The 115,343-nt window shown below is 72.5% G+C and carries 92 protein-coding genes and 1 riboswitch (1 of these 93 cut by a window edge); of the genes, 37 read left to right on the top strand and 55 right to left on the bottom strand.

The window, feature by feature from the left end:
* Positions 1 to 709: the 5' portion of a proline dehydrogenase family protein gene (locus tag ACWCXC_RS17945; protein ID WP_450889736.1), read on the bottom strand. The gene continues 218 nt to the left of window position 1, outside the view; the window shows 709 of its 927 coding nt (coding positions 1-709); it begins with the start codon at positions 707 to 709; its stop codon lies off the left edge, out of view.
* Between the two features lie 190 nt (positions 710 to 899).
* On the opposite strand from ACWCXC_RS17945, the gene ACWCXC_RS17940 reads away from it, so the two are divergent.
* Positions 900 to 2,042 carry a PucR family transcriptional regulator gene (locus tag ACWCXC_RS17940; RefSeq protein ID WP_450889734.1) on the top strand — a complete coding sequence of 381 codons (1,143 nt, stop codon included), beginning with the start codon at positions 900 to 902 and terminating at the stop codon, positions 2,040 to 2,042.
* Positions 2,043 to 2,062: 20 nt separating this feature from the next.
* Here the strand turns inward: ACWCXC_RS17940 and ACWCXC_RS17935 are convergent, their stop codons facing one another.
* Entirely contained in the window at positions 2,063 to 2,542 is a 480-nt protein-coding gene (locus tag ACWCXC_RS17935) for a carboxymuconolactone decarboxylase family protein (protein ID WP_450889732.1), read from the bottom strand.
* A 46-nt stretch (positions 2,543 to 2,588) separates the two neighbouring features.
* Between ACWCXC_RS17935 and pdxR the strand changes: the two genes are divergently transcribed.
* Positions 2,589 to 4,007 carry a MocR-like pyridoxine biosynthesis transcription factor PdxR gene (gene pdxR / locus ACWCXC_RS17930; protein WP_450889730.1) on the top strand — a complete coding sequence of 473 codons (1,419 nt, stop codon included), beginning with the start codon at positions 2,589 to 2,591 and terminating at the stop codon, positions 4,005 to 4,007.
* 44 nt (positions 4,008 to 4,051) lie between these two features.
* Here the strand turns inward: pdxR and ACWCXC_RS17925 are convergent, their stop codons facing one another.
* The 8 genes from ACWCXC_RS17925 to ACWCXC_RS17890 form a co-directional block, all read right to left on the bottom strand.
* Complete coding sequence (locus ACWCXC_RS17925) at positions 4,052 to 4,579, bottom strand: hypothetical protein (protein ID WP_450680319.1); 528 nt, start codon at positions 4,577 to 4,579, stop codon at positions 4,052 to 4,054.
* The gene (locus tag ACWCXC_RS17920; protein ID WP_450680318.1) at positions 4,576 to 5,193 is read right to left on the bottom strand and encodes a TetR/AcrR family transcriptional regulator; all 618 of its coding nucleotides are present in this window, start codon (positions 5,191 to 5,193) and stop codon (positions 4,576 to 4,578) included. Before ACWCXC_RS17920 ends, ACWCXC_RS17925 begins: the two co-directional genes overlap by 4 nt.
* Positions 5,194 to 5,284: 91 nt before the next feature.
* On the bottom strand, positions 5,285 to 6,877 hold the full coding sequence (serA, locus tag ACWCXC_RS17915) for a phosphoglycerate dehydrogenase (RefSeq protein ID WP_450680317.1): 1,593 nt from the start codon (positions 6,875 to 6,877) through the stop codon (positions 5,285 to 5,287).
* A 264-nt stretch (positions 6,878 to 7,141) separates the two neighbouring features.
* On the bottom strand, positions 7,142 to 8,143 hold the full coding sequence (gene ilvC / locus ACWCXC_RS17910) for a ketol-acid reductoisomerase (RefSeq protein ID WP_383644544.1): 1,002 nt from the start codon (positions 8,141 to 8,143) through the stop codon (positions 7,142 to 7,144).
* Positions 8,144 to 8,258: 115 nt separating this feature from the next.
* Positions 8,259 to 8,786 carry an acetolactate synthase small subunit gene (gene ilvN / locus ACWCXC_RS17905; RefSeq protein ID WP_018553223.1) on the bottom strand — a complete coding sequence of 176 codons (528 nt, stop codon included), beginning with the start codon at positions 8,784 to 8,786 and terminating at the stop codon, positions 8,259 to 8,261.
* Positions 8,787 to 8,809: 23 nt separating this feature from the next.
* The gene (locus tag ACWCXC_RS17900) at positions 8,810 to 10,666 is read right to left on the bottom strand and encodes an acetolactate synthase large subunit (RefSeq protein ID WP_450680316.1); all 1,857 of its coding nucleotides are present in this window, start codon (positions 10,664 to 10,666) and stop codon (positions 8,810 to 8,812) included.
* A 214-nt stretch (positions 10,667 to 10,880) separates the two neighbouring features.
* Positions 10,881 to 13,733 carry a putative bifunctional diguanylate cyclase/phosphodiesterase gene (locus ACWCXC_RS17895; RefSeq protein ID WP_450889726.1) on the bottom strand — a complete coding sequence of 951 codons (2,853 nt, stop codon included), beginning with the start codon at positions 13,731 to 13,733 and terminating at the stop codon, positions 10,881 to 10,883.
* Between the two features lie 240 nt (positions 13,734 to 13,973).
* On the bottom strand, positions 13,974 to 14,936 hold the full coding sequence (locus ACWCXC_RS17890; RefSeq protein WP_450680314.1) for a 2-hydroxyacid dehydrogenase: 963 nt from the start codon (positions 14,934 to 14,936) through the stop codon (positions 13,974 to 13,976).
* 111 nt (positions 14,937 to 15,047) lie between these two features.
* Between ACWCXC_RS17890 and ACWCXC_RS17885 the strand changes: the two genes are divergently transcribed.
* The 3 genes from ACWCXC_RS17885 (at position 15,048) to ACWCXC_RS17875 (ending at position 17,790) form a co-directional block, all read left to right on the top strand.
* Positions 15,048 to 16,013, top strand: coding sequence for an aldo/keto reductase (locus tag ACWCXC_RS17885; protein WP_450889813.1), 966 nt, complete (start codon positions 15,048 to 15,050; stop codon positions 16,011 to 16,013).
* A 206-nt stretch (positions 16,014 to 16,219) separates the two neighbouring features.
* Positions 16,220 to 17,473, top strand: a complete 1,254-nt coding sequence (locus ACWCXC_RS17880; RefSeq protein WP_450889811.1) for a PQQ-dependent sugar dehydrogenase — start codon at positions 16,220 to 16,222, stop codon at positions 17,471 to 17,473.
* A gap of 38 nt (positions 17,474 to 17,511) precedes the next feature.
* Positions 17,512 to 17,790: a DUF6191 domain-containing protein gene (locus ACWCXC_RS17875; RefSeq protein ID WP_450889724.1), complete on the top strand. Its 279-nt coding sequence runs from the start codon at positions 17,512 to 17,514 to the stop codon at positions 17,788 to 17,790.
* 52 nt (positions 17,791 to 17,842) lie between these two features.
* Here ACWCXC_RS17875 and ACWCXC_RS17870 read toward each other — a convergent pair whose 3' ends face one another.
* The 3 genes from ACWCXC_RS17870 to ACWCXC_RS17860 form a co-directional block, all read right to left on the bottom strand.
* Positions 17,843 to 20,962, bottom strand: a complete 3,120-nt coding sequence (locus ACWCXC_RS17870; protein WP_450889722.1) for a helix-turn-helix transcriptional regulator — start codon at positions 20,960 to 20,962, stop codon at positions 17,843 to 17,845.
* 55 nt (positions 20,963 to 21,017) lie between these two features.
* A complete protein-coding gene (locus ACWCXC_RS17865) occupies positions 21,018 to 21,191 on the bottom strand; it encodes a hypothetical protein (protein ID WP_450680311.1) in 174 nt (57 codons plus the stop codon).
* 213 nt (positions 21,192 to 21,404) lie between these two features.
* Positions 21,405 to 23,648 (bottom strand): MMPL family transporter, encoded by a 2,244-nt coding sequence (locus tag ACWCXC_RS17860; RefSeq protein WP_450889720.1) that lies wholly within the window; start codon positions 23,646 to 23,648, stop codon positions 21,405 to 21,407.
* Between the two features lie 276 nt (positions 23,649 to 23,924).
* Here ACWCXC_RS17860 and ACWCXC_RS17855 point away from each other — a divergent pair, with 276 nt between their 5' ends.
* A complete protein-coding gene (locus tag ACWCXC_RS17855; RefSeq protein WP_450889718.1) occupies positions 23,925 to 25,778 on the top strand; it encodes a protein kinase domain-containing protein in 1,854 nt (617 codons plus the stop codon).
* Positions 25,779 to 25,844: 66 nt separating this feature from the next.
* Here ACWCXC_RS17855 and gatB read toward each other — a convergent pair whose 3' ends face one another.
* The 9 genes from gatB to ACWCXC_RS17810 all read right to left on the bottom strand — a co-directional run bounded on the left by gatB (position 25,845) and on the right by ACWCXC_RS17810 (position 36,581).
* The gene (gatB, locus tag ACWCXC_RS17850) at positions 25,845 to 27,353 is read right to left on the bottom strand and encodes an Asp-tRNA(Asn)/Glu-tRNA(Gln) amidotransferase subunit GatB (RefSeq protein WP_450680308.1); all 1,509 of its coding nucleotides are present in this window, start codon (positions 27,351 to 27,353) and stop codon (positions 25,845 to 25,847) included.
* A 15-nt stretch (positions 27,354 to 27,368) separates the two neighbouring features.
* Positions 27,369 to 27,611 carry a hypothetical protein gene (locus ACWCXC_RS17845; RefSeq protein ID WP_143619552.1) on the bottom strand — a complete coding sequence of 81 codons (243 nt, stop codon included), beginning with the start codon at positions 27,609 to 27,611 and terminating at the stop codon, positions 27,369 to 27,371.
* Entirely contained in the window at positions 27,608 to 29,110 is a 1,503-nt protein-coding gene (gene gatA / locus ACWCXC_RS17840; RefSeq protein ID WP_450680307.1) for an Asp-tRNA(Asn)/Glu-tRNA(Gln) amidotransferase subunit GatA, read from the bottom strand. Before gatA ends, ACWCXC_RS17845 begins: the two co-directional genes overlap by 4 nt.
* Positions 29,111 to 29,115: 5 nt before the next feature.
* The gene (gene gatC, locus ACWCXC_RS17835; protein WP_003966094.1) at positions 29,116 to 29,412 is read right to left on the bottom strand and encodes an Asp-tRNA(Asn)/Glu-tRNA(Gln) amidotransferase subunit GatC; all 297 of its coding nucleotides are present in this window, start codon (positions 29,410 to 29,412) and stop codon (positions 29,116 to 29,118) included.
* A 154-nt stretch (positions 29,413 to 29,566) separates the two neighbouring features.
* Positions 29,567 to 31,699: a putative bifunctional diguanylate cyclase/phosphodiesterase gene (locus ACWCXC_RS17830; protein WP_450680306.1), complete on the bottom strand. Its 2,133-nt coding sequence runs from the start codon at positions 31,697 to 31,699 to the stop codon at positions 29,567 to 29,569.
* 288 nt (positions 31,700 to 31,987) lie between these two features.
* A complete protein-coding gene (gene ligA / locus ACWCXC_RS17825; RefSeq protein ID WP_450680305.1) occupies positions 31,988 to 34,195 on the bottom strand; it encodes an NAD-dependent DNA ligase LigA in 2,208 nt (735 codons plus the stop codon).
* A gap of 29 nt (positions 34,196 to 34,224) precedes the next feature.
* Positions 34,225 to 35,250: a methionine synthase gene (locus ACWCXC_RS17820; RefSeq protein WP_450680304.1), complete on the bottom strand. Its 1,026-nt coding sequence runs from the start codon at positions 35,248 to 35,250 to the stop codon at positions 34,225 to 34,227.
* Positions 35,251 to 35,314: 64 nt separating this feature from the next.
* The gene (locus ACWCXC_RS17815; RefSeq protein WP_450889714.1) at positions 35,315 to 36,004 is read right to left on the bottom strand and encodes an SDR family oxidoreductase; all 690 of its coding nucleotides are present in this window, start codon (positions 36,002 to 36,004) and stop codon (positions 35,315 to 35,317) included.
* A 37-nt stretch (positions 36,005 to 36,041) separates the two neighbouring features.
* On the bottom strand, positions 36,042 to 36,581 hold the full coding sequence (locus tag ACWCXC_RS17810; RefSeq protein ID WP_450680302.1) for an LOG family protein: 540 nt from the start codon (positions 36,579 to 36,581) through the stop codon (positions 36,042 to 36,044).
* Between the two features lie 135 nt (positions 36,582 to 36,716).
* Between ACWCXC_RS17810 and ACWCXC_RS17805 the strand changes: the two genes are divergently transcribed.
* Positions 36,717 to 37,523: an alpha/beta fold hydrolase gene (locus ACWCXC_RS17805; protein ID WP_450889712.1), complete on the top strand. Its 807-nt coding sequence runs from the start codon at positions 36,717 to 36,719 to the stop codon at positions 37,521 to 37,523.
* A 91-nt stretch (positions 37,524 to 37,614) separates the two neighbouring features.
* Here ACWCXC_RS17805 and mnmA read toward each other — a convergent pair whose 3' ends face one another.
* Positions 37,615 to 38,742: a tRNA 2-thiouridine(34) synthase MnmA gene (gene mnmA, locus ACWCXC_RS17800; RefSeq protein WP_450680300.1), complete on the bottom strand. Its 1,128-nt coding sequence runs from the start codon at positions 38,740 to 38,742 to the stop codon at positions 37,615 to 37,617.
* Positions 38,743 to 38,803: 61 nt separating this feature from the next.
* Here mnmA and ACWCXC_RS17795 point away from each other — a divergent pair, with 61 nt between their 5' ends.
* Positions 38,804 to 39,505 (top strand): N-acetylmuramoyl-L-alanine amidase, encoded by a 702-nt coding sequence (locus ACWCXC_RS17795; protein WP_450889809.1) that lies wholly within the window; start codon positions 38,804 to 38,806, stop codon positions 39,503 to 39,505.
* Positions 39,506 to 39,611: 106 nt separating this feature from the next.
* Here the strand turns inward: ACWCXC_RS17795 and ACWCXC_RS17790 are convergent, their stop codons facing one another.
* The 3 genes from ACWCXC_RS17790 to ACWCXC_RS17780 all read right to left on the bottom strand — a co-directional run bounded on the left by ACWCXC_RS17790 (position 39,612) and on the right by ACWCXC_RS17780 (position 41,348).
* Positions 39,612 to 40,781: a cysteine desulfurase family protein gene (locus ACWCXC_RS17790; RefSeq protein WP_450680299.1), complete on the bottom strand. Its 1,170-nt coding sequence runs from the start codon at positions 40,779 to 40,781 to the stop codon at positions 39,612 to 39,614.
* A 142-nt stretch (positions 40,782 to 40,923) separates the two neighbouring features.
* The gene (locus tag ACWCXC_RS17785) at positions 40,924 to 41,190 is read right to left on the bottom strand and encodes a DUF4190 domain-containing protein (RefSeq protein ID WP_450680298.1); all 267 of its coding nucleotides are present in this window, start codon (positions 41,188 to 41,190) and stop codon (positions 40,924 to 40,926) included.
* Positions 41,187 to 41,348, bottom strand: a complete 162-nt coding sequence (locus ACWCXC_RS17780; RefSeq protein ID WP_450889709.1) for a hypothetical protein — start codon at positions 41,346 to 41,348, stop codon at positions 41,187 to 41,189. Before ACWCXC_RS17780 ends, ACWCXC_RS17785 begins: the two co-directional genes overlap by 4 nt.
* Positions 41,349 to 41,477: 129 nt before the next feature.
* On the opposite strand from ACWCXC_RS17780, the gene ACWCXC_RS17775 reads away from it, so the two are divergent.
* Positions 41,478 to 42,122, top strand: a complete 645-nt coding sequence (locus ACWCXC_RS17775; protein ID WP_450889707.1) for a TetR family transcriptional regulator — start codon at positions 41,478 to 41,480, stop codon at positions 42,120 to 42,122.
* Positions 42,123 to 42,213: 91 nt separating this feature from the next.
* Here the strand turns inward: ACWCXC_RS17775 and ACWCXC_RS17770 are convergent, their stop codons facing one another.
* The 10 genes from ACWCXC_RS17770 to ACWCXC_RS17725 all read right to left on the bottom strand — a co-directional run bounded on the left by ACWCXC_RS17770 (position 42,214) and on the right by ACWCXC_RS17725 (position 52,974).
* Positions 42,214 to 43,080, bottom strand: coding sequence for a thioesterase family protein (locus ACWCXC_RS17770; RefSeq protein WP_450680296.1), 867 nt, complete (start codon positions 43,078 to 43,080; stop codon positions 42,214 to 42,216).
* Between the two features lie 44 nt (positions 43,081 to 43,124).
* Positions 43,125 to 43,784 carry a trimeric intracellular cation channel family protein gene (locus ACWCXC_RS17765; protein ID WP_450680295.1) on the bottom strand — a complete coding sequence of 220 codons (660 nt, stop codon included), beginning with the start codon at positions 43,782 to 43,784 and terminating at the stop codon, positions 43,125 to 43,127.
* Positions 43,785 to 43,802: 18 nt separating this feature from the next.
* Positions 43,803 to 44,888, bottom strand: a complete 1,086-nt coding sequence (locus ACWCXC_RS17760; protein WP_450889807.1) for an ABC transporter ATP-binding protein — start codon at positions 44,886 to 44,888, stop codon at positions 43,803 to 43,805.
* Positions 44,889 to 44,938: 50 nt separating this feature from the next.
* Entirely contained in the window at positions 44,939 to 46,030 is a 1,092-nt protein-coding gene (locus ACWCXC_RS17755; RefSeq protein ID WP_450680294.1) for an ABC transporter ATP-binding protein, read from the bottom strand.
* Complete coding sequence (locus ACWCXC_RS17750) at positions 46,027 to 47,037, bottom strand: ABC transporter permease (RefSeq protein WP_383635336.1); 1,011 nt, start codon at positions 47,035 to 47,037, stop codon at positions 46,027 to 46,029. Before ACWCXC_RS17750 ends, ACWCXC_RS17755 begins: the two co-directional genes overlap by 4 nt.
* A 146-nt stretch (positions 47,038 to 47,183) precedes the next feature.
* On the bottom strand, positions 47,184 to 48,947 hold the full coding sequence (locus ACWCXC_RS17745) for an ABC transporter substrate-binding protein (RefSeq protein WP_450680293.1): 1,764 nt from the start codon (positions 48,945 to 48,947) through the stop codon (positions 47,184 to 47,186).
* A 69-nt stretch (positions 48,948 to 49,016) separates the two neighbouring features.
* Positions 49,017 to 50,015 (bottom strand): ABC transporter permease, encoded by a 999-nt coding sequence (locus tag ACWCXC_RS17740; RefSeq protein WP_450680292.1) that lies wholly within the window; start codon positions 50,013 to 50,015, stop codon positions 49,017 to 49,019.
* Positions 50,016 to 50,433: 418 nt separating this feature from the next.
* Complete coding sequence (locus ACWCXC_RS17735; RefSeq protein WP_450889703.1) at positions 50,434 to 51,240, bottom strand: enhanced serine sensitivity protein SseB C-terminal domain-containing protein; 807 nt, start codon at positions 51,238 to 51,240, stop codon at positions 50,434 to 50,436.
* Positions 51,241 to 51,398: 158 nt separating this feature from the next.
* Positions 51,399 to 52,169 carry an enhanced serine sensitivity protein SseB gene (locus tag ACWCXC_RS17730; protein ID WP_450680290.1) on the bottom strand — a complete coding sequence of 257 codons (771 nt, stop codon included), beginning with the start codon at positions 52,167 to 52,169 and terminating at the stop codon, positions 51,399 to 51,401.
* A 118-nt stretch (positions 52,170 to 52,287) separates the two neighbouring features.
* Entirely contained in the window at positions 52,288 to 52,974 is a 687-nt protein-coding gene (locus ACWCXC_RS17725) for an AAA family ATPase (RefSeq protein WP_450889701.1), read from the bottom strand.
* 169 nt (positions 52,975 to 53,143) lie between these two features.
* Positions 53,144 to 53,235: riboswitch (glycine riboswitch) on the top strand.
* Between the two features lie 142 nt (positions 53,236 to 53,377).
* On the opposite strand from ACWCXC_RS17725, the gene gcvT reads away from it, so the two are divergent.
* From gcvT to ACWCXC_RS17705, 4 genes are all read left to right on the top strand, one after another.
* Positions 53,378 to 54,493: a glycine cleavage system aminomethyltransferase GcvT gene (gcvT, locus tag ACWCXC_RS17720; protein WP_450680288.1), complete on the top strand. Its 1,116-nt coding sequence runs from the start codon at positions 53,378 to 53,380 to the stop codon at positions 54,491 to 54,493.
* 102 nt (positions 54,494 to 54,595) lie between these two features.
* Positions 54,596 to 54,973, top strand: coding sequence for a glycine cleavage system protein GcvH (gcvH, locus tag ACWCXC_RS17715; protein WP_450680287.1), 378 nt, complete (start codon positions 54,596 to 54,598; stop codon positions 54,971 to 54,973).
* A 20-nt stretch (positions 54,974 to 54,993) separates the two neighbouring features.
* Entirely contained in the window at positions 54,994 to 56,256 is a 1,263-nt protein-coding gene (gene glyA / locus ACWCXC_RS17710) for a serine hydroxymethyltransferase (protein WP_450680286.1), read from the top strand.
* A gap of 163 nt (positions 56,257 to 56,419) precedes the next feature.
* Entirely contained in the window at positions 56,420 to 57,802 is a 1,383-nt protein-coding gene (locus tag ACWCXC_RS17705; RefSeq protein ID WP_450680285.1) for an L-serine ammonia-lyase, read from the top strand.
* A 70-nt stretch (positions 57,803 to 57,872) separates the two neighbouring features.
* Here the strand turns inward: ACWCXC_RS17705 and ACWCXC_RS17700 are convergent, their stop codons facing one another.
* On the bottom strand, positions 57,873 to 59,306 hold the full coding sequence (locus ACWCXC_RS17700) for an endo-1,4-beta-xylanase (protein ID WP_450889698.1): 1,434 nt from the start codon (positions 59,304 to 59,306) through the stop codon (positions 57,873 to 57,875).
* A 446-nt stretch (positions 59,307 to 59,752) separates the two neighbouring features.
* On the opposite strand from ACWCXC_RS17700, the gene ACWCXC_RS17695 reads away from it, so the two are divergent.
* Complete coding sequence (locus ACWCXC_RS17695; RefSeq protein ID WP_450889696.1) at positions 59,753 to 61,240, top strand: non-reducing end alpha-L-arabinofuranosidase family hydrolase; 1,488 nt, start codon at positions 59,753 to 59,755, stop codon at positions 61,238 to 61,240.
* Positions 61,241 to 61,299: 59 nt separating this feature from the next.
* On the opposite strand, the gene cynR is transcribed toward ACWCXC_RS17695, so the two are convergent.
* Entirely contained in the window at positions 61,300 to 62,208 is a 909-nt protein-coding gene (gene cynR, locus ACWCXC_RS17690) for a transcriptional regulator CynR (protein ID WP_450889694.1), read from the bottom strand.
* Positions 62,209 to 62,335: 127 nt separating this feature from the next.
* Here cynR and ACWCXC_RS17685 point away from each other — a divergent pair, with 127 nt between their 5' ends.
* The 7 genes from ACWCXC_RS17685 (at position 62,336) to ACWCXC_RS17655 (ending at position 69,964) form a co-directional block, all read left to right on the top strand.
* Positions 62,336 to 62,932 carry a carbonic anhydrase gene (locus ACWCXC_RS17685; protein WP_450889692.1) on the top strand — a complete coding sequence of 199 codons (597 nt, stop codon included), beginning with the start codon at positions 62,336 to 62,338 and terminating at the stop codon, positions 62,930 to 62,932.
* A gap of 79 nt (positions 62,933 to 63,011) precedes the next feature.
* Positions 63,012 to 63,482: a cyanase gene (cynS, locus tag ACWCXC_RS17680; RefSeq protein ID WP_450680280.1), complete on the top strand. Its 471-nt coding sequence runs from the start codon at positions 63,012 to 63,014 to the stop codon at positions 63,480 to 63,482.
* Positions 63,483 to 63,557: 75 nt separating this feature from the next.
* The gene (locus ACWCXC_RS17675; protein ID WP_450680279.1) at positions 63,558 to 64,061 is read left to right on the top strand and encodes a nucleoside deaminase; all 504 of its coding nucleotides are present in this window, start codon (positions 63,558 to 63,560) and stop codon (positions 64,059 to 64,061) included.
* 145 nt (positions 64,062 to 64,206) lie between these two features.
* Positions 64,207 to 65,556 (top strand): SGNH/GDSL hydrolase family protein, encoded by a 1,350-nt coding sequence (locus tag ACWCXC_RS17670; protein ID WP_450889689.1) that lies wholly within the window; start codon positions 64,207 to 64,209, stop codon positions 65,554 to 65,556.
* Between the two features lie 117 nt (positions 65,557 to 65,673).
* The gene (locus tag ACWCXC_RS17665; protein ID WP_450889687.1) at positions 65,674 to 66,684 is read left to right on the top strand and encodes an alpha/beta fold hydrolase; all 1,011 of its coding nucleotides are present in this window, start codon (positions 65,674 to 65,676) and stop codon (positions 66,682 to 66,684) included.
* A gap of 449 nt (positions 66,685 to 67,133) precedes the next feature.
* Positions 67,134 to 68,144 (top strand): terpene synthase family protein, encoded by a 1,011-nt coding sequence (locus ACWCXC_RS17660; RefSeq protein WP_450680276.1) that lies wholly within the window; start codon positions 67,134 to 67,136, stop codon positions 68,142 to 68,144.
* A gap of 299 nt (positions 68,145 to 68,443) precedes the next feature.
* Complete coding sequence (locus ACWCXC_RS17655) at positions 68,444 to 69,964, top strand: carboxylesterase/lipase family protein (RefSeq protein WP_450680275.1); 1,521 nt, start codon at positions 68,444 to 68,446, stop codon at positions 69,962 to 69,964.
* 15 nt (positions 69,965 to 69,979) lie between these two features.
* Here ACWCXC_RS17655 and ACWCXC_RS17650 read toward each other — a convergent pair whose 3' ends face one another.
* Entirely contained in the window at positions 69,980 to 70,945 is a 966-nt protein-coding gene (locus ACWCXC_RS17650; protein ID WP_450680274.1) for a CopD family protein, read from the bottom strand.
* A 265-nt stretch (positions 70,946 to 71,210) separates the two neighbouring features.
* Between ACWCXC_RS17650 and ACWCXC_RS17645 the strand changes: the two genes are divergently transcribed.
* The gene (locus ACWCXC_RS17645) at positions 71,211 to 71,618 is read left to right on the top strand and encodes an STAS domain-containing protein (RefSeq protein WP_450680273.1); all 408 of its coding nucleotides are present in this window, start codon (positions 71,211 to 71,213) and stop codon (positions 71,616 to 71,618) included.
* 67 nt (positions 71,619 to 71,685) lie between these two features.
* On the opposite strand, the gene ACWCXC_RS17640 is transcribed toward ACWCXC_RS17645, so the two are convergent.
* Positions 71,686 to 71,901: an EF-hand domain-containing protein gene (locus ACWCXC_RS17640; protein WP_365680717.1), complete on the bottom strand. Its 216-nt coding sequence runs from the start codon at positions 71,899 to 71,901 to the stop codon at positions 71,686 to 71,688.
* A gap of 138 nt (positions 71,902 to 72,039) precedes the next feature.
* Between ACWCXC_RS17640 and ACWCXC_RS17635 the strand changes: the two genes are divergently transcribed.
* A complete protein-coding gene (locus tag ACWCXC_RS17635; protein WP_450889684.1) occupies positions 72,040 to 72,681 on the top strand; it encodes a GNAT family N-acetyltransferase in 642 nt (213 codons plus the stop codon).
* A 34-nt stretch (positions 72,682 to 72,715) separates the two neighbouring features.
* On the opposite strand, the gene ACWCXC_RS17630 is transcribed toward ACWCXC_RS17635, so the two are convergent.
* The 6 genes from ACWCXC_RS17630 to ACWCXC_RS17605 form a co-directional block, all read right to left on the bottom strand.
* A complete protein-coding gene (locus ACWCXC_RS17630; protein ID WP_450680271.1) occupies positions 72,716 to 73,903 on the bottom strand; it encodes a YVTN family beta-propeller repeat protein in 1,188 nt (395 codons plus the stop codon).
* Entirely contained in the window at positions 73,903 to 74,709 is an 807-nt protein-coding gene (locus ACWCXC_RS17625; protein ID WP_450889682.1) for a polysaccharide deacetylase family protein, read from the bottom strand. Before ACWCXC_RS17625 ends, ACWCXC_RS17630 begins: the two co-directional genes overlap by 1 nt.
* A 380-nt stretch (positions 74,710 to 75,089) precedes the next feature.
* The gene (locus ACWCXC_RS17620) at positions 75,090 to 75,605 is read right to left on the bottom strand and encodes an ATP-binding protein (RefSeq protein ID WP_450680269.1); all 516 of its coding nucleotides are present in this window, start codon (positions 75,603 to 75,605) and stop codon (positions 75,090 to 75,092) included.
* Between the two features lie 271 nt (positions 75,606 to 75,876).
* The gene (locus ACWCXC_RS17615) at positions 75,877 to 76,644 is read right to left on the bottom strand and encodes an enoyl-CoA hydratase/isomerase family protein (RefSeq protein ID WP_450889679.1); all 768 of its coding nucleotides are present in this window, start codon (positions 76,642 to 76,644) and stop codon (positions 75,877 to 75,879) included.
* An 87-nt stretch (positions 76,645 to 76,731) separates the two neighbouring features.
* On the bottom strand, positions 76,732 to 77,979 hold the full coding sequence (locus ACWCXC_RS17610; RefSeq protein ID WP_450680267.1) for a L,D-transpeptidase: 1,248 nt from the start codon (positions 77,977 to 77,979) through the stop codon (positions 76,732 to 76,734).
* Between the two features lie 268 nt (positions 77,980 to 78,247).
* Positions 78,248 to 79,480, bottom strand: coding sequence for an Ig-like domain-containing protein (locus tag ACWCXC_RS17605; protein WP_450680266.1), 1,233 nt, complete (start codon positions 79,478 to 79,480; stop codon positions 78,248 to 78,250).
* A gap of 199 nt (positions 79,481 to 79,679) precedes the next feature.
* Between ACWCXC_RS17605 and glgX the strand changes: the two genes are divergently transcribed.
* Entirely contained in the window at positions 79,680 to 81,845 is a 2,166-nt protein-coding gene (gene glgX / locus ACWCXC_RS17600) for a glycogen debranching protein GlgX (RefSeq protein WP_450889805.1), read from the top strand.
* A 22-nt stretch (positions 81,846 to 81,867) separates the two neighbouring features.
* On the opposite strand, the gene ACWCXC_RS17595 is transcribed toward glgX, so the two are convergent.
* The 4 genes from ACWCXC_RS17595 to ACWCXC_RS17580 are packed head-to-tail and all read right to left on the bottom strand — an operon-like array spanning position 81,868 to position 85,574.
* A complete protein-coding gene (locus ACWCXC_RS17595) occupies positions 81,868 to 82,518 on the bottom strand; it encodes a response regulator (protein WP_450680265.1) in 651 nt (216 codons plus the stop codon).
* Positions 82,519 to 82,541: 23 nt separating this feature from the next.
* The gene (locus ACWCXC_RS17590; protein WP_450889676.1) at positions 82,542 to 83,804 is read right to left on the bottom strand and encodes a sensor histidine kinase; all 1,263 of its coding nucleotides are present in this window, start codon (positions 83,802 to 83,804) and stop codon (positions 82,542 to 82,544) included.
* A gap of 47 nt (positions 83,805 to 83,851) precedes the next feature.
* Positions 83,852 to 84,634, bottom strand: coding sequence for an ABC transporter permease (locus ACWCXC_RS17585; protein ID WP_450680263.1), 783 nt, complete (start codon positions 84,632 to 84,634; stop codon positions 83,852 to 83,854).
* 1 nt (position 84,635) lies between these two features.
* A complete protein-coding gene (locus tag ACWCXC_RS17580; RefSeq protein ID WP_450889674.1) occupies positions 84,636 to 85,574 on the bottom strand; it encodes an ATP-binding cassette domain-containing protein in 939 nt (312 codons plus the stop codon).
* A 163-nt stretch (positions 85,575 to 85,737) separates the two neighbouring features.
* On the opposite strand from ACWCXC_RS17580, the gene ACWCXC_RS17575 reads away from it, so the two are divergent.
* From ACWCXC_RS17575 to ACWCXC_RS17565, 3 genes are all read left to right on the top strand, one after another.
* Complete coding sequence (locus ACWCXC_RS17575; RefSeq protein ID WP_450889672.1) at positions 85,738 to 87,630, top strand: ABC transporter ATP-binding protein; 1,893 nt, start codon at positions 85,738 to 85,740, stop codon at positions 87,628 to 87,630.
* Positions 87,627 to 89,630 (top strand): ABC transporter ATP-binding protein, encoded by a 2,004-nt coding sequence (locus tag ACWCXC_RS17570; protein ID WP_450889670.1) that lies wholly within the window; start codon positions 87,627 to 87,629, stop codon positions 89,628 to 89,630. Before ACWCXC_RS17575 ends, ACWCXC_RS17570 begins: the two co-directional genes overlap by 4 nt.
* A gap of 379 nt (positions 89,631 to 90,009) precedes the next feature.
* Positions 90,010 to 92,043 carry a M4 family metallopeptidase gene (locus tag ACWCXC_RS17565; RefSeq protein WP_450680259.1) on the top strand — a complete coding sequence of 678 codons (2,034 nt, stop codon included), beginning with the start codon at positions 90,010 to 90,012 and terminating at the stop codon, positions 92,041 to 92,043.
* Between the two features lie 83 nt (positions 92,044 to 92,126).
* Here the strand turns inward: ACWCXC_RS17565 and glgP are convergent, their stop codons facing one another.
* Positions 92,127 to 94,733, bottom strand: a complete 2,607-nt coding sequence (glgP, locus tag ACWCXC_RS17560; RefSeq protein ID WP_450889667.1) for an alpha-glucan family phosphorylase — start codon at positions 94,731 to 94,733, stop codon at positions 92,127 to 92,129.
* A 752-nt stretch (positions 94,734 to 95,485) separates the two neighbouring features.
* Here glgP and ACWCXC_RS17555 point away from each other — a divergent pair.
* The 4 genes from ACWCXC_RS17555 (at position 95,486) to glgB (ending at position 103,517) form a co-directional block, all read left to right on the top strand.
* Positions 95,486 to 97,534, top strand: coding sequence for an alpha-1,4-glucan--maltose-1-phosphate maltosyltransferase (locus tag ACWCXC_RS17555; RefSeq protein ID WP_450889665.1), 2,049 nt, complete (start codon positions 95,486 to 95,488; stop codon positions 97,532 to 97,534).
* On the top strand, positions 97,531 to 99,237 hold the full coding sequence (gene treS, locus ACWCXC_RS17550; RefSeq protein WP_450680256.1) for a maltose alpha-D-glucosyltransferase: 1,707 nt from the start codon (positions 97,531 to 97,533) through the stop codon (positions 99,235 to 99,237). Before ACWCXC_RS17555 ends, treS begins: the two co-directional genes overlap by 4 nt.
* A gap of 228 nt (positions 99,238 to 99,465) precedes the next feature.
* Positions 99,466 to 100,932 (top strand): maltokinase N-terminal cap-like domain-containing protein, encoded by a 1,467-nt coding sequence (locus ACWCXC_RS17545; RefSeq protein WP_450889663.1) that lies wholly within the window; start codon positions 99,466 to 99,468, stop codon positions 100,930 to 100,932.
* A gap of 152 nt (positions 100,933 to 101,084) precedes the next feature.
* Complete coding sequence (glgB, locus tag ACWCXC_RS17540; RefSeq protein ID WP_450889661.1) at positions 101,085 to 103,517, top strand: 1,4-alpha-glucan branching enzyme; 2,433 nt, start codon at positions 101,085 to 101,087, stop codon at positions 103,515 to 103,517.
* A gap of 48 nt (positions 103,518 to 103,565) precedes the next feature.
* Here the strand turns inward: glgB and trxA are convergent, their stop codons facing one another.
* From trxA to ACWCXC_RS17525, 3 genes are all read right to left on the bottom strand, one after another.
* Complete coding sequence (gene trxA / locus ACWCXC_RS17535) at positions 103,566 to 103,910, bottom strand: thioredoxin (protein WP_450680253.1); 345 nt, start codon at positions 103,908 to 103,910, stop codon at positions 103,566 to 103,568.
* A 3-nt stretch (positions 103,911 to 103,913) separates the two neighbouring features.
* The gene (locus ACWCXC_RS17530) at positions 103,914 to 104,318 is read right to left on the bottom strand and encodes a MerR family transcriptional regulator (RefSeq protein ID WP_450889658.1); all 405 of its coding nucleotides are present in this window, start codon (positions 104,316 to 104,318) and stop codon (positions 103,914 to 103,916) included.
* 99 nt (positions 104,319 to 104,417) lie between these two features.
* Positions 104,418 to 105,797 carry a cation:dicarboxylate symporter family transporter gene (locus ACWCXC_RS17525; protein ID WP_450889656.1) on the bottom strand — a complete coding sequence of 460 codons (1,380 nt, stop codon included), beginning with the start codon at positions 105,795 to 105,797 and terminating at the stop codon, positions 104,418 to 104,420.
* 128 nt (positions 105,798 to 105,925) lie between these two features.
* Between ACWCXC_RS17525 and ACWCXC_RS17520 the strand changes: the two genes are divergently transcribed.
* The 3 genes from ACWCXC_RS17520 (at position 105,926) to ACWCXC_RS17510 (ending at position 109,093) form a co-directional block, all read left to right on the top strand.
* Positions 105,926 to 107,596 (top strand): sensor histidine kinase, encoded by a 1,671-nt coding sequence (locus ACWCXC_RS17520; RefSeq protein ID WP_450680250.1) that lies wholly within the window; start codon positions 105,926 to 105,928, stop codon positions 107,594 to 107,596.
* Entirely contained in the window at positions 107,593 to 108,267 is a 675-nt protein-coding gene (locus ACWCXC_RS17515; RefSeq protein WP_450680249.1) for a response regulator, read from the top strand. Before ACWCXC_RS17520 ends, ACWCXC_RS17515 begins: the two co-directional genes overlap by 4 nt.
* A gap of 196 nt (positions 108,268 to 108,463) precedes the next feature.
* The gene (locus ACWCXC_RS17510; protein WP_450889803.1) at positions 108,464 to 109,093 is read left to right on the top strand and encodes a helix-turn-helix domain-containing protein; all 630 of its coding nucleotides are present in this window, start codon (positions 108,464 to 108,466) and stop codon (positions 109,091 to 109,093) included.
* 38 nt (positions 109,094 to 109,131) lie between these two features.
* Here ACWCXC_RS17510 and ACWCXC_RS17505 read toward each other — a convergent pair whose 3' ends face one another.
* Positions 109,132 to 110,157 carry an ATP-dependent 6-phosphofructokinase gene (locus ACWCXC_RS17505; RefSeq protein ID WP_450680248.1) on the bottom strand — a complete coding sequence of 342 codons (1,026 nt, stop codon included), beginning with the start codon at positions 110,155 to 110,157 and terminating at the stop codon, positions 109,132 to 109,134.
* Positions 110,158 to 110,461: 304 nt separating this feature from the next.
* On the opposite strand from ACWCXC_RS17505, the gene pta reads away from it, so the two are divergent.
* From pta to pyk, 3 genes are all read left to right on the top strand, one after another.
* Positions 110,462 to 112,534 carry a phosphate acetyltransferase gene (gene pta / locus ACWCXC_RS17500; protein WP_450680247.1) on the top strand — a complete coding sequence of 691 codons (2,073 nt, stop codon included), beginning with the start codon at positions 110,462 to 110,464 and terminating at the stop codon, positions 112,532 to 112,534.
* Positions 112,535 to 112,539: 5 nt separating this feature from the next.
* Positions 112,540 to 113,775 carry an acetate kinase gene (locus ACWCXC_RS17495; RefSeq protein WP_450680246.1) on the top strand — a complete coding sequence of 412 codons (1,236 nt, stop codon included), beginning with the start codon at positions 112,540 to 112,542 and terminating at the stop codon, positions 113,773 to 113,775.
* 74 nt (positions 113,776 to 113,849) lie between these two features.
* Positions 113,850 to 115,280 (top strand): pyruvate kinase, encoded by a 1,431-nt coding sequence (gene pyk / locus ACWCXC_RS17490; RefSeq protein WP_450680245.1) that lies wholly within the window; start codon positions 113,850 to 113,852, stop codon positions 115,278 to 115,280.
* Positions 115,281 to 115,343 lie beyond the last annotated feature (63 nt).

Genomic DNA, 115,343 nt, shown 5'->3' with positions numbered 1-115,343 from the left:
CCTGCGCGATGGCGATCAGGCGGGGGTCGTGGGACCCGATCATCGGGTAGCCCTCGCCCTCCATCAGCGTCTTCAGGATGCGGACGTACGCCTTGTCGATCTCGGCCTTGTCCTGGTACGCGACGGAGGCGGGCTCCTTGTAGGCGCCCTTCACGATGCGCACCCGGCTGCCGGCGGCGGCCAGCCGGCGGGCGTCCTCCTCCGTGCGGAAGAGGTAGGCCTGGATGACGCAGCCGGTCTGCGGGAAGTCCTTCCGCAGCTCCTCGTGGATGGCGAACATCGAGTCGAGGGTGGTGTGGTCCTCGGCGTCCAGGGTGACGGTGGTGCCGATCGCGGCGGCGGCCTCGACGACCGGGCGGACGTTGGCGAGGGCCAGCTCATGGCCTCCGTCCAGCGCCTGGCCGAACATGGAGAGCTTGACGGACATCTCCGCCCTGGTGCCGAGGCCCAGGTCCTTGAGGCGCTCGATGAGCTCCAGGTAGGCGTCGCGCGCGGCGGCGGCCTGCTCGGGGGTGGTGATGTCCTCGCCGACCACGTCGAGGGTGACTTCGAGGCCCTTGTCGGCGGCGTCCTCGATGATCGGGACGACCTGGTCGACGGTCTCGCCGGCGATGAACCGGTCGACGACCTGCTTCGTGCCCGGGGCGGCCGAGATGAAACGGCGCATCTTGTCGCTGCGTGACGCGGCGAGAATCACGGGACCCAGCACGGGGCACCTCCACGGAAAGTACGAACGAAGGCCGAACCGCCCAAGTGCCCCGAAGGGGGACAGAAGCGGTACAGCACGGAGAACCACCGTGAAATCTAAGGATCCCTCCGATCCTGTGCCATCGACAGCTGTCACGCATCCGTGCCCTGGATCTCAGACATATGTCTGAAGGGGGTGCGAGAATGTCCGGGTGAAGGGCGATTACCAGGAGCTGGTCGACGAGATCTCCGCGACGCTGGGCGTGCCGGCCACGCTGGAGGACCGCGACTTCGGCCTCGTCGCCTTCGGCGCCCACGACAGCGACGACGACACGGCGATGGACCCGGTCCGGACCCGGTCGATCCTCACGCGCCGCTCGACCCCGGCCGTCCGCGCCTGGTTCGAGAACTTCGGCATCACCCGCGCCACGGGCCCCGTCCGCATCCCGGCCGCCCCGGAGGCCGGTGTCTACCGCGACCGGATCTGCCTTCCGGTACGCCATCGGGGGGTGGTCCTCGGCTACGTCTGGCTGCTCGACGCGGACCCGGGCCCGACCGACCGGCAGCTGGAGTCCGCGATGGAGGTGGCGGCCCGGATCGGGGGGCTGCTCTGGGACGAGGCGCGGGCCGGCACGGATCTCTCCCGGGAGTTCGGGGCGGTGCTGCCGGCCGGGCCGGGCTGGCAGCGCGACATGGCGGTGGCCGCGCTCAGCGAGGCGCTGGGCCCGGACGCGGACGGGCTGCACACGGTGGTCTGCGTGATGCCGTGGGCGGGCGAGCCGCCGTCGGCGCGTACGGTGCCGTCGGCGGCGGCGCTGTCCGCGGCGACCGCCCCGGGCGGCACGGGCCGTCCGGCGCTCGCCGCGCTGATCCGGCTGCGCGCCCCCGAGGTGCTGGACCCGGCGCTCACCGCCGCCGAGCGGCTGCGCGCCGCGGCCGGACCCGGGGCCACGGCCGGGATCGCGGTGGCCCGACGAGGGCTCACGGAGCTGGCGGACGCCTGGCACGAGGCCGCGGCGGCGGCCCGCGCGGCGGCGGCGGAGAGCCGCTTCGGCCCGCTCGCCGAGTGGTCCGCCATCGGCCCCTACCGGCTGCTAACCGCACTGCCGCCGCACAGCGCGGCCGACCGCGCGGTGCGTCCGCTGCTCGCCCCCGCGCAGCGGGAGCTGGCGCACACCGCCGAGGTCTTCCTCGACCGCGCCGGCCAGGCCTCCCGCACGGCGGCCGAGCTGGGCATCCACCGGCAGACGCTCTACTACCGCCTCTCCCGGGTGCAGCAGCTCACCGGCCTCGACCTGAACGACGGCGAGGACCGGCTGCTGCTGCACATGGCGCTCAAGGCGTCCCGGCTCTGAGGCCCGGCGGGCCGGGCGCCCTACGCGGCCCGTTCGTCGGTGCCCGCCACCTTGCCCGTGGACAGGGCGATCCGGTTCCAGGTGTTGATGGTGAAGATCAGGGCCAGCAGTCCGGCGAGCCGGGTCTCGTCGAAGACGGCCGCCGCCCGTCCGTAGACCTCGTCCGGCACCCCGCCCCGCGCGACGAGCGTGACGGCCTCGGTGAGGTCCAGCGCCGCCCGCTCCTCCGCGGTGAAGAAGTGCGCGGCCTCGCGCCATACGGCCACCATGTGCAGCCGCTCCTCGCTCTCCCCGGCCTTGCGGGCGTCCTGGGTGTGCATGTGCAGGCAGTAGGCGCAGCCGTTGAGCTGCGAGGAGCGGATCTGGACCAGCTCGACGAGGGCGGGGTCGAGGTCCTGGCGGGCGGCGGCGTCGAGGCCGATGAGGGACCTGAAGGCCTTCGGGGCGGCCTTGGCGAAGTTGATCCGGGGGGCGGGGACCGCTGCGGTGGTGTGTGTCATGTCTCCACGCTAGAAGCGCGAAAGACCTCGCGTAGGGTGCATTTCCATGGCGGAATCATGGGTCAATTCTCCGGAGTCGATCGGCAGTGACCTGCTGGTGGAGCTGGCCGGTCCGGGCAGCCGGCGGGCGGTGCTCATCCGCGCCCTGCGCGAGGCCGTCCGGGACGGCCGGCTGGCCCCCGGCGCTCGGCTGCCGCCCTACCGTTCGCTCGCCGCCGATCTGGGCCTGGCCCGCAACACCGTGGCCGACGCCTATGCCGAGCTGGTCGCCGAGGGCTGGCTGACGGCCCGCCAGGGCTCCGGGACCCGGGTCGCCCGGCGGGCCGCCCCCGTCGCCTCCGCCCGGACCCCGCGCACGGCGCCGCACCGCGCGCCCGGACCGGCGCACGATCTGCGCCAGGGGCAGCCGGACGCCGGTTCGTTCCCCCGGTCCGCCTGGCTGGCCGCCGCCCGCCGGGCCCTGAACGCGGCGCCGAACGACGCCTTCGCACCGGGCGACCCCCGGGGCCGCGACGAGCTGCGCGGCGCCCTGGCGGACTATCTGGGGCGCGCCCGGGGCGTGCGCACCACCCCGGACCGCATCGTGGTCTGCTCGGGTTTCTCCCACGCCCTGCGGCTGCTGACGGCGTGCGGGGTGGTACGCGGCCGGCTCGCCGTGGAGGCGTACGGGCTGCCCTTCCATCGCGCGGTCCTGGAGGCCGCCTCGGTGCGCACCGTTCCGCTGCCGCTCGACGCCGAGGGGGCGAGGACCGGGGATCTGACGGGATTGTCCGGGGTGCGCGCGGTCCTGCTGACGCCCGCGCACCAGTTCCCGACGGGCGGTCCGCTGGGTCCCGGGCGCCGGGCGGCGGTCGTCGACTGGGCGCGGAGCCGGGACGGGCTGCTCGTGGAGGACGACTACGACGGGGAGTTCCGCTACGACCGGGAGCCGGTGGGGGCCGTGCAGGGGCTGGACCCGGACCGGGTGCTGTACGTGGGTTCGGTGAGCAAGAGCCTGTCGCCGGCCGTGCGGCTGGGATGGATGGTGCTGCCCGAGCGGCTGGTGGAGCGCGTGCTGGCGGCGAAGGGGGAACGGGAGGCGTGGGTGAGCGTGCCCGACCAGCTGACCCTGGCCGAGCTGATCGCCTCCGGCCACTACGACCGCCATGTCCGCCGGATGCGCCGCGCCTACCGCGACCGCCGCGACCGGCTCGTGGCGGCGCTCGCCGCGCGGGCCCCGCACATCGCGGCCACCGGCATCGCGGCCGGGCTGCACGCCGTGCTGCGTCTGCCGCCCGGGACCGAGCGGTCCACGGTGAAGGCCGCCACCTGGCAGGGGCTCGCCCTGGACGGGCTGGACTCCTTCCGTCATCCCGCCGCGCCGGCGGGCGCCCCGGACGGCCTGGTCGTCGGGTACGCGACGCCACCGGACCACGCCTTCGGCGCCGCGCTGGACGCGCTGTGCCGGGCACTGCCACCGGCGTAGGACAGGAACTCGGAACCGGCCCGGGTCCGGGGCCCGTCGTCGGATCAGAGCCAGGCGGGCGGGTCCGGGGCCACGATCGGACGGTCGCTGACGGCGGCGGCCATGATCAGGGGGGCGTCGCCGTCGCTGTGGCCGACGCCCACCGCGATCCAGCGCCGCCGGCCGGCGAGCGGTCCCCAGACGAGCAGATCGCCGGTGCAGTCCTCGTCGAGCAGCGCCGCGAAGAGCTCGGGCACGGGCTCGCCCTCCTGGTGGAGCAGGAGCGCTCCGTGGACCGGGACCTCGCGGTGGCCGCCCCAGCGGCGGTCCAGCTCCCCGGCGAGCGCGGCCAGCCGGGCGTCGGCGGCCTCCTGGGCCTCGTCCCAGGCGGGGCCGTCCACCCCCACGAGGGAGCCGGACTCCCAGAGCGGGACGATCCGGAAACCGTCCCCGGTGGTCGCCGCCCACTCCCCCGTACCGGGATCGCCCTCGGCGGTGACCGGTCCGCCCTCGGGCAGTGGGGCGTTTGCCAGGGCCTCGACGTCCGCGACCGCCCGGTCGAGCGCGAAGTCCTGCCCCGTCCGGACGGTCATCGCGCGGTGCCGGCCGGAGCGGCGGCGGGGCGCGGCCGGCCCTCCAGGACGACCTTCAGACCGTCCGTCAGGTCCTGCGCGGAGGGCGCCGACGCGCTGTCCATCAGCCACTGGACCATGACCCCGGCGAGCAGCGCCTGGCAGAAGAGGCCGGCCACCCGCGCCTTCTCCGGGTCGGTCTCGGGGTCGATGCCGAGCATGGACTCCGCGAGGCCGTCGCGGCCCTCCTTCTGAGGTCCGGCGAGGGCCTTCTGGAGGCCCGGGTCGGAGTCGATCCGGGAGATGACCTCCATCTGGAGCTGCCAGACGGCGCGGGTCCGCTCATAGCTGCCGATCACCCGCTCCCAGGTCTCGCGGAACTGGTCGAGCGGTGCGGCCGGCACCTCCCGCGCGTCCGGCGTCGCGTCGTCGCCCTCGGTCAGCACCTCGCCCCACTCCTCCACCACCTTGAGGAAGGCGAGGTTGAGCAGGGCCTCCTTGGAGCCGTAGTGGTAGCCGATGGAGGCGAGGTTGGTGCCCGACGCGGCCACGATGTCGCGTGCCGTCGTGCGGGCGTACCCCTTCTCCAGCAGGCAGCGCTTGGCGCCTTCGAGCAGATCCTCACGATGTCCCATGACAGCAGCGTACCCGGCATGCAGACGTTTGTGTAAGACGTGCGTCTAGATGCCGGGTACGGGGGCTCGGACGCGGGGTCCGCGCGGAGGATCAGTCGGTCAGGTCGACCGAACGGGCCGAGGCGGCGCCGATCTCCGAGGCGATCTCGGCCAGCACCGACGCCGGGACGGTGTCGTCGACGGTGAGGACGACCAGCGCCTCGCCGCCCGCGGCGGCGCGGGAGACCTGCATGCCCGCGATGTTCAGACCGGCCTCGCCGAGGACCTTGCCGACCACGCCGACGACGCCGGGGCGGTCGTCGTAGCGCAGCACGACCATGTGGTCGGCCAGAGCCAGGTCCACGTCGCGGTCACCGATGGCGACGATCTTCTGGAGGTGCTTCGGGCCGGCCAGGGTGCCGGAGACCGCGACCTCCTCGCCGCTGGCCAGGGTGCCCCGGACGGTGACCACGTTGCGGTGGTCGGGCGACTCGGAGCTGGTGGTCAGACGGACCTCGACGCCGCGCTCCTGCGCGAACAGCGGGGCGTTGACGTAGGACACCGTCTCGTCGACGACGTCCTCGAACACGCCCTTCAGCGCGGAGAGTTCGAGCACCTTGACGTCGTGCTGGGTGATCTCGCCGTAGACCTCGACATCCAGGCGGGCGGCCACTTCGCCTGCCAGGGCGGTGAAGATCCGGCCCAGCTTCTCGGCGAGCGGCAGGCCCGGACGCACGTCCTCGGCGATGACGCCGCCCTGGACGTTGACCGCGTCCGGGACCAGCTCGCCGGCGAGCGCGAGGCGCACGGACTTGGCGACGGCGATGCCCGCCTTCTCCTGGGCCTCGTCGGTGGAGGCGCCCAGGTGCGGGGTGCAGACGACCTGGTCGAACTGGAAGAGCGGGGAGTCCGTGCAGGGCTCCTTGGCGTACACGTCGAGACCGGCGCCGGCGACGCGGCCCTCCTTGAGGGCGGAGGCCAGTGCCTCCTCGTCCACGATCCCGCCGCGCGCGGCGTTGACGATGCGCACCGAGGGCTTCACCTTGTGCAGCGCCTCGTCACCGATCAGACCCAGCGTCTCCGGGGTCTTCGGGAGGTGCACGGTGATGAAGTCGGAGACCTCCAGCAGCTCGTCCAGCGAGAGGAGCTTGACGCCCATCTGCGCGGCGCGGGCCGGCTGGACGTAGGGGTCGTACGCGACGATCTTCATGCCGAAGGCCGACATGCGCTGCGCGACCAGGACGCCGATGCGGCCGAGGCCGACGACGCCGAGGGTCTTCTCGCTCAGCTCGACACCGGTGTACTTCGAACGCTTCCACTCGCCGTTCTTCAGGGCGGTGTTGGCCTGGGGGATGTTGCGCGCGGTGGCGACGAGCAGACCGCAGGCCAGCTCGGCGGCGGTGACGATGTTGGAGGTCGGGGCGTTCACGACCATCACGCCGGCCTTGGTGGCGGCGGAGACGTCCACGTTGTCCAGGCCGACGCCGGCGCGGGCGACGACGCGGAGCTTCTTGGCGGCGGCGATCGCCTCGGCGTCGACCTTGGTGGCGGAGCGCACCAGGATGGCGTCGACATCGGCGATGGCGGGGAGGAGCTCGGCGCGGTCCGCGCCGTTGCAGTGCCGGATCTCGAAGTCCGGCCCCAGGGCGTCCACCGTGGCGGGCGACAGCTCTTCAGCGATGAGTACGACAGGTTTCGAGCTCACGTGAGTCCTCACAGATCCAGTGCGGACGGCCGTCCCGACGGCCGCAGGCGGTGGAGGGGCTTGCCGCGTGGAAGACGCACGACACTGTGGGCCTGACGCGTGTATGTGTGGAGAAGTGTAGTCATGCGGCAGGACGCGCACTGCGCCCCGTTGGAAGGATCACCCGCACGAGGCTGGACGACTTGTACACACGTACGACGCCGCCTCTTCCAGCGGTGGAACGGCCCCGGGGGCGGACCGTGGTCCGCCCCCGGGGCCCGCGCGCTACGCGTCCTCGTCGTTGACCCAGCTCATGAGCTTGCGCAGCTCACGGCCCGTGGTCTCCAGGAGGTGGTCGCTGTCGGCCTTCTTGTACTCGTTGTACTTGGGCAGACCGTTGTGGTACTCGGCCATCCAGGTCTTGGCGAAGGTGCCGTCCTGGATCTCGGCGAGAACCTTCTTCATCTCGGCCTTGGTGGCGTCCGTGATGATCCGCGGGCCGGTGACGTAGTCGCCCCACTCGGCGGTCTCGGAGATCGACCAGCGCATCTTCTCCAGGCCGCCCTCGTACATGAGGTCCACGATGAGCTTCAGCTCGTGCAGGCACTCGAAGTACGCGATCTCCGGCTGGTAGCCGGCCTCGGTCAGGGTCTCGAAACCGGCCTTGACCAGAGCGGCGGTGCCACCGCAGAGGACGGCCTGCTCGCCGAAGAGGTCGGTCTCGGTCTCCTCGGTGAAGGTCGTCTTGATGACGCCGGCGCGGGTGCCGCCGATGCCCTTGGCGTACGAGAGGGCCAGCTCCAGGCCCTTGCCCGTGGCGTCCTGCTCGACGGCCACGATGCACGGAACGCCGCGGCCCTCCTCGTACTGGCGGCGGACCAGGTGGCCCGGGCCCTTGGGGGCGACCATGCAGACGTCGACGTTGGCCGGCGGCTTGATGAAGCCGAAGCGGATGTTCAGGCCGTGGCCGAAGAACAGCGCGTCGCCGTCCTTGAGGTTGTCCTTGACGGACTCCTCGTAGACCTGGGCCTGGATCGGGTCCGGGACCAGGATCATGATGACATCGGCCTCGGCGGCGGCCTCGGACGGGGTCACCACGCGCAGGCCCTGCTCCTCGGCCTTGGCCTTGGACTTGGAGCCCTCGTGCAGACCGACGCGGACGTCGACACCCGAGTCACGCAGCGACAGCGCGTGGGCGTGGCCCTGGCTGCCGTAGCCGAGGACCGCGACCTTGCGGCCCTGGATGATGGACAGGTCGGCATCGTCGTCGTAGAACAGCTCGGCCACTGGGTCTTCTCCTTGGTGTGCAGGTGTTGCGTCCCACCGTACGGCGGGGTGCGTCAGATACGTTTTCGGGTCTCGCCATACGAGCGGCGGCGGGTCGGCGAGTCCCCCGGGGGGGTTACGCCGTGCGGTCGAGGGCGCGCAGGGACCGGTCGGTGATCGAGCGCGCGCCGCGCCCTATGGCGATGGTGCCGGACTGGACCAGCTCCTTGATGCCGTACTGCTCCAGCATCTTGAGCATCGCCTCCAGTTTGTCGGCGCCGCCGGTCGCCTCGATCGTGACGGCCTCCGGGGAGACGTCCACGGTCTTGGCCCGGAACAGCTGGACGATCTCGACGATCTGGGAGCGGGTCTCGTTGTCGGCGCGGACCTTCACCAGGACGAGCTCCCGCTGGATCGCAGCGGAGGGCTCAAGTTCGACGATCTTCAGGACGTTGACCAGCTTGTTGAGCTGCTTGGTCACCTGCTCCAGGGGCAGGTCCTCGACATTCACGACGATGGTGATGCGGGAGATGTCGGGGTGTTCGGTGGTTCCGACCGCGAGCGAGTCGATGTTGAAGCCGCGGCGGGAGAACAGGGCGGTGATCCGGGCGAGGACACCGGGCTTGTTCTCGACCAGGACGGAGAGCGTGTGCTTGGTGGACATGGAGTCGTGTCTCTCTCTGTCTCTCAGTCGTCTTCGTTGTCGCCGAAGTCGGGGCGGACGCCCCGGGCGGCCATGACCTCGTCGTTGGAGGTGCCGGCGGCGACCATCGGCCACACCATGGCGTCCTCGTGGACGATGAAGTCGATGACGACCGGGCGGTCGTTGATCGCGTTGGCCTCGGCGATGACCTTGTCCAGGTCGGCCGGGTCCTCGCAGCGGATCGCGTGGCAGCCCATGGCCTCGGACAGCTTGACGAAGTCCGGGACCCTGGTGCCCTTCGCCGCGTTGCCCTCGGCGTCGGCGCCGGAGTGCAGCACGGTGTTGGAGTACCGCTGGTTGTAGAAGAGCGTCTGCCACTGGCGGACCATCCCGAGGGCGCCGTTGTTGATGACGGCGACCTTGATCGGGATGTTGTTGAGCGCGCAGGTGGTGAGCTCCTGATTGGTCATCTGGAAGCAGCCGTCGCCGTCGATCGCCCAGACCGGGCGGTCGGGCATGCCGGCCTTGGCGCCCATGGCGGCCGGGACCGCGTAGCCCATCGTCCCGGCGCCGCCGGAGTTCAGCCAGGTGGCGGGCCGCTCGTACTGGATGAAGTGCGAGGCCCACATCTGGTGCTGGCCGACGCCCGCGGCGAAGATCGTGTCCGGCGGGGCGAGTTCGCCGATGCGCTGGATGACCTGCTGCGGCGAGAGGCTGCCGTCCTCCGGCAGGTCGTAACCGAGCGGGTAGGTCTCGCGCCAGCGGTTGAGGTCCTTCCACCACGCGGCATAGTCACCGGTGTTGCCCTCGGTATGCTCGGCCTGGACCGCCTGGACCAGATCGGCGATGACCTCGCGGGCGTCACCGACGATCGGGACGTCGGCCTCGCGGTTCTTGCCGATCTCGGCGGGGTCGATGTCGGCGTGGACGACCTTGGCGTACGGGGCGAAGCTGTCCAGCTTGCCGGTGACGCGGTCGTCGAAGCGGGCCCCGAGGGCGACGATCAGGTCGGCCTTCTGCAGCGCGGTGACGGCGGTGACCGAACCGTGCATACCGGGCATTCCCACGTGCAGCGGGTGACTGTCGGGGAAGGAGCCGAGCGCCATCAGGGTGGTGGTGACGGGCGCTCCGGTCAGCTCGGCCAGCACCTTGAGTTCGGCGGTGGCCCCGGCCTTCATGACGCCGCCGCCCACGTACAGCACCGGGCGCCTGGCCTGGGTGATGAGCTTGGCGGCCTCGCGGATCTGCTTGGCGTGCGGCTTGGTGACCGGGCGGTAGCCCGGCAGGTCCATGACCGGCGGCCAGCTGAAGGTCGTCTTCGCCTGGAGCGCGTCCTTGGCGATGTCGACCAGGACCGGGCCCGGACGGCCGGAGGCGGCGATGTGGAACGCCTCCGCGATGGTGTGCGGGATGTCCTCGGCCTTGGTGACCAGGAAGTTGTGCTTGGTGACCGGCATGGTGATGCCGCAGATGTCGGCTTCCTGGAAGGCGTCGGTGCCGATGGCGGCGGAGGCGACCTGGCCGGTGATCGCGACGATCGGCACCGAGTCCAGGTACGCGTCGGCGATCGGGGTGACCAGGTTGGTGGCGCCGGGGCCGCTGGTGGCCATGCAGACGCCGACCTTGCCGGTGGCCTGGGCGTAGCCGGTGGCCGCGTGGCCCGCGCCCTGCTCGTGGCGGACCAGGACGTGACGGACGCGCTGGGAGTCCATCATCGGGTCGTACGCCGGAAGGATGGCGCCGCCGGGAATGCCGAATACCGTGTCGGCCCCCACCTCCTCGAGGGAGCGGATGAGGGACTGCGCACCCGTGACGTGCTCAACGGTGGCGGAGGACGATCCGCCCGTACGGGCCCGCGGCTGGGGATGGTGGGCCCCGGTGGCCTGCTCGGTCATCGGCATTCTCTTCTCGAAGCTGAGGTTTTCGCGAGTGTTTTACGACGTTTTGCGTGGTGCCAGTGCAACAAAAAACCCCTCGTGCCGTGAGGCAAGCGAGGGGAGCGCGTCGGTGCGGGTGGCGGAGTCATCGAGGGACTCCGCTTCAGCCGACGCGCTGTCCAAGTACGAGAATTCGGGTGCGCATGGCATTGACCCTCTCTCCGACGCACTCGGCGTGTCAAGTGGGTGGGACGGGCGTCTCAGTATGTGAACCCGCCAGGAGGGGCACCGAACCCCCCGCGAGCACCGGCCGGACCGCCTTCCCCCCGGGCACCGGGAACTCCCCCCGGACCAGGGCGCGGCGCAGCCGGTACTCGTCGAGCGGCCCGGAGAACGCCATGCCCTGGCCGTGGGTGCACCCCATGGCGCGCAGCGCGAGGACCTGCTCCGGTACGTCGACACCGTCGGCCACGGACTGCATGCCGAGGTCGCAGGCGATCCTCAGCAGCCCGCTGGTGATCTTGTGGAGCCGGGCGGACTCGACGACGCCCTCGACCAGGCCCCGGTCGAGTTTGAGTACGTCGATGGGGAGCCGTCGCAGCGCGTTGATCGCGGCGTAGCCGCTGCCGAAGCCGTCGAGGGCGATCCGCACGCCGAGTCTGCGCAGGGCGGCCAGGCGCTGTTCCAGCTCCTCGAAGGGGACCCGGGGGTCGCTGTCGGCGACCTCGATCATCAGCGCCCCGGAGGGCAGCCCGTAGCGCGTCAGCAGCGCCTCCACGGAGCCGAAGGGGATGCCCTTGTCGAGGAGTCTTCGGGCGGGGAGCCGGACGGCGACCGCGACCTGGTGGCCGGCTCTGGCCCGGTCGGCGGCCCGCTCCACGGCCTCCTCCAGCAGCCAGCGGCCGAGCTCCGCGGTGCGCTCGCTGTCCTCGGCCACCCGGAGGAATTCGGCGGGGGTGAACAGGAGGCCCTGGGCGGAGCGCCAGCGGGCCTGGGCGGCGACGGCGGCGACGGTGCCGCTGGCCAGATGCACCACCGGCTGGTGCAGCAGGGCGAACTCCCCCTCGCGCAGGGCGCTGCGCAGCCGGGCCGTCAGCTCGGAGCGGCGGACCACCTCGGCCTGCATCTGCGGGGCGTACAGCTCGACGCGGTCCTTGCCGCCGGCCTTGGCGCGGTACATCGCGAGGTCGGCGTTGCGCATGAGGTCGGTGGGGGTGATGCCGGGCTCGGCGAAGGCGACGCCGATGGAGGCGGTGACCCGGGCCTCGCCGGCGCCGACGCGGTAGGGCTCGGAGAGGGTGACGCGCAGCCGGTCGGCGATCTCGTGGACCTGGAACTCGCGGGCGGCCTGGTCGCGTCCGCCGTCGCCGACGATGAGGGCGGCGAACTCGTCGCCGCCGAGGCGGGCGGCGGTGTCGCCGGACCGGACGGAGTCCTGGAGCCGGCGGGCGGCCTGGATCAGCAGCTCGTCGCCCGCCTGGTGGCCGAGGCGGTCGTTGGCGGCCTTGAAGCCGTCCAGGTCGATGAAGAGGACCGCGGTGCCCGCGTCGCCGGCGCGGCGGCCGCCGAGGACCGCGCTGACCCGGGAGGTGAACAGCGCCCGGTTGGGCAGGTCGGTGAGCGGGTCGTGTTCGGCGTTGTGCTGCAACTGGGCCTGGAGGCGGACCCGTTCGGTGACGTCGCGGCTGTTGAGGATCAGTCCGCCCTGGTGGCGGTTGACGGTGGACTCGACGTTCAGCCAGTCGCCGCTGCCGGAGCGGAAGCGGCACTCGATGCGGGTGGTGGGTTCCTCGGCGGGCGGGGCGGCGAGGAACCGGCGCACTTCGTGGACCACCCGGCCCAGGTCCTCGGGGTGGATGATCGAGGCCAGTTCGGCGCCGACCAGCTCGTCCGCCTCGCGGCCGTAGACCCCGGCGGCGGCGGGGCTGACGTAGCGCAGGACACCGGTCGGGGCGGCGATCATGATGACGTCGCTGGAGCCCTGCACGAGGGAGCGGAAGTGGTTCTCCTTCTGGGCCAGTTCCTGGGTGAGGGCGATGTTGTCGACGAGCATGATGCCCTGCCGGACGACCAGCGCGAGCACCACCGTGCAGCCGGTGAGGACCACCACGCGGTCCACCCGGCGGCCCTCGATGACGTTGTAGAGGATGCCCAGGGTGCAGACGGCCGCCGCCAGATACGGCGTCAGCGCGGCCAGGGAGCCGGCGATCGGGCGGCTGGGCGCGGTGGTGGCCCGGGAGGCGGCGCCCGCCGCGTCCTCGCCCGCGCCCCGCGCGTCCCGGCCGGCGCCCCAGGGGGCGTACGCGAGGAGCAGCGATCCGGCGAACCAGCCCGCGTCCAGCAACTGGCCGGAGTGGTAGGTCTGGCGCAGCAGCGGTGAGGTGAACAGCGCGTCGCACAGGACGGTGAGGGCGAGCGCGGCGATGGCGGTGTTGACGGCGGCGCGGTTGACGTTGGAGCGCCGGAAGTGCAGGGCGAGCACCATGGAGACGAGGACGATGTCGAGCAGCGGATAGGCGAGCGAGAGCGCCGCCCGGGTCACGCTGACGCCCTCGGCGTCCGCCAGGTGCGCGGTGTGGGCGAGGGCGAGGCTCCAGGAGAGCGTGAGGAGCGAGCCGCCGATCAGCCAGGCGTCGAGCACCAGGCAGAACCAGCCGGCCCGGGTGACGGGGCGTTTGGCGAGGACCAGCAGGCCGACGATGGCGGGCGGCGCGAAGCAGAGGAAGAAGAGGTCGGCGACGGAGGGGCTGGGCACGCGGACCCCGCGCACGACCTCGTACCACCCCCAGACGGCGTTGCCGCCGGCGGCCATCAGCGAGGAGAGCGAGAACAGCAGCCAGGCCGGGCGGAAGCGCAGATCGGCGGAGCGGGCGAAGAGGAAGCAGGAGACGGCGGCGGCGAGCGCGGCGGCGCTGAGCCCGAAGTCACCCATGAAGAGAGCCAGTCGGGCCGATCCCCAGCCGACCGACGCGCCCACCGCGTACCCCGCGCAGACGAGGCCGAGGACGAGCTGCGGGACGAGCGCGGGGGTCCGGCCGGCGGTCCGGAGCGGCGCCAGGACCGCGGTGCGCGTGCCCGCCGGCGCGCTCACCGGGTTGACCCCGCTACCGCCGGATGCCCGCGGCGCGCCGGATCGTTCGCCCATCGGTCGTTCATCGCCCATCGCCCCCCTCGCGTACGGCTTCCTCCCCGGCGCCGCCCCTGCCACGACGCGGCCCCCCGTTCGGGACGATACACCAGACTCGTCACGCAGGGACATAGTTCCTCTACTCTCCGTGACGACCTGCGGTGTTGTCGGCACGGAGCGGAGTGGATCCTGCTCGCTGCGTGGTCAGCCGGTGGTGCGGACGACGTTGCGCAGCGGCTCCCCCGCGGCGAAACGGCTGAGCTGTCCGGCGATCAGCCGCTTGGCGCGCGGCCGGAACGCCGAGGTGCTGCCGCCGACGTGCGGCGTGATCAGGACGTTCGGAGCATGCCAGAGGGGATGGCCGGAGGGGAGCGGTTCCGGGTCGGTGACGTCGAGGGCGGCGCGCAGCCGTCCGGACTCGAGTTCGGACAGCAGGGCCTTGGTGTCGACGACTCCGCCGCGTGCCACGTTGACCAGGAGCGCCCCGTCGCGCATCGCGGCGAGGAAGTCGGCGCCGACCAGGCCCTGTGTGGAGGCGTTCAGCGGGGTGGACAGGATGACGACGTCGGCCTCGGGCAGCAGGGCGGGCAGATCATCGAGCGTGTGTACGGGTCCGCGTGCGGTTGTCCGTGCGGAGCGCGCGACGCGCGCCACCCGCGCGCACTCGAAGGGCACGAGCCGGTCCTCGATGGCCGAGCCGATCGAGCCGTAGCCGACGATCAGCACGGACTTGTCGGCGAGCGCCGGGTAGAAACCCGCGCGCCACTCCTCCTTGTCCTGGCCGTGCACGAAGCCGGGGAAGCCGCGCAGCGAGGCCAGGATCAGCGCGAGGGTGAGTTCGGCGGTGGACGCCTCGTGGACCCCCTTGGCGTTGCAGAGCCGGACCCCGGAGGGCAGCAGCCCGAGGCCGGGCTCCACGTGGTCGATGCCGGCGGAGAGCGTCTGGACGGCCCGGACGCGGGTCATCGCGGCGAGCGGGCGGACCGCGACCTCGGAGCCCTTCATGTAGGGGACGACGTAGTACGCGCAGTCGGCGGGGTCGGCCGGGTAGTCGGCTCCGCCGTCCCAGAAGCGGTAGGTGAGGCCCTCGGGAAGCCCTTCGATCTCGTCGGCCTCGAAGGGCATCCAGACGTCGGGGGCGGGGCCGGGGTGCGTGGTGGAAGTCATGGTCAGGAGGCTATGCGAACCCCGTGGGGAGGCAGAGGTTAGTTTGGGGAGCGGTACGAGGGAGGATTCGGGGAGTTGGAGCGCAGGAGTCTGGGCGCGGCGGCGCTCGCCGTGGGCGCGGTCGGTCTCGGCTGCATGCCGATGAGCTGGGCGTACGGCGCTTCGCGGCAGCGCGGGGACGATGCGCTGCGGGCGGTGCACGCCGCGCTGGACGCGGGGAGCGATCTGCTCGACACGGCCGACATGTACGGGCCGTTCACCAATGAGCTGCTGGTCGGGCGGGCGCTGAAGGGACGCCGGGACCGGGCGTTCCTCTCCACCAAGTGCGGGCTCCTGGTGGGCGATCAGCACATCGTGGCCAACGGCCGGCCCGGATATGTGCGCCGGGCCTGCGATGCCTCGCTGCGCCGGCTGCAGACGGATGTGATCGACCTCTACCAGCTCCACCGGGCCGATCCCGAGGTGCCGGTCGAGGAGACGTGGGGCGCGATGGCGGAGCTGGTGACCGCGGGGAAGGTGCGGGCGCTCGGGCTGTGCGCGGTCGGCGCGGGGCGGGTGCGCCGCCGGGGCGCCCGGCCGCACGAGGGGACGATCCGGCAACTGGAGCGGGTGCAGCAGGTGTTCCCGGTCAGCGCGGTGCAGGCGGAGCTGTCGGTCTGGTCGCGGGAGGCGCTGGAGGCGCTGGTGCCGTGGTGCGCGGCGCGCGGGGTCGGGGTGCTGGCGGCGATGCCGCTGGGCAACGGCTATCTGACGGGGACGCTCACCCCCGGCCAGGGCTTCGAACCGGACGATCTGCGGGCCAGGCACCCCCGGTTCACGGCCGAGATGATGGCGGCGAACCAGGCGCTCGTGGTGGGGCTGCGGCGGGTCGCCGAGCGGCACGGGGCGACCCCGGCGCAGGTGGCGCTGGCCTGGGTGCTGCGGCAGGGGCCCCAGGTCGTGCCGGTGCCCGGGACGAAGCAGGAGCGGTGGGCGGTGGAGAACGCGGGCGCGGCCGGTCTCGCGCTGACGGCCCGCGACCTGGACGAGATCGACCGGCTGCCGGCCGCGCGGGATTCGTGGGAGACGCGGGACTGAGGCCCGGCCTCGACCGGCTGCCGGCCGCGCGCGGGAGACGCGGGACCGAGGTCCGGTCCGGCGGATCCTCGTGGACCGGCCGGATTTCCCCGCGTTTCCCCGCTCGGCCGGCCCGGTCTTGGGGACCGTCGGGGCCGTTCCGGGCACTCCGGGCGCGGTGGCGGTGTAAGAACAGGGGGATGGCGGCCGTCGAAGGGATCGGTGTGGTGCGTGGTGCGGTGCGGGAATCCGGGCGGGAACCGGCGGGGCGGCGGCCTGCCCGCCGGCGGACGCGGCGCGGTGCGGCGGCGGCGCTGGCGGCCGGTGCGCTGATCCTCGCCGCGGGGTGCTCGCCGGAGGGGGCGGGGAGTCCGGCCGGCCGGGGCGCGAGTTCCCCGGCCGCCTCCGGGTCGTCCGCGGCTCCCTCCTCGCCGTCGGCGTCCCCCTCCGCCTCCCCCTCGCCCTCGGGTCCGCCGGCGAAGGGTTCGGTGAAGGTGGTCTCGACGCTGGCCCGGGGGCTCGATTCGCCCTGGGGGCTGGCGGCGCTCCCGGACGGCGATCTGCTGGTGGGCTCCCGCGACAAGGGGACGATCACCCGGATCGACGCGAAGAGCGGGAAGAAGACCCTGCTGGGCACGGTACCCGGGGTCGCCCCCGCCGGTGAGGGCGGCCTGCTCGGGCTCGCCGTCTCCCCCGACTACGGCACCGACCACCTGGTGTACGCGTACTTCACCACCGCCTCGGACAACCGCATCGCGCGGATGCTGTACGACGAGAACGGCACGAACCCGGGCCAGTTGCTGGGTGCCCCGGACACCATCCTGCGGGGCATCCCCAAGGGGGCGATCCACAACGGCGGCCGGATCGCCTTCGGCCCGGACCGCGCGCTGTACGCGGGCACGGGCGAGACCGGTGACGAGGGGCTGGCCCAGGACGAGGACTCGCTGGCGGGCAAGATCCTGCGGATGACCCCGGACGGCGAGCCGCTGCACGGCAATCCGCGCGCCGACTCCGTGGTGTACTCGCCCGGTCACCGCAATGTGCAGGGGCTCGCCTGGGACGACCGCAAGCGGCTGTGGGCGTCGGAGTTCGGCCAGGACACCTGGGACGAGCTGAACCTCGTCGTGCCGGGCGGCGACTACGGCTGGCCCGAGGCGGAGGGCAAGGCGGGCAAGGCCGGATTCATCGATCCCGTGGCACAGTGGAAGACGTCCGAGGCGTCGCCGAGCGGCATCGCCTTCGTCCGGGGTTCGGTCTGGATGGCCGGGCTGCGCGGGGAGCGGCTGTGGCGCGTTCCCCTGTCCGGCACGGACGAGGAACCGCTGGCGGCCCCCCAGGCGTTCCTGAAGGGGACGTACGGGCGGCTGCGCACGGTGGTCGCCGCCGGGGGTGACCGGCTCTGGCTGGTGACCAGCGAGACGGACGGGCGCGGCACCCCGAAGCCGGGAGACGACAGGATCCTGGTGGCCGAGGTGCGGTAGCCGCGGCCGACGACAGCAGGCGGAAGGGTGCGCGCACCGTGTTCAACTTCTTCGAGGAACTGTTCGCCCCCGGCCGCAGGCACACCAACGACGAGCGCAGGCGGCTGGAGCTGAGCCGGGTGGACCTCGGCGTCGGCGATCCCGCGCGCGGCCCGATCGATCTGTCCTCGGGCAAGGTCGTGATGCGCCGCCGTGACGAGGACGACGGCGATCCGGCGGTGCCGGACGACGGGGACGGCACCGGCGACGACAAGGACCACGGCCCCGACGACGGGGACGGCGGCGGCGACGGGGACGGCGACGCGGACGGCGCCTGAGCGCGCGCCCGCCCGACGGGCTCCCCTCGCGCCGTCCGGCCGCCCGTCTCCGTTACGCGTCGTCCTTCGGCATCCGGTAGAGCCGCAGCCGGTGGGCCAGGGCGGCCGCCTCGCCCCGGCCGTTGACGCCGAGCTTGGCGAGGATGTTGGAGACGTGCACGCTCGCCGTCTTGGGCGAGATGTAGAGCTCCTCGGCGATTCTGCGGTTGGTGTGGCCCGCCGCCACCAGCCGGTGGACGTCCTGCTCGCGCGGGGTCAGCCCGAAGGACTCCACGGCGGCCGCCGCCGCGGCCCTCAGCTGCTCCTCGTGGTCCGGGCCCTCCGGCTCCTCGCCCCGGGCCGGGACGGTGACCGCGTCCGGCACCTTCTCGTCCGGGGCGGCGGCGTCGCCGAGGTCGATCCGGGCCCGGCCGGCCAGGAGTTCGACGGACTCGGTGAGGGGGCGCGCCCCGAGCCGGCGGGCCGCGCCGTGGGCGTCGCGCAGCAGGGTCGTGGCCGCGCCCCGGTCACCGGCGGCGATCAGCAGGGCCTCGGCCCAGCGGTGGTGGATCTGGGCCAGCTCGTACGGGCGGCTCAGCGGGGCGAAGGCGTGGGCGGCGCTCGCCCAGTGCTCGGGGGTGTCGACACCCTCGGCGCGGGCCAGCTCGGCCTCGATCAGCACCGCGTAGGCGGCCCAGACGGGGACGAAGACCGGCAGCCGCTTGAGGTGGGAGCGGACGAGGGCGAGGACGGCGGGCCGCCCCGGTTCGGTGGCGGGCAGACCGCGGGCGTCGGCCTCGGCCGCCGCGACGACGTGCAGCATCGGGAAGGCGTACCGCTGGGTGCCGGGCGGGAAGCCCTCCGCCGCCTGCGCCTCGAAGACGCGCCGGGCCTCGGGCAGGCTGCCCTGCTGGACGGCGATGGTCAGGGCGTGCCGGTTGAGGTTGATGAAGTGCTGGGGCTGCGGGTCGCTGGTGCCGAAGCAGCGGCGGGCCAGGGCCAGTTGGTGTTCGGCCTCGGCGGTGTTCCCCCGGGCCAGGGCCACTTCGGTGCGGCGGCTGGCGACCAGGCCCTGGGACTTGCGGGAGAGCGCCGTGCGGGAGGCGGCGTCGGTGGCGGCCAGCGCCTCGTCCCAGCGGCCGAGCGAGAACAGCGCCATCGCCTGGTTGGTGCGGACCCAGGACTCCATGTCCGCGACACCGTGGGCGTGGCAGGTCTCGATGCCCCGGTCGGCGGCCGCGACGGCCTCCAGCAGGCGGCCCGTGCCCTCCAGGATGGAGGGCAGGTTGATGGAGGCGCGGCCCATGATGCCGACGATGCCCAGCTCGTCGGCCCGGTCGCGGACGGCGTACATCTCGGCGATGCCCTCGTCGACCGCTCCGGCGTCGACGGTCAGCCAGCCCCGGGTGAGCCGTGCGTGCAGTTCGATGGACTCGGCTCCGACCAGCCGGGCGTACTCCACGGCGCGGTCGGTGGCGACGAGGGTGTCGGGGCCGGGCCGGTGCAGCGCGCCCCAGCCGGCCACGCTCGTCAGCACGTCGGCGTGGACGGCGGAGGGGGGCAGGCCCCGGACCAGCTCCTCGGCGGTGGCCAGTTCGTCCCAGCCGTCGCCCCGGGTGGTGTCCTGGACGAGGCGGGAGCGCTGGACCCAGAACCAGGCGGCACGCAGCGCGTCGTCCTCGCCCTCCAGGAGGCGCAGGGCCCGCTTGCAGATCGCCAGGGCCCGTTCGCGCTCGCCGCCGAAGCGGGCGGCGATCGTGGCCTCGGCCATCAGGTCGAGGTAGCGCAGCGCGGGGCCCTCCGGTCCGCCTGCCGGGTACACCTCGGCGTAGTCGATCGGGCGCAGGGTGTCGCGCACCGCTTCGGGGGCGTCGTCCCACAGCTCCATCGCCCGCTCCAGCAGGCGCAGTTGTTCGGCGTAGGCGTTGCGGTGGCGGGCCTCGACGGAGGCCTTGAGCACGGCGGGCAGGGCCTTGGCGGCGTCGTGCGCCCCGTACCAGTAACTGGCCAGCCGGGTCGCCCGCTCGCCGTCGCGGACGAGGGAGGGATCGGCCTCCAGCGCCTCGGCGTACCGTCGGTTGAGGCGGGAGCGCTCGCCGGGCAGCAGATCGTCGCTGACGGCCTCGCGGACCAGGGAGTGGCGGAAGCGGTAGCCGTTGCCCTCCGGGGTGGTGAGCAGCAGATTGGCGCCGACGGCCCCGCGCAGCGCCTCGATCAGCTCGTCCTCGGCGAGTCCGGCGACGGCGGCGAGCAGTTCGTACTCGACGGTGGAGCCGCCCTCGGCGACGATCCGGGCGACGCGCTGGGCGTCGTCCGAGAGCGCCTCCACCCGGACGAGGAGCAGATCGCGCAGCGAGTCCGGCAGGACGGTGCCGTCGCCGTCACCGCTCTCCAGGGTGCAGGCCAGCTCCTCGACGAAGAAGGCGTTGCCGTCGGAGCGCGCGAATATCTCGTCCACGAGGGCGGGTTCGGGGGTGTCGGCGAGTATGCCGGTGAGCTGGCGGCGGACCTCGGCGCGGTTGAAGCGGCGCAGTTCGATGCGGCGCACGGTGCGCAGCCGGTCCAGTTCGGCCAGGAGGGGGCGCAGCGGATGGCGGCGGTGGATGTCGTCGGCGCGGTAGGTACCGACGACGACGAGGCGGCCGGTGCGCAGGGTGCGGAAGAGGTAGGCGACCAGATGGCGGGTGGAGGAGTCGGCCCAGTGCAGGTCCTCCAGGACGAGGACGACGACGCGGTCGGCCGAGATCCGCTCCAGCAGGCGGGCGGTGAGCTCGAACAGGCGGGCGGTGTCGTGCTCGTCGGCGGCCCCCCGGCCGGCCTCGCCCAGCTCGGGCAGGAGCCGGGCCAGCTCGCGTTCCTGTCCGGCGCAGGCCGCGGCCATCTCCTCGGGCAGGGTGCGGTGCAGGGTCCGCAGCGCGGTGGAGAAGGGGGCGTACGGCAGGCCGTCGGCGCCGATCTCCACACAGCCGCCGACGGCGACGACGGCCTCGCGGCGGACCGCGACCGAGAGGAACTCCTCGACCAGCCGGGTCTTGCCGACGCCCGCCTCGCCGCCGACGAGCAGCGCCTGCGGCCCGCCGCCACCGCCCGTGGGGGCGGCGGCGCGGGCGAGGGCCTCGGTGAGGGTGCTGAACTCACCGGTGCGGCCGACGAACACGGGGCTGACTGACCTGGTCTCCACGGAGCCGAGCATCGCACATGGGTCCGACACCGCGGGCCCGGCCGTCCGGACGGGCATCGCGTCCGGCCTACGCGGCGTGCGCGAACCGCTCGCGGTCCGTACTCACCACCCCTTCGTCCTCGTGGCGGGCGGACCGGCGGGCCTTCCGCGCCGCCCGGCGGGCCTCGCGCGCCAGCCGCTCGGTCGCGGCGCGGCGGACCAGTTCGGCGGACATGATCTTGTAGAGCTCCATCTCGAACATGCGTGTCTCCTGAAGACGGGAGTGGTGGTGCGGCGGGTTCCGCCGTGTCACCACTCTCGCGTCCCAGGGGGTCCCGTCACATCGGGCGAGTTCCGCATCCCTGCCGGGCCGGCGCCTTAGGAGGCGGCGGACACCGGCGAGGGCCGGACCCGTCCCGTCCCGGGCATGCCTTAGACGGGGCCGCCCGGTGCCGTACGCGGGCGGGGCGGCGGCTCAGTGGACCGCCCGCCCGACCGGTACGGCCTCCTCGGCCCTCTCCGCCCCGGCGTTCGCGGCGGAACCGGCGGGGGCGGCCGGGCGCGGGATCGCGGCGGTCTCCGGCGGCTCGATGCTGATGCGCGGCAGGCGGCGGTCCAGCCAGCCGGGGAGCCACCAGTTGGCCCCGCCGAGCAGATGCATCAGCGCGGGCACCAGCAGGGTGCGCAGCACGAAGGCGTCCAGGGCGACGGCGGCGGCGAGGGCGATGCCGAACATCGCGATGACCCGGTCGCCGCTGAGCACGAAGGCGAGGAAGACCGAAATCATGATCACCGCGGCCGAGTTGATCACCCGGCTGGTCTCGGCGAGGCCGACCCGGACCGCGCGGCGGTTGTCCCGGCTCTCCAGCCACTCCTCGTACATCCGCCCCACCAGGAAGACCTGGTAGTCCATGGAGAGCCCGAAGAGGACCGACACCATGATCACCGGGAGGAAGGGTTCGATGGGGCCCGCGCTGCCCAGTCCCAGCAGCTCGCTGCCCCAGCCCCACTGGAAGATCGCGACGACGACGCCGAACGAGGAGGCGACCGCCGCCACGTTCATCGCGGCGGCCTTCAGCGGGATGCCGACCGAGCGGAAGGCCACCAGCAGGAGCAGACAGCCGAGTGCGATGACGACGCCGATGAAGAGCGGCAGTTTGCCGACGATGATCCCGGCGAAGTCGTCGTAGCTGGCCGTCACCCCGCCCACGTGGGTGCGCAGCGAGGTGTTGTCGGCGGCCTTCGGCAGCACGTCGGCGCGGAGCCGGTCGACCAGCTCGCTGGTCTGCCGGGACTGCGGGGAGGAGTTGGGGACGACGGTGACGTACGCGGTGTCCCCGCTGGAGTTGTAGGTGACGGGCAGCACCCGGGCGACCCCGTCGGTGGCGCGGAGCGTCGCGGGCAGCGCGTCCATGGCGAGCCGGTCGTCCGCGCCGTCCAGCCGGGCGGCGATGGTCAGCGGGCCGTTCACCCCGGGGCCGAAGCCGTCGGCCAGCAGGTCGTACGCCTGGCGGGTGGTCGAGGACGCCGCGTTGTTGCCCTGGTCGGAGCTGCCGAGGTGGAGCGAGAAGGTGGGCAGGGCGAGGCCCAGCATGAGGAGGGCCGCTAGGCCGCCCAGCAGTCTGGGGCGGCGCTCCACGAAGGCGGACCAGCGGGCGGCGAACCCGGCCGGCGGTTCCGGTCGCGGGCCGTCCTCGGCCAGCCGCCGCCGCTCGCGCCGGCCGAGCGCCCGCATCCCGATCAGGGAGAGCAGCGCGGGCAGCAGGGTGACGGAGGCCGCCACGGTCAGCACCACGGTGAGCGAGGCCGCGACGGCGACGCCGTTGAGGAAGCTCAGCCGCAGGATCAGCATCCCGAGCAGGGCGATGCAGACGGTGGCCCCGGCGAAGACGACGGCCCGCCCGGTCGTGGCGACGGCGTGCTCGGCCGCCTCCGGGACGCTCATCCCGCGCCGCAGCGCCCTGCGGTGCCGGGTGACGATGAAGAGCGCGTAGTCGATGCCGACGCCGAGCCCCACGAGCATGCCCAGCATGGGCGCGAAGTCGGCGACGGTCATCAGATGGCCGAGGAGCACGATGCCCGCGTAGGCGGTGCCGACCGAGACGAGGGCGGTGGCGATGGGCAGCAGGCTCGCGGCGAGCGAGCCGAAGGCGAGGAAGAGCACCACGGCGGCGACGGCCACCCCGACGGCCTCGCTGAGGTGCGCGGCCGGGGCCTCGGTGAGCGCTATGGCGGGGCCGCCCAGCTCGACCCGCAGATGCTCGCTCGCGGCGGCCTTCGCGGTGTCCACGACGGCCCGCGCCTGTCCGGCCGGGATGTCGTCCGCGCCGCGCTCGAAGGTGATCGTGGCGTAGGCGGTGTGCCCGTCGGCGCTGATCTGTCCGGCGCCCGTGTCCGTGTACGGCCCCTCGACCGCGCCGACGCCCGGCAGCCGTTCGATCTCGTGCAGGGTTCTCGTCATCTTCTGGGCGACGTCCGTGGCGCGGACCGTGGAGTCGTCGGTGTGCCAGACGAGGGTGTCCGTGTCCCCGCCTAGGTGGGCGAAGCCGCTCTTCAGCACCTGGGAGGCCTGCCCGGACTCGGTGCCGGGCGCCTCGTAGTCGTTGGTGTAGGCGGAACCGGCGAACCCGGCGGCGGCCGCCGTCCCGCCGAGCGCGAGCAGCCAGACGAGGACGGCGAGGAGGCGGTGCGTGACGCACCAGCGGGCGATGGCAGCCAAGGGACGTGCTCCCTGCGGGTTCGTGGTCCCCGCGGGGGTCCGACAGGACCGTCCGCGTGAGAACGCATGACCTGAGAACCGTCACTCTGACAGCCTTCTGTGATCGTTTGCCCGTTTCGTGGCCTTACTCACAGGGTGTCGGTCCTCCTGCGGGCGTCAGGTGCGCGGCCGTACGGCGGTGGGGGACGGGCCCGGGGCGGGCCCCTGCGGTGCTCCCGGGCGCGGGTGATCCCCGCTATCTTGTGAGCTTGCCAATTACCTTCCCTGGGGGGTCAGTTGAACAGCGCGTCGCACCATATCGGGCCCGATTCGGCACCGGACAGATACCGGCTGCTCAACTCCATCGGCCGCGGCGGCGAGGCCGTCCTGTACCGGGCGGAGATCGAGCTGGACGGCGCGCCGGAGACCGTGGTCGTCAAGGTGCTCGACTCGAAGACCACGATCACCATCGAGCAGTTCCAGCGGCTCAGCACCAAATGGCGCGACCAGGCGGAGCTGCTGCGGTTCGTGAACCGGCCGGGCGTCGTCGGGGTGCGCGAGCACTTCGAGGGGCCGCCGATCCACGGGGCCGGGGACGCGTCCACCGCCGCCGGGCGGGCCCTGGTGCTGGTCATGAACCACGTCGACGGGCTCGATCTGCGGGACTGGCGCGCCGAGCGGACCCTGGCCACACACGCCGAGCGCCGCGAGGTGCTGCGCACCCTCGAACAGCTCGCGGACGTGCTGGACTGGCTGCACTCGGGCCGGGCGACCCCCTCCGGCCGCACCGTCGTCCACGGCGACCTCTCCCCCGGCAACGTCATGGTCGACGCGCACGGCCAGGCCACCCTCGTGGACTTCGGTCTGAGCAAGCTCACCGCCGACCACCAGACGGCGGAGGTCTGGTTCACCCCCGGCTACGCCGCCCCCGAGGTCTTCGAGGGCAAGCGGACGCCGGGCACCGACCGCTACGCCTTCGGCGCGATCGCCTACTTCCTGCTCAGCGGCGAGGCCCCGCCCAGCACCCCCGAGCAGCTGCGGGCCGCGCTGCGCGCCCTCCCCCAGGTGGCCGCCGCGACACCGGAGCGCCGCGACCGCATCCTCTCCGTCTGCGCGGCCGAGCCGGACGGGCGCCCCGAGAGCCTGGCCTCCTGGGTGAAGGACGTGCGCTCCGCCGTCGTCTCCACGACGGTCACGGGCCCCTCGCGGCGCGCGGAGTCCGTACAGGACACGCCTCCGGCCGCCGGGTCCGTGCCGCCGCCCCCGCTCCTGCCGCCGGGGGCGCCCACGCCGCCGCTCGGGGCACCCCCCGCCGGTCCCCCGGTCCAGCCGCCCGCCTTCCCGCCGCCGATCACCGCCTCCGGCGACCCGGGGGTGGCGCCGCCCACGACGGTGAATCCGGGGCCGTCCCCAAAGGAGGCGCCCGCACCGGAGCCGACGGTCCCGACCCCGGCCGCCGTGGCCCCGGCCGCCGCTCCCGCCCCGTCGAAGCCCGCGAAGAAGCGCCGCCCGGTCCTCGTCCCGCTGCTCTCGCTCGCCCTGGCCGCCGCGCTGGCGACGATCGGGGTCCAGGCCCTGCGCGCGGGCGACGACGAGAAGGACGACGGCAAGGGGGCGAAGGCGGCGCCCACGGTGACGGTCACGAAGACGGCGCCGGCCGACGGGTCGGCCGAGGAGCCTGCGAGCGGGTCGACGGCCTCCCCCGACGCCTCGGAGGGCACGACGGCACCGCCCGAGGCGGCCTCGGTGAACACCAAGTCGCTCACCACCATGGACGCGGTCGCCGGCGGCCAGTTCGCCGACCTGGCCGTCGGCAGCGGCACGCTGAACAGCACGTACTACGACACCGCCCTGGTCCCGGACGGCGGTGACCCGGAGTGCAGCGGCTCCGTGGAGTACAACCTGAGCCGCGAGTGGAAGACGCTCACCATGGTCGCCGGGGTCGACGACAACTCGTCGAACAAGGCCGCCCGGGTCACCATCGAGGTCGACGACGAGCCCGGCTTCACCGGTGAGGTGCTGCTCGGCAAGCCGAAGACGATCTCGGTGCCGGTCACCGGCGTCCTGCGGCTGACCATCTCCTACGCCGACCCGGCCGACAACTGCGACATGGGCGATCTGGTCCTCGGCTCCCCGACCCTGAAGAAGTGACGCGCGAGGGGCGGTGCCCCCGGCCCCGGCCGGGCGCACCGCCCCTCGTCACACCTGCCGGCGGCCTCAGCCCTCGACGCCGAGCTTCTCCAGGATCAGCTCGCGCACCCGGGCCGCGTCGGCCTGGCCGCGGGTGGCCTTCATGACCGCGCCGACGAGCGCGCCGGCCGCGGCGACCTTGCCGCCGCGGATCTTGTCCGCGATGGCGGCGTTGCCGGCGATGGCCTCGTCCACGGCGGTGGAGAGCGCACCCTCGTCCGAGACGACCTTCAGACCGCGCTTCTCCACGACGGTGTCGGGGTCGCCCTCGCCCGCGAGGACGCCCTCCAGCACCTGGCGGGCCAGCTTGTCGTTGAGGTCGCCCGCGGCGACGAGCTCGGCCACCCGGGCGACCTGCGCCGGGGTGACGGGCAGTTCGTCCAGACCGCGGCCGGTCTCGTTGGCGTTACGGGCCAGCTCGCCCATCCACCACTTGCGGGCCTGGTCCGACGGGGCGCCCGCCTCGGTCGTGGCGACGATCAGGTCGACGGCGCCCGCGTTGAGGATGGACTGCATGTCGTGCTCGGAGACGCCCCACTCCTCCTTGAGCCGGGCGCGGCGCAGCCGCGGCAGCTCGGGAAGGCCCTGGCGCAGCTCCTCGACCCACTCCCGGGCCGGAGCGACCGGCACCAGGTCGGGCTCGGGGAAGTAGCGGTAGTCCTCGGCGTTGTCCTTGATGCGGCCGGCCGTGGTGGAGCCGTCCTCCTCGTGGAAGTGCCGGGTCTCCTGGACGATCGTGCCGCCCGCGTTCAGCACCGCGGCGTGGCGCTGGATCTCGAAGCGGGCGGCCCGCTCGACGGAACGCAGCGAGTTCACGTTCTTCGTCTCGGAGCGGGTGCCGAAGGTCTCGGTGCCCTTGGGGCGCAGCGACAGGTTGACGTCGCAGCGCATCTGGCCCATCTCCATGCGGGCCTCGGAGACGCCGAGCGCCTTGATGAGCTCGCGCAGCTCGGCCACGTACGCCTTGGCGACCTCGGGGGCGCGCTCGCCCGCTCCCTCGATCGGCTTGGTGACGATCTCGATGAGCGGGATGCCGGCCCGGTTGTAGTCGAGCAGGGAGTGGGACGCGCCGTGGATACGGCCGGTGGCGCCGCCGACGTGCGTCGACTTGCCGGTGTCCTCCTCCATGTGGGCGCGCTCGATCTGCACCCGGAAGATCTCGCCGTCCTCCAGCTGGACGTCCAGATAGCCGTCGAAGGCGATCGGCTCGTCGTACTGGGAGGTCTGGAAGTTCTTCGGCATGTCCGGATAGAAGTAGTTCTTCCGGGCGAACCGGCACCACTCGGCGATCTCGCAGTTCAGCGCGAGACCGATCTTGATCGCGGACTCGACGCCGACGGCGTTGACGACCGGCAGCGCGCCGGGCAGGCCGAGGCAGACCGGGCAGGTCTGCGAGTTGGCGTCCTGCTTCAGCTCGGTGGAGCAGCCGCAGAACATCTTGGTCCTGGTGCCGAGCTCCACATGGACCTCAAGGCCCATGACGGGGTCGTACGTCGCGAGGGCGTCCTCGTACGACTCCAGGTCGATGACAGTCACGGAAAACTTTCCCTCTCAGCCCAGCAGTACGTCGTCGTCGCCGAGACGCTTCAGTTCGCGATAGAGGATCGCGAGCCCGGTCACGATCGCCGCGGCGGACACGGCGGCGTCGATGAGGCGCAGCGTGTCGTTGTCCGAGCGGGCCAGCTTCGCCTGCTTGGCGACGCTCAGCGCACCGAAGGCGGTGGTGCCCATCGACACGTACAGCCCGGTCTTCGACTTCTTGAAGTTCTTGGCCTTCTTGGTCATGGCGCTCATAGCGACGGAGCCTCCTCAAGCAGCGGATGACCCCACTGTTCCACGAAGGCGGCCTCGACGGCGGCTCCGACCTTGTACAGCCGGTCGTCCTTCATCGCCGGGGCGATGATCTGGAGCCCGACGGGCAGGCCGTCCTCGGGGGCCAGGCCGCAGGGGAGCGACATGGCGGCGTTGCCGGCCAGGTTCGTCGGAATGGTGCACAGGTCCGCGAGATACATCGCCATCGGGTCGTCGGCGCGCTCGCCGATCGGGAAGGCGGTGGTCGGCGTGGTCGGCGAGACGATCACGTCGACCTGCTCGAACGCACGCTCGAACTCGCGGGTGATCAGCGTGCGGACCTTCTGCGCGGAGCCGTAGTACGCGTCGTAGTAGCCGGAGCTGAGCGCGTACGTACCGAGGATGATCCGGCGCTTGACCTCGTCGCCGAAGCCGGCCTCGCGGGTGAGCGCGGTGACTTCCTCGGCGGACTTGGTGCCGTCGTCACCGACGCGCAGGCCGTAGCGCATGGCGTCGAACCGGGCCAGGTTCGAGGAGCACTCGGACGGGGCGATCAGGTAGTACGCCGAGAGCGCCAGGTCGAAGGAGGGGCAGTCCAGCTCGACGACCGTGGCGCCGAGGGACTTCAGCAGCTCGACGGACTCGTTGAAGCGCTGGACGACACCGGCCTGGTAGCCCTCGCCGGAGAACTGCTTCACGACGCCGACGCGCAGGCCCGCGACGCTGCCGCTGCGCGCGGCCTCGACGACCGGCGGGACGGGGGCGTCGATGGACGTGGAGTCCATCGGGTCGTGGCCGGCGATGACCTCGTGCAGCAGGGCCGCGTCCAGGACCGTGCGGGCGCAGGGGCCGCCCTGGTCGAGGGAGGAGGAGAACGCCACCATGCCGTAGCGGGAGACCCCGCCGTAGGTGGGCTTCACGCCGACGGTGCCGGTGACGGCGGCGGGCTGGCGGATCGAGCCGCCGGTGTCCGTGCCGATGGCGAGCGGGGCCTCGAAGGAGGCGAGGGCGGCGGAGGAGCCGCCGCCGGAGCCGCCGGGGATGCGGGTGAGGTCCCACGGGTTGCCGGTCGGGCCGTAGGCGCTGTTCTCGGTGGAGGACCCCATGGCGAACTCGTCCATGTTGGTCTTGCCGAGGATGACGACGTCGGCGGCCTTCAGCTTCCGGGTGAGGGTCGCGTCGTACGGCGGGACCCAGCCTTCGAGGATCTTCGAGCCGACCGTGGTCGGCATGTCCTTCGTGGTGAAGATGTCCTTCAGCGCGAGCGGGACGCCTGCCAGCGGGCCGAGCTTCTCGCCCGCGGCGCGCTTGGCGTCGACGGCGCGGGCCTGCGCGAGCGCGCCCTCGCGGTCGACGTGCAGGAAGGCGTGGACCTTCTCGTCGATCGCGTCGATCCGGGCGAGGTGGGCCTCGGTGACCTCGACGGCGGTGAGCTCGCCGGAGGCGATCTTCGCGGCGATCTCGGCCGCGGTGAGCTTGATGATGGTGCTGTGGTCCGTCATGGCTTTCAGTCCTCCCCCAGGATCTGCGGCACCTTGAAACGCTGCTGCTCCTGGGCCGGAGCGCCGGAGAGCGCCTGCGCGGGGGTGAGCGACGGACGGACCTCGTCCGCCCGCATGACGTTGGTCAGCGGCAGCGGGTGGGAGGTCGGCGGTACGTCTTGGTCGGCGACCTCGGAGACGCGGGCGACCGCGCCGATGATGTCGTCGAGCTGACCGGCGAAGTGATCGAGCTCTTCGCCCTTCAGCTCCAGACGCGCCAGCCGGGCGAGGTGGGCGACCTCCTCGCGCGTGATGCCAGGCATGCAGCGATCCTCAGGGTTCGGTGTGTGGTTTTGGCCCAATCCTATGGGGTCGCCGAACTGGGGGATCCCCACCCGGGGAAGTGCTGCCCGCGAAGGGGCCGGCGGCGGTACGGCGGGGCCGGCCGTACCGCCGCCACCTCGCTGCCTGTCCGTCCTACGTCGTCGCGGGCCGTGAGTCGACCGTGCGGCCGGAGGGGTGCTGTTCCGGTTCGGCGGCGGCCGCGGCCGCCAGCTCGGCGGGGCGGCGCCAGCCGTGCTCGCCGCGGGCCCGCAGCCAGGCGGTCATCTCCTGCGGCGGCATCGCGGCGGCCACCAGCCAGCCCTGCACCGCGTCGCAGCGCAGGTCCCGCAGCCGCTCCCAGGTCTCGTCGTCCTCGACGCCCTCCGCGACGACGAGCAGCCCCAGGGAGTGGGCCAGGTCGATCGTGCAGCGGACGATCTCCGCGTCCTCCTGGTCGATGGCGAGCCGGGCGACGAAGGAGCGGTCGATCTTGAGCTCGCTGACCGGCAGCCGCCGCAGGTGGACGAGGGAGGAGTAGCCCGTGCCGAAGTCGTCGAGGGACATCTTCACACCGTGCCCGGTCAGCCCGGCCAGGGTGTCGGCGGCCCGCTGCGGGTCCTCCAGCAGCACGTGCTCCGTTATCTCCAGCTGGAGCGCGCCCGCCGGGACGCCGTGCCGGGCCAGCCGGGCGGCGACGCCTCCGGCGAAGCCGGGGGTGTGCACGTCGCGCGGGGAGACGTTCACCGCGACGGGGACGAACAGGCCCTGGGCCCGCCAGCGGGCGACCTGGGCGAGCGCGGTCTCCAGGACGTACTCGGTGAGGTGCGGCATCAGCCCGGACGATTCGGCGATGGCGATGAACTCGTCCGGGGGGACCCGGCCGCGCTCCGGGTGCACCCAGCGCACCAGCGCCTCCAGGCCGGCCACCTGGCCGTCGAAGCGCACCTTGGGCTGGTAGTGCAGCTCGACCTCGCCGGCGTCCAGCGCGCGCCGCAGATCGCCGAGGAGTCCGAGCCGGTCCGGGGTGTTGCTGTCCCGCTTGGACTCGTAGACCTCCACGCCCGTGCGGTCCCGTTTGGCCTGGTACATCGCCACGTCGGCGCGGCGCAGCAGCCCTTCGGCGTCCAGCGCGTGCTCGGGGTAGACGGCGACGCCGGCACTGGCCTCCAGGACGAGGGTGAGCCCGTCGAGGTCCAGCGGGGAGGAGAGTTCCGCGGCGAGATGGCGGGCGACGCGCTGGGCGCTGGTGGTGGAGTCGGTGGTGGGGAGCAGGACGGCGAACTCGTCGCCGCCGAGCCGGGCGGCCTCCGCGCCGCGCGGCAGGGCCAGCCGGATCCGTTCCGCTATCTGCAGGAGCAGCCGGTCGCCGGCGAGATGGCCGAGGGTGTCGTTGACCGCGCGGAAGCGGTCGAGGTCGATGAGGACGAGCCCGGCGCGGCTGCCGGTGCTCTCCGCCTCCTCCAGCGCCGTCCAGGTGCGTTCCAGCAGCCACTGGCGGTTGGGCAGCCCGGTCAGCGGGTCGCGCAACTGCTCCTCGGCGCGGGCGCGGGCGATCCAGAGCGTGGAGTCGAGGGCGATCAGCGGCACCGCGAAGAGCGGCAGCAGAACGGGCCGGGCCATCGCGACGACGCAGATCAGCGGGGCGATGCCGAGCAGGGCGACGGCGATCAGGCCCTGGCGCAGCAGCGCGGTGCGGGCCGCGGTCGGCAGTCCGCCGGCCTGCGGTGTCCGCGCGTACCACAGCAGGACCCGGGTGACGAGCAGATAGGTGGAGGCCGCGAGGAGCAGTTCCGGTACGGCGGCGATGCCCCAGTCGAGTGGCTGCCAGGGGGTCTCGACGGTCTGCACCTCGCCGAAGGCGGCCAGCACCAGGGCCGCCGCCCCCACGCCGAGGATGTCCACCGCCCCGTGCAGCAGCCCCTGCCACCAGCGGTGCCGGCGGGCCACGCCGACGAGCACGACGACGACCAGGCTGACCAGCCCGGCGGGCACCCAGCCGTAGAGCAGGAGCACGGCCAGGGTGAGGGCGGCGCCGGAGCCGGTGCCGCCCCACCAGCGGTCGCGGCCGAGGGCGACGAGGTGGCCGACGACGATGCCGGTGAGGACGGCGAGCGACCAGCCCGCCGTGCCGTCGGGGAAGAGGGCGTGGCCCTCGCTGACGGCCCGGTAGAAGCCGGTGGCCAGCTGGACGGTGGCGAGGGCCACGACGGCGAGGCCCACCCCGGGGGTGAGGCCGGCGAAACCTTGCAGCCGTGACACCGGTGCGGCGTTCTCGGTCGGTTTCATTCCGTCCCTCTCACAGCCGGCGGTGCCGATGTCACCCGATGGTTCCGTTCCGTGCCAGCGCGCTCGGTCCGGCGCCGGCCCGAGACCCGGGCCCGTCCGGGGCGCACCAGTCCACAGTAGGCCGCCGGGGGCGTCCGCGGGCAGCGGTCCGACGCTCTTGCCCAAATGCGAACCGACCGCCGCTGAGCATCTGCTATGCGCTGATCGGGTGAATCCGACGGTGCGTCACAGAGCACTCACGCTCCGGCGCGTCCGGGGCCGGCACCCCGGGCGGGCCGCCGAAAGGCGCTACCCCTCCTCGGCGGGGACGGCGGCCTCGCGCGCGGCCTCCGGTCCCTGGTCGAGCAGCACCCCGAAGCCGTCCTCGTCGAGCACGGGGACCTTCAGCTGCATCGCCTTGTCGTACTTGGAGCCGGGGTTGTCCCCGACGACGACGAAGGAGGTCTTCTTGGAGACGGAGCCGGTGACCTTCGCGCCGCGGCTCTGCAGCGCCTCTTTCGCGCCATCCCTGGTGTGTCCGGCGAGGGTGCCGGTGACGACGACGGTGAGTCCTTCCAGGGGCCTGGGCCCCTCGTCCTCGCCGCCCTCGTCCTCCATGCGGACGCCGGCCTCGCGCCACTTGCGGAGGATCTCGCGGTGCCAGTCCTCGGCGAACCACTGTTTGACGGAGGCGGCGATGACCGGGCCCACTCCGTCGGCGTCGGCCAGCTCCTGTTCGGTGGCCTCGTCGATCCGGTCGACGGAGCGGAACTGGCGGGCCAGCTCCCGGGCGGCGACGGGTCCGACGTGGCGGATGGAGAGCCCGTTGAGGATCCGGGCCAGCGGGGCCCGCTTGGCGGCGGCGATGGCCTCCAGCATGGCGACGGCGTTCTTCTTCGGTTCGCCCTGCTGGTTGGCGAAGACCCGGGCGATCTTCTCCTCGCCGGTCTTCGGGTCCCGCTTGGGCAGTCCGCTGTCGGGGTCCAGGACGTAGGCGCGGATGGGCAGCAGCTGCTCGACGGTCAGCCCGAAGAGGTCGCCCTCGTCGCGCAGCGGCGGTTCGGCGGGCTCCAGGGGCTGGGTGAGCGCGGCGGCGGCGACATAGCCGAAGTGGTCGATGTCGAGGCAGGCACGGCCGGCGAGATAGGCGATCCGCTCCCGCAACTGGGCGGGGCAGGAGCGGGCGTTGGGGCAGCGGACGTCGATGTCCGCCTCCTTCATGGGCCGCAGCTCCGTGCCGCACTCGGGGCAGTGGGTGGGCATGACGAAGGCCCGTTCGGTGCCGTCGCGCAGATCGACGACCGGTCCGAGGATCTCCGGGATGACGTCCCCGGCCTTGCGGAGCACCACGGTGTCCCCGATCAGGACGCCCTTGGCCTTCACCACGTTCTGGTTGTGCAGGGTGGCGAACTCGACCTCGGATCCGGCGACTTCGACCGGCTCGACCTGGGCGTACGGGGTGACGCGGCCGGTGCGGCCGACGCCGACGCGGATGTTGACGAGCCGGGTGTTGACCTCCTCCGGGGCGTACTTCCACGCGATGGCCCAGCGCGGGGCGCGGGAGGTGGAGCCGAGCCGGCCCTGGAGCGGGATCTCGTCGAGCTTGACGACGACGCCGTCGATCTCGTGCTCCACGGAGTGCCGGTGCTCGCCGTAGTAGGCGATGAACGCGCGGACCTCTTCCAGCGAGTCCACCACCTTGTTGTACTTGGCGGTGGGCAGGCCCCATTCGCGCAGCAGGTCGTAGGCGTGCGAGAGGCAGTCGATGTCGAGGCCCTCGCGGGCGCCGATGCCGTGGACCACCATGTGGAGCGGGCGGCCCGCGGTGACCTTGGGGTCCTTCTGGCGCAGCGAGCCGGCCGCCGCGTTGCGCGGATTGGCGAAGGGCTTGTCGTCGGCCTCGACCAGCCGGGCGTTCAGCCCCTCGAACGCCTCCATCGGGAAGAAGACCTCGCCCCGGATCTCGACGAGGGCGGGGACCCGGTCGCCCGTGAGCCGGTGCGGGATGTCCGCGATGGTCCGGACGTTGGGCGTGATGTCCTCGCCGGTGCGGCCGTCGCCCCGGGTGGCCGCCCGGGTCAGCAGCCCGTTCTCGTACGTGAGGTTGACGGCGAGGCCGTCGACCTTCAGCTCGCAGAGGTAGTGGTAGTCCGTGGTGCCGGCGTCGCGGGCGATGCGCTCGCCCCAGGCGGCCAGCTCCTCGTCGTCGAAGGCGTTGTCCAGGGAGAGCATCCGCTCGCGGTGCTCGACGGAGGTGAACTCCGTGCGGTAGGGCCCGGCGACCTTCTGGGTCGGCGAGTCGGGGGTCCGCAGCTGCGGGTGCGCCTCCTCCAGGTCCTGCAGTTCGCGCATCAGCCGGTCGAACTCGGCGTCGCTGACGACCGGCTGGTCGTTCACGTAATACCGGAACCGGTGTTCCTCCACCTGCTCGGCGAGCAGGTCGTGCCGCTCCCGCGCCTCCGCGGGCACGGGCACGTCCTGTCCGCCCGGCAGGGGCGTCTGCTGTTCGCCGGCCATCGTCCCGTCCTCCGTTACCCGATGCCCCGTTACTCAGGGTTGTCCGCAAGCGATTTCGCGGCCCGGACGCAGTGGGCGAGCGCGGCGCGGGCGTACCCGGGCGAGGCGCCCGCGAGTCCGCACGCCGGGGTGATCGTCAGGGACTCGGTGAGAGTCCCCGGATTCAGCCCCAGCCTGCGCCACAGCGTCCTGACACCCATGACGCTACCGCCCGGGTCCGACAATCCGCCCGAGGCCGGGTCGGTGCCGGGCACGACCCCGAGGAAGAGCCGGGTGCCGCCCTCGACGGCCTCCCCGACCGCCTCCTCCTCACGCTCGGTGAGAAGGGAGAAGTCGAGGGAGATCCCGTCGGCTCCGGCCCGGCGCAGCAGGGCGAAGGGGACCTCGGGGGCGCAGGTGTGGACGACGGTGGCGGCGTCGCCGGCCGCGGCGAGCACGTCGCGCAGGGTGCCCTCGACGATCTGGCGGTCGACGGCGCGGTAGGTGCGGTAGCCGCTCGCGGTCCGGACCCGGCCGCGCAGGACGGCGGTGAGGGAGGGTTCGTCGAGCTGGAGGACGGGGCGGGCGCCCGGGACCCGGCGGCGCAGTTCGGCGAGGTGGCCGGTGAGTCCTTCGGCGAGGGAGGCCGCCAGGTCGCGGCAGGCGCCGGGGTCGCCGAGGACGGCCTCGCCGCCGCGCCGTTCCAGCGCGGCGGCGAGCGTCCACGGCCCCACGGCCTGCACCTTGAGCGGGCCCTCGTAGCCCTGGGTGAACTCCTCCAGCGCGTCGAGGTCCTCGCCCAGCCAGGAGCGGGCGCGGCGGGTGTCGCGGCCGGGGCGGTCGCTGATCCGCCAGCCGCTCGGCTCGACGTGTCCGTACATCTCCACGAGCAGGCCGATGCTCCGGCCGATCATGTCGGCGCCGGGGCCGCGCGCCGGGAGTTCCGCCAGATGGGGCAGGCCCTGCCCGTCGTCGAAGGAGCCGGTGACGGTCTTGGCCGCCTCCCGGGCGTCGCCGCCGGGCATGGATCCGATTCCGGTGGCCGGGCACCCGCTGAACTTGTTCGTCTCGCTCACGCGGGAAGCCTACGGCGGGCGGCGGCGCGCCACGTCGGCGGCCGGGGCGGCACGGCCCGGTGCGTCAGCGCCCGGGGCGGACCGTGAGGTCGTTGACCTCGGCGTCGCGCGGCAGGTCGAGCGCCATGAGGATGGTGGTGGCGACGGACTCGGGGTCGATCCAGCGGGCGGGGTCGTACTCCTTGCCCTCCTGCCGGTGGACCTTCTCCTGCATGGGGCTGGCGGTGCGGCCGGGGTAGACGGTGGTGACGCGGACGCCGTGGCCGTGCTCCTCGTGGCGCAGCGAGTCGGCCAGGGCCTTCAGCCCGTGCTTGCTGGCCGCGTACGCGCTCCAGCCGGGGCTCGCGGAGAGTCCGGCGCCGGAGTTGACGAAGAGGACGTGGCCCTGGGCGACGCGGACCTGGGGCAGGAACAGGCGGGTCAGCTCGGCGGGGGCGACGAGGTTGGCGTTGAGCTGGACGTGCCATGCCTTGGGGGTGAGGTCGCCGACCGGTCCGAGTTCGACGACGCCCGCGATGTGCAGCAGCGAGTCGAGGCGGTCCGGGACGGTCTGCTGGGCCAGCGCCCAGGAGAGCCGGTCGGGGTTGGAGAGGTCGCCGACGAGCGTGCGGGCGCCGGGGTGGAGCGCGGCGAGTTCCCTGGCGCGGGCCGCGTCGCGGGCCAGCAGCACGAGGTCGTCACCGCGCTCGGCGAGACGGCGGGCGACGGCGGCGCCGATGCCGGAACCGGCACCGGTGAGGAGGTGAGTGGGCATGGACCCATCGTCGCACCCCTCCCCCGGGCCCCGTACGTCACCGCAGTCCGGCGGACTCCTCCAGGTAGGCCAGGGCGCCGACGCCGTCCTCGGCGAAGAAGACCAGCTCGGTGAGCGGGAGGGGCAGGAAGCCCTCGTCCTCCATGCGCTGGAACTGGGTGCGCAGTCCGTCGTAGAAACCGGCGGTGTTGAGCAGGACGACGGGCTTGGTGTGCTTGCCGTGCTTCTTCAGCTCCAGGATCTCGGTGGCCTCGTCGAGCGTCCCGGTGCCACCGACCATGATCACGATCGCGTCGGACTTGGCGAGCAGGAGGGCCTTGCGCTCGGCGAGGTCGCGGGCGATCACCATCTCGTCGGCGTTGGTCCGGGCCTTCGCGGCCAGGAAGTCCACCGAGACGCCGACGAGCTTCCCGCCCGCCTCCTGGACGCCGTCGGCGACGACCTTCATCAGTCCGCTCTCCGACCCGCCCCAGACGAGGGTGTGTCCGCCGCGTCCGATCAGTTCGGCGAACTGGCGGGCGGGGACGGTGTAGCGGTCGTCGAGGTCGGCGGCGGAGAGGAAGACGCAGATGTTCATGGCTGCCACGGTAGATCCCGCCGCCACCGGCCGGACATCCGGGTCCGCACCGGCCGTGACCTGCGCATACGTAAAGGTTCGGAATTTCTTCGCCGGGAGCGATGAGTTTTCGCGGGCCCCGGAGTCCACCCCCGCATGGACAAGACTCTCTCCCGCGACGGCACCCTGATCGCGTACCGGCGCCGGGGCGAAGGCCCGCCGCTGATCCTGGTGGGCGGGGGGCTGGCCACCGGGGCGACCGACGCGCCGCTGGCCCGGCTGCTCGCCCCCCGCTTCGAGGTCGTCACCTACGACCGGCGCGGCCGGGGCGCCAGCGGGGACCGCGCGCCGTACGCGGTGGAGCGCGAGATCGAGGACCTGGCCGCCCTGGCGAAGGCCGTGGGCGGCCGGCCCTGTGTGTTCGGCGTCGGGGCCGGCGGCGCGCTGGCGCTGGAGGCCCAGGCGGCCGGTCTCGCGGTCGCGGGCCTCGCGGTGTACGAGCCGCCCTACACCCCCGGCCCGGCGGGTCTCCTGTTCAAGGCCGACTGCACGGTCCTGCTGCACCGGCTGCTGTCGGCCGGGGACCGGGACGGCGCGGTCGAGCTGTTCCTGTCGAGGACGGGGGTCGCCGCCGACATGATCGCCAGGATGCGGAGGGCGCCGCTGTGGCGGACCCTGGAGTCCGTGGCGCACACCCTCGCGTACGACGACGCGGTGCTGGGCGACGGGACGGTTCCCGCCGAGCGGTTCGCCTCGGTGAGCGCGCGGACGCTGGTGGTCTGCGGCGGCTTCAGCCCGGCGGCGGTCCGGACCTCGACCCGTCTCCTGGCCGACGCCCTCCCCCGGGGCCGGCACCGCACCCTGACCGGTCAGACGCGCGACGTGGCCCCGCAGGCGATCGCTCCGGCCCTGGCGGAGTTCTTCGCCCGGGACCTGTCCGTACGCGAGGCGCAGGCGTCCTGAGACCACCGGGCGGGGCGGGGGGCCGATGCCCCCCGCGCGGTCACGCCCGTACAGGGGTCGGGCATGACCGCGCGGGGACCCGGGGCCGCCGTCAGACCCCGGCAGCCGTCCGGCGCACGGTCGAGGCGATCGTCGCGGAGCCGACCACGCGCGTCCCGTCGTAGAGCACGACCGCCTGGCCGGGGGCCACGCCCCGCACCGGCTCGGAGAACGCGACGTGGAGGGTGCCGTCGACGAGTTCGGCGGTGACCTCGCTCTCGCCGCCGTGGGCACGGAGCTGGGCGGTGTACGTCCCCGGGCCGGACGGAGGCGTTCCGCACCAGCGGGGCTTGATCGCGGTGAGCGAGGTGACGTCCAGGGCCTCGGCGGGGCCGACGGTGACGGTGTTGTTCACCGGGGAGATGTCCAGGACGTAGCGGGGCTTGCCGTCGGGGGCCGGATGGCCGATGCGCAGTCCCTTGCGCTGGCCGATGGTGAAGCCGAACGCGCCGTCGTGGGTGCCCAGCTTCGTACCCGACTCGTCGAGGATGTCGCCCTCGGCCGGGCCGCCGAGCCGGTCGGCCAGGAAGCCCTGGGTGTCTCCGTCCGCGATGAAGCAGATGTCGTGGCTGTCGGGCTTCTTGGCGACCGCGAGGCCCCGGCGCTCGGCCTCGGCGCGGATCTCGTCCTTGGTGGTGAGGGTGTCGCCGAGCGGGAACATGGCGTGGGCGAGCTGGCGCTCGTCCAGGACGCCGAGGACATAGCTCTGGTCCTTGGCCATGTCGCTGGCGCGGTGCAGCTCCCGGTTGCCGTCGTCGCCGGTGACGACGGTGGCGTAGTGGCCGGTGCAGACCGCGTCGAAGCCGAGGGCGAGGGCCTTGTCGAGGAGCGCGGCGAACTTGATCTTCTCGTTGCAGCGCAGGCACGGGTTGGGGGTGCGTCCGGCCTCGTACTCCGCGACGAAGTCCTCGACGACGTCCTCGCGGAAGCGTTCGGCGAGGTCCCAGACGTAGAAGGGGATGCCGATGACGTCCGCGGCGCGGCGGGCGTCCCGGGAGTCCTCGATGGTGCAGCAGCCCCGGGCCCCGGTCCGGAAGGACTGCGGGTTGGCCGAGAGGGCGAGGTGCACACCGGTCACGTCGTGACCCGCTTCGGCGGCGCGGGCAGCGGCGACGGCGGAGTCGACACCGCCGGACATGGCGGCGAGCACACGGAGGGGGCGCGGGGAAGTCTCAGTCATAGCCCCACCAGGGTACGGCTCCCCGGGAACCGAAGGCTCGCGGATACGCGTTGTGGCACACATGGGGAGCAAGGGGTCTGCGGACGGCGGGTCCGGCGCGTCGGCGTCGGGCGGCGAAGGCGGCGGCAGCGGCAGCGGCAGCGGCATCAGCCGGCGCGCGGTGCTGATCGGCGGTGCCGTCACGGCGGCGGGGACGGCGGTGCTGGCGCGGGACCGGATCAGGCGGGCCTGGTGGCGGCTGCCGGGGGTCGACAAGCCGCGCACCCCCGGGGCGGTGGACTACGCGCGGGCGACGTGGACCCCGGCCTCCGAGGCGAACTGGCGCAGGGCCGACCGCCCCGACGACTACGGCATCGACCGGGTCGTCGTCCACGTCACCCAGGGCAGCTTCACCAGTGCGGTCCGGGCCTTCCAGGACCCGGGGCACAAGGCCGCGGCGCACTACATCGTGGGCAAGGACGGGCGGGTGACGCAGATGATCCGCGAGCTGGACGTCGCCTACCACGCGGGCAACCGCTCGTACAACGAACGCAGCGTGGGCATCGAGCACGAGGGCTTCGTCGACCGCCCGCAGGACTTCACCGCGGCGATGTACGGGGCGTCCGCCCGGCTGACCGCGACGATTTGCGCCCGGTACGGCATCCCCGTCGACCGGGAGCACATCATCGGGCACGTGGAGGTGCCGGACGCCGATCACACGGACCCCGGGAAGCACTGGGACTGGGACCGCTATCTGAAGCTGGTCCGCGCGGCGAAGGTCTGAGAGCCGTGCGGGCCCACCCGCGCACGGGTCCGCCCCCACGCTCCGAGCGCGCGGCACGCCCGCGCCCGGGTCTTGGGGCCGCCCGCACGCTCCGAGTGCGCCGGGTTCAGCTCAGTCCGGCCGTCCGGGCCCGTTCCACCGCCGGTCCGATCGCCCGGGCCACGTCCTCGACGTCCTGCTTGGTGGAGGTGTGGCCGAGCGAGAAGCGCAGGGTGCCGCGGGCCAGGTCCGGATCGGTGCCGGTGGCCAGGAGGACGTGGCTGGGCTGGGCGATCCCGGCGGTACAGGCGGAGCCGGTGGAGCAGGCGATGCCCTGGGCGTCCAGCAGCAGCAGGAGCGAGTCGCCCTCGCAGCCGGGGAAGGTGAAGTGGGCGTTGGCAGGGAGCCGGCCGCCGGGGGCGGGGTCGCCGCCGAGGACGGCGTCGGGGACCTGGTCCAGGACGGCCGCCACCAGCTCGTCGCGGAGTTGGCCGATCTCGCGGGCGAAGTCCTCGCGCCGGCCGGCGGCGAGCCGGCCGGCGACGGCGAAGGCCGCGATGCCGGGGGTGTCCAGCGTGCCGGAGCGCACGTGCCGTTCCTGCCCGCCGCCGTGCAGCACCGGCACGGGTGCCTGGTCGCGGCCGAGCAGCAGCGCGCCGACGCCGAAGGGGCCGCCGATCTTGTGCGCGCTCACCGTCATCGCGGCCAGGCCGGAGTCGGCGAAGCCGACGTCGAGCTGCCCGAACGCCTGGACCGCGTCGGCGTGCATCGGGACCCCGAACTCTTGGGCGGTCCCGACCAGTTCGCGGACCGGCTGAATGGTGCCGATCTCGTTGTTGGCCCACATGACGGTGATCAGGGCGACGTCGTCGGGGTCGCGGAGCAGGGCCGCGCGCAGGTCCTCGGGGCGCACCCGGCCGTGGCGGTCGACGGGGAGGTACTCGACGGTGGCGCCCTCGTGCTCGGCGAGCCAGTCGACGGCGTCCAGCACCGCGTGGTGCTCGACGGGGCTGGCCAGCACCCGGGTGCGGCGGGGGTCGGCGTCGCGGCGGGCCCAGTACAGCCCCTTCACCGCGAGGTTGTCGGCCTCGGTCCCGCCGGAGGTGAAGACCACCTCGCTGGGCCGGGCGCCGAGGGCCTCGGCAAGGGTCTCTCTGGACTCCTCGACGGTACGGCGGGCCCGGCGCCCGGCGGCGTGGAGTGAGGACGCGTTCCCGGTGGCGGCGAGCTGCGCGGTCATCGCCGCGATCGCCTCCGGAAGCATCGGCGTGGTCGCGGCGTGGTCGAGGTAAGCCATGGTGGGCCCGATTCTACGAGCCGGGGGCCCGGATCCGTACGACGGACCCCGGGCGTACGGCGGGCGCACGGGGTCCCGGCGCCCGCGCACCTCCGGACCGGGGCCCGGTCCGGAGGTGGGCGGCCCGCGAACCCCGCGTGGTTCAGCCCCCGACGCTCCAGGCGACGGCGCCGTCTGCGGTGACCAGGAGGGCGAGGACGACCAGGTCGGCGACGCCGAGGGCGAGGCCGAGCAGGGCGCGGCCCCGGCGGGTGGTGGAGCGGGCCAGCGCGACGAGGGCCATGACGATGGCGGCGGGCCCCAGCAGCAGGTTCATCACCAGCAGGCCGACGAGCCCGAGCACGAAGGAGGCCACGGCCAGTCCGTCGGCGTCCCGGGTGGCGGGCCGGGCGGCGGCGCGGGCGGTCATGACGTGCGGCGGCGGGCGCCGGTCCGCTCGCGTACGGCGAAGACCAGCAGCCAGCAGCCGATGAGGGCGCCGAGCACCAGGGAGAGCACGGGCGGGATCTGGGCCACCGCTCCCAGCACGATCCCCAGCAGGAGCAGGGCGGCGACAAGGACGATCATGGTCGGCCTTTCGGTGTCGGGGTGGATCACGGATCCGCGAACACTTCGGAGTACGACTGTTCACTGACTCATCAGTCTAGACCCGCGCCCCGCTTTCCCGCCCCGGAGAACAGTTGTTTACTGAATGGCATGAGTCACACCACGGGGATCCGCCAGACCCAGAAGCTGCGCACGCGCCAGGCGCTGCTGGACGCCGCCCTGGGCCTGCTGGAGCACCAGAGCCTGAGCAGCCTGGGACTGCGCGAGGTGACGCGGGCGGTGGGGGTCGCCCCGACCGCCTTCTACCGGCACTTCGACGGCATCGCCGCGCTCGGGGTGGCCCTGGTCGAGCAGACACTGGGCAGTCTGCACGGGATGATCGGCGCGATCCTGGCCGAGACCGGTGACAGCGAGGTCCGGCTGGACCGGAGCGTGGAGCTGATCACGGGCCATGTGCGCGCACAGCCCGCCCACTTCCGCTTCATCGCCCGCGAACAGCACGGCGGCGTCGGCCCCGTCCGCGAGGCGATCGCCGCCGAACTGCGCCGCTTCGCCGAGGAGGTGGCCGCCGCGCTCGCCGGGGAGCCGGAGTCCCGGGGATGGAGCGAGGAGGACCTGCTGATGCTCGGCGGCCTCTACGTGGACCACATGGTCCTCACCGCTTCGGCACTGCTGGACGCGGGCGAGGGCGGCGAGGAGTCCGTCACGGGCGCGGCCCGGCGCCGGCTGCGGCTGATCACGCTCGGCCGGCTCCACTGGCTGGACGGGCCCGGCGCCACCCCGCCCGCCGCATGACGAAGGCCCCGGCCTCCCGGCGGACGGGAGAGCGGGGCCTCGGCGGGACGGGGGTCGGTCGCGCGGGGCGCGGGGCCCGGCGGGACGGGGGTCAGTCGCGCGGGGCGCGGGCCAACTGGCGGGACTGGGCGACCAGACGGTCCCGGCTGTCCCAGACGTCGGCGTCCTCCTCCAGGAAGCCGCCCGCCAGATTGCGGGTGGTGATGGAGACGCGCAGCGGCCCCGGGGCCGGGCGGCAGCGGATGTGGGCGGTCAGCTCGACGGTGGGGGTCCAGCCCTTCAGCCCCAGCTCGAAGGAGGTCGGCGGCAGCGCGTCGACCGTGAGCAGCAGGGAGAGCGGGTCGGCGTCGCGCCCGTCGGCCAGTCCGAACCAGCCGCGCATCTCGCCCTTGCCGGAAGGCTGCCCGATGGCCCAGCCGACCGTGGCCGGGTCGAGCCTGATGTCGAGCCGCTCGGTGATGGCGGAGCTGCCCGGGATCGGGGCGTCGCCGTCGCTCGCGCCGAGGCAGTGCTCGCGGGGCGGCATGGCCGGGGGCTCGGCGGCGGTGCGGACGTCGTCGCTGAGGGCGTCCAGGTCGCCGTAGGTGGCGACGACGCGGATGCGCTCGATCTCGGTGCCGTCCTCGGCGTACTGGAAGAGGGACGCCTGGCCGGTCGAGAGGGTGCGGCCGGCGCGGACGGTCTCGGTGCGGATCACCGCGGGGCCGGGGACCGACGCGGTCAGATAGTGCGCGGAGACCGAGAAGGGGTCCGGGTGCGGCAGGGCCTCGCCCAGAGCGCGGCCGAGCAGGGCGAGCAGATAGCCGCCGTTGACGGCGTGGATGATCGTCCAGCCCGCCGAGAGCTCCGCGTCGTAGACGCCCTCTTCCCGGAGGGTGACGGCGGTGTCCCGGTCGAACTCGCTGTCGCCGATGGTCGCCCGCGCGGCCGGAGCCGCCTGCTCTGTTGCCTGTGCCATGGCAGGCACCGTACACCGATTCTATTACTGAGCGGTAGCTTTTTTCAGTTCTCCTCCGCCGTCGCCGAACGGCGGTTGAAGGCGCGCGGGGCCCGCCAGTGGAAGCGCAGCGCCAGCAGCCGCAGCACGAAGGCGGTGATCACGGCCGTGCCGCTGGTGAAGGCGTTGAGCGCCTCGAAGCGGATGCAGAGCACGATCATGGCGGCCCCGACGATCGCGGGCACCGCGTACAGATCGCGGTCCCAGCGCAGCAGCGAGGGCACCTCGTTGGCCAGCACGTCGCGCAGCACCCCGCCGCCGACGGCGGTGGCCAGGCCGAGCGCCGCCGACGCCGTGAGCCCGAGGCCGTAGTCGTACGCCTTCACCGTCCCCGTGACGCAGAACAGCCCGAGGCCCGCCGCGTCGAAGACGTTGACCCCGGTCTGGATCCGCTCCACGTGCGGATGCAGGAAGAAGACCAGTCCGGCGGCGAGCAGCGGGGTGGTGAAGTAGCCGAGATCGGTGAAGGCCGCGGGCGGCACCGCGCCGATGATCACGTCACGGAACAGCCCTCCGCCCAGCGCGGTCACCTCGGCGAGGACCGCGATGCCGAAGACATCGAAGTTCTTGCGTACGGCGAGCAGGGCGCCCGAGATCGCGAAGACGAAGATCCCGACGATGTCGAGCGCATGCTGGACGGAGGGCGTGAACAGTTCGTTGAGCACCGGGCAATTGTGCCGGTACTACTCCTTCGTCTCCTCCTCGGAGGGTGCGGAGGGTGTCGCGGTCCCGGTGGTGCCCAGACCCTCGGCGTTCTCCGGGTGGTGGCAGGCGACCCGGTGGCCGGTCTTCAGCGCGATCAGCGGCGGCTCCTGCGTCTTGCAGACCTCCGTCGCCTTCCAGCACCGGGTGTGGAAACGGCAGCCGCTGGGCGGCGAGATCGGCGAGGGCACATCGCCCTTGAGCAGGATGCGCTCGCTCTTCATCCCGCGCCGGCGCGGGTCGGGGACCGGCACCGCCGACATCAGGGCCTTGGTGTACGGGTGCATCGGCGCCGCGTAGAGGGACTTGCGGTCGGCCAGCTCGACGATCTTGCCCAGGTACATCACCGCGATGCGGTCCGAGACATGGCGGATGACCGAGAGGTCGTGCGCGATGATCACATAGGTGAGCCCCAGCTCCTGCTGGAGGTCGTCCAGCAGGTTGACCACCTGGGCCTGGATCGACACGTCCAGCGCCGAGACCGGCTCGTCGGCCACGACCAGCTTGGGGCGCAGGGCAAGCGCGCGGGCGATGCCGATGCGCTGGCGCTGGCCGCCGGAGAACTCGTGCGGGTAGCGGTTGTAGTGCTCGGGGCTGAGCCCGACCAGCGACAGCAGCTCCTGCACGTGGTTCTTCAGACCGCCCTCGGGCTCGACGCCCTGGAGCCGGAACGGGGCGCTGACGATCGTGCCGATCGTGTGGCGGGGGTTCAGCGAGGAGTACGGGTCCTGGAAGATCATCTGGACGTCGCGGCGCATCGGCCGCATCTGCCCCATGGACAGATGCGTGATGTCACGGCCCTCGAACTCGACCTTGCCGCCCGTCGGTTCGATCAGCCGGGTGATGAGCCGGCCCATCGTCGACTTGCCGCAGCCGGACTCGCCGACCACGCCCAGGGTCTCCCCCGGGTACACCTCGAAGTCGATGCCGTCGACGGCCTTCACCGCGCCGGTCTGGCGCTGGAGGATGCCCTTGCGGATCGGGAAGTGCTTGACCAGGCCCTCGACCCTGAGCAGCGGCTCGCGCGCGGAGGTCGCCTGCTCCGGGATCTTCACGTCCTTCTCCAGCACCGGGGGATCCTTCTTCTCGCTCACGTCGCTCGCCTCACTCGCCTCGCTCACAGCTTCGGCGCAATCTCTTCGGTCCAGATCCGGGACCGCTCCTCCGGGGCCATGTGGCAGGCGGAGAAGTGGCCGTCACCGACCTGCGTCAGCTCGGGACGCGTGGTGCGGGTGAGGTTGTCCTTGGGGATGTCCGCGTACGGGCAGCGCGGGTTGAAGGCGCAGCCGCTCGGCACGTTGATCAGCGACGGCGGCTGCCCCTTGACGGGGATCAGCCGGTCGGTCTCCTCGCGGTCGATGCGCGGCATCGAGCTGAGCAGACCCCAGGTGTACGGGTGCTGGGCCTCGTAGAAGACCTTCTCCGCGGGACCGCGCTCGACGCACCGGCCGCCGTACATCACCAGGAGGTCGTCGGCCATCTCCGCGACGACCCCGAGGTCGTGCGTGATCATGATGACGGCGGAGCCGAACTCCTTCTGCAGGTCCCGGATCAGGTCCAGGATCTGCGCCTGGACGGTGACGTCCAGGGCGGTGGTCGGCTCGTCCGCGATGAGCAGTTCCGGGTTGTTGACCAGGGCCATCGCGATCATGGCGCGCTGGCGCATGCCGCCGGAGAACTCGTGCGGGTGGGAGTCGACCCGCTTGTGCGGCTCGGGGATGCCGACCCGGTCGAGCATCTCGACGGCCCGGGTGCGGGCGGTCTTCCTGCTGACCTTGTGGTGGACCCGGTACGCCTCCACGATCTGCGAGCCGACCGTGAAGTACGGGTGCATCGCGGAGAGCGGGTCCTGGAAGATCATGGCCATCTTGCGGCCGCGCAGTTCGCGCACCCGCGCGTCGGAGGCGCCGAGCAGCTCCTCGCCGTCCAGCCAGACCTCGCCGGAGATCCGCGCGTTGGGAGCCGTGCGGTGCAGTCCGAGGATGCCCAGCGAGGTGACGGACTTGCCGGAGCCGGACTCACCGACGATGCCGAGGGTCCGGCCGGGCTTCACGTCGAAGCTGACGCCGTCGACCGACTTGACCAGGCCGTCGTCGGTCTTGAAGTGGATGCGCAGATCCCGTACCGAGAGGAAGGCGTCGTCGTCGCCGGCCGGCGCGGCGGCGGGCTCGCCCACTGCCGCGGTCTGTGCCTTGGAAACGTCACTCACGAGAGCCTCACCCTGGGGTCGATGGCGGCGTACACCAGGTCCACCAGCAGATTGCAGATGACGATGAAGAAGGCGGCGACGAGCGTCACGCCCATGACGATCGGGAGGTCGTTCTCCTGCACGCTCTTGATGGCGTACTGGCCCATCCCCTGGAAGGAGAAGACCGTCTCGGTGATGACGGCACCGCCGACCAGCAGGCCGAAGTCCATGCCGAAGATGGTCACGATCGGGGTGAGCGCGGCGCGCAGGCCGTGCTTGCCGATGACCTTGCTCTCCCGCAGGCCCTTGGCGCGGGCCGTGCGGATGTAGTCCTCGCCCATGGTCTCCAGCATCCCGGCTCTGGTGATGCGGGCGTAGAGGGCGGAGTAGAGGAAGGCGAGCGAGCACCACGGGATGAGCAGGTTCCACGCCCAGTCCAGCGGGCTCTCCGTGAAGGGCACATAGGTGATCGATTCCCAGATCGGCCACTGCACGGTCAGCACGCCCAGCGCGAGCATGCCGGTGAAGAAGATCGGCAGGGAGACACCGGCGAGCGCGACGCCCATGAAGAAGCGGTCGAGGATCGATCCGCGCTTGAGGGCGGAGACGACACCGATCGCCACACCGCTGATCAGCCAGATCACCGCGGCACCGATGGCCAGCGAGAAGGTGACCGGGATGCGCGCGGTCAGCTCGGGCCACACCTCGACGTGCCGCTTGAAGGAGTAGCCGAAGCAGGGCACCCCGCAGTGCGTGGCCTCGGGGCCGAACTGGAAGTCGGCGCCGACGAACAGCTGCTTGAGGAAGTGCCAGTACTGCACGTAGAGCGGCTGGTCGAGGCCGAGGTTCTGCTTGACCGCGAGGATGGACTGCGGGTTGGCGTCCTTGCCCACGTACTGGGCTGCCAGTTGGTCCATCGTCTGACCGGCCAGCCGGGGGACGAGGAAGAAGATCGCGAAGGTGACTGCGCTGACGATCAACAGCAGCAGCACCGCGCCGAAGACGCGTCGGATGATGTACGCAGCCACAGCTATCCGGCGCCGGTACCCGCCCGCCGGGGATGACCCATACGGTCGGACACCGTGCCTTCACCTGCCTTTCGGGACAATTCTGGGGGTCCGGAGGCCGCTCCCCGGGCCGCGCGCGCGGCCCGGCCCGGGGAGCGGGGCCGTTCCTACTTGGCGGAACCCATCAGCACGTAGTCGTACATGCCGAGGTAGGCCTGGGTGACCGTGACGTTCGTCGCGGAGACCGGGCGGAGCAGCAGGTTCTTGCGGTAGATCAGCGGCACGGCGGTGGCACCCTCGGCGACCGCGCGGTCGACGTTGGCCCATGCCTTGGCGCGGGCGGTGTCGTCCGTGTTGGCGATGCCCTCGTTGAGGAGCTTGTTGATCGCCGGGTCGTTCAGTTCCTGGACGTTGTTGCCACCGGACGGCTTGATGGCCGAGCCGTTGATGATCTGGTCCAGGAAGCCGAAGCCGGTCGGCCAGTCAGCACCCCAGGCGCTCATGATCATGCCGAGCTTGTTGGCGTGGACGTAGCTCGGGTTGCCCGCAAAGTTCTGGAAGTACTTGCCCGCCGGGAAGGTCTTGATCTCGGCGTTGACGCCGATCTTCTTCAGCGAGGCCTGCACTGCGGTGACCATGGCCATCTCGGCGGGACGGTCGGAACGGGCCGAGATCTTGGTGTCGAAGCCGTTCGGCTTGCCGCACTGCTTCAGCTCGTCCTTGGCCTTCGCCTCGTCGCCCTTGTGGCCGGCCGACTCGTAGAGGTCGAACTTCTCGTAGCCGTTGACGGTCGGCGGCAGCAGGGTCGTCGCGACGTCACCCTTGGGGTCGCCACCCTGGGCGGCCTGGACCGACGCCTTGTCGATGCCCCACTGGACGGCCTTGCGGCAGTGGATGTTGTCGAACGGGGCGACGTTGACGTTCAGACCGATGTACGAGGTGGCGCCCGCGTACGAGTTGTCGGTCTGCTTCTTCAGGTCGGCCTTGGTGAGGACCTTCGGCTGCGTCGCGGGGGCGACACCGGTGCCGGCGCCGTCGACCGTGATGTTGTCCGAGAGCAGGTTGTTGTCGACCGTCTCCTGCTTCACCTTGAAGCGGACGGTGATCTTGTCCGGCAGGGCCGGGCGGATCGGGTCGGTCTTCGGGTCCCAGTTCTCGTTGCGGACGAGGGTCGCGCCGCGGCCCTCCTCGTAGGACTCGAACTTGTACGGGCCCGAGGACACCATGTTCTTGACGTAGTCGGCGCCCTTGTCCTTCGCGGCCGGCACGGGGGCCGTCTGCGAGAAGGTCGCCAGGTAGTCGAAGTCCGCGAACGCGTCCTTCAGCTTGAAGACGATGGTGGAGTCGTCCGGCGTCTCGATGGAGGCGATGCCGTTCGGGTTCTTGTCCTTGTAGGGACCCTTGTACTTGTCGCCGCCGATGAGGTGGGCCTTGAAGTACGTCGGGCCGTTGGACAGGGCCTCCGGCGCGAAGTTGGACCGCTCGACGGCGTACTTGACGTCCTTCGAGGTGATCGGGGTCCCGTCGTCGTACTTGAGACCCTTCTTCAGGGTGTACGTCCAGGTCTTGGCGTCCGGGCTGGCCTTGCCGAGCCCCTCGGCGAGGTCCGGGACGACCTCCAGGCCCTCCTTGCCGGCGGCCGGCTTGAAGGAGGTCAGGCTGCGGCTGTACAGGCGGGCGAAGTTCTGCACCCAGCCGTAGTACGTGTTGCCGGGGTCGAGCGAGTCGGGCTCGTCCGACATCTCCAGCTTGAGCGTGCCGCCCTTCTTGTCCGACTTGTTGACGATGGACGTCAGCGCGGCGTCGGTGGCGCCGGAGCCGCCCTTGCCCTTGGAGCCGCCGTCGTCGTCCTTGGAGCCGTTGCACGCGGAGGCGCCCAGCATCAGAACCACGGCCGTGGCAACCAACGCTGTCGTTTTTCTGGTCTTCACCTGAGGAAATCCCCCTCAATCGATGGTTGCCGTGGCATGTCGCACGTCGTCGTGACGAGCACCCGGGACCTACTTGCCGCGGGGATCGAGCGCATCGCGCAGCCCGTCTCCCAGCAGGTTGAACGCCAGGACCGTGACGAAGATGGCCACGCCCGGCACGATCATGTACATCGGGTCGTTCTCGTAGAAGTCGATCGCGTTGGTGAGCATCCCGCCCCAGGAGGCCTGCGGCGGCGCGATACCGACACCGAGATAGCTGAGCCCCGCCTCGAAGAGGATGTTCGAGGGGATGAGCAGCGTGGAGTAGACGAGCACGGGCGCCACCAGGTTGGGCAGCAGCTCCCGGAAGAGGATGAAGGGGCCGCGGGCGCCCAACGAGCGCGCGGCCTCGACGAATTCGCGGTTGCGCAGGCTCATGGTCTGGGCGCGGACGATACGGCCCATGTACGGCCAGCTGAAGAAGCCGATCACGAAGATGAGGACCGCGATGCGCAGCGGCAGCCCCTCCAGGCCGAAGGCCCCGTCCTGGAGCGCGGCCGAGATGGAGATCGCGAAGAGGAGCAGCGGGAAGGCGAGGAAGGTGTCCATCATGCGGCTGATGACCGTGTCCACCCAGCCGCCGTAGAAGCCGGAGACCACGCCCATGAAGACGCCGATGACGACGGAGAGCAGGGTGGCTCCCACGGCGACGACCATGGAGACCCAGGAGCCCTCGATGATGCGGGTCATGATGTCGCGGCCGTATTGTGGCTCAACGCCCAGCGGATGGCTCCAACTGATGCCGCCCCAGTCGCCCTTGGGGGCGAGCAGCGCCGGGTCGATGAGGTCCTGGTGGAACTCGTTGGGGTCCAGTCCGAAGACGGCCTGGATCGGCTTGGAGAGCACGGCGAGCAGGATCAGCAGGAGGACGACGACGCCCCCGGCCACGGCCACCTTGTCGCGCTTGAAGCGCGTCCAGGCGATCTGTCCGAGCGAACGGCCTTCGATCTGGCTCTGCTTGACCCCCGTGAGTACTGCCTCCGGCTGCGCCTCGGCAGCCGAACCGGTGGTCTCGATCGGTGCGGTCACAGTGCCCTTGACCCCTCCCGCCGGCGGTGGCCGGCCCCTACTCGCCGCGGTGACGGCCTGGCGCGTGTCAGCCGCGGCACGTACGGCGGCTGATGTTTTCGGTGCGAATGCGTCCGTGGAGTGACCGCCGGTGCAACCTTGTACAAAGGGCCGACGATCCCCACTAGCCGGGAGTCTTCAGTGCCGTTGCGATCACCCGCCAGACCTGACGGGGAATGTTTGCTCAACCGTGATGCGGTCAGTGAGCTTCCGTTATCCGGACAGCTTGATCGGTTGAGCGGACCACTCGGCCGCTAATCCACCAGAACGGACATGACGCCCAACAGGTGTAATGGGGTACTGATTTGGGCGCCGCGGGCGGGGGGCTTGCCCCACCGGGAGGCGCTATGCCCGATACGAGGCCGGAGCCGAGGGGGCGTCAGTAGGCGCGCGGGGCCGGGCCGGGGGCCTGCGGGTAGCCGTAACTCGGAGCGACGGCGGGACCACCGGCGGCCGGGCCGTGCGGCTCGCGGCCGTAGAACGGACGCGCGTTGGCGCGCAGCCACATCGCGACCGGGTCGTAGGCGTCGGACATCGCCACGGTGGAGACCGGAAGCCCCTCGGGCACCGCGGTCACCGACTGCCGCATCATCGCCCGCACGGCGTCGACCGAGGCCCGGCCGGTGTCGTACAGATCGAGGCCGATGGCGAGGTACGGGGAGCCGAGCGCGGGCTGCACCCAGGCGCGGCGCAGCGAGCGGATCGCGGGGGTGTGGTGGGCGTTGCGGGTGAGCTGGGCGTAGAACTGCGGGAGGTCGATGGCGGGCTCGCTGATCCGCAGCGGTCCGGCGGGCATCCGGTCCAGCCCGGTGGCGATGCGGCGCAGGTCGAGCCAGGGGACGCCGACGCCGCCGCCCGGGGCGTGGGGGTTCAGCCAGATGCCCCAGTGCTCGGGAAAGAGGGCGCGGGCGATGTCGTGGCCGCCGACGATCTCGTGGTCCCGGGTCCAGCCGCTGGCGGTGAGCTCCTGGGCGGAGGTGACACAGGGGGCGTAGCCGAGGCCGTCGACCTCCATGTTGCCGTACTGGGCGTCGGGCGAGCCGGCCCGGCCGCGCCAGAGCAGCATCCAGACGCGGCCCTCCGCCAGGGCCCGGAGCAGGGCCTCGTACGCGTCGTAGCGTCCGGGCGTCACCTGGCGCAGCATGTGCTCGACCTGTCCGGCCGCCGCGGTGCCTGACGCGCTCACCCTGGGTCCCGCCCCTCTTCGATCCTCTGTGTCGGCCCGCCGCTCCCCGGGGCTCTCGGGGACGGCTCGGTGCCGAGGCACCAGCCCATCAAACCAGCTTATGCGGCGGCCCTGACACCGGCTTGACGCCACGACCCGGGGCCGCCGCCGGTCAGGCCCTACGCGTCGGCGCGTTGGTAGAAGGGGCGCACCCGGGCGCGCATCCAGTCGGCGACCGGGTCCTGGGCGACGTCGAGCAGGACCAGATTGACCGGCCAGGGAACCTCGACCCGGCCCAGTGCGCGGCCCAGGGCGTCCATGGGGGCGTTGCGTCCGGCCCCGTCCCAGGTGGAGAACTCGACGCCGACGAAGAGGACCGGGTCGCCGCCCTCGATGCTGGCCAGGGCGCGGCGGGCGGAGCGCACGACGCCGCTCTCCTGGAACTCCCCGGCCGCCGCGGCGAGGAAGTCGACGGGCTCCTCCTGCCAGTCCGGTTCGAACAGCCGGACCCGGCCGCCGGCGGCGGGTCCGTCGAGCGCGGTGCGCCCGGCCCGGCAGAGTTCGGCCACGGCGGGCGGGGGCAGCGGCATGCCGACGACGCCGCCCGGATTGACGGCGATGCCCAGCTGCGGGGGCAGTCCACGGGCGAAGTCGCGGGCGGGGGCCACGGTGAACGACATGTGCGGGCCGACGCAGGTGAGGAACTGCTGCTCGGAGCTGAAGACCGGGACGTAGGGCGCGCCCTCGATCTCCAGCGTGGGCAGGTCGAGGGCGCCGGAGTCCGGTCCGCCGCCATTGGGCAGCGGCACCCAGACCTGGCTGCGCCCGAGCACCTCGACCAGCCGGCCGCCCGCCTCCGGGCTGCCGAGCGAGGCGCCCAGCACCTCTTCGAGCTCGTTGGCCGGCCATCCGCCCTGCGAATCGGGCCGGGCCGGTGCCGGAATGTCCACTGTGTCCCTCTCTCACCCCGTGCCGCCGGGTACGCACTCTCTCGCGGCTAGAGATTATCGCCGTACGGCCGGATCCGGATCCCGGCGGCGGACCGTCCAGCACTCGGACGGTCCGCGGTCACTCCGCGGTCTGTGCGTCTGCGAAGGAGATCCGGGTCAGCAGGTCCGCCGCCCCCCGGTCGAGCAGGACCGCCGAGGCGCAGCCGCGCGGCAGCAGACCCGAGGCGGTCTCCCGCAGCAGCCGCCCCACGGCCCTGCGGTGGCGGGCGAAGGCGTAGCCGGAGACGCCCCGGCCGCGGTCGTGCTGGCCCCGCCGGGCCGTCTCCTCGGTGACGTCCAGCAGCACCAGGTGCAGGGTCCGGCCGCGCCGTCGCGCATGGCGGGCCAGCAGGGTCCGCACCCAGGACTGGGTGCCGCAGTCGTGGACCACGACGGAGACGCCGGAGCGCAGCACGCGCCAGAGCCCCCAGTAGTGGGCGACGCGGACCAGCGGGCGGTAGAGGGCGTACGGACATAAGGCGGGCAGCCGGGCCGCCCAGCGGTCCCGGGTGTCCTGGGAGTCGACCGCGCGGACCTCGACCGTGCGCGCGATGAGCGTGGACTTCCCGCTGCCGGGCAGCCCGGAGACCACCACCACGTCGCCCGCCGCGAAGTGCAGGGCGCGCGGGCCGCGCCCGGCACGGGCCCGCAGGTCCCGGACGACGGGCGCGCGCGGACCCACCGCCTCCCTGGCCGGAGCGCCCGGCTGGGCGGGAAGCGCGTCGCCCGCGACCCCCGCGGTCGTCGCGTACCGCTGCGATGTCATCGCCCTCCCCCTGTCGGCCGACCCTCACCTGCCCATGAAGTGTAAAGAAAAGGTAATGCGGCACAACCGTCCGACCCGCCGGAACCCCCGCGGAGCCGCTTCCGGTCCCCGCACCCCACTCTCCCGCACCCCGTGCGATGATGACCGGGTCAACTGCATAAAGGCCGCTCGAATCCGCGCGGGAGAGTCCCGGCCCGAGCCGGGCGCCGAAGGAGCAAGTTCCTCCCTTGAATCTCTCAGGCCCCGTACCGCGTGGATGAGGCAGATCTGAAAAGCGGGCCGCCCGGCGGCCCCACCCAAGGTGCAAGCCGAACCCCCTCGGGGGCTCTCGGCGAACCTCTCAGGTTCCGATGACAGATGGGGAGGGATCGTCCTCGCCGTCATGCCCTGGGAGCCTTCATCCATGAGCACCGCCCCCCGCCTCACCGCCCTCGATGCCCTGCATCGTTCGCTGGGCGCCACCATGACCGACTTCGCCGGCTGGGACATGCCGCTGCGCTACGCCAGTGAGCGCGACGAGCACAACGCCGTCCGCACGAAGGCCGGGCTCTTCGACCTCTCCCACATGGGCGAGATCACGGTCACCGGCCCCCAGGCCGTCGACCTGCTGAACTACGCGCTCGTCGGCAACATCGGCACCGTCTCCACGGGCCGCGCCCGCTACACGATGATCTGCGCCGAGGACGGCGGCATCCTGGACGACCTGATCGTCTACCGGCTCGGCGAGACCGCGTACATGGTCGTCGCCAACGCCGGCAACGCCCAGCTGGTGCTCGACACCCTCACCGAGCGCGCCGCCGGTTTCGACGCCGAGGTGCGCGACGACCGCGACGCGTACGCGCTGCTCGCCGTCCAGGGGCCCGAGTCCCCCGCCATCCTGGCCTCGCTCACCGACGCCGACCTGGACGGGCTGAAGTACTACGCCGGGCTGCCCGGCACGGTCGCCGGGGTGCCCGCGCTGATCGCCCGCACCGGCTACACCGGCGAGGACGGCTTCGAGCTGTTCGTCGCGCCGGAGCACGCCGAGGAGCTGTGGAAGGCCCTCACCGAGGCCGGTGCCTCGCGCGGCCTGATCCCGTGCGGGCTCTCCTGCCGCGACACGCTGCGCCTGGAGGCCGGCATGCCGCTGTACGGGCACGAGCTGACCACCGCGCTGACCCCGTTCGACGCCGGTCTCGGCCGGGTCGTGAAGTTCGAGAAGGAGGGCGACTTCGTCGGCCGCAAGGCGCTGGAGGCCGCCGCCGGACGCGCCGAGACCGCGCCGCCGCGCAAGCTCGTCGGCCTGGTCGCCGAGGGCCGGCGGGTCCCGCGCGCCGGGTTCTCCGTCGTCGCGAACGGTGAGGTCGTCGGCGAGGTCACCTCGGGCGCCCCCTCCCCCACCCTGGGCAAGCCGATCGCCATGGCGTACGTCGACGCGGCGTACGCCGAGCCGGGCACCGAGGGCGTCGCCGTCGACATCCGGGGCAGCCACGAGCCGTACGAGGTCGTGGCGCTGCCGTTCTACAAGCGGCGCGCGTAGCACCGTGGGGCGCAGGACCCCCGCGCGACGTGACGCAGTCCTGTCTCACACCGTAAGACCACCGTCCATCAGCACTCCCCCGCGTACAGGAGAATTCAGGTCATGAGCAACCCCCAGCAGCTGCGGTACAGCAAGGAGCACGAGTGGCTGTCGGCCGTCGAGGACGGTGTGGCGACGATCGGCATCACCGAGTACGCCGCCAACGCGCTCGGCGACGTCGTCTACGCCCAGCTCCCCGCGGTCGGTGACACGGTGACCGCGGGCGAGACCTGCGGCGAGCTGGAGTCGACCAAGTCCGTCAGCGACCTGTACTCGCCGGTGACCGGTGAGGTCACCGCGGCGAACCAGGACGTCGTGGACGACCCCTCGCTGGTGAACTCCGCTCCGTTCGAGGGCGGCTGGCTGTTCAAGGTGCGCGTCGCGGAGGAGCCGGAGGACCTGCTCTCCGCCGACGAGTACACCGCGTTCTCCGGCAACTAAAGACCCCAAGGGACCACCTGATGTCGCTTCTCAACTCCTCCCTCCACGAGCTGGACCCGGACGTCGCCGCCGCCGTCGACGCCGAGCTCCACCGCCAGCAGTCCACCCTCGAAATGATCGCCTCGGAGAACTTCGCTCCGGTCGCGGTCATGGAGGCCCAGGGCTCCGTCCTGACCAACAAGTACGCCGAGGGCTACCCCGGCCGCCGCTACTACGGCGGCTGCGAGCACGTCGACGTGGTCGAGCAGATCGCGATCGACCGCATCAAGGCGCTCTTCGGCGCCGAGGCCGCGAACGTCCAGCCGCACTCCGGCGCGCAGGCCAACGCCGCCGCGATGTTCGCGCTGCTGAAGCCGGGCGACACGATCATGGGCCTGAACCTGGCCCACGGCGGTCACCTGACCCACGGCATGAAGATCAACTTCTCCGGCAAGCTCTACAACGTGGTCCCGTACCACGTCGACGACACCGGCGTCGTGGACATGGCCGAGGTCGAGCGCCTGGCCAAGGAGTCCAAGCCGCAGCTGATCGTGGCCGGCTGGTCGGCGTACCCGCGCCAGCTGGACTTCGCCGCCTTCCGCCGCATCGCGGACGAGGTCGGCGCGTACCTGATGGTCGACATGGCGCACTTCGCCGGTCTGGTCGCCGCGGGCCTGCACCCCAACCCGGTGCCGCACGCCCACGTCGTCACCACCACCACGCACAAGACCCTCGGCGGTCCGCGCGGTGGCGTGATCCTCTCCACCCAGGAGCTGGCCAAGAAGATCAACTCGGCGGTCTTCCCGGGCCAGCAGGGCGGTCCGCTGGAGCACGTGATCGCGGCCAAGGCGGTCTCGTTCAAGGTCGCGGCGGGCGAGGAGTTCAAGGAGCGCCAGCAGCGCACCCTGGAGGGCGCCCGCATCCTGGCCGAGCGCCTGGTCCAGCCGGACGTCACCGAGGTCGGCGTCTCCGTGCTGTCCGGCGGCACGGACGTGCACCTGGTCCTGGTGGACCTGCGCGACTCGGAGCTGGACGGCCAGCAGGCCGAGGACCGGCTCCACGAGATCGGCATCACGGTCAACCGGAACGCCGTCCCGAACGACCCGCGACCCCCGATGGTCACCTCGGGCCTGCGGATCGGCACCCCGGCACTGGCCACCCGCGGCTTCGGCACCGAGGACTTCACCGAGGTCGCCGAGATCATCGCCTCCGCCCTCAAGCCGTCCTACGACGCGGAGGGCCTGAAGGCCCGGGTCACCGCGCTCGCCGAGAAGTTCCCGCTGTACCCCGGCCTGAAGAAGTAGCCGGGCCGCGCGTCAGCGCGTCCGGGAGGGGCACCGCGCACACTGGAACGTGAGCGCGGTGCCCCGTCCCTTGTCCTCCGCTCTGTCCCCTGCTTTCCGGGCGCCCCGCCCGTACCGCACCACCCGGCAGACAACGGCGTCTACCAACCCCTAGGAGTCCCCCGTGGCCATCTCGGTCTTCGACCTGTTCTCGATCGGCATCGGCCCGTCCAGCTCCCATACGGTCGGCCCGATGCGCGCCGCCCGGATGTTCGCGCGCCGTCTGAAGAACGAGGGCCTGCTCGCCCACACCGCCTCGATACGGGCCGAGCTGTACGGTTCGCTGGGCGCCACCGGGCACGGCCACGGCACCCCCAAGGCCGTCCTGCTCGGCCTGGAGGGCGAGTCCCCCCGTACGGTCGACGTCGAGACGGCGGACGAGCGGGTCGAGGCGATCCGCGCGACCGGCCGGATCACCCTCCTCGGCATGCACGAGATCCCCTTCGACGCCGACGCGGACCTGGTCCTGCACCGCCGCAAGGCGCTGCCGTACCACGCCAACGGCATGACGGTCCTCGCGTACGACCACGAGGGCGCCCCGCTGCTGGAGAAGACGTACTACTCGGTCGGCGGCGGCTTCGTCGTCGACGAGGACGCGGTCGGCGAGGACCGGATCGTGCTCGACGACACGGTCCTCACGCACCCCTTCCGCACCGGCGACGAACTGCTGCGCCTGGCCCGCGACACGGGGCTGTCGATCTCCTCGCTGATGCTGGAGAACGAGCGCGCCTGGCGCACCGAGGCCGAGATCCGCTCCGGACTGCTGGACATCTGGCGGGCCATGCAGGCGTGCGTGTCGCGGGGCATGGCGCGCGAGGGCATCCTGCCCGGCGGCCTGAAGGTCCGCCGCCGCGCCGCCACCACTGCCCGCCAGCTGCGCGCCGAGGGCGACCCGCAGACCCACGCCATGGAGTGGATCACCCTCTACGCGATGGCGGTCAACGAGGAGAACGCCGCGGGCGGCCGGGTGGTCACCGCCCCGACCAACGGCGCGGCCGGCATCATCCCGGCGGTCCTCCACTACTACATGAACTTCGCGGCGGGCGGCGCCACCGAGGCCGAGAAGGAGGACGGCATCGTCCGCTTCCTGCTGGCCGCCGGCGCCATCGGCATGCTCTTCAAGGAGAACGCCTCCATCTCCGGCGCCGAGGTCGGCTGCCAGGGCGAGGTCGGCTCCGCCTGCTCCATGGCCGCGGGCGCCCTCGCCGAGGTCCTGGGCGGCACCCCCGAGCAGGTGGAGAACGCCGCCGAGATCGGCATGGAGCACAACCTGGGCCTGACCTGCGACCCGGTCGGCGGCCTCGTCCAGATCCCCTGCATCGAGCGCAACGGCATGGCCGCCGTGAAGGCCGTCACCGCCGCCAAGATGGCCCTGCGCGGCGACGGCAGCCACAAGGTCTCCCTCGACAAGGTCATCAAGACCATGAAGGAGACCGGTGCGGACATGTCCGTGAAGTACAAGGAGACGGCCCGGGGCGGGCTCGCGGTGAACATCATCGAGTGCTAGGGCGCTGCTTTCACCACACGCCGCGTACCGCCCCGGGTCCGCTCCGCCCGCCCCTCGGCGGCAGGTCCGCTCAGGTGCGGGTCCAGCGCTGGTTGGTGCCGTTCCAGCAGGTGTAGAGCTGGATCAGGGTGCCGTTGGCGGTGCCGGCTCCCACGGCGTCGAGGCACAGGCCGGACTGGACGCCGACGATGCTGCCGTCGGAGTTGAGGCGCCATTTCTGGTTGTCGCCGCCCCAGCAGCTGTAGATCTGGACCTTGGCGTTGTTGCCGGTCCCGGCGGCGTCGAGGCACTTGTCTCCGTAGACCCTGAGCTCGCCGGCGGCGGTGTACGTCCACTGCTGGTTGGCGCCGCTGCCGCAGTCCCACAGCTGGACCTGGGTCCCGTCGGCGGTGCTGGAGCTCGGCACGTCCAGGCAGCGGCCGGAAGCGACGCCCTTGGTCTGCCCGGAGCCCGCGGGGGGCGTGGTGGAGCCGCCGTTGAGGGCGTTGAGGACGGCGGTGTAGGCGGGCTTCTTGCTGCCGTCGCCGTTGAACAGCAGCGGCGTGTCGCCCGATCGCCAGGAGTCGGTGTCGCGCACGCCCCAGACGGTGATGCCGAGGCAGCGCGGGACGGCCAGGCAGTCGTTGGTGACGTTGGCGTACGTGGTGGGCGACGCGCCCTGGATGTCGAGTTCCGTGACGGCCACGTCGACGCCGAGGGCGGCGAAGCTCTGGAGCGTGGTGCGGAAGTTGCTGTTGTAGGGGCTGCCGCTGTTGAAGTGCGACTGGAAGCCCACGCAGTCGATCGGCACGCCGCGCTGCTTGAAGTCCCGGACCATGGCGTACATGGCCTGGGTCTTGGCCCAGGTCCAGTTCTCCACGTTGTAGTCGTTGTAGCAGAGCTTGGCGGCCGGGTCGGCGGCGCGCGCGGTACGGAAGGCGACCTCGATCCAGTCGTTGCCGGTGCGCTGGAGGTTGGAGTCGCGCCGGGCGCCCGAACCGCCGTCGTCGAAGGCCTCGTTCACCACGTCCCACTGGGCGATCTTGCCCTTGTAGTGGCCCATCACGCCGTTGATGTGGTCGATCATCGCCTGGCGCAGCGCGCTGCCGCTGAGGCTCTGCATCCAGCCCGGCTGCTGCGAGTGCCAGGCCAGGGTGTGGCCGCGCACCTGCTTGCCGTTCTGCACCGCCCAGTTGTAGACGCGGTCACCGGCGGTGAAGTTGAACTGGCCCCGCTGGGGTTCGGTGGCGTCGATCTTCATCTCGTTCTCGGCCGTCACCGAGGTGAACTCGCGGGCCGCGATCGACGTGTAGGCCGAGTCGCCGAGTTTGCCCGAGGCGATGGCGGTGCCGAAGTAGCGGCCGCTCTGCGCCGCCGCGGCGCCGAGCGTGGTCTCGGCGGAGTGCGCCTGCGGTGGCGCGGCCAGCGCACCGATCAGGGCGAAGGCGCCGACGAACAGCGCCGCCGGCAGACGGCGGAGTCCGGCTCGGCGGGCGGCGGGTGGGGGAAGGGCGTACGAGCCCATGGCGGTGCCTCCAGGGGTGAAGTCGCGGCGGGTGCACGGGCCACTGCGTTCGAGATGCCGAACTGTGGCCGCCTTTTCAGACAGGGATGATGGGGCGTTGACGGAGCATCGTCAATGACCCTGACGAAAAATGTTTCGTTTGACTCTTCGAAACTTTCGAGGAGTTTGGGCAAGAGCCCAGTTCACTGACGGATCACGGGCGGAACCTTGACCGGGTGCCCCCTCATTCCTACCCTTGGGGCGTCCAGGAGTTTCCGAGAAGTTTCCGCAAGATTTCCGAATCCTGCCACTCGGTCCCATGGCACGGCGCTCCGCCCAGCAGGCCGGAGCGCCGACTTCTCGGCACACGCGGCCGCCTTCCCCCAGTCCCGTCCCCGCACGCAGGGCGGCCACTCCACGGTTCATCGGGGTCACGTCACCCCGTCCCCCAGAAGGGAAGCCCTCCGATGCGGTTCCGCCGTCCGTACCCACGTCCCCCGAGGCGCCTGCTCGCCGTCCTCGCGCCCTTGCTCCTCGTGGCCGCCTTCCTCGGCGCCCAGCCCGCCGCCGCCGCCCCGGCCCTCGACCCCAACGGCTCGTACGTGCTGGTCAACCGCAACAGCGGCAAGGCCCTGGACGTCTACAACCTGGCGACGAACGACGGCGCCCGCATCACCCAGTGGACCAGGAACGACCAGGCCCAGCAGCAGTGGCGGTTCGTCGACTCCGGAGGCGGCTACTACCGCATCATGTCCCGCCACTCCGGCAAGGTCCTGGACGTCTACAACTGGTCCTCCGCGAACGGGGGCGCGATCGTCCAGTGGGCCGATCTCGACGCCACCAACCAGCAGTGGCGGCTGGCCGACAGCTCGGACGGTTATGTGAGGCTGATCTCGCGCCACAGCGGCAAGGCCCTCGAGGTCCAGGGCGCCTCCACCGCGGACAACGCGAACATCGTCCAGTACGACGACTGGGGCGGCGCCAACCAGCAGTGGCAGCTCGTCAAGACCGGCGGCACCACCACCCCCGGCGCCTGCGATCTTCCGTCGACCTACCGCTGGTCGTCCACGGGCGCGCTGGCGCAGCCCAAGTCGGAGTGGGCCTCGCTCAAGGACTTCACCGTCGCCCCCTACAACGGCAAGCAGCTCGTCTACGCGACGACCCACGGCGCCGCGGGAACGGGCAAGGCATGGGGCTCGATGAACTTCGGCCCGTTCACCAACTGGTCCGACATGGCCTCGGCGAGCCAGAACGCGATGTCGTCCGGCACCGTCGCGCCCTCGCTCTTCTACTTCGCGCCGAAGAACATCTGGGTACTCACCTACCAGTGGGGCGCGACCGCCTTCTCCTACCGGACGTCGACCGACCCGACCAACCCGAACGGCTGGTCGGCACCGCAGCCGCTGTTCTCCGGAAGCATCTCTGACTCCGGAACCGGACCCATCGACCAGACGATCATCGGCGACGGGACGACCATGTACCTGTTCTTCGCCGGTGACAACGGCAGGATCTACCGGGCCGCCATGCCCATCGGGAACTTCCCGGGCAACTTCGGCTCCTCGTACACCACGGTGATGAGCGACACGGACAAGAACCTGTTCGAGGCGCCGCAGGTCTACAAGGTCAAGGACCGCGACCAGTACCTGATGATCGTCGAGGCCCGGGGCGCGGACGAGAAGCGCTACTTCCGCTCGTTCACCGCGACCAGCCTGAGCGGCTCCTGGACCCCCCAGGCCGCGACCGAGAGCAACCCGTTCGCCGGCAAGGCCAACAGCGGCGCGACCTGGACCAACGACATCAGCCACGGCGAACTGCTCCGCACCAGCGCCGACCAGACCATGACCATCGACCCGTGCAACCTGCAGTTGCTCTACCAGGGGCGCAGCCCCGGCTCCGACGGCGTCGACTACGGCCTCCTCCCCTACCGGCCCGGCCTGCTGACGCTTCAGCGCTGACGCCGTGGCGCGGGCCGGGCGCAAGACCCGGCCCGCGCTTCGTCGGTGCCCCTCGGGCCTCACGCGGGCGCGGTGTACCCCCGCCCGCGGGCCAGGTCGTGGACGAGCCGGGTGAAGGCGCGGGAGGCGGCGCTCTCGTAGGCGTCGGTGCGGCGCAGCAGGGCGACGGTGCGGGTGGGCAGGGGCGGTTCGAGGGGGACGGGGGCGAGGTGGGGGTGGTCGTGGGTGACGGCGTCGGGCAGGACGGTGGCCAGGGAGGTGCGCTGGACGATCTCGGTGAGTGCCTGGACGGAGTTGGCCTCGACCGTGATGCGGGGCGCGGTGCGGTGCCGGGCCATGTAGGCGTCGATATGCGTGCGGGTGGCGAAGTCCCCGCTGAGCAGGGCGAGTTCCACGTTCGCGAGGGCGTCGACCGGTAGCGGCCCGGTGGGCGCGCCGGGGCTCCGGTCGCCGGTCACGAGGGTGAGGGTCTCCTCGAAGAGGGCGGTGGCGGTGACGCCGGGGTGGTGGTCGCCCGTGAAGGCGATGCCGAGGTCGAGGGCGTCGGCGAGAAGGGCCGCCTCGACGCGGTCCTGGGTCGCCTCGGTCAGGGAGAGCGTGAGGCCGGGGTGGCGGGTGTGGAGTCCGGCGGCGAGCGGGCCGACGAGGTACGCGGTGAAGGTGGGCGTGACCCCCAGGCGCAGATGGCCGCGCGAGAGGTCGGTGACGTCGTGGACGGCGCGCTCGGCGGCGGCGAGGTCCCGCAGCGCGCTCCGGGCGTGGGCGAGGTAGACGGCGCCGCTGTCGGTGGGCCGGACCGTGCGGCCCGTGCGGTCCAGCAGCTGCACCCCGAGGGCCCGCTCCAGTTGCCTGATCTGCTGGGACAGCGTGGGCTGGGAGATGTGCAGCTCCTCGGCGGCACGGGTGAAGTTGCCGTGCTCGGCCACGGCGAGCAGATACCGGAGATGACGCAGTTCGAGAGCAGCCATGCACTCGACTATAGATGTCATCGATAAGGATCAGGCGCAACAGCTCTTGGACACTATAGGGGCAGCTCATGCAGGGTGGATTCATCAGCCCACAGGGGGCCGATGACCACCCGAGAGGAGAGTGACCGTGCAGAACCTCGCCGACGGCGTCGCCCGGTTCCAGGAGGACGTGTTCCCGGCGAAGGCGCAGCTCTTCGCCCGGCTGGCCACGCACCACGCCCCGCACACGCTGTTCATCGGCTGCTCCGACGCCCGCGTCGTCCCCGAACTGATCACCGGCGCGGAGCCCGGCGAACTGTTCGTCGTCCGGACCGCCGGAAACCTGGTGCCCGCGTACACGCCGGGCGCCGACGGGGTGGCCGCCGGCATCGAGTACGCCGTCGGCGTGCTGGGCGTCCGGGACGTCGTCGTCTGCGGCCACTCCGCGTGCGGGGCGATGACCGCGCTGGCCGAGGACCACGATCTGAGCGGCGCCCCCGCGGTCGCCGGCTGGCTGCGGCTCGCGGACGCCTCGGTGGCCCGGACCGGCGCCCGCGGCGACGTGCCCGCCCTGGTGCGGCAGAACGTGCTCGCACAGCTGGCCACCCTGGCCACCCACCCCTCGGTCGCCCGCGCCCTGGCGGAGCGGCGGCTCGCCCTGCACGGCTGGGTCTACGACATCGCCACCGGCCGGGTCGAGGACCTCACCCCGGGCCCGGCCGCCGCCACCGGCCCGGCCGCCTGAGCGGCCGCCCCCCGTTCTCCGCTGCGCGCACCCCCTCCGCGCGGAGCGGCCCCACCCCCACCGGAAGGAACCACCGATCATGACGCACGCCCAGTTCACGCCCGCCGCCCGCGAGGCCCTGGCCGACCGCGCCGTCGAGGCCAAGATCCGCAAGGACCTGTCCTGGAAGCGGATCGCGGAGGCCGCCGGCCTGTCGACGGCCTTCACCACCGCCGCCGTCCTCGGCCAGCACGCCCTGCCGCCCGCGTCCGCGAAGGCCGTGGCCGAGCTCCTGGAGCTGGACGACGACGCGGCCCTCCTGCTCACGACGATCCCGACCCGCGGCTCGATCGCGGACCGCGTCCCGACCGACCCGACGATCTACCGCTTCTACGAGATGCTCCAGGTCTACGGCACCACCCTCAAGGCCCTCGTCCACGAGGAGTTCGGCGACGGCATCATCTCCGCGATCAACTTCCGCCTCGACGTGAAGAAGGTCGCGGACCCCGAGGGCGGCGAGCGCGCGGTCATCACGCTGGACGGCAAGTACCTGCCGACCAAGCCGTTCTGACGGATTCGGCCCTCCTCCAGGGGCGGACCGGCCCCACCCGGCCCGCCCCTCCCCCCACACAGCCACGGAGACCCCATGAACGTCGCCCAGCGCACCATCGACCTCGCCCGCCGGAACGTCGCGGAGGGCGGGCGCCCGTTCGCGACCGTCATCGTCCGGGACGGCGAGATCCTCGCCGAGAGCCCCAACCGGGTCGCGCAGACCGGCGACCCCACCGCACACGCGGAGATCCTCGCCATCCGCGAGGCGTGCACCCGGCTCGGCACGGAGCACCTGACCGGCGCGACCGTGTACGTACTCGCCCACCCCTGCCCGATGTGCCTGGGGTCCCTCTACTACTGCTCACCGGCCGAGGTCGTCTTCCTCACCACCCGGGACGCCTACGAGCCGCACTACGTCGACGACCGCGCCTACTTCGAGCTGGACACCTTCTACGAGGAGTTCGCCAAGCCCTGGCAGGAGCGCCGCCTGCCGATGCGGTACGAGGAGCGCGCGGACGCCGTCGACGTCTACCGCTTCTGGCAGGAGCTCAACGGCGGTGAACGCCGCGTCGCGGGCGCCCCGACGGCGGCCGGGTGATTACCGGTCGAAACTTTTCGCATGATTGACCGCAACAATCGGGGAGGCTAGCCTGCCGCGTGGTCCGGCGGGTGCGGGGACGAGGAACGCGTCCGTCGACGCTGTGCGATTCCTTCCGTTCTCCCACTCCGCAAGGGAACCCGCCATGAGCCGAAGATCGTCACTCGTCAGCCTGATCACCGCCGGGGCGCTCGGCGCCTGCCTGCTCGCCGTCCCGCCGGCCCTCGGGGCCGGGGGCGGGGCGGACGGGGCGGACGGCGATCCCGGTCCGGGAGCGCGGAACGCGCACTGGGTCGGGGCCTGGACGTCGATGCCGCAGTTGACGGGGGCGTCGAACATGCCGCCGGCGCCGTTCACGGGGGACGGTTCGGTGCTGACGGATGCCACGCTGCGGCAGACCGTGCACGTGTCGGCGGGCGGCGACCACATCCGGCTGCGGTTCTCGAACGCGTTCGGCGGCACGGTGCTGCCGATCACCGAGGTGTCGGTGGCGCTGCCGCTGGACGGGCGGGCCGGCACCGACGCGATCCGGCCGGGGTCCTCGCGACGGGTGACCTTCCGGGGCGCCTCGTCAGTGGAGGTGCCGCCGGGGGCGCAGGCGGTGTCCGATCCGCTGGACTTCGCGCTCGAACCGGGCTCCGAACTGACCGCGACGGTCTATCTGGCGACCGGCCAGGCGTCCACCGCGATCACCTCGCACCCCGGTTCGCGGACGACCTCCTACCTCCGGGCCGGCAACCACGTGGCGGACGCGGCCCTTCCCGGGGCGGCCCGGACCGACCACTGGTACTTCCTGAGCGGGGTCGAGGTCTGGGCCCGGGACACCGTCTCGGCGACGGCGGTGCTGGGCGACTCCCTCACCGACGGGCGGGGGTCCACCACCAACGGCAACGACCGCTGGCCCGATGTCCTCCAGCGGCGGCTGGCCCAGGACGGGGGCCCGGCGCGGACATCGGTGCTCAACCAGGCGGCAGGCGGCAACCGGCTGCTCCAGGACGGGCTCGGTCCGAACGGACTGGCCCGGCTGGACCGCGACGTCCTGGCCCAGAGCGGCGTCGACCGGCTCATCGTGTTCGAGGGCGTCAACGACATCGGCACGGCCGAGGCCACGGCCCCGGCGCAGGAGCGGGTGGCCCAGGACGTGATCGGCGCGTACGACCAGATCGTCACCCGGGCCCACGCCCTGGGCATCCGGGTCTACGGGGCCACGCTGACGCCCTTCGGCGGGAACACCGGGTACGACGATCCGGACGGCCACCGCGAGCGGGCCCGGCAGACGGTCAACCGCTGGATCCGGACCTCAGGGCGGTTCGACGCCGTGCTCGACTTCGACCGGGCGGTCCGGGACCCGGACGCCCCCCGGGCCCTCCGGGCGGAGCTGGACACCGGGGACCATCTGCATCTGAACCCGGCGGGCTACCGCGCACTGGCCGGTGCCGTACCCGCGCGGCTGTTCCTCCCGTCCGCCCGTCCGGCGGGCTTCGGTTACCGCTGAGCGGGGGCTTTGCCGGAACGGCAACAGAACTGGCGGCGGTCGCGGGCCATGGCCAGGATCGGTGCCGAACGGGCCCCCGGGCTGTCCGGGGGCCCGGCCGGACGCCCTGGAGGAGCCATGCCCGAGCAGCCCGTCCCCGCCCCCGTCCACCGCACCGTGCCCGGCCCGGCCGGTCGGATCCACCTGGTGGAGCAGGGCAGCGGCCCCCTGGTGCTGCTGGTGCACGGCTTTCCCGAGTCCTGGTACTCCTGGCGCCGCCAGCTTCCCGCGCTGGCGGCCGCCGGCTACCGGGCGGTGGCCCTGGACGTGCGCGGTTACGGGCGTTCCTCGCGGCCCGCGGACGTGTCGGCGTACCGGATGACGGAGCTGGCCGAGGACAACGCGGCGGTCGTGGCGGCGCTCGGTGAGCGGGACGCGGTCCTCGTCGGCCACGACTGGGGCGCGACCATCGCGGCCAACTCCGCGCTGCTGCACCCGGACGTCTTCCGCGCGGTGGCCCTGCTGAGCGTCCCGTACGCGCCGCGCGGCGGCCCCCGGCCCCGGGAGGTCTTCGCCGCGATGGGCGGGGACGAGGAGTTCTACGTGGCGCGCTTCCAGGAGCCGGGCCGGGCGGAGGCGGAGATCGAGCCCGACGTGCGCGGCTGGCTGGCCGGGTTCTACGCCGCGCTCTCCGCCGACACGATGCCCGGCCCGGACGCTCCCGACCCGCACTTCGCCGCCCGCACCGGCACCCTGCGCGAGCGCTTCCCCGCCGGGCGTCCCGGCTGGCTCGGCGAGGACGACCTCGACGTCTACGCGGGCGAGTTCGAGCGGACGGGGCTGACCGGCGCGCTCAACCGCTACCGGAACATGGACCGCGACTGGGAGGACCTGGCCGCCCTCGACGGGGCGCCCGTCACCCAGCCGTCGCTGTTCGTCGGCGGCACCCGCGACGCGTCCACGACCTGGCTGTCCGATGCCATCGCCGCGTATCCGGCGACACTCCCGGGCCTGGTCGCCTCGCACCTCCTGGAGGGCTGCGGCCACTGGATCCAGCAGGAGCGGCCCGAGGAGGTCAACCGGATCCTGCTGGACTGGCTGGCTTCGGCCCCGGTGCGAACCAGCCAGACCAGCCGGACGGGCGGTTGATCCCATCCGCCCCATGGACACCTCAACTGCTCATAACCGAGCAGGTATTCGTGGCGATCACACATTTTCGGTCACGCGTGCCTTCCCTCGCCCGCATACTGGGAGTTAACTGGTCGTGACGAGTGGTGACGCGGCCGTCGAGTACGTCGGGCGGCACGCCGCCCCGGGCCCCCGGGGAGCGGCTCGACGGCCCGGCCCTGCGGAGGAAAGAGGACAGCGATGACAGGCGCCCCTCCCGTGACGCCTCCCCGACGGAATCCGGCCGTCGGGCCCTGTCCTCGCACCCGAAGAACGCCTCGGGCCCCGCACGGCGGCGGCCCGCCCCCCGGTCGCTGATCCGCGCCCGGCACCGGCCGCCCGCCCCGCTTCACCGTCTTCGCACCAGCCCCTCGGGTGCGCGGTTCCTCCGCGCGCCCGTTCCCTGTTTCCCATCGCCGACGAGGTGCACCATGAGTAAACTCGTGCTTCCCGCCTTCCACATGCCGTTCGACAGCGCCGGATGTCATCCGGGAGTGGAAGAGACCAAACGGGCCGCCTGGGAGTGGGCGGCCCGCCGCGATCTCGTGCTCTCCCCGGTGGCCCGGAAGAAGATGATCCGGACCCGGCCGGAGCTCTGGATCTCGCTGATCTTCCCCGGGGCCTCGCAGCACCATCTCGACCTCTTCTGCCAGTGGCTCTTCTGGGCCTTCCTCGTCGACGACGAGTTCGACGACGGCCCGGCGGGCCGCGACCCCCGGCTGTGCGAGGGCGCCATCACCCGTCTGGTGGACGTCCTGGACGGTCTGCGGGAACCGGACGGCCCCATGGAGAACGCCCTGGCCGAACTCCTGGCCCGCACCTGTACGGGACGGCCCCCGCACTGGCTGCGGCAGTTCCGCCGCGACACGGCCGCCTGGCTGTGGACCTACTACGCGGAAGCGGTCGACCGGGCCGCCGGCCATGTGCCCGGCACGGCCGACTTCGTACGGCACCGACGGGACTCGGTGGCCATGCAGCCCTTCCTCGATCTGCACGAGATCACCGCCGGAATCGATCTGCCCGAATCCGCGCGGAGCCTTCCCGCCTACATCGCCTTACGCAATGCGGTGGCCGACCACTCGGGCCTGTGCAACGACATCTGCTCCTTCGAGAAGGAGGCCCTGCTCGGCTACGAGCACAACACCGTCCGGCTCATCCAGCGCGACCGCGGCGGCACGCTCCAGGAGGCCGTGGACGAGGCCGGTCTGCTGCTCGCCCGGATCGCCGACCGGGTGCAGCGGGCAGAGAAGGAACTCGTCGAGGAGATCGAGGCGGCGGGCATCCGGGGACAGGCGCGCGTCGCCCTGGAACGCTGCGTCCGCGACTACCGGGGCCTGGTCCGGGGAGACTTCGACTACCACGCGCGCGCCGAGCGCTACACCCGCCCGGACCTGACCGAGACCGACGCGCAGGACTCCCTGTCCCGCAACTTCGCCGCCTGACCCGCGTTCCGCACGGAATATCCCCGTCCGCCCCCGCGATGTCCGGACGATTCCGTGCCGCACGCACCCGGCTCTCCGGCCGCGCCCCGAGCGGCCGGAAAGCCGCGTTACCTGAATTAGGCCCTCCCCCGCCCGACGACCGGCCGGCGACCCGACCGACGGGCGGCCGACGAGCGACCGGCAGCCGGCGCCCGACCGGCCGCCGCACCGCTTCGGAGCCTCCCCGCATGGCCACCCGCACCCGGCCGTGCTCTGCTGGAAGACACGCCCGACGTCCGCACGAGGGCGGGAGCCGTCCCATGGCCACCACACCGTTCCCGACGTCCGGTTCCGCGCCGGACGACGACACCCGCCCCGCGCCCCCGGTGCGCACCGCGTACGGCACCGTCCGCGGCACCCGCGAGCGCGGGGTGCACGTCTTCCGGGGCATCCCGTACGCCGCAGCCCCGGTCGGTCCGCACCGCTTCCGCGCCCCGGCCCCGCCCGCGCGCTGGGACGGGGTGCGCGAGGCCGCGGCCTTCGGTCCGACCGCGCCCAAGCGCCCGTACGCCCCGCCGCTGGACCGGCTGCTGCACGACCCCGAGGTGCCCGGCGACGACTGCCTCAACCTCAATGTGTGGACGCCCGCGCCCGGTTCCGCCCGGCTGCCCGTCCTCGTCTGGATCCACGGCGGATCGCTGCTGCACGGCTCCTCCGCCGTACCGCTCTACGACGGCGCCGCCTTCGCGCGCGACGGCGTGGTCTGCGTGAGCCTCAACTACCGCCTCGGCACGGAGGGCTTCGGACTGTTCCCGGACGCGCCCGCCAACCGGGGACTGCTGGACCAGATCGCCGCGCTCGGCTGGGTCCGGGAGAACATCGCCGCGTTCGGCGGCGACCCGGACCGGGTCACCGTCTGCGGGGAGTCGGCCGGAGCCATCTGCATCGGCGCGCTGCTCGCCGCGCCCCGCGCCGCCGGGCTCTTCCGCCGGGCCGTGCTCCAGAGCGGCGCGCCCACCGCGCTGCCGCCCGACGCGGCCCGCCGCACCACCGCGCTCGTCGCCGCGCGCCTCGGGGTCCCCGCCACGGCGCACGCCCTCGCCGCCGTGGACCCCGCCGCGCTGCTCGCCGCGCAGACCGAGGTCACCACCGGGGGCACCCCGTTGACCGGCGGCAACACCTTCCAGCTCGTGGTCGACGGCGAACTGCTGCCCCGCGACCCGGTCGCGGCGCTGCGCGACGGGGCGTCGTCCGGCGTGGATCTGCTGCTGGGGTCCACCACCGAGGAGTACCGCCTCTGGTTCGTGCCCACCGGACTGACCGAGCGGCTCTCCCGGACCCGGCTGCGGCTCGCGCTGTGGCGGTTCCGGGTGCCGGCCGCCACCGCCCGTACGTACCGGGCGAACCGGCCCGGCTCCACCCCCGGCGAACTGCTCGGGGCCCTCGCCACGGATCTGCTGCTGCGGGTCCCGCTGAATCTGCTGGCCGACGCGCGGACCGGGGCGGCGGGCTCCACCCGGCTGTACGAGTTCGGCTGGCCCTCCCCCGTCCTGGCGGGCCCGGGACCCGTCCGGCCGCTGGGCTCCTGCCACGGTCTGGAGATCGGCTTCGTCTTCGACAACCTGGCCGGGCCGGACGCGGTGGCGCTGGCCGGGCCCGACGCCCCCCGCGAGCTGGCCGCCGCGATGCACACGGCCTGGGTGCGGTTCGCGGAGAGCGGGGACCCCGGCTGGCCGTCCTGGGACGCCCGCCGGCCGGTGATGCGCTTCGGGCCCGGCGCCCCGGTGCTGGTGCACGCCCCGCGCGACGACGAACTGCGCGGCTGGGCCCCGTACCGCTGAAACACGGCCCGGCGCTCAGCGGGTGGCGATCCAGTGCGGATCGGGCACGACCGTCAGCACCGCCGACACCAGCACGACCGCCGCCAGGGCGACGGTCTCGCCCAGGGCCGCGCGCCGGGCCCCCTCCGGGCCGCCGCCGTCCCGCCCCAGCCGCCGGCGCGCGGCCAGTGCCAGCACGCTCACCACGGCCATCAGCGCCAGCTTGACCAGCAGGGTGCGCCCGTACGCGGAGGTGAACACCACCTCCGCGGGCAGCCGGCGCAGCGCGCTGCACGTGCCGGTCACCGCGAGGGCGGCGTACGGCCAGACGGCCAGCCGGGCGTAGCGGCCGAGGAGGGCGCGGGCCGGGGCGGGGGCCGGGCGCCAGTGGCGCAGGGTGCGCAGCACCTGGAGGAGGCCGCCCGCCCACAGGGAGGCGGCGGTCAGATGGACGACGGTGAGGGCGGCGCCGACGAGCGGGGTGTCCGCCTCGGGGTGGGCGCGCAGCGCCTCGGCGCCGACGGCCAGGGCGAGCGGTGCGGCGGCCAGCGCGGGCCGGCGGCTCGCCGCGCAGCAGGCCGCGAGGGCGAAGCCGTTGGCGACCAGGAGCAGGAGTCCGCCCTCGCGGGTGCCGTAGGTCTCGACGAGGCCGAGGCCGCTGATCCGGGCCAGGCGCGCGATCTGCCCGGCCGCCGCGAGCGCGCCGACGACCGAGGCGGCGACGGCCCAGGACGGCGGGAGGGTGCGGGGCCGGTCCGGTACGGAGCGGACGAGCGGGCCGAGCGCGAGGGTGCCGATGTGCACGGCGAACGCCGCGAAGAGGGCGGTCCGCAGCAGGACGGCGGTTCCGGCGCCGGGTATCCGCAGTTCACCGGTGCCCCGGCCGGCGGCGTCGGTGCCGAGCAGCGCGACCGCCACCGCGCAGAGCGCGGCCCCCGCCACGACGAGCACGGTCGTCCCCGGCCGCCGCCGTCCGGTCGCGGGCGCACGGTTCGGGATCATCGCCCGCTCCCCTTCCGACTGTTCCGGCTGACAACCCGATGAAGGGTCCGACTGACAACCACACGAAGGCCGATCTCTGTCCATGGGATCCGCGGACGTTCACCCGGAAGGAGGCATTGCGGGACGCGCGAACGTTTCTGCGTCGCGGTGCGGCCGACCCCCGGGTTAGGTTCACCGACTGTCACCTCACCGACCGTCACCCCACCGACTGTCCTTCGGGTCCGCATCACCCCCGGCGGGCCCGTCGCTGCGAGGAGAGGCCCCCATGACCCACACGCCGGCCCCCACGGCCGCCCCCGCGCCCGCCCAGCTCCCGGAGCCGTGCGGCACGGTGTACCGCCGCGAAGGACGCACGGTGGTGGCCCTGCGCGACGAGATCGACCTCGCGACCGCCGCGCTCATCGGGCCGGCCCTGGACGGGGCCACGGCACAGGACGCGCCGGACCTGGTGGTCGATCTGTCGGAGGTGAGCTTCCTGGACTGCTCGGGGCTGAGTCTGCTGTGCCGGGCCCGCAGACGGGCGCTGGACCGCGACGGGCGGTTCTCGCTGGTCTGCGACTGCCCGAGGATCCTCCGGCTGCTGCGGGCCGGGCGGCTGCACGACCTGTTCCGGCCGGTGGCCACCCCGGAGGAGGTCTTCCGGGGGCCCGGGACGGCGCCTGCCGGGAGCTGAGCGGCGGCCCCCGGCGCGGCCGGGGGCCCCGTGGCTCCCCGGGCACCGAGTGGGGCCTGCCCCGGCGTCAGCCCTTGTTCTGCGCGGCCCAGAACTCCTCGAAGGTGAGGAGGCCGTCCCCGTTGGCGTCGTGCGAGTTGATCACGGCCTGTGCGACCGGCTCGGTGACGTAGGGGTCGCCCAGCTGAGCCATGACGCTCTTGTACTCGGCGGCCGAGATCAGCCCGTCGCCGTTCAGGTCGTACCGCTCGAATGCCTTGCGCGCCGACTCGATGTCCGCCACGTTCCACCCCTTCGTATGACTGTCTGACGACGGTCAGATTATCGGGCGCCCCGGGTGGCCCGTGCGGGGGCCGGTCGTCGATCATGGGGGTCCGTCCGCCGTGCGGCGGGCGGTCACCGAGCGGGGGGAGCGGGAACGATGGACACGGGGGCGCTGGGGCGGGTCCTGGCGGAGGCGGCGCGGGGGCGCTTCCCCGCGGCGGACGGCGCCACGACGGTCGTGCCGCAGCCGAACGGCCGGGACGCCGGTGTGCTGGCCCTGACCGCGCATTCGGTGGTCTTCCTCGACGAGGACCCCGCGTGGGTGCGCGCGACGCTGGCCGCGACCCCCGGGGACGCGCTGGCCGCGACGATGAACCCGGCCTTCCTGACCGCCCTGACGGCCCGGACCGGGCGGCACATGAACACCATCGACCTGCTGACGGCCGCCGCCGCGCTGCCCGGCGGGCCGGAGGTGGAGCTGCGCGAGATCCGCGACCCCGAACACCCGCGGGTGGCACGGGCGATGAAGTACCGCGACGACGTGCGGGTGTGGGGCGCCGAGGGCGGGGTGCTGATCCTGGGCCGGGGGGTCGCCGGGCGCTGGGAGACCGCGATCGAGGTCGATGAGGAGGCGCGCGGCCGGGGGCTGGGCGTCCGGCTGGCGCGGGCGGCCCGGCATCTGGTGCCGGACGCGGTGGTGTGGGCGCAGCAGTCGCCGGGGAACGCCCGCAGTGTGCGGACGTTCCAGTCGGCGGGCTTCAGGCCGGTGGGCTCGGAGGCGCTGCTGGTCGCGGGCTGAGCCGGGGGCCCGGTCCGCGAGGGGCCGGGCCGGGTCAGCGGAAGACGCCGGTGTGGCCGAGCGAGTAGCGGCCGGGCTGCGGGTAGACCGCGAGGCCGTGCGGTCCGCTGCCGACCGGGATCCGGGCCAGTTGCTTGCCGTTGGTGGTGTCGATCGCGTACACCTCGGCGTTGTAGCGTCCCGACAGCCACAGCACCTTGCCGTCGGCGGAGACCCCGCCCATGTCGGGGCTGCCGCCGTTCGGCAGGTGCCACTTCTTCGTCAGCTTCTCGCGGCCGAAGTCGAAGACGGAGACCGAGCCCTCGCCCCGGTTGGAGATGTACATCTCCTTGGCGTCGCGGCTGACGTAGAGGCCGTGGCAGCCCTTGCCGGTGCGCAGGAGCTTCGGGGTGGTGAACTTCTTCCCGTCCAGCACCCAGACGCCGTCGGCCATCATGTCCGCGATGTAGAAGGTGCCGCCGTCGGGCGAGAGCTTCACGTCCTGGGGCATGGCCCCCTGGAAGGGCAGTTTCTGCTGCCCGACGACCTCCATCCTCTCGGTGTCGACCTTCAGCAGGTCGCCGGAGAACTCGCAGGAGACGATGAAGTACCGGCCGTCGGCGGAAAAGTCGGCGTGGTTGACGCCCGCGCAGCTCACCGGCACCGCCTTGGCGGTCTTCATGGTGTGCGCGTCGCGGAAGACGAGCTGGCGGTCCATGGACGCCATGACGACGGCGTACTTCCCGTTCGGGGTGAAGTAGAGGTTGTACGGGTCGGAGACCTCGACGGTCTTCCCGGCCTTGCCGGTGGCGGGGTCGATCGGGGTGAGGCTGTCGCCGAGGTCGTTGTTGACCCAGAGCGTCTTCAGGTCCCAGGAGGGGACCACGTGCTGGGGCTGGTGGCCGACCGGGATGGTCTCGACGACCTTGTAGGTGGCGGGGTCGATGACCGTCACGGTGTTGGAGTTGGTGTTGGGCACGTACACCCGGGACGGGAAGTCCTTGACGACGGGCGACAGCTTGCCGGGGGCGTCGGCCGCGTAGATGTTCCGGGGGTCGAGCACCGGTGGCATGCCGGGCAGTCCGGGCGGGGCGGCCGGGGTGACGGGTTCGCGGCGGGCGGGGGCGGCGGCCTCGGTGGACGTGGGTTCCGCGGCCCTGTCGGGGGAGGTGCCGCAGGCGGTGAGCGCGGCGAGGAGCACACCGCCGAGCAGCGCGGCGGTACGGGTGGTGGTGGGAGGCATCAGGTCAGCAGCTCCGTGGTCGTCACCGCGCGCAGTCCGCGGCGGTCGAGTTCGGCGAGGAGAGGGGGCAGCGCGGCGACCGTGTCCGCGTAGCCGAGGTGCAGGCTCACCACCGACCCGTTGCGGATCTGCCCGGTCACCGTGCGGGTGACGGTCGCGGCGCCGGGCGAGGTGAAGTCGAGGGAGTCCACGTCGTAGGAGAGGACGTGCGGGTATCCGGCGCGGGCGGCGAGCCGCCGGACGAGCGGGGTGGCGTCCCGGGCCCGGGAGGGCCGGAACCAGGTGCCGATGGAGCCGGTGAGCCGGCGCAGCCGCCGGGCGCAGTCGGTGATCTCGGCGTACGCCCGGGTCTCGTCCAGCGCGGAGATGTCGATGTGGTGCTGGGTGTGGTTGCCGAGGTCGTGACCGCCGTCGAGGACGCGGCGGGCCAGGGCGGGGTGGGCGTCGAGCCAGCTGCCGACGGCGAGGACGGTGATCCGGGCGCCGGCGCGTTCGGCCTCGGCGAGGACCGCCTCGGCGACGGCCGGGTCGCCCTGGCCGTGGAAGGTCAGGGCGACCCGGGTGCGGTCGCGGGGGCCGTGGTCGATCTGCGCGGGCTGTCCGGGGAAGCGCCGGGGCGCGGGCGCGGGGGCGTGAGCCCCGGTGCCGGGGGTCGGCCGGGCCGTTCGCGGGGCGGTGGGCGGCGCGGCCGGGCGGGCGGCCGGTCCGGGGCCGGAGCAGCCGGTGGCGAGGGCCGTGACCAGGGCCGTTCCGGCCGCCGCACGCAGGGCCTCGCGGCGGCGCACCGGTCCGTCGGGGACGTTCATACGCGGAACAGTAGAACCGCTTTGCCGGAAATCTCACGATTGGCCCGGCGGCACCGCCGAGCCCACACGGATGCGCGCGTCCACTCTGCGGACGATCAATGAATCACTCGGGAGAATCCCGCTATGTTCAATGGTTTGCAGGCGAGTGACCCAACACACCTGCGATTCATTGAAGAAATGTCCGGTTCTTTACCTAAATGGGAGCGTTGCGGCTTTGGCGAAGGAGTCATCCGTCTGCCATAGTCGATGACACGACCCCCATGGACCCGGGCCAGGTCGTCACCAAGCGGCCGTGAACACACCCCCCTTTCACGGTCCCCCACACAGAAGCCCCCGCAAGCGCCGCACCACGGCCGTCCGGGGGCTTCTGTGCATCCGGCTCAGCGGTCGGAGATCCGCATCTCGAACCAGGTGGTCTTGCCGCGCGGCAGCAGATCCACGCCCCACCGGTCGGAGAGCTTGTCGACCAGAAACAGACCGCGTCCGCTGATATCCATCGCCTGGACCGGCATCAGACACGGAAGGCCGCGCGAGGGGTCGCGCACCTCGATCCGGATCCAGCCCCGGCGGCGCATCATCCGTAAGCCGAAGACCCGGGCGCCCGTGTGCCGCACGGCGTTCCCGACGAGTTCGGAGACCAGCAGCACGGCGTGCTCGGCGGTCTGCGGGGAGAGTCCCCACTGGCGCAGCACCACGCACGAGGTGATCCGCCGGGCCGTGGCCGCGGACTCCGGCCGGGACGGCAGCCGGACCTCCGCCTCCGTCGGATTTCCGAACAACTCCAGCGCTTTGAACGCCTGTTCGTCCTCGACGGCCGGCTTCATCCGTGCCGCCGTCGCGCTGCTGCGCGGACGCGGCTGCTCCACACCCTCCAGGCCCGCCATGCCCACCATCATGGCGGCACGCGGCGGCCTCCGGGGCCGTTCCGGAGGAATCCCTGACCCGGAATCAGGGATTCCGGTGTGGGCTTCGGGCATATGCCAGAGGCAGAATGCACCGTCCGGCAGCACCCCTGAGCTGCGCGAACGCCGGGCCCGACGGGCCCGGCAGCAGCGGACGGAAGGCTGAACCTTAAGGTTGCCTTAAGGTTCAGCTAATCCGCCCACACGGATGAACGCCGCCGGATCCGTTCCCCACGGGTGTTCGGCCGACGGCGTCCGGGAGGGGTCAGAGGAACTGGGCCTTGCCCGGACCGTCCTCCACGAAGCTGCGCATGCCGCGCTCCCGGTCCTCGGTGGCGAAGAGCCCGGCGAACCAGGTGCGCTCGATCGTCAGGCCCGTGTCGATGTCCGTCTCCAGGCCCGCGTCCACGGACTCCTTGGCGGCGCGGAGCGCGAGGGCGGGCCCCTTCGCCAGCTTGGCGGCCCAGGCGTGCGCCCGCTCGTACACCTCGGCGGCGGGCACCACCCGGTCCACCAGCCCCATGGACAGCGCCTCGTCGGCCTTCACATGGCGGCCGGTGAAGATCAGGTCCTTGGCCTTGGCGGGGCCCACCAGCCGGGCGAGGCGCTGGGTGCCGCCCGCGCCGGGGATCAGCCCGAGGAGGATCTCCGGCTGGCCGAGGCGGGCGTTGTCCCCGGCGATCCGGAAGTCGGCGCACAGGGCGAGTTCGCAGCCGCCGCCCAGCGCGTAGCCGGTGACGGCCGCGACGACGGGCTTGGGAATGCGGGCCACCGCGGTGAAGGAGTCCTGGAGGGCCTTGGACCGGGCGACCATCGCCGGATGGTCCATCCGCTGCATCTCCTTGATGTCCGCGCCGGCCGCGAACACCTTCTCGCCGCCGTAGAGCACCACGGCCCGCACGTCGTCGCGCCGGGTGGCCTCCTCGGCGAGTTCGCGCAGCCGGTCCTGGGTGGCGACGTCCAGGGCGTTCATGGGCGGCCGGTCCAGCCGGATGGTGCCGACGCCGCCGCTTGCTTCGAGGGTTACGGTCATGCCCCGCAGGTTAACCGTCGCTCACGCCGACGGGCCCGGTGCCGTTGATCACAGCACCGGGCCCGTCCGCCGTTCCTCACCGAAGGGTCACGCGGTCCACTCCGACCAGGACATGTTCCAGCCGTTGAGGCCGTTGTCCGGCTGGATCGTCTTGTCGTGGGAGTTCTTGACGACCACGACGTCGCCGATGAGGGAGTGGTCGAAGAACCACGCCGCCGGGGTGCTCGGGTCGCCGGCGCCCCGGCTGTCCTGGAGGCCGACGCAGCCGTGGCTGGTGTTGGTGGAGCCGAAGATGCCAGATCCGCCCCAGTAGTTGCCGTGGATGAAGGTGCCCGAGGTGGACAGCCGCATCGCGTGCGGCACGTCCTTGATGTCGTACTCGCCGCCGAAGCCGACGGTGTCGCCGTTCATCCGGGTCACCTTCAGCTTCTCGCTGATGACCATCTGGCCGTTGTACGTGGTGGTCGCCGGGGCGCCCGCCGAGATCGGGATGTCCTTGATCTGCTGCCCGTCGCGGACGACCTTCATCCGGTGCGTCTCGGCGTCGACGGTGCTGACCTGGCTGCGGCCGATCGTGAAGGAGACCGTCTTGGCCTGCTTGCCGTAGACCCCCGGCCGGCCCTCGACGCCGTCGAGGTTCAGCTTGACGGTCACCTTGGTGCCCGCCGCCCAGTAGCGCTCGGGGCGGAAGTCCAGCCGGTCGTTGCCGAACCAGTGCCCCTGGATGTCGACGGCGGGCTCGGCCGTCACCTTGATGGCGTTCTCCACGGCCTCGGGGTCGGTGATGCCCCGGGTGAAGTGGATCGAGACCGGCATGCCGACGCCGACCGTCGAACCGTCCTCGGGGGTGTACTGCCCGATGAAGGTGTTCTTCGGGACCAGCGTGGTGAAGGTGGTGTCCTTCGCCGACTCACGCCCCTTGGCGTCCTTGGCGACCGCGTGCACCTTGTACTGGGTGGCGGCGGCCAGATGGTGGTCCGGCACCCAGCTCGCGCCGTCCGCCGCGATCTTCCCCTCGACCTCGGTGCCCTTCGGGTCCGAGACCTTGACCGTGGCGAGCTTCCCCTGCTCGGCGGAGATCTTCAGCGCCCCGTTCGTGGCGACGGACTCGGCCCCGTCCTTCGGCACGACGTTCACGACGGCCTGCGAGGCCGCCGTGTCGTCGGACCGCGCACCGGCCTTGCCGCTCTTGCCGGCGTCGCCGTCTCCCCCGCCGCACGCCGTCACCAGCATCAGCAACGCGCCCAGCGCCAGAGCCGACAGTCCGGTGGCCCCACGCCCCCGCCGCCTGTTGCCCGCCCCGGCCGATGCCCCCGATATCGGCTGCCCGTTCAATGTGGTCGTCTCCCCTCACACGGCCCCGCCGTGCCAAGGCCCTGGGCATCCCAAGGCTCCTGCCCCCGCGCGCTGCACATGCGCGCTCAGCGAAAAGATAATCACACCGACAGTGGGCGTTTCGCCCCGCGAATGTCACCGTTCCGTCCCAACTCACCCCGGGAGTTCGCCTGGTCGCAGCCGTGCGGACGCCCGGGCGGGCGGATACGGTGACGGCGCGGCCGATCTGGCCGCGCCGTCACCGCGCTCCGGCGTACGCCCCGTGGTCTCAGCGGAGTGCGGAACCCGCCTTCCACCGCGTCCAGTCCATGTTCCAGCCGCCCAGCCCGTTGTCCGGAGCGACCTGCCGGTCCGCCGAGTTGACGACCTCGACGACGTCCCCGACGAGGGTGCGGTCGAAGAACCAGCCGGCCGGGGTGTCAGCGCCGCCGCCCCGGACGTCCCGGAGTCCGATGCAGCCGTGGCTGACGTTCTGCGCGCCGAAGACCTCGTCGTCGGACCAGTAGTTGCCGTGCAGGAAGGTCCCGGAGTCGGTGAGCCGGATGGCGTGCGGGACGTCCTTGATGTCGTACTCACCGCCGAAACCGACGGTCCGCCCGTCCATCCGCGTCTCCTCGTGCATCTCGGAGACGACCATCCGGCCGTTGTACGTGGTGGTGGTCGGGGAGCCCGCGGTGACCGGGACCGTCGCGACGAGCCGTCCGTCGCGGCGCACCTCCATCGTGTGCGCGGCCGAGTCCACCCGGGAGATCTGCTCCCGGCCCACGGTGAACCGGACCGTCTTGCGCTGGCTGCCGAACACCCCCGGCGCCCCCTCCACATCACGCAGCCCCACGTCCACGGTCACCTCCGTACCGGGCCGCCAGTACGCCCGCGGGCGGAAGTCCAGCCGGGTCTTCCCGAACCAGTGCCCCACCACCTCGACCGGCGGATCGGAGCGCACCCGGATCGCCCGCTGCACGGCCGCCCGGCGGGTGACGGGGCTGCTGAACGCGAACGACACGATCATCCCGGTGCCGACGGTCGACCGGTTCTCCGGCTTGAAGTAGCCGATGAAGCGGTGGTCGGGGACGACCGTGGTGAAGGTGGTGTGGCGCGCCGAACGGCGCCCCCCGCCGTCCACCGCCACCGCGTCGACGCTGTACTTGGCGGCCAGCCCGAGGCGGCCCGCCGTCCCCTGCGGCGCCCAGGACCGCCCGTCCTCGGAGATGAGCCCGCGCACCTCCTGCCGCTGCGCGTCCTCGATCCGCGTCACCCGCACGCTCTCCAGCCGCCCGTCGGGGACCGACACGGTCACGCGCCGGTCCGCCGCGACGTTCCGCTCCCCGTCCCCGGGGGTGACCCGAATGGTGTCGGCGGCCCGACCGGACTTCCCGCCGATGAGCGCGCCCGGGCCCGAACAGCCGGTCAGCACGGCCAGCGCGGCCAGTACGGCGAGCAGCGCGGCGCGTGCCGGCCCGGTCACCGGGCCCGTCCCTGCCTTCTTCGCTACGTGGTTCACGTCCCCCCAACGACGGGGGCGGCCGGAGGGAAACGTGAGTGCGGGGCCGCTCGTGGGCAGAACAGAGGGGACGACGACACACGGGGAGCCGCGGCCGGGACGCCGCGCGCCCCGTTTCCGGGGCCGGTCCCCACGAGCCGCGGGAGGCGGGCAGGTGTCGAGCGCAGCCGAGCGGGAGACGGCCCCGAGATCGGGTCCGGTGCCGGGCACGGGCTCCGCGCCCACGGTGTGGCCGGGGGCCCCGATGCCGCTGGGGGCCCGGTTCCGGGTGGGCCCGGACGGGGTCGCGGGCACCAACTTCGCCCTGTGGGCGGGGGGCGCGGAGGCGGTGGATCTCTGCCTCTTCGACGAGGACGGCACGGAGACCCGCTGTCCGCTGACGGAGCTGACCCATGAGGTCTGGCACGGTTTCGTGCCCGGGGTCCGGCCCGGCCGGCGCTACGGCTACCGGGTGCACGGCCGCTGGGATCCGTGGACGGGGGCCCGGTGGAACGCGGCGAAACTGCTCCTCGATCCGTACGCCCGCGCCGTGGACGGGGATTTCACCCTTCCGGCCGAGGTGTACGGCCATGTGAGGGACTGGCCCGAGCAGCAGGTCGCGGACACCGTGCGCGACGAGCGGGACTCCGCCCCGCACGTCCCCAAGGGGGTGGTCGTCCATGACGACGACGACTGGGCCGAGGACCGCCGGCCCAAGACGCCGTGGGCCGACTCCGTCATCTACGAACTGCACGTGCGCGGATTCACCGCCCGCCACCCGGACATCCCGCCCGAGCTGCGCGGCACCTACGCGGGGCTCGCCCACCCGGCGGCAATCGGCCATCTCCGGCGGCTCGGGGTGACGGCGGTGGAGCTGCTGCCCGTGCACCAGTTCGCCCACGAGGACCATCTGCTGCGGCGGGGACTGCGCAACTACTGGGGCTACAACTCGATCGGCTACTTCGCCCCGCACGCGGGCTACTCCGCGAGCGGCACGGCGGGCCAGCAGGTCGGGGAGTTCAAGCGGATGGTGCGGGCGCTGCACGACGCGGGGATCGAGGTGATCCTCGACGTCGTCTACAACCACACGGCCGAGGCGGGCGAGCTGGGCCCGACGCTGTCGCTGCGCGGCATCGACAACCGCGGCTACTACCGGCTCCAGGCGGACGCCCGCCGGTACGCGGACTACACGGGGTGCGGCAACACCCTGCACGTGGTGCAGCCGAACGTGCTGCGGCTGATCACCGACTCGCTGCGCTACTGGGTGACCGAGATGGGCGTGGACGGCTTCCGCTTCGATCTGGCGGCGGCGCTGGCCCGTTCGATGCACGACGTCGACATGCTCTCCCCGTTCCTCGCGGTGATCGCCCAGGACCCGGTGCTGCGCCGGGTGAAGCTGATCGCCGAACCGTGGGACGTGGGCAACGGCGGCTATCAGGTGGGGGCGTTCCCGCCGCTGTGGACCGAATGGAACGACCGCTACCGCGACGCCGTACGGGACTTCTGGCGCGGCGCGCTGCCGGACGTGCGGGATCTCGGCTACCGGCTGACCGGGTCGAGCGATCTGTACGCGTGGGGCGGGCGCCGCCCGTACGCCTCGGTGAACTTCGTGACCGCGCACGACGGGTTCACCCTGCGCGACCTGGTGAGCTACGAGCACAAGCACAACGAGGCGAACGGCGAGGGCAACCGGGACGGCACCTCGGACAACCGGTCGTGGAACTGCGGCACCGAGGGCGAGACCGACGACGCCGGGATCAACGCGCTGCGCCGCCGGCAGCTGCGCAATCTGCTCACCACACTGCTGCTGTCGACCGGGGTGCCGATGCTGGTCGCCGGGGACGAGATGGGCCGGACCCAGGGCGGCAACAACAACGCCTACTGCCAGGACAACCCGACCGGCTGGGTGGACTGGTCACTCCTCGACGACCCCCGGTGGCGGGAGCTGACCGAGCTGACGGCCCGGGTGCTGGAGCTGCGCCACCGCCATCCGGTGCTGCGCCGGCGGGCGTTCTTCTCCGGCCGGGCGCAGGCCCCGGACGGGCTGCGGGACCTGGCGTGGTTCACGGCGCGCGGGACGGAGATGACGGAGGCCGACTGGTACGCCCCGGCGGCGACGGCCGGGCTGTATCTGTCGGGCCGGGACATTCCGGGGCGGGACGCCCGGGGGGAGCAGGTGAGCGACGACAGCTTCCTGGCCGTGCTGCACGCCGGGGCGGAGCCGGTGGAGTTCCTGCTGCCGGGGCCGCCGTGGGCGGGGGCGTACGACCTGGTGCTGGACACCGCGCGCGAGGAGCAGTCCGCCGCGCCGGGCACGGTCCACCGGGGCGGGGCGGCGCTGACGGTGCCGGCCCGGTCGGTGCTGCTGCTGCGGGTGCGGGAGTGACGGGCGGGGCGGCGCCGGCCCGTCAGCCGAGGATGCCGCGTTCGTAGGCGACGGCGACGGCGGCAGCCCGGTCCTTGGCGCCCAGTTTGGCGAAGAGGTGGGTGAGGTGGGTCTTCACGGTGGCCTCGCTGATGAACAGTTCGGCGGCGATCTCCCGGTTGGAGGTTCCCTTGGCGACCAGGGCGAGCACCTCGCGTTCGCGGGCGGACAGCTTCTCGTGGCCGGGTGCGGCGGGGGCCCGGACGGCGGAGACGAGACGGGAGGCGACGGCCGGCGAGAGCACGGTCCGGCCGTCGGCGGCGGCGCGCACGGCGGTGAACAGCTCCTCGCGCGGGGCGTCCTTGAGCAGATAGCCGGTGGCGCCGGCCTCGATGGCGGCGAGGGTGTCGGAGTCGGTGTCGTACGTGGTGAGGACGAGGACCCGGGAGCGGGCCCGGCGCCTGGTCAGTTCCGTGATGGCCGCGACGCCGTCGCCGCCGGGCATCCGCAGGTCCATCAGGACGACGTCGGGGTCGAGCCGGGCGGCCATCTCGACGCCCTCGACCCCGTCGGCGGCCTCGCCCAGCACCCGGAACTCCGCCGCCGACGCGAACATCCCGCGCAGTCCGTCCCGGACGACGGGGTGGTCGTCGACGACGATCAGGGTGATGACGCGGGCGGGTTCCTGGTCCATGGACCGCCACGGTACGGGACGGTTCAGTGGTGCGGCACGAGGGGGACCCGGGCGCTGACGGCGGTGCCGAGCCCCGGTCCGGTCTCGACCTCGACCGTGCCCGCGATGCGTTCGGCGCGGGCCCGCATGCCGCCGAGGCCGAAGCCGCCGGTGCCCCGGCCGGCGGGCCGGGCGCGCGGGTCGAAGCCCCGGCCGTCGTCGCGCACGTCGAGGGAGACCTCGTCGTCCATGTAGGAGAGGGTGACGCCGGCCCGGGTGGCGCGGGCGTGCCGGGCGGCGTTGGCGAGGGCTTCCTCGGCGATGCGCAGCAGGGTGGCGCCGACCTCGTCGTGGAGGGGTTCGGCGGTGCCGGTGACGGTGAAGTCGGCGCGTACGCCGGTCCGTTCCGACCAGCCGAGGACGGTCTTCTCCAGCGCGCCGGGCAGGTCGTCGTGTTCCAGCGCGGCCGGGACCAGGTTCTGTACGGAGCGGCGGGCCTCGCCCAGGCTGTGGCGGGCCAGAGCGGCGGCGCGGCGCAGGTGCTCGCGGGCGAGCGCGGGATCGGTGTCCTGGGTGGAGGCGGCGGCCTGGAGCTGGGCGATGATGCCGGTGAGCCCCTGGGCGATGGTGTCGTGGATCTCGGCGGCGAGCCTGCCGCGTTCGTCGGCGACCCCGGCCTCGCGGGCCTGGACGAGGAGCTGGGCGTGGAGTCCGGCGTTCTCGGCCAGGGCCTGTTCGAGGCGGGCGTTGGCGGACTCCAGGGCGGTGATGGTGTCGGTCTGGGTACGGGCCTGCTCGGCCTCGCGGTTGCCGATCTGCGCGAAGACCATGGTGAGCGTGGCGTGGACGCCGAGCACGATGCCGAAGACGATCCAGTTCATGAGGGTGGCGGGCGGCATGCCGCTGCCGGACTGCGCGCCCGCCATGATGACGGCGGTGGCCAGCAGTCCGGCCCGCATGGCCCGGGGCCCCAGCACCCGGCCGGCGTCGAAGTAGCCGAGCACGGCGTAGATGGAGAAGAAGGGGTTGCACCAGCTGAGGGCGAAGGCCAGCAGGGTGCGGACGGTGAAGTAGGCGGGGGGCGCCCAGCCGGGGCCTTCCGGGACCCGGTCCTGGTAGCGGGTCCACGCGAGGTGGAGGACGAGCGCCGCCGGGACGAGCACCAGGGCGGCCCGCACGCCCGCGTCGGTCATGACGAGTCCCCGGGTGACGGCCGAGACGGTCGCGGCGAGGGCGAGCAGACCGTACGGTCCGTAGCGGAAGAAGCGGTCCCACCACTGCTCGGCCGTCGTCGTCCCCGTGTGCATCGGACCCCCCTCGTCGCCGTGGTTCCCGGACAGTCTCCCCCCTCCGGTCACTCCCAGCGGAAGGTGCGCACGGCGGCGAAGGCCGCCGCCGCGGTCCAGGCCGCGACGAGCGCGAGCCAGACCCAGCCCGGCCAGGCACCGGACGCGGCCCGGTCCAGGGCCTGGGAGGCCGCGCCGAACGGGGTGACCTGCACGATCCGGCGCAGGGCGTCGGGCATGGCCTGGACGGGCACCCAGACCCCGGCGGTGAACATCATCACGAAGAAGAGGGCCGAGCCGATCGCGGCGGAGATCCTGCTGGTGCGGGCGATCGAGCAGACGAGCGCGCCGAGGGCCAGTACGCAGGCGACGGCGAGGAGCAGCGCCAGCGCGTAGCCGAAGGGCTGTCCGGGCAGGTCCACGCCGAAGGCGATCCGGCCGACCGCCATCACCAGGAGGGCCGAGCCGAGCGCGGCGGCGCCGTGCAGCGCGATCTGCGCGCCGAGCAGCGCGGAGGGGCGTACGGGGGTGGTGGACAGCCGGCGCAGGATGCCGCGTTCGCGGTAGCCGGTGAGGACGGGCGGCATCGACTGGATCCCGGCCATGATCATGGCGAGGAGGACGGAGACGGGGACGTAGAGGTCGATGACGCGGCGGCCACCGAGGTTCTCGTCGGGGTTCCGGAAGGACGGGACCAGTCCCAGGATCGTCATGAGGACGGTCGGGAACACCAGGATCCAGAACAGGCTGCCGGGTTCGCGCAGGAAGAGGCGGGTCTCGGCGCGCAGGACCGCGCGCAGCGGCCCGGCGGACGCGGTACGGGGCGCGGGGGCGGGGTGCGTGGTGGTCATGTCAGGCCGCCTGTCCGGTCGGGCCGCGCCCCTCGGCGGCGGCGGGGTGTTCGGTGAGGTCGAGGAAGGCGTCGTCGAGGGTGGCCTCGGTGACGCGGAGCCGGTGGGCGGTGACCCGGAGCCGGGCGAGCAGGGAGACGACGGCGTTGACGGTCTCGTCGGTGCCGTGGATGACGAGGCGCCCGTCGTCGTTCTCACGGGAGACCGTGCCGGGCAGGGCGGCGAGTTCGGCCTCGGGCAGCGGCTCGGAGGGGGTGAAGGCGATCGTGGTGGAGCGGCCGGCGCCGGCGATCAGTCCGGCCGGGGTGTCGAGGGCGGCGATCCGGCCCCGGTCGATGACGGCGACCCGGTCGCAGAGCCGCTGGGCCTCCTCCATGAAGTGGGTGACCAGCAGGACGGTGACCCCGCCGTCCCGGATGGACTCGATGAGCTGCCAGGTCTCGCGGCGGGCCCGGGGGTCGAGCCCGGTGGTCAGCTCGTCCAGGACGACGATCCGGGGCGCGCCGACCAGCGCGAGGGCGATGGAGAGCCGCTGCTTCTGGCCGCCGGAGAGCCGGGCGTAGCGGGTGGTCAGCCGGGTGTGCAGCCCGAGGCGTTCGGCGAGCGGGCGCCAGTCGGCGGGGCGCGGGTAGAAGGAGGCGTACAGCTCCAGGGCCTCGCCGACGGTGATCTTCGGCTGGAGTTCGCTCTGCTGGAGCTGGGCGCCGAGCAGCAGGGCGACCCGGTCGTGGTCGGCGACGGGGTCGAGCCCGGCGACCCGGACCGTGCCGCTGTCGGGGGTCCGCAGCCCTCCGACGCACTCGGCGGTGGTGGTCTTGCCGGCGCCGTTGGGTCCGAGGATCCCGAAGATCTCCCCCTCCTCGACGGTGAAGCCCACCCCGTCGACGACGGCGCGACCCGCGTAGGACTTGCGCAGTGCGTCCACTTCGATGATTGCCATACGGGGAGCCTCGCGGGCCGGGGCCCGTCCCGGTATCCGCCATCGCGCTCGGACCGGCATCGTCCGATCGGTTGACCCGGGGCTACGACCGGGGCGCGGCGGGGGCGCGGGGGCCGGAAAAGCACGTGAAGGATGTCAGTGCCGAAACGTAGGCTCGCTCCTGATGCCCGAAAAAGATGCAGTGCCCAAGGATCGGTCCGCCGCACGTTCGCTGCTGCGGCTGTGGCCGTATGTGAGGCCCGTGCGGATCCGTCTGTCCGGTGCCGCCCTGATAGCGATCGCCGCCTCCTGCGTAGGTCTGGTGATCCCCCTCGTGCTGAAGTGGATCGTCGACGGTCCGGTCGCGGACCGGGACCCGGGCGGGGTGTGGCTCGGGGCGCTGTACCTGCTGCTGCTCGGCGTCGCGGAGGCGGTCCTGTTCGGGGTGCGGCGATGGATGGTGGCGCGTCCGCTGGCCGGGGTCGAGGCGGCGATGCGGGCGGACCTCTACCGCCATCTGCAACGGCTGCCGGTGGCCTTCCACGACCGCTGGTCCTCGGGGCAGTTGCTGTCGCGCGGCACCACGGACCTGATGCTGCTGCGGATGTTCCTGGCCTTCCCGCTCACCTTCCTGCTGGTCAACGCCACCACCATCCTCGTCGGCTTCGTGATCCTGCTGCTCCAGGAGTGGACGCTGGGGCTGGTGCTGATGGTGCCGGTGATTCCGCTGGTGATCATCTGCTCGTTCTTCGAGGCGAAGTACTCGGTGGTGGCACGGCGCGCCCAGGACCAGGTGGGCGATCTGACGACGGTGGTCGAGGAGAGCGTGCTCGGCATCCGCATCGTCAAGGGCTTCGGCCGCCACCGCAGCCAGGCGCGGGCCTTCCGGGCGCTGTCCGGGCGGCTGCGCACCACGGAGCTGGTCAAGGCGCGGCTCCTCGCGGGCATCTGGGCCCTCATCACGACCATCCCGGAGCTGGCGATCGGCGCGGCACTGGTGCTCGGCACGGTCGAGGTCGCGGACGGCGGCCTGTCCGCCGGCACCCTGGTCGCCTTCCTCTCCACGGCGCTGGCGCTGCGCTGGCCGGTGGAGTCGATCGGCTTCCTGCTGGCGATGAGCCAGGAGTCCGCGACGGCGACGGAGCGGTTCTTCGAGGTGATGGACGTGGCGGAGGAGCGGGAGACGGCCGGGGGCGGAAGGCCGGAGTCCGGGACCGTCGCACCGGGCCCCGCCGAGGACTCCGACGCCGGCGGGATGGTCTTCGAGGGCGTCGAGTTCCGCTACCCGGACGCGGCGGAGGGCTCCCCGCCGGTCCTCGCCCGCATCGATCTGCGGATCCGTCCGGGCGAGACGATGGCGCTGGTCGGGGCGACCGGCTCCGGCAAGACGACGCTCACCGCGCTCGTGCCCCGGCTGCACGAGGCGACGGCCGGCCGGATCACGCTGGACGGCGAGGACATCACCGCCATGCCGCGCGAACGGCTGCGCTCGCTGGTCTCGGTGGCCTTCGAGGAACCGACGCTCTTCTCGGCGAGCGTCGGGGAGAACGTGCTGATGGGCACGGCGGACGGGGGCGAGGAGGAGCTGCGGCGCGCCCTGTCGGTCGCCCAGGCCGACTTCGTCCACGAGCTGCCGCAGGGCACCGCGACCCAGGTCGGGGAGCAGGGGCTGAGCCTGTCCGGCGGTCAGCGCCAGCGGCTCGCCCTGGCCCGCGCGGTCGTCGGCGAACCGCGGTTCCTGGTGCTGGACGATCCGCTCTCCGCCCTCGACGTGCACACGGAGGCGCTGGTCGAGGCCGCGCTGCGGCGGGTGCTGGCGCGGACGACGGCCATCGTGGTCGCCCACCGCCCGTCCACGGTGATGCTGGCGGACCGGGTGGCGCTCCTGTCGGAGGGCCGGATCAGCGCGGTGGGCACGCATCAGGAACTGCTGCGCGACAACGCCGAGTACGCCTGGCTGATGTCGGGCGCCGACGGCGAGGAACGTACCGGGCCGTCCCGCGAGGACGACCCGGCCGAGGACGCACAGGACGCGCGGGGCACCGACGCCCCGGCCGGGAAGGGCACCACCCGATGACCAGCACCACCACGGGCCGGCCGGCCGCACCGGACGGCGACGGAGGCGACGACGGGACCTGTACGGCGGCGCCCCCGGCACACGGGGACGGCCCTGCGCCCGCACCGGCCGACGGCACGGCCGGGGCGGTGACGACGGGCGGGCACGAGGCGACGGCCGGCGGCACCGGCAGGGCGGAGCGCGGCGGCACGGAATCCGGCGGACCCGCCGGTGACCCCTTCGACCGTGACGACCTGCCCGCCCCGCGCGGTGCCACGGGCGCGCTGCTGCGCTCGCTGCTGCGGCCGATGCGCGGGCGGGTCGCCCTGGCGGCGCTGTACCTGCTGGTCCAGCAGGCGGCGGTGCAGGCCGGTCCGCTGATCGTGGCGTACGCGATCGACAGCGGGGTGCCCGCGTTCCGGGACGAGGACTACGGACCGCTGATCGCGGTGGCGATCGGCTACGCGCTCTGCTCGGCCGGTGCCGGGGCCCTGCAGTACGCGTTCATCCGGGGCGCGGCGCGGGTCAACCAGGACGTGCTGCTGGATCTGCGCGGCCGGATCTTCCGGCACGCGCAGGCGCTCAGCGTGGACTTCCACGAGCGCTACACCTCGGGACGGCTGATCTCCCGGTCGACCACCGATGTGGAGTCGCTGCGGGAGCTGCTGAGCGAGGGGCTCCAGGAGCTGATCGGCGTCGTCCTCTCCTTCGTCTCCATCTCGCTGATGCTGCTCTGGCTGGACCTCGCCACGGGCGCGGTCGCCGTGCTGTCGTTCGTCCCGCTGTATCTGCTGGTGCGGCTCTACCAGCGCCGGGCGGCCGTCATCTTCGCGGGCCGGTCGACGGCGATCGCCGCGGTCATCGTGAAGTTCGCGGAGACGATGAACGGAATCCGGCCGGTCCAGGCGTTCCGCCGGGAGCGCGTCAACGACGAGGTCTTCCGGGCGCTGAACGAGACGCACGAGCGCACCAACGGCGACGCGATGCTGGAGAACGCCCGCTATGTCGTCGGCTCGCGGCTCGTCGCCAACACCGCGGTGGCCGGGATCGTGCTGTGGGGCGCGTACCGCGTGGCCTCCGGGGATCTGGCGCTCGGTGTGCTGGCCGCCGTCGTGCTGTATCTGCGCCGGCTGTACGACCCGATCGACCGGCTCAGCATGTTCCTGAACTCCTACCAGTCGGCGGCGGCCTCGCTGGAGAAGATCGCGGGCCTGCTGGCCCAGACGCCCTCGGTCCCCGAGGCGGCCGACCCCCGCGAGCTGCCGGAGCGTTCCGGTGGACTGCCGGGCCGCGAGGTGGTCTTCGACGCGGTGGGCTTCTCCTACCGTACGGGCGGCGAGGTGCTGCCCCGCTTCGATCTGACGGTGCCGGCCGGGCAGACGGTCGCCGTCGTCGGCTCGACGGGTGCGGGCAAGTCGACGCTGGCCAAGCTGCTGGCCCGGTTCTACGACCCGACCGAGGGCCGGGTCCTGCTGGACGGCACCGACCTGCGCGATCTGGCCACGCCGGAGCTGCGGCGCGGGGTGGTGATGGTGACGCAGGAGGCGTTCCTGTTCTCCGGGACGGTCGCGGAGAACATCGCGATCGGCCGCCCGGACGCGAGCCGGGCGGAGATCGAGCGGGCCGCGAAGGCGATCGGCGCCCATGACTTCATCGCGGGCCTGCCGGACGGCTACGACACGGACGTGCGCAAACGCGGCGGCCGGATCTCGGCCGGCCAGCGCCAGCTGGTCGCCTTCGCGCGGGCGCTGCTCGCCGATCCGGCGGTCCTGATCCTGGACGAGGCGACCAGTTCGCTGGACATCCCCGGCGAACGGGCGGTGCAGCGGGCCATGGACACCGTGCTGCACGGCCGGACCGCCGTCGTCATCGCGCACCGGCTGTCGACCGTCGAGATCGCCGACCGCGTCCTGGTCATGGAGCACGGCCGCATCGTCGAGGACGGGACGCCCGCCGAACTGATCGGCGGCACGGGCCGTTTCGCGGGCCTGCACCGCGCCTGGCGGGAGAGCCTGGCGTAGCGCGTGCGGACGCCCCGGCCGCGCACGCGGCCGGGGCGTCGCCGTGTGCGCGGAACGCGCCATGCCGCCGGCCCGTCTCGACTGGTGGGAACATCCCCCTTCTTCACACGCCCTTCGCACACGACACAAACGGCGCCACCCCCGCCGCTGGCTCCGCTTTCGGGATTCCGGGCCCCCGGAAGGCCGTGCGGTGATGATCGGCGAAACGTCCGCTTAACGAACATGAGCCATCCGACAACGGACGAATTCCGGCCAACTTGTTGACGCGGTCCTGACAGGACATGCGTGCGGCTGACACTCTTCACCCCGTTCTGCGCTTGCCTGCTCTGCCCGGACGGTCACCCAGCCGCCGGTACCCCCCTCGCAGAAGGAGTTCCGCGTGAGATCCACGCACAGCCGTCGTACCGCGACCGGTGCTCTCATAGCCGCAGCAGCCCTCCTCGCCGTCGGCGTCCAGGGCACCACGGCCACGGCGACGCCGTCGGACCGCGCCCAGGCCGCGGCCCCCACGTCGCAGGCCCGCCCCGGCGCCCTGCCCAAGCAGCTCTCCCCGTCCCAGCGCGCCGAGCTGATCCGGGAGGCGACCGCCAACCGCGCGGCCACCGCCAAGGAGCTGGGCCTCGGCTCGCAGGAGAAGCTCGTCGTCCGGGACGTCGTCCAGGACAACGACGGCACCACGCACACCCGCTACGAGCGCACCTTCGCCGGGCTGCCGGTCCTCGGCGGCGACCTGGTCGTCAAGGAGTCCCCGGCCGGCGCCACCCAGAGCGTCTCCAAGGCGTCCCGGGTGACCTCCGCGCAGCTCAAGGCCGTCGACACCACGGCCGACGTGGCCCCGGCCGCCGCCGAGAAGCAGGCCGTGGGCCTCGCCAAGGCGGACGGCTCCTCGCGGACCGCGGCCGACAAGGCGCCCCGCAAGGTCGTCTGGATGGCCTCGGGCACCCCGCAGCTCGCCTACGAGACCGTCGTCGGCGGCCTCCAGGAGGACGGCACCCCCAACGAGCTGCACGTCGTCACCGACGCGAGCAGCGGCGCCAAGCTCTTCGAGTGGCAGGCCATCGAGAACGGTGTCGGCAACACGCAGTTCAGCGGCCAGGTCACGCTGAACACCTCGGGGTCGTACAACCTCACCGACACCACGCGCGGCAACCACAAGACGTACAACCTGAACCACGGCACGTCCGGGACCGGAACGCTCTTCTCCGGCTCCGACGACGTCTGGGGCGACGGCACCCCGAGCAACCCGGAGACCGCGGCGGCGGACGCCCACTACGGTGCGGCCGAGACCTGGGACTACTACAAGAACGTCCACGGCCGGACCGGCATCAAGGGCGACGGCGTCGGTGCGTACTCCCGCGTCCACTACGGCAACAACTACGTCAACGCGTTCTGGTCGGACAGCTGCTTCTGCATGACGTACGGCGACGGCAGCGGCAACGCGGCCCCGCTGACCTCGCTTGACGTCGCGGCCCACGAGATGAGCCACGGTGTCACGTCCAACACCGCCGGTCTGGTCTACAGCGGCGAGTCGGGTGGCCTCAACGAGGCGACCAGCGACATCTTCGCCACCGCCGTCGAGTTCTACTCGAACAACTCGTCCGACCCGGGTGACTACCTGATCGGCGAGGAGATCGACATCAACGGCGACGGCACCCCGCTGCGCTACCAGGACAAGCCGAGCAAGGACGGCGCGTCCAAGGACTCCTGGTACTCGGGCATCGGCAACATCGACGTGCACTACTCGTCGGGTCCGGCCAACCACTTCTTCTACCTCCTGTCGGAGGGCAGCGGCGCCAAGACCATCAACGGCGTCAACTACGACTCCCCGACCTCCGACGGCCTGCCGGTGACCGGCATCGGCCGCGCCAAGGCCGAGCAGATCTGGTTCAAGGCGCTCAGCACCAAGTTCACCTCGACCACCAACTACGCGGCGGCCCGCACCGGGACGCTGGCGGTGGCCGGTGAGCTGTACGGCACGACCAGCGCCGAGTACAAGTCCGTGGCGGACGCGTGGGCCGCGATCAACGTCGGCTCGCGGCCGGGCGGCGGCACCGACCCGGGCACCGGCAAGGTCTTCGAGACCAAGACCGCCGTCACCATCCCCGACGCCGGTGCGGCCGTCACCAGCTCGGTCGCCGTCACCGGCATCACCGGCAACGCCCCGAGCGCCCTCAAGGTCGGCGTGGACATCACCCACACCTACCGCGGCGACCTGGTCATCGACCTCGTCGCCCCGGACGGGTCCACGTACCGGCTGAAGAACTCCTCGAGCAGCGACTCCGCCGACAACGTCCAGACGACGTACACCGTCAACGCCTCCTCCGAGGTCGCGAACGGCACCTGGAAGCTCAAGGTCCAGGACGTCTACTCGGGCGACACCGGGAAGATCAACAGCTTCAAGCTGACCTTCTGATCCGGACGCCGGACACGCACCACCGCTGACACGACGCGGCCGTCCGGGAGGAGCCCCCTCCTCCCGGGCGGCCGCGCGCGTGCTCAGCGCATCAGCACCCCCGCGCCCTCCCCCGTCGCCGCCGTCGGCTGGGCCACCAGGCCCAGCTCCGCGCCGTCGGCCAGCAGCCGGTGGGCGGGCAGAACCCGCACGGTGTAGCCGTAGGGGCCGGTGCGGTCCAGGGTGAGCGGGCCCTCGTACAGCCAGCGGCCCTCCAGGTCCTGACCGCCCGCCGGCTTCAGCGGGAAGACCTGGCTGTCGACGATCGCGTCGGCGGAGTCGACCCGCCCGGCCACCGCCTGCACCTCGACCTCGTCCGGCTCCAGCAGGCCGAGGCTGATCCGCACCCGCAGCGCCAGGGTGGAGCCCAGCTCGGCGGTGCCGCCGGAGGAGGCGTGCGGGGTCACCGCCTCGACGTGGTCGACGGCCACCCCCGGCCAGGCCGCCCTGACCCGGGCCTTCCAGCCGGCCAGTTCGCGCGCGGCCCTCCCGTCCAGGGCGCGCCCGGCCAGCGCGGCCGGGGTGTAGAGCCGCTCCACGTACTCCCGGACCATGCGGTCGGCGAGGACCTTGGGGCCCAGGGCCCCCAGGGTGCGGCGGACCATCTCGATCCAGCGTCCGGGCAGCCCGTCCTCGTCCCGGTCGTAGAAGCGCGGGGCGACCCGGTCCTCGATCAGCTCGTAGAGCGCGCCCGCCTCCAGGTCGTCGCGCCGGTCCTCGTCCAGCGCGGAGCCGTCGGCGGTGGGGATGGCCCAGCCGAAGTCCGGCTCGAACCACTCGTCCCACCAGCCGTCCAGGACCGAGAGGTTGAGGCAGCCGTTGAGGGCCGCCTTCATCCCGCTCGTCCCGCAGGCCTCCAGCGGGCGCAGCGGATTGTTCAGCCAGACGTCGCAGCCCGGGTAGAGCTTCTGGGCCATGGCCATCCCGTAGTCGGGCAGGAAGACGATCCGGTGCCGCACCCGGGGGTCGTCGGCGAACCGGACCAGCTCCTGGACCAGGCGCTTGCCGCCGTCGTCGGCGGGGTGCGCCTTTCCGGCCACGACGATCTGGATCGGCCGCTGCGGATGCAGGAGCAGTCCGCGCAGCCGGTCCCGGTCGCGCAGCATGAGCGTCAGCCGCTTGTACGAGGGCACCCGGCGTGCGAAGCCGATGGTGAGGACGCCGGGGTCCAGGACCCCGTCGATCCAGCCGAGTTCGGCGGACTGGGCGCCCCGGCTGCGCCAGGAGGCGTGCAGCCGCTGCCGGACCTCGGCGACCAGCTGTTCGCGCAGGGTGCGGCGCAGCTCCCACAGCCGCCGGTCCGGGACGTCCGCGACGGCGTCCCAGCGGCCGGGTTCGGACGCGGACTCGGCGCGCAGCCGGTAGACCTCGGGGGCGACCCAGGTCGGTGCGTGGACGCCGTTGGTCACGGAGGTGATCGGCACCTCCGGGGGGTCGAATCCCGGCCACAGCCCGGCGAACATCTCCCGGCTGACCTCGCCGTGCAGGGTGGAGACGCCGTTGGCGCGCTGGGCGAGCCGCAGGCCCATCACCGCCATGTTGAAGACGCCGGGGTCGCCGCCCTCGTAGGTCTCGGTGCCCAGCCGCAGCACGCGGTCGGCGGGGACGCCGGGGAGTTCGCCGTCGTCGCCGAAGTGCCGGGCGACCAGCTCGCGGTCGAAGCGGTCGATTCCGGCCGGGACCGGGGTGTGGGTGGTGAAGACGGTGCCCGCCCGGACGGACTCCACGGCGGCGTCGAAGTCGAGCCCGTCGCCGGACAGCTCGCGGATCCGTTCGAGGCCGAGGAAGCCGGCGTGGCCCTCGTTGGTGTGGAAGACCTCGGGCCCGGGGTGGCCGGTGAGCCGGCAGTAGGTGCGCACCGCGCGCACCCCGCCGATGCCCAGCAGTATTTCCTGGAGCAGCCGGTGCTCGCTGCCGCCGCCGTAGAGCCGGTCGGTGACCTCGCGTTCGCCGGGGGCGTTGTCCTCGACGTCGGAGTCGAGCATCAGCAGCGGCACCCGGCCGACCTGGGCCTGCCAGATCTGGGCGTGCAGGGTGCGGCCGCCGGGCAGCGAGAGCACCACCTGGCTCGGGGTGCCGTCGGCCTCGCGCACCAGGGTGACAGGGAGTTCGTTGGGGTCGAGGACGGGATAGTGCTCCTGCTGCCAGCCGTCCCGGGTCAGGCTCTGGCGGAAGTAGCCGTGGCGGTAGAGCAGTCCGACGCCGATCAGCGGGACGCCGAGGTCGCTGGCGGCCTTGAGGTGGTCGCCGGCGAGGATGCCGAGGCCGCCGGAGTACTGCGGCAGGGCGGCGGTCACCCCGAACTCGGGCGAGAAGTAGGCGACGGCGGCGGGCAGCCGCTCGCCGGCCTCCTGCCGCTCCTGGTACCAGCGGGGGCCCTCCAGATAGGCCCGCAGATCGGCGGACGCCTCGGCCAGCCGGTGCAGGAACGGCTCGTCCCCGGCCAGTTCGGCCAGGCGCGCGGCCGAGACGGAACCGAGCAGCCGCACGGGGTCGCACTCCGCGCTCCGGCCGGCCGCCGGGTCGACGGCCTGGAACAGCTCACGGGTCTCGGTATGCCAGGACCAGCGCAGGTTGCGTGCCAGGTCGCTGAGCGGTCGAAGGGGATCGGGGAGGACGGGACGCACGGTGAAACGACGAATGGCCTTCACGTATCCCACCTTTACAGGGCACGTACGGATCCGAGCGGACGCACCACGGTGTGCGCCGCTCCGTCACCCTCGACGGTAGTGGCGCGCGGGGCGCACCGGCCACGGCGCGCGGACGGCCCGGTGGTGCGACCCGGTGGGCGGGGCCCGTGGCACTCCGGCCCCGTACGCCTCACTCGCGGATCCAGACACATCCGGCACAGGCGTTATGGCCGATTCCTTCCCCTCGTGCGGCCTTGTGGGCCTTCGCGCCACAGGGAAAGCTGCCGTGTGGCGCCCGACCCACCCCGCGTGTGCCGGTTCCGCGCAGTCCCGCGCATGCGCGGCGGAGCCCGGCGCATTCAGAACGAAACACCTACGCCCGAGTAGTTAACACCTCACCGGATTGGCCCACCGACTTCCGTGGGAAGGCTTCTCCGGTACCCGGAACGAATGCCTCCCGACGACTGCCGAGAACGTCCCGCCCCCGTCTCGTACGTGATTCGGCCGCGGCCGTTCGGTGATCCGCCCGGCGGTTTCGTATGCAATCCGCGCGGACCCCGTGCGCATTCGTCCCTGCCCGTGCACCACACCCCACCGCGGCCATTCGAGTGCTCTTCGAGTGAACGCGGACAGGAGCGGCCATGCCCACACCCCATCAGTCATCGGCGGAGCGGCTAGAAAGGACCGAAACCCACCGTCGCGGCGCACGCAATCCGCTTTCCGCGCCGGTCGTGCGCCCCGCCGAGCCCGTTCCCCCGTCCCCAGGTGATTCCATGATCGGTCGCATTCCCGTCCTCGACGTCCGTCCGCTCGTCGACTGCGGCAGAAGGCCCGCCAAGGCCGTCTGCGGCGAGACCTTCGAGGTCACGGCGACCGTCTTCCGCGAGGGCCATGACGCGGTCGCGGCCAATGTGGTGCTGCGCGGTCCGAAGGGGCGTCCGGGCCCCTGGACGCCGATGCGCGAGCTGGCTCCGGGCACCGACCGCTGGGGCGCGGAGGTGACCCCGGACGCCGAGGGCCGCTGGACGTACACCGTGGAGGCATGGAGCGATCCGGTCGCCACCTGGCTCCACGCGGCGCGGATCAAGGTGCCGGCCGGGATCGACACCGCGCTCGTCCTGGAGGAGGGCGCCGCGCTGTACGAGCGGGCCGCCGCCTCCGTGCCCAAGCGCGACGGCCGGGAGGCCGTGCTGGCCGCCGCGGACGCGTTGCGCGACACCTCCCGTCCGGCCGCCGCCCGGCTGGCCGCAGCGCTGGCCCCCGAGGCGGCGGCCGCGCTCGGCCGGCATCCGCTGCGCGACCTGGTCACCCGCTCCCGGCCGCATCCGCTGGTCGTCGAGCGCCGGCGCGCGCTGTACGGCTCCTGGTACGAGCTGTTCCCGCGCTCGGAGGGGGCCAGGATCGAGCCGGCCGCGCCCGCCCGCAACGGCCGCAGGGGTGCCGAGGACGGGGGCGCCGCAGCCCCGCCACGTCCCCGGATCATCAGCGGCACCTTCCGCACGGCGGCCGAGCGGCTGCCCGCGGTCGCCGCCATGGGCTTCGACGTGGTCTATCTGCCGCCCATCCACCCCATCGGCACCACGCACCGCAAGGGCCCCAACAACGCGCTGTCCGCCGGGCCCGGGGACGTCGGCGTGCCGTGGGCGGTCGGTTCGGCCGAGGGCGGGCACGACGCGGTCCACCCGGACCTCGGCACGCTGGAGGACTTCGACCACTTCGTCGCGACGGCCCGCACCCTGCGGATGGAGATCGCCCTGGACTTCGCGCTCCAGTGCTCCCCGGACCATCCCTGGGTGGAGAAGCACCCGGAGTGGTTCCACCACCGGGCGGACGGCACGATCGCCTATGCGGAGAATCCCCCGAAGAAGTATCAGGACATCTATCCGATCGCCTTCGACGCGGATATGCCGGGCATTGTCGCGGAGAGCGTGCGCATCCTGCGTTTCTGGATGGACCGCGGAGTGCGGATCTTCCGCGTCGACAATCCGCACACCAAGCCGGTGGTCTTCTGGGAGAAGGTCATCGCCGACATCAACGGAACCGATCCGGATGTCGTCTTCCTGGCCGAGGCGTTCACCCGCCCCGCGATGATGCGGACCCTCGGCGCGATCGGATTCCAGCAGTCGTACACGTACTTCACCTGGCGCAACACCCGGCAGGAACTCACCGACTACGTCAACGAACTGGCCGGTGAATCCGCCTCTTTCATGAGGCCCAATTTCTTCGTGAACACCCCCGACATCCTTCCCGGATATCTCCAGGAGGGCGGCAGGCCGGCCTTCGAGGCACGGGCGGTGCTCGCGGCGACGCTCTCCCCGTCCTGGGGGGTGTACGCGGGGTTCGAGCTGTGCGAGAACACCCCGCTCCGCAGCGGCAGTGAGGAGTACCTCGATTCGGAGAAGTACGAGATCCGGCCCAGGGACTGGGAAGCCGCCGAGCGGGAGGGCCGTTCGCTCGCCCCGCTCCTCACCTCACTGAACCGGATCAGGCGCCGGAATCCGGCGCTCCAGCAACTGCGCGACGTGCACTTCCACGCCTCCGACAACGACGCGCTGATCGTGTACAGCAAGCGCTCCGGTGCCAACACCGTCCTGACCGTCGTCAATCTGGACCCGCACCACACCCAGGAGGCGACCGTCTCGTTGGACATGCCGCGACTCGGCCTCGAACGGCACGAGAGCGTGCCGGTGCGCGACGAGCTCACCGGCGCTTCCTATCACTGGGGCAGGACCTTCTATGTGCGCCTGGAGCCGGGCGTCACGCCCGCGCACATCGCCGTCCTGCGACCGTCCCCGCCGACCGGAGGGTCACCCACACCATGATCGTCAACGAGCCCGTCCACGACACGTTCGAGGACACCCCGGCCAAGGACCGCGATCCCGACTGGTTCAAGCGCGCCGTCTTCTACGAAGTCCTCGTCCGGTCCTTCCAGGACTCCAACGGCGACGGCATCGGAGACCTGAAGGGACTCACCGCCAAGCTGGACTACCTCCAGTGGCTGGGCGTCGACTGCCTCTGGCTGCCGCCGTTCTTCAAGTCGCCGCTGCGCGACGGCGGTTACGACGTCTCCGACTACACCGCGGTCCTGCCGGAGTTCGGCGACCTCGCCGACTTCGTCGAGTTCGTCGACGCCGCCCACCAGCGCGGGATGCGCGTGATCATCGACTTCGTCATGAATCACACCAGCGACCAGCACGAATGGTTCCAGCAGTCCCGGAGCGATCCCGACGGCCCGTACGGCGACTACTACGTCTGGGCCGACGACGACAAGCAGTTCCAGGACGCCCGGATCATCTTCGTGGACACGGAGACGTCCAACTGGACCTTCGACCCGGTGCGCAAGCAGTACTACTGGCACCGGTTCTTCTCGCACCAGCCCGATCTCAACTACGAGAACCCGGCGGTGCAGGAGGAGATCATCTCCGCGCTGCGCTTCTGGCTGGACCTCGGCATCGACGGCTTCCGGGTCGACGCGGTGCCGTACCTCTACCAGCGCGAGGGCACCAACTGCGAGAACCTGCCCGAGACCCACGGGTTCCTCAAGCGGGTCCGCAAGGAGATCGACGCCAACTACCCGGACACCGTGCTGCTCGCCGAGGCCAACCAGTGGCCCGAGGACGTCGTCGATTACTTCGGCGACTACCGCACGGGCGGCGACGAGTGCCACATGGCGTTCCACTTCCCGGTGATGCCGCGCATCTTCATGGCGGTGCGGCGGGAGAGCCGCTACCCGGTCTCGGAAATCCTGGCCAAGACCCCGGCCATCCCCAAGAACTGCCAGTGGGGCATCTTCCTGCGCAACCACGACGAGCTGACCCTCGAAATGGTCACGGACGAAGAGCGCGACTACATGTACGCGGAGTACGCCAAGGACCCGCGGATGCGGGCCAACATCGGCATCCGCCGCCGGCTGGCGCCTCTGCTGGACAACGACCGCAACCAGATCGAGCTGTTCACCGCGCTGCTGCTGTCGCTGCCCGGCTCCCCGATCCTCTACTACGGGGACGAGATCGGGATGGGCGACAACATCTGGCTGGGCGACCGCGACGCCGTACGCACCCCGATGCAGTGGACGCCCGACCGCAACGCCGGGTTCTCCTCCAGCGATCCCGGGCGGCTCTACCTCCCCACGATCATGGATCCGGTCTACGGCTACCAGGTCACCAACGTCGAGGCGTCGATGGCCTCGCCGTCCTCGCTGCTGCACTGGACCCGGCGGATGATCGAGATCCGCAAGCAGAACCCGGCGTTCGGCCTGGGCACCTACAACGAACTGCCCTCCAGCAACCCGGCCGTACTCGCCTTCACCCGGGAGCACGGGGACGACCTGGTGCTGTGCGTGCACAACTTCTCGCGGTTCGCCCAGCCGACGGAGCTGGACCTGCGGTCCTTCAACGGGCGTCATCCGGTGGAGCTGATCGGCGGGGTGCGCTTCCCCGCCATCGGTCAGTGGCCCTACCTGCTGACGCTCGCCGGGCACGGCTTCTACTGGTTCCGGCTGCGCAAGGACGCGCCTCCGAGCTGACCCGCACGTCCCGTGCGGGGCGGTTTCCGCCGCCCCGCACGGGGCACGCTTCCCCCCATATCGAGCGCTTCCCCATGGTTACTGGATCTTCCTGGCGTTTCGATCACACCGAGTCGAGTCCGTACGGACCATCCTGACCCGACACGTCCCGCACAGCCGGACAGCCCATGCCGCAATCCGGGACACTCTTCGCATCCTGTGGTGTGCCCGGGGAAAGGACGCGATGCCATGTCGGAGGCTGCATCCGCTCAGGTCACCCTGGCGAACAGCACAGCCCTGCTCCCCTCCCTGGGGCCGCTGCTGCATTCATGGCTGCCCCGGCAGCGGTGGTTCGCGGGCAAGGGACACCCCATCACCGCCTTCTCGCTGGTCTCGGCGACCGAACTGCTGCCGGTGGCGGCGGACGGCGGCCCGGGGCTCCTGCACCTGCTGGTGCGGGCCCATCAGCCCACGATGCCGACCCAGCCGCCCGCCGACTGCTACCAACTCCTGCTCGGGGTGCGCGCCGCCCTGCCCCCGCTGCTGGCCCCCGCCCTCATCGGCCGCCCCGACCAGGGCCCGCTGGCCGGACTCACCGTCTACGAGGGGCTGCACGATCCCCGCCTGGCCGCACTGCTGCTGGAACGATTGCGCACCCCGGGCGGCCTCGGCGACCTGCGCTTCGCACGGGCGGCGGCGGTCCCCGAGGGCCTGGCCCCCCGGCTGCTGGACACCGAGCAGTCCAACTCCTCGCTGGTGTACGGCGATGCGTACATCCTCAAGGTGTTCCGGCGGGTCTTCCCGGGCACCAACCCGGATCTCGAACTGCCCCTCGCGCTCGCCCGCGAGGGGTGCGGGCGCGTCCCCGCTCCGGTCGCCTGGTTCGAGGCGGCCGGGGCCGAGCGGCTGACGCTCGGGGTGCTCCAGCCCTTCCTGCGGGACGCCGAGGACGGCTGGCAGCTCGCCCTGCGCGCGCTGGCCGCCGGGGACGACTTCACCACCGAGGCGTACGCCCTGGGCCGGGCCACCGCCGAGGTGCACACCGCGCTGGCGGCGGCGCTGCCCACCCCGGCCCTGCGCCGCTCGCAGACCGACCGGCTGGCCGCCGCGATGACGCGCCGGCTGGAGAGCGCCGCGCACGCGGTGCCCGAACTCGTGCCGTACGTCCCCGGGCTGCGCGCCGCCTTCGACGCGCTCGCCGCGCCGGGCGGTCCCGGAGCCGGCCGGCCCGCCCAGCGGGTGCACGGCGATCTCCATCTCGGCCAGGCCCTGCGCGGGACCGATGGTTTCTGGTCGCTGATCGACTTCGAGGGCGAGCCCGCCCGGCCGCTCACCGAACGCCGCACCCCGCAGCCGCCGGTGCGCGACATCGCCGGAATGCTCCGCTCCTTCGACTACGCGGCCCGCTCGCACCGGCCCTGGAACCCCGCGTGGGCGGCCCGCTGCCGGACCGCGTACTGCGACGGCTACGCCGCGTCGGCGGGCGTCGACCCGCGCGGCGAACCCGAGCTGCTGCGCGCCCACGAGACCGACAAGGCGGTCTACGAGGTGGTCTACGAGGCACGGCACCGGCCCGACTGGCTGCCGGTCCCGATGGCCGCGATCCGGCGGCTGGCCGCCGCGGCCGACGCGGACGCCGAGGCGGAAGCCGGGGCGGACGGGACCGCTGCCGGTGCCGAAGCCCCCGATACCGAAGCCGACGCCGAAGCCGGCTGATCCCCCCGGACGCCCGGACCCCCGCGCGCGCGTCCGCCCCGGGCTCCGGTCCCCTGTCCCGCCCGGCCCCCGACTCCCGCCCGCCCCGAGTCCCGAACCCCCGCACCGCCCGTCCGCGTCCTTTCGCCCTCACCCCCGAGGAGGCCGTCCCCGTGACCGCCCGCAAGCCGTCCCGCACAGCGTCCGAGACCGTTCCGCCGACCCCCGAGGCCCCGCTCCCCGCACCGCCGGCCGATCCCGCGGTGACCGACGCGGCCACCCCGGCCACCGCGACCGCCCCGGCGGCGGAGCCGGCCGCGACCGTCGCGACGAAGACCGCCGCGCCGGCCCGGCGGGGGAAGCGGGCCGCGCCGCCCCGGCCGCGCGGCGCCGGGAAGCAGGGGGTCCGCGAGGCCCCGGCGCTCGACCCCGGGGACCGGGCCCGGCTGCTGGCCGGCGAGCACCACGCCCCGCACGATCTGCTCGGCGCCCACCAGGTACGCGGCGGGGTCGCCATCCGGGTGCTGCGCCCCTTCGCCCGCACGGTGACCGTGCTCGCCAAGGGGCTGCGGACGCAGCTCCACGACGACGGGGACGGGCTGTTCTCCGGGCTGCTGCCGATGCCGTCGGTCCCCGAGTACCAGCTGCTGGTGGCCTACGAGGACAACGAGATCGAGGTCCACGACCCGTACCGCTTCCTGCCCGCGCTGGGCGACCTCGATCTGCACCTGATCAGCGAGGGCCGCCACGAGGAATTGTGGACGGCGCTGGGCGCCCGGCCGATGGAGCACCAGGGCGTGGCCGGGACCCGGTTCACGGTGTGGGCGCCGAACGCCCGGGGCGTGCGGGTCAGCGGTGACTTCACCTACTGGGACAGCACCGGTTTCCCGATGCGTTCGCTGGGCTCCAGCGGGGTGTGGGAGCTGTTCCTGCCCGGAATCGGGGAGGGGGCGCTGTACAAGTTCGACATCTGCCGTCCGGACGGTTCGCACACGCTGCGCGCCGATCCGATGGCCCGGCACACCGAGGTCCCGCCGCGCAACGCCTCGGTGGTGACGGCCTCGCACCACGTCTGGCAGGACCAGGAGTGGATGGCGCACCGGGGCGACGTACCGGCGCACGAGGCGCCGTTCTCCGTCTACGAGGTGCATCTGCCGTCCTGGCGGCCGGGGCTGACCTACCGGCAGCTGGCCGAGCAACTGCCCGCGTACGTACGGGACCTGGGGTTCACGCATGTGGAGCTGATGCCCGTCTCGGAGCATCCCTTCGGCGGCTCCTGGGGCTACCAGGTGACCGGTTTCTACGCGCCGACCTCCCGGATGGGCTCCCCCGACGATTTCCGCTTCCTGGTGGACGCGCTGCACCGGGCCGGGATCGGGGTGATCGTGGACTGGGTGCCCGCGCACTTCCCGCGCGACGACTGGGCGCTCGCCGAGTTCGACGGGCGGCCGCTGTACGAGCACGCGGATCCGCGCCGGGCCGCGCATCCGGACTGGGGCACGCTGGAGTTCGACTACGGGCGCACCGAGGTGCGCAACTTCCTGGTCGCCAATGCCACGTACTGGTGCGAGGAGTTCCACATCGACGGGCTGCGGGTGGACGCGGTGGCCTCGATGCTCTATCTGGACTACTCCCGCGAGGAGGGACAGTGGGCGCCGAACGAGCACGGCGGCCGGGAGAACCTGGACGCGGTGGCCTTCCTCCAGGAGATGAACGCGACCGTCTACCGGCGCAACCCCGGGGTCGTCACGATCGCGGAGGAGTCCACCGCCTGGGACGGCGTGACCCGGGCCACCCACCACACCGGTCCGGGCGGCTTCGGCGGCCTCGGTTTCGGGCTGAAGTGGAACATGGGCTGGATGCACGACTCGCTGGAGTACGTGTCGAAGGAGCCGGTGCACCGCAAGTACCACCACAACGAGATGACCTTCTCGATGGTGTACGCGTACAGCGAGAACTACGTGCTGCCGATCTCGCACGACGAGGTCGTGCACGGCAAGCGTTCGCTCGTCGGCAAGATGCCCGGTGACTGGTGGCAGCAGCGCGCCAACCACCGCGCGTATCTCGGCTTCATGTGGGCGCATCCGGGCAAGCAACTGCTGTTCATGGGGCAGGAGTTCGCCCAGGGAGCGGAGTGGTCGGAGGGCCACGGCCCCGACTGGTGGCTGCTGGACCCGTCGTACGCGGCGGAGAGCGACCACCGGGGGGTGCGGACGCTGGTGGGCGAGCTGAACGCGGTGTACGCGCGGACGCCCGCGCTCTGGCAGCGGGACACGGTGCCGGAGGGCTTCTCCTGGGTGGACGGGGACGCGGCCGAGGACAACGTCTTCGCCTTCCTGCGCTTCGACGCGCACGGCGCCCCGCTGCTGGCGGTCTGCAACTTCTCGCCGGTGGTGCGGCACGACTACCGGATCGGGGTGCCGGAGGTGGACGGCGGCGCGGTCGCCTGGGCCGAGGTGCTGAACACCGACGAGGCCCGGTACGGGGGCAGCGACGTGCGCAACCCCGGGCCGCTGAAGCCGGAGCGGGTGGCCGCGCACGGCAGGCCGGGCAGTGTGCTGCTGACGCTGCCGCCGCTGGCGACGGTGTGGCTGCGGCCGGTGTGAGCCGGGCGGGGCGAAGCGGCCGGGCCCGCCCGGCCGCTTCGCCCGCGTTCAGACCCTGGCCGGCAGCACGTCCTCCAGCTCCTGGAGCAGGCGGCGCTTGGGGCGGGCGCCCACCATCGACTTCACCGGCTCACCGCCCCGGAAGACCATCAGGGTCGGCGTCGACAGCACGGCGTAGCGGGCGGTGGTCTCCGGGTTGTGGTCCACGTCGATCTGCACCACCTTGAGCCGGCCGCTCTCCTCCCCGGCGACCGCACCGAGCACCGGGGCCAGCTGCCGGCAGGGGCCGCACCAGTCGGCGGTGAACTCGACCAGGACGGGCAGCGCCTCTTCCAGCACCTCCCCGTCGAACGTCTCGTCGGTGACCTCGGCGACATTCTCGGCCTTCGGCATCCGTCATCCTCCCAGTTCGCATCGTGGTTCGGGGCCGCCCGGCAGCGCGGCGGACGCCTCCAGCTCGGCGCGGGCCAGCTGGGCCCCCACCTCCGCCCGGACCGTCCGCAGCTGTTCGATCAGCGTGTCCAGCTCCCCGAGCTTGCGGCGGTAGACGGCGAGCGAGGCCGGACAGGAGTCCCCGGCCGGATGGCCGGCACGCAGGCACTCCACGAAGGGCCGGGTCTCCTCCAGGTCGAACCCGAAGTCCTGGAGGGTCCGGATCTGCCGGAGCAGGCGCAGATCGCTCTCGTCGTAGGTGCGGTAGCCGTTCACCGCCCGCCGGGCGGGCAGCAGCCCCCGCGACTCGTAGTAGCGCAGCGTCCGCGTCGTCGTTCCGGCCCGTTCGGCCAGCTCCCCGATTCGCATGTCACGACGGTAGGCGTTGACGTGGACGTCAAGGCAAGCGCCGGGAACGCGGGTGGGGGCCGGTACGGATGTTCCGTACCGGCCCCCACGCGGTTCGCGCTACGCCTTGGCGAGCGAGGGCTGCTCCTCGCCGCCGTCACGGGCCCCGGGAACGTACGGCTCCGAGGGGCCCTCGTCCGTGATCATCTTCTCGTCGAAGGGCAGCGCCCCGGAGAGGACCCGGTCCACCCTGGCCCGGTCGATCTCCTTGGTCCAGGTGCCGACGAGCACCGTGGCCACGGCGTTGCCCGCGAAGTTGGTGAGGGCGCGGGCCTCGCTCATGAAGCGGTCGATGCCGACGATCAGGCCGACGCCGTCGACCAGTTCGGGGCGGTGCGACTGGAGGCCGCCGGCGAGGGTGGCGAGACCGGCGCCGGTGACGCCCGCCGCGCCCTTGGAGGCGATCACCATGAAGGCCAGCAGCGAGATCTGCTCGCCGACGCTCAGCGGGTCGCCGGTCGCGTTGGCGATGAAGAGCGAGGCCATCGTGAGGTAGATGGCGGTGCCGTCGAGGTTGAAGGAGTAGCCGGTCGGCACGGTGATGCCGACGACGGGCTTGCTGACGCCCATGTGCTCCATCTTCGCGATCAGCCGGGGCAGGGCCGATTCGGACGAGGAGGTGGAGAGGATCAGCAGGAACTCCCGGCCGAGGTACTTCAGCAGGGCGAAGATGTTCACCCCGGCCACCAGGCGCAGGATCGTGCCCAGCACCAGGAAGACGAAGAGCGCGCAGGTGACGTAGAAGCCGATCATGATGACGGCGAGGGACTTCAGCGCGTCCACGCCGGTCTCGCCCACCACGGCCGCCATCGCGCCGAAGGCGCCGACCGGGGCCGCCCACATGATCATGGCGAGGATACGGAAGACCAGGCGCTGGATGTGGCCGATGCCGCGCAGCACCGGTTCGCCGGCCGGGCCGAGTGCCTGGAGGGCGAAGCCCGCGAGCAGGGCGATCAGCAGGGTCTGGAGCACCTCGCCCTCGGTGAAGGCGGAGACGAGGGTGGTGGGGATGATGCCGAGCAGGAAGTCCACCGTGGACTCGCTCGCCCCGGACGCCTGCTTCTCGCCGGCGGCGCGGGCGGCCTCGGTGAGGTGGAGGCTGGAGCCGGGTTCCAGGATGTTGCCGACGACCAGGCCGATGGCCAGGGCGACGGTCGACATCACCAGGAAGTAGCCGAGGGCCAGTCCGCCGACGGCGCCGACCTTGGCGGCCTTGCGGACCGAGCCGACGCCGAGCACGATCGTGCAGAAGATGATCGGCGAGATCATCATCTTGATCAGGTTCACGAAGCCCGTGCCGATGGGCTTGAGCTCCACGGCGGCGTCCGGCGCGGCGAAGCCCACGAGGATGCCGAGGCCCACCGCCGCGATCACGGCAAGGTACAGATACTTGGTGCGGTCCGGCTTGGTGCGGTCCGGCTCGGTGGCGGCCTGTGCCACGGGGTCTCCTCGGGTCGTCCTTGTCCCTCCCCCGTCCCGGGGGTCCCGGCGACTATCCCGCCGCTTGTGACGCCGGTCACCCTTGCGTGCATTTCGTTCATACATTTTCGGCCAGGCAGACTGGGGCAATGCGCTTCCCCCGTACCCGCCCGCGCAGTCTCGCGGGGCAGCTCTTCGCCATGCAGGTGGTGCTGGTGGCGGCCGTGGTGGCGGGGTGCGCCTTCTTCGCGTACGTCTCCGGCCGGAGCCAGGCCGAGGAGACGGCCACCCGGCAGGTGCGGGCCGCCGCGCTGGCGATCGCGGCCTCGCCCTCGGTCCGGGAGGCGATCCGCACCCCGGACCCGTCCGCCGTGCTCCAGCCGTACGCGGAGCGGGTCCGCGAGGACACCCGGATCGCGTTCGTCACCATCATGGATCCCCGGCGGATCCGCTGGACGCACCCGGTCACGGAGCGGATCGGTGAGCCGTTCCTCGGCCACACCGCGCGGGCGCTGCGCGGCGAGACCTTCTCGGAGACGTACACGGGCACGCTCGGTCCGTCGATCCGGGTGGTCACGCCGATCCGCGACGGCGGCCGGATCGTGGGCCTGGTCAGCGCCGGCATCACGGTCGACCGGGTCTCCTCGCAGGTGCGGGCGCAGCTGCGGGCGCTGGGGCTGGCGGCGGGGGCGGCGCTGGCGCTCGGCGGGGCCGGCACGTACGTGATCAACGCCCGGCTGCGGCGGCACACCCACGGGATGAACGCCGCCGAGCTGAGCCGGATGCACGACTACCACGAGGCCACCCTGCACGCGGTGCGCGAGGGGCTGCTGATGCTGGACGGGCAGCGCAGGATCGCGCTCATCAACGACGCGGGGAGGGAGCTGCTGGGGCTGGCCCCGGGCACCGTCGGCCGCCGGGTGGCGGATCTCGATCTCCCGGCCCCGCTGACCGGGGCGCTGCTGGCCTCCGAGGAGCGGGTGGACGAGGTGCATCTGACGGCGGACCGGGTGATCGTGGTCAACACCCGTCCGGTGGTGGGCGGGGAGCGGCGCGGCACGGTGGTGACGCTGCGGGACCACACCGAACTCCAGGCGCTCTCCGGCGAGCTGGACTCCGAGCGGGGGTTCACGCGGGCGCTGCGCTCGCAGGCGCACGAGGCGGCGAACCGGCTGCACACCGTGGTCTCGCTGATCGAGCTGGGCCGGGCGGACGAGGCGGTCGGCTTCGCCACGGCGGAGCTGGAGCTGGCCCAGGCGCTGACCGACCGGGTCGTCGGGGCGGTCGCCGAACCGGTGCTCGCCGCGCTGCTGCTGGGCAAGGCGGCCCAGGCCAACGAACGGGGCGTGGAGCTGGTGCTGGCGGACGACAGCCTGATCGACGACGGGGCGCTGCCCCGCACGCTGCCGGGGCGGGACCTGGTGACGGTGCTGGGCAATCTGATCGACAACGCGGTGGACGCGGCGTCCGAGGCGGCGGCCGGTTCCCCCGCGCCCGGCGCCGTCCCGGAGCAGCGCGGCGCCCGGCGTCCGGCCCGCGCCCGGGTCACGGTGACCGCGCTGGCCGACGGCGGGGAGCTGCTGCTGCGCGTCGCGGACAACGGCGCGGGCGTGGCACCGGACGACGCGGACGAGGTGTTCCGCCGGGGCTGGTCGACGCACGGAGCGGGCCGGGGCCTCGGACTGGCGCTCGTGCGGCAGGCGGTGCACCGCAACGGCGGCTCCGTCACCCTGGAGCGGGGTCCGGACGGCGGCGCGGAGTTCACCGTGCGGCTGCCGCTGGACCGTGAGGGCGGCGTGCGGAAGGAGCCGGTGCGGTGATCCGGGTGCTGGTCGTGGAGGACGATCCGGTGGCGGCGGACGCCCATGAGCTGTACGTGAACCGGGTGCCGGGCTTCACGGTGGCGGCCGTGGCGCGTTCGCGGGCCGAGGCGGTGCGGGCGCTGGACCGGGTGCCGGTCGATCTGCTGCTGCTCGATCTCTATCTGCCCGACGGCCACGGGCTCCAGTTGCTGCGCGCGCTGCGGGCGTCCGGGCACGGGGCCGATGTGATCGCGGTGACCTCGGCCCGGGATCTGGCGGTGGTCCGCGAGGGGGTCTCGCTGGGGGTGGTGCAGTACGTGCTGAAGCCGTTCACCTTCGCCACCCTGCGGGACCGGCTGGCGCGCTACGCCGAGTTCCGGGCGGCTGCCGGCGAGGCGAGCGGGCAGGACGAGGTGGACCGGGCGCTGGCCTCGCTGCGCGCCCCGCACCCCGCCCGTCTGCCCAAGGGGCTCAGCGCCCCGACGCTGGCCTCGGTGACCCGGGTGCTGCGGGCCGCCCCGGACGGGGTGACGGCGTCGGCCGCGGGCGCGGAGCTGGGGATCTCGCGGATCACCGCGCGCCGCTATCTGGAGCACCTGGTGACGGCGGGCCGGGCGGTGCGCAGTCCGCAGTACGGCCAGGTCGGCCGCCCGGAGCTGCGCTACCGCTGGCTGGCCGAGGAGCGCTGAGGCCCGGGAAGGGGCGCCGGGCGGGGCCCCGGTCGCCGGGCTCCCCGCCCCGCCCACCGTCTGGACGTTCCTACGAGCCGTGAACCGGTGCGAACACACCGTATTCATATGACCCGTGACCTCCTACATTGGGGCCGTGCACCCCATTCCGCCGTTCAACGCCCCCGCCGCGCGCCGCCTGCGCGAGGCCCTGGGGATGGCTCCGGGCCATGTCGCCTACGGACTCGCCGCCCAGTACGGTCTGCGGATCAGCGCGGAGACGGTCGCCGCTTGGGAGCGGGGCCTCGCCCTGCCGACCGATTACGAACTCACCGCGCTGGCAGGGGTGTTGTGGTGCGCCCCGGGTGAACTGCTCACCGCCGCCCGGACCCTGCGCGAGCACCGGCTGGCCCGTGAGCTGACGGCGGACGAACTGGCCGCCCGGGTGGGGATGTCGACCGCCGCCTACCGGAAGATGGAGGAGGCGGGGCGCTGGCGGGGCAATGAGCGGCAGTCCGCCGCGCTGACCGAGGCGCTGGGGCTCACGGCGGCGGAGTTCGTCACCGCGTGCGGCCGGGACGAGGAACTGGCCGGGCTGCTGCGGAGCGCGGTGACGACCCGCTGGCAGGCGTACGTCCGCCCGGTGGCCAAGGCGGCCCCGCTGGACCGGTCCCTGATCCAGCCCGCGCTGGAGCGGCTGCACACCGACTACCAGGCGCTGATGGTCTCCACGCTGAGCTGGGGCGGCTCCGGCACCGAGGGGACGGCCGCGACGGGCGACGCCGGCCGGGCGTTCCTGGCGGGCATCGTGCCGCGGTTCTGGGAGGCGGTGGAGGCCCGGGGCTGAGGGCCGGCCGCGCGCGGCGTCCGGCCCTCGGATCCGGTCTAGAAAACCGACTCGGCCTCGTGCATCCGGTCCACGGGGACGGTCTTGAGCTGGGTGACCGCGTGGGCCAGCGGGACCATCTCGATGTCGTTGCCGCGCAGCGCGGTCATGTTGCCGAAGTCGCCCCGGTGGGCGGCCTCCACCGCGTGCCAGCCGAAGCGGGTGGCGAGGACGCGGTCGTACGCGGTGGGCGTGCCGCCGCGCTGGACGTGGCCGAGGATGACCGGCCGGGCCTCCTTGCCGAGCCGCTTCTCCAGCTCGACGGCGAGGCGGTTGCCGATGCCCTGGAAGCGCTCGTGGCCGTACTGGTCGATCTCGCCCTTGGCGTACGGCATGGAGCCCTCGGCCGGGTGCGCGCCCTCGGCGACGCAGATGACGGCGAACTTCTTGCCCCGGGCGAAGCGCTCCTCGACCATCTTGACCAGGTCCTCGACCTGGAAGCGCCGCTCGGGCAGGCAGATGCCGTGGGCGCCGCCGGCCATGCCGGACTCCAGCGCGATCCAGCCCGCGTGGCGGCCCATCACCTCGACGACCATGACCCGCTGGTGGGACTCGGCGGTCGTCTTCAGACGGTCTATGGCCTCGGTGGCGACGCCCACCGCGGTGTCGAAGCCGAAGGTGCGGTCGGTGGCGGAGATGTCGTTGTCGATGGTCTTCGGAACGCCGACGACGGGCATGCCCGCGTCCGAGAGCATGCGGGCGGCCGTCAGGGTGCCCTCGCCGCCGATCGGGATCAGCGCGTCCATGCCGTAGCGGCGGCTCAGCTCGGCGCAGTTCTCGGCGGCCTCGCGCAGCCGGTCGCGCTCCAGCCGGGCGGAGCCGAGGATAGTGCCGCCGCGGGCGAGGATGCCGCTGACCGCGTTGAGGTCGAGGGGGCGGAAGTGGCCGTCGAGGAGGCCCTTGAAACCGTCCTCGAAACCGATGACCTCGTCGCCGTGCCCGACGACGGCACGGTGCACGACCGAGCGGATCACGGCGTTCAGCCCTGGGCAGTCGCCGCCTGCGGTGAGAACTCCGATGCGCATCGTGCTGTATCTCCTGTTCGCTACCTCCGGGCAGGCCCCGGGGCCTGCCCGGATGCCGTACGGGCCGGGGCAACGGCATGCTCCCCCGTACCGTAAGTCGGGACGATTGTTCCACGCCGGGCGCGCACCCCGCGCTTCCGGCTGCTCCGGGGGCCTCCGGGACGGGCCCGGGAGCGGCCCCCCGGAGCCGCCCGCGGGGGCTTTCGTCCGGCGGGCGGCCCCTCCGCCCCCACGGGTATCGTCAAACGGGCGATATCCCATGAACCGGACATCGCGCCGGACCAGAGACGACGGGAGAGCACGCGTGACGCGCAGCGTGTACGTGACCGGGATCGACCGGGGAGACGGCCGCCAGGTCGTCGATCTGGGCGTCATGGAGCTCCTGACGCGGCAGGTGGACCGGGTCGGGGTGTTCCGGCCGCTGGTCCACGACGACCCGGACCGGCTGTTCGAACTGCTGCGGGCCCGCTACCGGCTCTCCCAGGACCCGGCGAGCGTCTACGGGCTGGACTACCACGACGCCTCCGCGATCCAGGCGGAACAGGGCACCGACGAACTCGTCTCGCGGCTCGTCGACCGCTTCCACCGGGTGGCCGCCGACTACGAGGTGGTGCTCGTCCTCGGCACCGACTTCGCCGCCACCCAGCTCCCCGACGAGCTGGCGCTGAACGCCCGGCTGGCCAACGAGTTCGGCGCCTCGGTGATCGCCGTCGTCGGCGGCCAGGACCAGAACGCCGCCTCGGTGCGGGCCGAGACCCGCAACGCCTACCGGGCGTACACCGGACACGGCTGCGAGGTGGTCGCGGTGGTCGTGAACCGGGTGGCCGCCCAGGACCGCGAGGAGATCGCCGAGCGGCTGACGGCCACGCTGCCGGTGCCGTGCTCGGTGCTGCCCGACGATCCCGCGCTCTCCGCGCCGACGGTCGCCCAGATCACCGCGGCGCTGGACGGCACGGTGCTGCTCGGGGACGATTCGGGGCTGGCCCGTGACGCGCTGGACTTCGTCTTCGGCGGCGCGATGCTGCCGAACCTGCTGAAGGCGCTGACGCCGGGGTGCCTGGTGGTGACGCCCGGGGACCGCTCGGACCTGGTGATCGGCTCGCTGGCCGCGCACAGCGCGGGCACCCCGCCCATCGCGGGGGTGCTGCTGACACTGGACGAGCGGCCCGGTGAGGAGATACTCACCCTGGCCGCGCGACTGGCGCCGGGCACCCCGGTCGTCTCGGTGGCCGGCGGCTCCTTCCCCACGGCCGGGGAGCTGTTCGCCCTGGAGGGCAAGCTGAACGCGGCGACCCCGCGCAAGGCCGAGACCGCGCTCGGACTCTTCGAGCGGCACGTCGACACGGCCGCGCTGCTGGACGGGATCTCGGTGGCCCGCAGCGGCCGGGTCACCCCGATGATGTTCGAGCACGAGCTGCTGGAGCAGGCCCGCGCGGACCGCCGCCGGGTGGTGCTGCCGGAGGGCACCGAGGAGCGGGTGCTGCGCGCCGCCGACGTGCTGACCCGGCGCGACGTCTGCGACCTCACTCTGCTGGGCGACCCCGACGCGATCCGCAAGAAGGCCGCGGACCTCGGCATCGATCTGGCCGCCACCCGGATCGTCGACCCGCAGACCTCGGAGCTGCGCCAGACCTTCGCCGAACGGTACGCGGAGCTGCGCGCGCACCGCGGGGTGACGGTCGAGCTGGCGTACGACGTCGTCGCGGACGTCAACTACTTCGGCACACTGATGGTCCAGGAGGGCCTGGCCGACGGCATGGTCTCCGGGGCCGTGCACTCGACGGCGGCGACGATCCGCCCCGCCTTCGAGATCATCAAGACCAAGCCGGACGCCTCGATCGTCTCCTCGGTCTTCTTCATGTGCCTGGCCGACAAAGTCCTGGTGTACGGCGACTGCGCGGTCAATCCGGACCCGGACGCCGCGCAGCTCGCGGACATCGCCGTGCAGTCGGCGGCCACTGCGGCCCGCTTCGGTGTGGAGCCGCGGATCGCGATGCTCTCGTACTCGACCGGGACCTCGGGCTCGGGCGCGGACGTGGACAAGGTGCGCGAGGCGACGGAGAAGGTGCGCGGGAGCCGGCCGGACCTGAGGATCGAGGGGCCGATCCAGTACGACGCGGCGGTCGAGCCGAGCGTCGCGGCGACGAAGCTGCCCGGTTCGGAGGTGGCGGGCCAGGCGACGGTGCTGATCTTCCCGGACCTGAACACCGGCAACAACACCTACAAGGCCGTGCAGCGCTCCGCCGGAGCCGTGGCCGTCGGCCCAGTGCTCCAGGGACTGCGCAAGCCCGTCAACGACCTGTCCCGGGGCGCGCTCGTCCAGGACATCGTCAATACCGTGGCCATTACGGCGATCCAGGCGCAGGGCGAGGAGTGACCCGCATGACCACCACCGAAGGCGTCCCGGCCGGCACCGGGGCGAGCCGGGTTCTCGTCCTGAACTCCGGCTCCTCGTCCGTGAAGTACCAATTGCTCGACATGCGGGACCGCTCCCGGCTCGCGACGGGCCTGGTCGAGCGGATCGGCGAGACGACCTCGCGGCTCGTCCACACCCCGCTGGCCGGCGGGGGCGAGGCCCGGGAGCGGCTGGGCCGGATCGCCGACCACGACGCGGCGCTCAAGGCCGCCGCCGAGGAGCTGGCCGCCGACGGGCTGGGCCTGGACTCCCCCGAACTGGCCGCGATCGGCCACCGGGTGGTGCACGGCGGACTGCGGTTCACCGAGCCGACCGTGATCACCGACGAGGTGCTGGCCGAGATCGAGCGGCTGGTCCCGGTGGCGCCGCTGCACAACCCGGCGAACATCACGGGCATCCGCACGGCGCGGGCGCTGCGCCCGGACCTGCCGCAGGTCGCGGTCTTCGACACGGCGTTCCACACGACGATGCCGGAGTACGCGGCGCGGTACGCGATCGACGTGGAGACGGCCGACGCGCACCGGATCCGCCGCTACGGCTTCCACGGCACCTCGCACGCGTACGTCTCGCGCAAGGCGGCCGAACTGCTGGGCCGGACCCCGCAGGAGGTCAACGTCATCGTGCTCCACCTGGGCAACGGGGCCTCGGCCTCCGCGGTGGCGCGCGGCCGGTGCGTGGAGACCTCGATGGGCCTCACCCCCTTGGAAGGGCTCGTCATGGGTACGCGCTCCGGGGACATCGATCCGGCGGTCACCTTCCACCTCAAGCGGGTGGCGGGGATGTCGGCCGACGCGATCGATGAACTCCTGAACAAGAAGAGCGGTCTGGTGGGCCTCTGCGGGGACAACGACATGCGGGAGATCCGGCGCCGCGTCGACGAGGGGGACGAGCGGGCCGCGCTCGCCTTCGACATCTACGTCCACCGGCTGAAGAAGTACATCGGTGCCTACTCGGCGGTTCTGGGCAGGGTCGACGCGGTGGTGTTCACGGCGGGGGTGGGCGAGAACTCGGCACCGGTACGGGAGGCCGCCATCGCCGGCCTGGAGGAACTCGGTCTCGCGGTGGACGCCGATCTCAACGCCGTACGGTCCGGCGAGCCCCGCCTGATCTCGCCGGACTACGCCCGGGTGGCGGTCGCCGTGGTGCCGACGGACGAGGAGCTGGAGATCGCCGTCCAGACCTTCGTCCTGGTCGACAACTGAGCGCCCCCGCGCCCCTTTGTACCTTCCACCAGACGGAATATTCCGCAGCGAAACAAACCGATAGGATCCGCCTCATGCGCCGTTCCAAAATCGTCTGCACCCTCGGCCCCGCCGTCGACTCCCATGAGCAGCTCGTCGCTCTGATCGAGGCCGGCATGAGCGTGGCCCGCTTCAACTTCAGTCACGGTTCCCACGCGGAGCACCAGGGTCGTTACGACCGGGTCCGCAAGGCCGCCGCCGAGACCGGCCGGGCGGTGGGCGTGCTCGCCGACCTCCAGGGGCCGAAGATCCGCCTGGCGAAGTTCGCCGAGGGCCCGGTCGAGCTGGTCCGCGGGGACGAGTTCGTCATCACCGCCGAGGACGTCCCCGGGGACAAGTCGATCTGCGGGACGACCTACAAGGGCCTGCCGGGCGATGTCGCCAAGGGCGACCCGATCCTCATCAACGACGGCAACGTCGAGCTGAAGGTCGTCTCCGTGGACGGCCCGCGGGTCCACACCATCGTCATCGAGGGCGGGGTGATCTCCGACCACAAGGGGATCAACCTGCCGGGTGCGGCGGTCAACGTGCCGGCCCTGTCCGAGAAGGACGTCGAGGACCTGCGCTTCGCCCTGCGGATGGGCGCGGACATGGTCGCGCTCTCCTTCGTGCGCGACGCCAACGACGTCAAGGACGTCCACAAGGTCATGGACGAGGAGGGCCGCCGGGTCCCCGTCATCGCCAAGGTGGAGAAGCCGCAGGCCGTCGAGCACATGGAGGGCGTCGTCATGGCGTTCGACGGTGTGATGGTCGCCCGTGGCGACCTGGCCGTCGAATACCCGCTGGAGAAGGTCCCCATGGTGCAGAAGCGCCTGGTGGAGCTCTGCCGGCGCAACGCCAAGCCGGTGATCGTGGCGACCCAGATGATGGAGTCGATGATCACCAACTCCCGCCCCACCCGCGCCGAGGCGTCCGACGTCGCCAACGCGATCCTGGACGGCGCGGACGGGGTCATGCTCTCCGCGGAGTCCTCGGTCGGCGCGTACCCGATCGAGACGGTCAAGACGATGTCGAAGATCGTCGTCGCCGCCGAGGAGGAGATGCTCTCCAAGGGCCTGCAGCCGCTGGTCCCGGGCAAGAAGCCCCGCACCCAGGGCGGTTCCGTCGCCCGCGCGGCCTGCGAGATCGCCGACTTCCTGGGCGGTGAGGCCCTGGTCGCCTTCACCAAGTCCGGTGACACGGCCCGCCGCCTCTCCCGCTACCGCGCGGCCCAGCCCATCCTGGCCTTCACCACCGACGAGGCCACCCGCAACCAGCTGGCCCTCAGCTGGGGCGTCGAGGCCCACGTCGTCCCGCACGTCGACAACACCGACGCCATGGTCGACCTCGTCGACGCCGAGCTCCTCAAGCTCAACCGCTACAACGCCGGCGACACCATGGTCATCACCGCCGGCTCGCCCCCCGGCATCCCCGGCACGACCAACATGGTCCGCGTCCACCACCTGGGCGGCGGCGAGCGCGACTGACCCGGTCCGCACCGGACATGGCCGTGGGGGGGGGCCCCGGGGGCGGGGGGGGGGGCCCCCGGC

This window comes from Streptomyces sp. NPDC001515, assembly GCF_053597115.1.
This window is presented reverse-complemented; position numbering and strand designations above follow the sequence as displayed.

Coding starts and splice junctions, on each gene's coding strand:
- ACWCXC_RS17790 (WP_450680299.1), bottom strand. CDS start 40,781: ATGGCTTACCTCGACCACGCCGCGACCACGCCGATGCTTCCGGAGGCG.
- ACWCXC_RS17870 (WP_450889722.1), bottom strand. CDS start 20,962: ATGCTCGGCTCCGTGGAGACCAGGTCAGTCAGCCCCGTGTTCGTCGGC.
- ACWCXC_RS17655 (WP_450680275.1), top strand. CDS start 68,444: ATGGCCACCACACCGTTCCCGACGTCCGGTTCCGCGCCGGACGACGAC.
- ACWCXC_RS17570 (WP_450889670.1), top strand. CDS start 87,627: ATGACCAGCACCACCACGGGCCGGCCGGCCGCACCGGACGGCGACGGA.
- ACWCXC_RS17615 (WP_450889679.1), bottom strand. CDS start 76,644: ATGACCGTAACCCTCGAAGCAAGCGGCGGCGTCGGCACCATCCGGCTG.
- ACWCXC_RS17725 (WP_450889701.1), bottom strand. CDS start 52,974: ATGACATCGCAGCGGTACGCGACGACCGCGGGGGTCGCGGGCGACGCG.
- ACWCXC_RS17700 (WP_450889698.1), bottom strand. CDS start 59,306: ATGGGCTCGTACGCCCTTCCCCCACCCGCCGCCCGCCGAGCCGGACTC.
- cynR (WP_450889694.1), bottom strand. CDS start 62,208: ATGGCTGCTCTCGAACTGCGTCATCTCCGGTATCTGCTCGCCGTGGCC.
- ACWCXC_RS17805 (WP_450889712.1), top strand. CDS start 36,717: ATGGACAAGACTCTCTCCCGCGACGGCACCCTGATCGCGTACCGGCGC.
- ACWCXC_RS17660 (WP_450680276.1), top strand. CDS start 67,134: ATGAGTAAACTCGTGCTTCCCGCCTTCCACATGCCGTTCGACAGCGCC.
- cynS (WP_450680280.1), top strand. CDS start 63,012: ATGACGCACGCCCAGTTCACGCCCGCCGCCCGCGAGGCCCTGGCCGAC.
- pdxR (WP_450889730.1), top strand. CDS start 2,589: ATGGCGGAATCATGGGTCAATTCTCCGGAGTCGATCGGCAGTGACCTG.
- mnmA (WP_450680300.1), bottom strand. CDS start 38,742: ATGACTGAGACTTCCCCGCGCCCCCTCCGTGTGCTCGCCGCCATGTCC.
- trxA (WP_450680253.1), bottom strand. CDS start 103,910: ATGCCGAAGGCCGAGAATGTCGCCGAGGTCACCGACGAGACGTTCGAC.
- ACWCXC_RS17625 (WP_450889682.1), bottom strand. CDS start 74,709: ATGAACGTCCCCGACGGACCGGTGCGCCGCCGCGAGGCCCTGCGTGCG.
- ACWCXC_RS17555 (WP_450889665.1), top strand. CDS start 95,486: ATGATCGGTCGCATTCCCGTCCTCGACGTCCGTCCGCTCGTCGACTGC.
- ACWCXC_RS17830 (WP_450680306.1), bottom strand. CDS start 31,699: ATGAAACCGACCGAGAACGCCGCACCGGTGTCACGGCTGCAAGGTTTC.
- ACWCXC_RS17890 (WP_450680314.1), bottom strand. CDS start 14,936: ATGACTTCCACCACGCACCCCGGCCCCGCCCCCGACGTCTGGATGCCC.
- ACWCXC_RS17865 (WP_450680311.1), bottom strand. CDS start 21,191: ATGTTCGAGATGGAGCTCTACAAGATCATGTCCGCCGAACTGGTCCGC.
- ACWCXC_RS17510 (WP_450889803.1), top strand. CDS start 108,464: ATGGCTCCGGGCCATGTCGCCTACGGACTCGCCGCCCAGTACGGTCTG.
- ACWCXC_RS17645 (WP_450680273.1), top strand. CDS start 71,211: ATGACCCACACGCCGGCCCCCACGGCCGCCCCCGCGCCCGCCCAGCTC.
- ACWCXC_RS17795 (WP_450889809.1), top strand. CDS start 38,804: ATGGGGAGCAAGGGGTCTGCGGACGGCGGGTCCGGCGCGTCGGCGTCG.
- ACWCXC_RS17580 (WP_450889674.1), bottom strand. CDS start 85,574: ATGGCAATCATCGAAGTGGACGCACTGCGCAAGTCCTACGCGGGTCGC.
- ACWCXC_RS17695 (WP_450889696.1), top strand. CDS start 59,753: ATGCGGTTCCGCCGTCCGTACCCACGTCCCCCGAGGCGCCTGCTCGCC.
- ACWCXC_RS17585 (WP_450680263.1), bottom strand. CDS start 84,634: ATGACCACCACGCACCCCGCCCCCGCGCCCCGTACCGCGTCCGCCGGG.
- ACWCXC_RS17635 (WP_450889684.1), top strand. CDS start 72,040: ATGGACACGGGGGCGCTGGGGCGGGTCCTGGCGGAGGCGGCGCGGGGG.
- ACWCXC_RS17530 (WP_450889658.1), bottom strand. CDS start 104,318: ATGCGAATCGGGGAGCTGGCCGAACGGGCCGGAACGACGACGCGGACG.
- ligA (WP_450680305.1), bottom strand. CDS start 34,195: ATGGCCGGCGAACAGCAGACGCCCCTGCCGGGCGGACAGGACGTGCCC.
- treS (WP_450680256.1), top strand. CDS start 97,531: ATGATCGTCAACGAGCCCGTCCACGACACGTTCGAGGACACCCCGGCC.
- ilvN (WP_018553223.1), bottom strand. CDS start 8,786: ATGTCCACCAAGCACACGCTCTCCGTCCTGGTCGAGAACAAGCCCGGT.
- ACWCXC_RS17815 (WP_450889714.1), bottom strand. CDS start 36,004: ATGCCCACTCACCTCCTCACCGGTGCCGGTTCCGGCATCGGCGCCGCC.
- ACWCXC_RS17770 (WP_450680296.1), bottom strand. CDS start 43,080: ATGGCACAGGCAACAGAGCAGGCGGCTCCGGCCGCGCGGGCGACCATC.
- ACWCXC_RS17675 (WP_450680279.1), top strand. CDS start 63,558: ATGAACGTCGCCCAGCGCACCATCGACCTCGCCCGCCGGAACGTCGCG.
- gatA (WP_450680307.1), bottom strand. CDS start 29,110: ATGACGGACCACAGCACCATCATCAAGCTCACCGCGGCCGAGATCGCC.
- ACWCXC_RS17595 (WP_450680265.1), bottom strand. CDS start 82,518: ATGGACCAGGAACCCGCCCGCGTCATCACCCTGATCGTCGTCGACGAC.
- gcvT (WP_450680288.1), top strand. CDS start 53,378: ATGAGCACCGCCCCCCGCCTCACCGCCCTCGATGCCCTGCATCGTTCG.
- gatC (WP_003966094.1), bottom strand. CDS start 29,412: ATGCCTGGCATCACGCGCGAGGAGGTCGCCCACCTCGCCCGGCTGGCG.
- ACWCXC_RS17590 (WP_450889676.1), bottom strand. CDS start 83,804: ATGCACACGGGGACGACGACGGCCGAGCAGTGGTGGGACCGCTTCTTC.
- ACWCXC_RS17495 (WP_450680246.1), top strand. CDS start 112,540: ATGACCACCACCGAAGGCGTCCCGGCCGGCACCGGGGCGAGCCGGGTT.
- ACWCXC_RS17785 (WP_450680298.1), bottom strand. CDS start 41,190: ATGACCGCCCGCGCCGCCGCCCGGCCCGCCACCCGGGACGCCGACGGA.
- ACWCXC_RS17630 (WP_450680271.1), bottom strand. CDS start 73,903: ATGCCTCCCACCACCACCCGTACCGCCGCGCTGCTCGGCGGTGTGCTC.
- ACWCXC_RS17920 (WP_450680318.1), bottom strand. CDS start 5,193: ATGGGACATCGTGAGGATCTGCTCGAAGGCGCCAAGCGCTGCCTGCTG.
- ACWCXC_RS17545 (WP_450889663.1), top strand. CDS start 99,466: ATGTCGGAGGCTGCATCCGCTCAGGTCACCCTGGCGAACAGCACAGCC.
- ACWCXC_RS17665 (WP_450889687.1), top strand. CDS start 65,674: ATGCCCGAGCAGCCCGTCCCCGCCCCCGTCCACCGCACCGTGCCCGGC.
- ACWCXC_RS17505 (WP_450680248.1), bottom strand. CDS start 110,157: ATGCGCATCGGAGTTCTCACCGCAGGCGGCGACTGCCCAGGGCTGAAC.
- ACWCXC_RS17780 (WP_450889709.1), bottom strand. CDS start 41,348: ATGATCGTCCTTGTCGCCGCCCTGCTCCTGCTGGGGATCGTGCTGGGA.
- ACWCXC_RS17900 (WP_450680316.1), bottom strand. CDS start 10,666: ATGCCGATGACCGAGCAGGCCACCGGGGCCCACCATCCCCAGCCGCGG.
- glyA (WP_450680286.1), top strand. CDS start 54,994: ATGTCGCTTCTCAACTCCTCCCTCCACGAGCTGGACCCGGACGTCGCC.
- ACWCXC_RS17620 (WP_450680269.1), bottom strand. CDS start 75,605: ATGATGGTGGGCATGGCGGGCCTGGAGGGTGTGGAGCAGCCGCGTCCG.
- ACWCXC_RS17520 (WP_450680250.1), top strand. CDS start 105,926: ATGCGCTTCCCCCGTACCCGCCCGCGCAGTCTCGCGGGGCAGCTCTTC.
- ACWCXC_RS17810 (WP_450680302.1), bottom strand. CDS start 36,581: ATGAACATCTGCGTCTTCCTCTCCGCCGCCGACCTCGACGACCGCTAC.
- ACWCXC_RS17925 (WP_450680319.1), bottom strand. CDS start 4,579: ATGACCGTCCGGACGGGGCAGGACTTCGCGCTCGACCGGGCGGTCGCG.
- pyk (WP_450680245.1), top strand. CDS start 113,850: ATGCGCCGTTCCAAAATCGTCTGCACCCTCGGCCCCGCCGTCGACTCC.
- ACWCXC_RS17575 (WP_450889672.1), top strand. CDS start 85,738: ATGCCCGAAAAAGATGCAGTGCCCAAGGATCGGTCCGCCGCACGTTCG.
- ACWCXC_RS17650 (WP_450680274.1), bottom strand. CDS start 70,945: ATGATCCCGAACCGTGCGCCCGCGACCGGACGGCGGCGGCCGGGGACG.
- ACWCXC_RS17775 (WP_450889707.1), top strand. CDS start 41,478: ATGAGTCACACCACGGGGATCCGCCAGACCCAGAAGCTGCGCACGCGC.
- gcvH (WP_450680287.1), top strand. CDS start 54,596: ATGAGCAACCCCCAGCAGCTGCGGTACAGCAAGGAGCACGAGTGGCTG.
- ACWCXC_RS17935 (WP_450889732.1), bottom strand. CDS start 2,542: ATGACACACACCACCGCAGCGGTCCCCGCCCCCCGGATCAACTTCGCC.
- ACWCXC_RS17845 (WP_143619552.1), bottom strand. CDS start 27,611: ATGAGCGCCATGACCAAGAAGGCCAAGAACTTCAAGAAGTCGAAGACC.
- ACWCXC_RS17670 (WP_450889689.1), top strand. CDS start 64,207: ATGAGCCGAAGATCGTCACTCGTCAGCCTGATCACCGCCGGGGCGCTC.